Annotated in this window: 77 protein-coding genes and 2 pseudogenes (1 of these 79 cut by a window edge); 39 read left to right on the top strand and 40 right to left on the bottom strand. The window is 40.0% G+C overall.

Annotation, left to right across the window (positions count from 1 at the left end; translation table 11 throughout):
* Positions 1–198 carry the 5' portion of a mechanosensitive ion channel family protein gene (locus OIZ54_RS15675; RefSeq protein WP_121638287.1) on the bottom strand. Its footprint begins 657 nt before the window's first position, so only the first 198 of its 855 coding nucleotides appear in the window; its start codon is at positions 196–198; its stop codon lies beyond the left edge, outside the window.
* 346 nt (positions 199–544) lie between these two features.
* Between OIZ54_RS15675 and OIZ54_RS15680 the strand changes: the two genes are divergently transcribed.
* Positions 545–1,543 carry a DUF4382 domain-containing protein gene (locus OIZ54_RS15680; protein ID WP_264390783.1) on the top strand — a complete coding sequence of 333 codons (999 nt, stop codon included), beginning with the start codon at positions 545–547 and terminating at the stop codon, positions 1,541–1,543.
* Positions 1,544–1,772: 229 nt separating this feature from the next.
* Entirely contained in the window at positions 1,773–2,453 is a 681-nt protein-coding gene (locus OIZ54_RS15685) for an SDR family oxidoreductase (protein WP_004587015.1), read from the top strand.
* A gap of 142 nt (positions 2,454–2,595) precedes the next feature.
* On the opposite strand, the gene OIZ54_RS15690 is transcribed toward OIZ54_RS15685, so the two are convergent.
* Together OIZ54_RS15690 and OIZ54_RS15695 are read right to left on the bottom strand one after the other, a co-directional pair.
* A complete protein-coding gene (locus OIZ54_RS15690) occupies positions 2,596–2,859 on the bottom strand; it encodes a Txe/YoeB family addiction module toxin (RefSeq protein ID WP_024032911.1) in 264 nt (87 codons plus the stop codon).
* Positions 2,852–3,106, bottom strand: coding sequence for a type II toxin-antitoxin system Phd/YefM family antitoxin (locus tag OIZ54_RS15695; RefSeq protein WP_004587013.1), 255 nt, complete (start codon positions 3,104–3,106; stop codon positions 2,852–2,854). The genes OIZ54_RS15690 and OIZ54_RS15695 overlap by 8 nt, the downstream gene beginning before the upstream one ends.
* Positions 3,107–3,238: 132 nt before the next feature.
* Between OIZ54_RS15695 and OIZ54_RS15700 the strand changes: the two are divergent.
* Positions 3,239–3,528, top strand: a pseudogene (locus OIZ54_RS15700) (SDR family oxidoreductase); the annotation flags it as partial.
* A gap of 74 nt (positions 3,529–3,602) precedes the next feature.
* On the opposite strand, the gene OIZ54_RS15705 reads toward OIZ54_RS15700, so the two are convergent.
* From OIZ54_RS15705 to OIZ54_RS15715, 3 genes are all read right to left on the bottom strand, one after another.
* Positions 3,603–3,824, bottom strand: coding sequence for a hypothetical protein (locus OIZ54_RS15705; RefSeq protein WP_029773664.1), 222 nt, complete (start codon positions 3,822–3,824; stop codon positions 3,603–3,605).
* Positions 3,821–4,342 (bottom strand): hypothetical protein, encoded by a 522-nt coding sequence (locus OIZ54_RS15710; protein WP_121638284.1) that lies wholly within the window; start codon positions 4,340–4,342, stop codon positions 3,821–3,823. Before OIZ54_RS15710 ends, OIZ54_RS15705 begins: the two co-directional genes overlap by 4 nt.
* A gap of 251 nt (positions 4,343–4,593) precedes the next feature.
* The gene (locus tag OIZ54_RS15715) at positions 4,594–5,223 is read right to left on the bottom strand and encodes a hypothetical protein (RefSeq protein WP_121638283.1); all 630 of its coding nucleotides are present in this window, start codon (positions 5,221–5,223) and stop codon (positions 4,594–4,596) included.
* A gap of 428 nt (positions 5,224–5,651) precedes the next feature.
* Between OIZ54_RS15715 and OIZ54_RS15720 the strand changes: the two genes are divergently transcribed.
* The gene (locus OIZ54_RS15720) at positions 5,652–6,965 is read left to right on the top strand and encodes a M20/M25/M40 family metallo-hydrolase (protein WP_264390784.1); all 1,314 of its coding nucleotides are present in this window, start codon (positions 5,652–5,654) and stop codon (positions 6,963–6,965) included.
* Positions 6,966–6,980: 15 nt separating this feature from the next.
* Here OIZ54_RS15720 and OIZ54_RS15725 read toward each other — a convergent pair whose 3' ends face one another.
* Complete coding sequence (locus OIZ54_RS15725) at positions 6,981–7,913, bottom strand: LysR family transcriptional regulator ArgP (RefSeq protein ID WP_264390785.1); 933 nt, start codon at positions 7,911–7,913, stop codon at positions 6,981–6,983.
* A gap of 72 nt (positions 7,914–7,985) precedes the next feature.
* Here OIZ54_RS15725 and OIZ54_RS15730 point away from each other — a divergent pair, with 72 nt between their 5' ends.
* Positions 7,986–8,588: a LysE/ArgO family amino acid transporter gene (locus OIZ54_RS15730; RefSeq protein WP_024032917.1), complete on the top strand. Its 603-nt coding sequence runs from the start codon at positions 7,986–7,988 to the stop codon at positions 8,586–8,588.
* 59 nt (positions 8,589–8,647) lie between these two features.
* Here OIZ54_RS15730 and OIZ54_RS15735 read toward each other — a convergent pair whose 3' ends face one another.
* The 3 genes from OIZ54_RS15735 to OIZ54_RS15745 form a co-directional block, all read right to left on the bottom strand.
* The gene (locus OIZ54_RS15735) at positions 8,648–9,445 is read right to left on the bottom strand and encodes a response regulator (RefSeq protein ID WP_004587007.1); all 798 of its coding nucleotides are present in this window, start codon (positions 9,443–9,445) and stop codon (positions 8,648–8,650) included.
* A 121-nt stretch (positions 9,446–9,566) separates the two neighbouring features.
* A complete protein-coding gene (locus OIZ54_RS15740; RefSeq protein ID WP_024032918.1) occupies positions 9,567–10,283 on the bottom strand; it encodes an SIR2 family NAD-dependent protein deacylase in 717 nt (238 codons plus the stop codon).
* Positions 10,280–11,296, bottom strand: coding sequence for a Kelch repeat-containing protein (locus tag OIZ54_RS15745; protein WP_064387160.1), 1,017 nt, complete (start codon positions 11,294–11,296; stop codon positions 10,280–10,282). Before OIZ54_RS15745 ends, OIZ54_RS15740 begins: the two co-directional genes overlap by 4 nt.
* Positions 11,297–11,722: 426 nt before the next feature.
* Between OIZ54_RS15745 and OIZ54_RS15750 the strand changes: the two genes are divergently transcribed.
* From OIZ54_RS15750 to OIZ54_RS15760, 3 genes are read left to right on the top strand one after another with little or no spacing between them, the layout of a single operon-like run.
* The gene (locus OIZ54_RS15750; RefSeq protein WP_264390786.1) at positions 11,723–13,783 is read left to right on the top strand and encodes a TonB-dependent receptor plug domain-containing protein; all 2,061 of its coding nucleotides are present in this window, start codon (positions 11,723–11,725) and stop codon (positions 13,781–13,783) included.
* 8 nt (positions 13,784–13,791) lie between these two features.
* A complete protein-coding gene (locus OIZ54_RS15755; protein ID WP_264390787.1) occupies positions 13,792–14,325 on the top strand; it encodes a YfiR family protein in 534 nt (177 codons plus the stop codon).
* Between the two features lie 3 nt (positions 14,326–14,328).
* Positions 14,329–16,362, top strand: a complete 2,034-nt coding sequence (locus OIZ54_RS15760; protein ID WP_264390788.1) for an EAL domain-containing protein — start codon at positions 14,329–14,331, stop codon at positions 16,360–16,362.
* 1 nt (position 16,363) lies between these two features.
* On the opposite strand, the gene OIZ54_RS15765 is transcribed toward OIZ54_RS15760, so the two are convergent.
* The 4 genes from OIZ54_RS15765 to OIZ54_RS15785 all read right to left on the bottom strand — a co-directional run bounded on the left by OIZ54_RS15765 (position 16,364) and on the right by OIZ54_RS15785 (position 22,207).
* Positions 16,364–16,999: a methyltransferase family protein gene (locus OIZ54_RS15765; protein ID WP_138576638.1), complete on the bottom strand. Its 636-nt coding sequence runs from the start codon at positions 16,997–16,999 to the stop codon at positions 16,364–16,366.
* A gap of 98 nt (positions 17,000–17,097) precedes the next feature.
* A complete protein-coding gene (locus OIZ54_RS15770; protein ID WP_264390789.1) occupies positions 17,098–20,025 on the bottom strand; it encodes a TonB-dependent receptor in 2,928 nt (975 codons plus the stop codon).
* Between the two features lie 469 nt (positions 20,026–20,494).
* Positions 20,495–21,820 (bottom strand): methyl-accepting chemotaxis protein, encoded by a 1,326-nt coding sequence (locus OIZ54_RS20300; RefSeq protein ID WP_004586999.1) that lies wholly within the window; start codon positions 21,818–21,820, stop codon positions 20,495–20,497.
* A gap of 132 nt (positions 21,821–21,952) precedes the next feature.
* Positions 21,953–22,207: a YfhL family 4Fe-4S dicluster ferredoxin gene (locus tag OIZ54_RS15785; protein ID WP_248443382.1), complete on the bottom strand. Its 255-nt coding sequence runs from the start codon at positions 22,205–22,207 to the stop codon at positions 21,953–21,955.
* Positions 22,208–22,466: 259 nt separating this feature from the next.
* Between OIZ54_RS15785 and OIZ54_RS15790 the strand changes: the two genes are divergently transcribed.
* Both OIZ54_RS15790 and OIZ54_RS15795 read left to right on the top strand, forming a co-directional pair.
* Positions 22,467–24,140 carry a hypothetical protein gene (locus OIZ54_RS15790; RefSeq protein WP_248443381.1) on the top strand — a complete coding sequence of 558 codons (1,674 nt, stop codon included), beginning with the start codon at positions 22,467–22,469 and terminating at the stop codon, positions 24,138–24,140.
* A gap of 123 nt (positions 24,141–24,263) precedes the next feature.
* Positions 24,264–25,826: a tyrosine-type recombinase/integrase gene (locus OIZ54_RS15795; RefSeq protein WP_248443380.1), complete on the top strand. Its 1,563-nt coding sequence runs from the start codon at positions 24,264–24,266 to the stop codon at positions 25,824–25,826.
* Between the two features lie 42 nt (positions 25,827–25,868).
* Here OIZ54_RS15795 and OIZ54_RS15800 read toward each other — a convergent pair whose 3' ends face one another.
* The 4 genes from OIZ54_RS15800 to OIZ54_RS15815 form a co-directional block, all read right to left on the bottom strand.
* Positions 25,869–26,957: a cell division protein FtsZ gene (locus tag OIZ54_RS15800; RefSeq protein ID WP_264390790.1), complete on the bottom strand. Its 1,089-nt coding sequence runs from the start codon at positions 26,955–26,957 to the stop codon at positions 25,869–25,871.
* A 74-nt stretch (positions 26,958–27,031) separates the two neighbouring features.
* Positions 27,032–28,006, bottom strand: a complete 975-nt coding sequence (locus tag OIZ54_RS15805) for a helix-turn-helix transcriptional regulator (RefSeq protein ID WP_248443378.1) — start codon at positions 28,004–28,006, stop codon at positions 27,032–27,034.
* A gap of 15 nt (positions 28,007–28,021) precedes the next feature.
* Positions 28,022–28,933, bottom strand: a complete 912-nt coding sequence (locus OIZ54_RS15810; RefSeq protein ID WP_264390791.1) for an HNH endonuclease — start codon at positions 28,931–28,933, stop codon at positions 28,022–28,024.
* Positions 28,934–28,990: 57 nt separating this feature from the next.
* Positions 28,991–31,012, bottom strand: coding sequence for an AAA family ATPase (locus tag OIZ54_RS15815; protein WP_248443376.1), 2,022 nt, complete (start codon positions 31,010–31,012; stop codon positions 28,991–28,993).
* A 213-nt stretch (positions 31,013–31,225) separates the two neighbouring features.
* Between OIZ54_RS15815 and OIZ54_RS15820 the strand changes: the two genes are divergently transcribed.
* On the top strand, positions 31,226–31,900 hold the full coding sequence (locus tag OIZ54_RS15820) for a hypothetical protein (protein WP_264390792.1): 675 nt from the start codon (positions 31,226–31,228) through the stop codon (positions 31,898–31,900).
* A 55-nt stretch (positions 31,901–31,955) separates the two neighbouring features.
* Here OIZ54_RS15820 and OIZ54_RS15825 read toward each other — a convergent pair whose 3' ends face one another.
* The 3 genes from OIZ54_RS15825 to OIZ54_RS15835 form a co-directional block, all read right to left on the bottom strand.
* The gene (locus tag OIZ54_RS15825; RefSeq protein WP_248443374.1) at positions 31,956–32,390 is read right to left on the bottom strand and encodes a hypothetical protein; all 435 of its coding nucleotides are present in this window, start codon (positions 32,388–32,390) and stop codon (positions 31,956–31,958) included.
* Positions 32,391–33,066: 676 nt separating this feature from the next.
* Complete coding sequence (locus OIZ54_RS15830) at positions 33,067–33,849, bottom strand: tetratricopeptide repeat protein (RefSeq protein WP_264390793.1); 783 nt, start codon at positions 33,847–33,849, stop codon at positions 33,067–33,069.
* Between the two features lie 286 nt (positions 33,850–34,135).
* Positions 34,136–34,399, bottom strand: a complete 264-nt coding sequence (locus tag OIZ54_RS15835; protein ID WP_248443371.1) for a DUF4282 domain-containing protein — start codon at positions 34,397–34,399, stop codon at positions 34,136–34,138.
* A 223-nt stretch (positions 34,400–34,622) separates the two neighbouring features.
* Between OIZ54_RS15835 and OIZ54_RS15840 the strand changes: the two genes are divergently transcribed.
* Positions 34,623–36,515, top strand: coding sequence for a winged helix-turn-helix domain-containing protein (locus tag OIZ54_RS15840; protein ID WP_264390794.1), 1,893 nt, complete (start codon positions 34,623–34,625; stop codon positions 36,513–36,515).
* A 531-nt stretch (positions 36,516–37,046) separates the two neighbouring features.
* Here OIZ54_RS15840 and OIZ54_RS15845 read toward each other — a convergent pair.
* A complete protein-coding gene (locus OIZ54_RS15845; protein WP_248443369.1) occupies positions 37,047–37,439 on the bottom strand; it encodes a hypothetical protein in 393 nt (130 codons plus the stop codon).
* 659 nt (positions 37,440–38,098) lie between these two features.
* Positions 38,099–39,490: a tRNA 5-hydroxyuridine modification protein YegQ gene (gene yegQ, locus OIZ54_RS15850; RefSeq protein ID WP_264390795.1), complete on the bottom strand. Its 1,392-nt coding sequence runs from the start codon at positions 39,488–39,490 to the stop codon at positions 38,099–38,101.
* A gap of 217 nt (positions 39,491–39,707) precedes the next feature.
* Here yegQ and ndk point away from each other — a divergent pair, with 217 nt between their 5' ends.
* The 9 genes from ndk to der all read left to right on the top strand — a co-directional run bounded on the left by ndk (position 39,708) and on the right by der (position 50,530).
* Complete coding sequence (ndk, locus tag OIZ54_RS15855) at positions 39,708–40,139, top strand: nucleoside-diphosphate kinase (RefSeq protein WP_004586996.1); 432 nt, start codon at positions 39,708–39,710, stop codon at positions 40,137–40,139.
* A 183-nt stretch (positions 40,140–40,322) separates the two neighbouring features.
* Complete coding sequence (locus OIZ54_RS15860; protein WP_004586995.1) at positions 40,323–41,453, top strand: bifunctional tRNA (adenosine(37)-C2)-methyltransferase TrmG/ribosomal RNA large subunit methyltransferase RlmN; 1,131 nt, start codon at positions 40,323–40,325, stop codon at positions 41,451–41,453.
* A 126-nt stretch (positions 41,454–41,579) separates the two neighbouring features.
* Positions 41,580–43,451, top strand: coding sequence for a type IV pilus biogenesis/stability protein PilW (gene pilW, locus OIZ54_RS15865; protein ID WP_264390796.1), 1,872 nt, complete (start codon positions 41,580–41,582; stop codon positions 43,449–43,451).
* Complete coding sequence (locus tag OIZ54_RS15870; RefSeq protein ID WP_121638270.1) at positions 43,448–44,359, top strand: RodZ domain-containing protein; 912 nt, start codon at positions 43,448–43,450, stop codon at positions 44,357–44,359. The genes pilW and OIZ54_RS15870 overlap by 4 nt, the downstream gene beginning before the upstream one ends.
* A 5-nt stretch (positions 44,360–44,364) precedes the next feature.
* Positions 44,365–45,483 (top strand): flavodoxin-dependent (E)-4-hydroxy-3-methylbut-2-enyl-diphosphate synthase, encoded by a 1,119-nt coding sequence (gene ispG, locus OIZ54_RS15875; RefSeq protein ID WP_264390797.1) that lies wholly within the window; start codon positions 44,365–44,367, stop codon positions 45,481–45,483.
* A gap of 396 nt (positions 45,484–45,879) precedes the next feature.
* On the top strand, positions 45,880–47,160 hold the full coding sequence (gene hisS, locus OIZ54_RS15880; protein ID WP_004586991.1) for a histidine--tRNA ligase: 1,281 nt from the start codon (positions 45,880–45,882) through the stop codon (positions 47,158–47,160).
* A 19-nt stretch (positions 47,161–47,179) separates the two neighbouring features.
* Positions 47,180–47,800, top strand: a complete 621-nt coding sequence (locus OIZ54_RS15885) for a YfgM family protein (protein ID WP_004586990.1) — start codon at positions 47,180–47,182, stop codon at positions 47,798–47,800.
* Between the two features lie 10 nt (positions 47,801–47,810).
* Positions 47,811–48,989: an outer membrane protein assembly factor BamB gene (bamB, locus tag OIZ54_RS15890; protein WP_004586989.1), complete on the top strand. Its 1,179-nt coding sequence runs from the start codon at positions 47,811–47,813 to the stop codon at positions 48,987–48,989.
* Positions 48,990–49,063: 74 nt separating this feature from the next.
* Positions 49,064–50,530 (top strand): ribosome biogenesis GTPase Der, encoded by a 1,467-nt coding sequence (gene der, locus OIZ54_RS15895; protein WP_004586988.1) that lies wholly within the window; start codon positions 49,064–49,066, stop codon positions 50,528–50,530.
* A gap of 323 nt (positions 50,531–50,853) precedes the next feature.
* On the opposite strand, the gene OIZ54_RS15900 is transcribed toward der, so the two are convergent.
* The 5 genes and pseudogenes from OIZ54_RS15900 to OIZ54_RS15925 form a co-directional block, all read right to left on the bottom strand.
* Positions 50,854–51,519: a hypothetical protein gene (locus tag OIZ54_RS15900; RefSeq protein WP_264390798.1), complete on the bottom strand. Its 666-nt coding sequence runs from the start codon at positions 51,517–51,519 to the stop codon at positions 50,854–50,856.
* Positions 51,506–52,264 (bottom strand): hypothetical protein, encoded by a 759-nt coding sequence (locus tag OIZ54_RS15905; protein ID WP_264390799.1) that lies wholly within the window; start codon positions 52,262–52,264, stop codon positions 51,506–51,508. The genes OIZ54_RS15900 and OIZ54_RS15905 overlap by 14 nt, the downstream gene beginning before the upstream one ends.
* Positions 52,251–53,009 (bottom strand): hypothetical protein, encoded by a 759-nt coding sequence (locus OIZ54_RS15910; RefSeq protein ID WP_264390800.1) that lies wholly within the window; start codon positions 53,007–53,009, stop codon positions 52,251–52,253. The genes OIZ54_RS15905 and OIZ54_RS15910 overlap by 14 nt, the downstream gene beginning before the upstream one ends.
* Before the next feature lie 99 nt (positions 53,010–53,108).
* A pseudogene (locus tag OIZ54_RS15915) lies at positions 53,109–53,390 on the bottom strand (zf-TFIIB domain-containing protein); the annotation flags it as partial.
* A gap of 527 nt (positions 53,391–53,917) precedes the next feature.
* Positions 53,918–54,505: a DUF4202 domain-containing protein gene (locus tag OIZ54_RS15925; RefSeq protein WP_264390801.1), complete on the bottom strand. Its 588-nt coding sequence runs from the start codon at positions 54,503–54,505 to the stop codon at positions 53,918–53,920.
* Positions 54,506–54,723: 218 nt separating this feature from the next.
* On the opposite strand from OIZ54_RS15925, the gene OIZ54_RS15930 reads away from it, so the two are divergent.
* Both OIZ54_RS15930 and OIZ54_RS15935 read left to right on the top strand, forming a co-directional pair.
* Positions 54,724–56,472 carry a DUF885 domain-containing protein gene (locus OIZ54_RS15930; protein WP_264390802.1) on the top strand — a complete coding sequence of 583 codons (1,749 nt, stop codon included), beginning with the start codon at positions 54,724–54,726 and terminating at the stop codon, positions 56,470–56,472.
* 109 nt (positions 56,473–56,581) lie between these two features.
* Positions 56,582–57,889 carry a DASH family cryptochrome gene (locus OIZ54_RS15935; RefSeq protein ID WP_264390803.1) on the top strand — a complete coding sequence of 436 codons (1,308 nt, stop codon included), beginning with the start codon at positions 56,582–56,584 and terminating at the stop codon, positions 57,887–57,889.
* A gap of 27 nt (positions 57,890–57,916) precedes the next feature.
* On the opposite strand, the gene OIZ54_RS15940 is transcribed toward OIZ54_RS15935, so the two are convergent.
* Positions 57,917–58,993 carry a YeiH family protein gene (locus OIZ54_RS15940; RefSeq protein ID WP_264390804.1) on the bottom strand — a complete coding sequence of 359 codons (1,077 nt, stop codon included), beginning with the start codon at positions 58,991–58,993 and terminating at the stop codon, positions 57,917–57,919.
* 137 nt (positions 58,994–59,130) lie between these two features.
* Here OIZ54_RS15940 and OIZ54_RS15945 point away from each other — a divergent pair, with 137 nt between their 5' ends.
* Positions 59,131–60,024: a LysR family transcriptional regulator gene (locus OIZ54_RS15945; protein WP_264390805.1), complete on the top strand. Its 894-nt coding sequence runs from the start codon at positions 59,131–59,133 to the stop codon at positions 60,022–60,024.
* Positions 60,025–60,117: 93 nt separating this feature from the next.
* On the opposite strand, the gene OIZ54_RS15950 is transcribed toward OIZ54_RS15945, so the two are convergent.
* Both OIZ54_RS15950 and OIZ54_RS15955 read right to left on the bottom strand, forming a co-directional pair.
* Entirely contained in the window at positions 60,118–60,462 is a 345-nt protein-coding gene (locus OIZ54_RS15950; RefSeq protein ID WP_055255609.1) for a hypothetical protein, read from the bottom strand.
* A gap of 139 nt (positions 60,463–60,601) precedes the next feature.
* The gene (locus tag OIZ54_RS15955; RefSeq protein WP_054982092.1) at positions 60,602–61,060 is read right to left on the bottom strand and encodes a TlpA family protein disulfide reductase; all 459 of its coding nucleotides are present in this window, start codon (positions 61,058–61,060) and stop codon (positions 60,602–60,604) included.
* 128 nt (positions 61,061–61,188) lie between these two features.
* Here OIZ54_RS15955 and OIZ54_RS15960 point away from each other — a divergent pair, with 128 nt between their 5' ends.
* The 4 genes from OIZ54_RS15960 (at position 61,189) to OIZ54_RS15975 (ending at position 66,421) form a co-directional block, all read left to right on the top strand.
* Positions 61,189–63,744: a CotH kinase family protein gene (locus OIZ54_RS15960; protein ID WP_264390806.1), complete on the top strand. Its 2,556-nt coding sequence runs from the start codon at positions 61,189–61,191 to the stop codon at positions 63,742–63,744.
* 77 nt (positions 63,745–63,821) lie between these two features.
* Positions 63,822–64,739 (top strand): polyphosphate polymerase domain-containing protein, encoded by a 918-nt coding sequence (locus OIZ54_RS15965; RefSeq protein ID WP_264390807.1) that lies wholly within the window; start codon positions 63,822–63,824, stop codon positions 64,737–64,739.
* Position 64,740: 1 nt separating this feature from the next.
* A complete protein-coding gene (locus tag OIZ54_RS15970) occupies positions 64,741–65,328 on the top strand; it encodes a DUF4956 domain-containing protein (RefSeq protein ID WP_264390808.1) in 588 nt (195 codons plus the stop codon).
* Between the two features lies 1 nt (position 65,329).
* Positions 65,330–66,421 carry an OprO/OprP family phosphate-selective porin gene (locus OIZ54_RS15975; protein WP_264390809.1) on the top strand — a complete coding sequence of 364 codons (1,092 nt, stop codon included), beginning with the start codon at positions 65,330–65,332 and terminating at the stop codon, positions 66,419–66,421.
* A gap of 113 nt (positions 66,422–66,534) precedes the next feature.
* Here the strand turns inward: OIZ54_RS15975 and OIZ54_RS15980 are convergent, their stop codons facing one another.
* Entirely contained in the window at positions 66,535–67,020 is a 486-nt protein-coding gene (locus OIZ54_RS15980) for a hypothetical protein (protein ID WP_264390810.1), read from the bottom strand.
* Between the two features lie 320 nt (positions 67,021–67,340).
* On the opposite strand from OIZ54_RS15980, the gene OIZ54_RS15985 reads away from it, so the two are divergent.
* The 3 genes from OIZ54_RS15985 to OIZ54_RS15995 are packed head-to-tail and all read left to right on the top strand — an operon-like array spanning position 67,341 to position 68,175.
* The gene (locus OIZ54_RS15985) at positions 67,341–67,592 is read left to right on the top strand and encodes a hypothetical protein (RefSeq protein WP_264390811.1); all 252 of its coding nucleotides are present in this window, start codon (positions 67,341–67,343) and stop codon (positions 67,590–67,592) included.
* 54 nt (positions 67,593–67,646) lie between these two features.
* A complete protein-coding gene (locus tag OIZ54_RS15990; RefSeq protein ID WP_264390812.1) occupies positions 67,647–67,874 on the top strand; it encodes a hypothetical protein in 228 nt (75 codons plus the stop codon).
* Positions 67,875–67,884: 10 nt separating this feature from the next.
* Entirely contained in the window at positions 67,885–68,175 is a 291-nt protein-coding gene (locus tag OIZ54_RS15995; RefSeq protein ID WP_264390813.1) for a hypothetical protein, read from the top strand.
* A gap of 393 nt (positions 68,176–68,568) precedes the next feature.
* Here OIZ54_RS15995 and OIZ54_RS16000 read toward each other — a convergent pair whose 3' ends face one another.
* Both OIZ54_RS16000 and OIZ54_RS16005 read right to left on the bottom strand, forming a co-directional pair.
* The gene (locus OIZ54_RS16000) at positions 68,569–68,976 is read right to left on the bottom strand and encodes a hypothetical protein (protein ID WP_264390814.1); all 408 of its coding nucleotides are present in this window, start codon (positions 68,974–68,976) and stop codon (positions 68,569–68,571) included.
* 196 nt (positions 68,977–69,172) lie between these two features.
* Positions 69,173–70,000: a metal-binding protein gene (locus OIZ54_RS16005; RefSeq protein ID WP_138576684.1), complete on the bottom strand. Its 828-nt coding sequence runs from the start codon at positions 69,998–70,000 to the stop codon at positions 69,173–69,175.
* A gap of 236 nt (positions 70,001–70,236) precedes the next feature.
* Between OIZ54_RS16005 and OIZ54_RS16010 the strand changes: the two genes are divergently transcribed.
* Positions 70,237–70,722, top strand: a complete 486-nt coding sequence (locus OIZ54_RS16010) for a hypothetical protein (RefSeq protein WP_024032946.1) — start codon at positions 70,237–70,239, stop codon at positions 70,720–70,722.
* A 27-nt stretch (positions 70,723–70,749) separates the two neighbouring features.
* On the opposite strand, the gene OIZ54_RS16015 is transcribed toward OIZ54_RS16010, so the two are convergent.
* Complete coding sequence (locus OIZ54_RS16015) at positions 70,750–71,955, bottom strand: anhydro-N-acetylmuramic acid kinase (RefSeq protein WP_264390815.1); 1,206 nt, start codon at positions 71,953–71,955, stop codon at positions 70,750–70,752.
* A gap of 147 nt (positions 71,956–72,102) precedes the next feature.
* On the opposite strand from OIZ54_RS16015, the gene OIZ54_RS16020 reads away from it, so the two are divergent.
* From OIZ54_RS16020 to OIZ54_RS16030, 3 genes are all read left to right on the top strand, one after another.
* A complete protein-coding gene (locus tag OIZ54_RS16020) occupies positions 72,103–72,591 on the top strand; it encodes a GNAT family N-acetyltransferase (RefSeq protein ID WP_264390816.1) in 489 nt (162 codons plus the stop codon).
* A gap of 177 nt (positions 72,592–72,768) precedes the next feature.
* Positions 72,769–73,797, top strand: a complete 1,029-nt coding sequence (locus OIZ54_RS16025) for an NADP-dependent oxidoreductase (RefSeq protein WP_121638253.1) — start codon at positions 72,769–72,771, stop codon at positions 73,795–73,797.
* Positions 73,798–73,845: 48 nt separating this feature from the next.
* Positions 73,846–74,463: a glutathione S-transferase family protein gene (locus tag OIZ54_RS16030; RefSeq protein ID WP_138576690.1), complete on the top strand. Its 618-nt coding sequence runs from the start codon at positions 73,846–73,848 to the stop codon at positions 74,461–74,463.
* 65 nt (positions 74,464–74,528) lie between these two features.
* On the opposite strand, the gene OIZ54_RS16035 is transcribed toward OIZ54_RS16030, so the two are convergent.
* Both OIZ54_RS16035 and OIZ54_RS16040 read right to left on the bottom strand, forming a co-directional pair.
* A complete protein-coding gene (locus tag OIZ54_RS16035; RefSeq protein ID WP_264390817.1) occupies positions 74,529–74,837 on the bottom strand; it encodes a YkgJ family cysteine cluster protein in 309 nt (102 codons plus the stop codon).
* A 60-nt stretch (positions 74,838–74,897) separates the two neighbouring features.
* Positions 74,898–76,826, bottom strand: a complete 1,929-nt coding sequence (locus OIZ54_RS16040; RefSeq protein ID WP_264390818.1) for an ATP-dependent DNA helicase RecQ — start codon at positions 76,824–76,826, stop codon at positions 74,898–74,900.
* A 503-nt stretch (positions 76,827–77,329) separates the two neighbouring features.
* Here OIZ54_RS16040 and OIZ54_RS16045 point away from each other — a divergent pair.
* From OIZ54_RS16045 to OIZ54_RS16055, 3 genes are all read left to right on the top strand, one after another.
* Positions 77,330–78,634, top strand: a complete 1,305-nt coding sequence (locus OIZ54_RS16045) for an NAD(P)/FAD-dependent oxidoreductase (RefSeq protein WP_004586960.1) — start codon at positions 77,330–77,332, stop codon at positions 78,632–78,634.
* Positions 78,635–78,769: 135 nt separating this feature from the next.
* Positions 78,770–80,860: a cupric reductase gene (locus OIZ54_RS16050; protein ID WP_264390819.1), complete on the top strand. Its 2,091-nt coding sequence runs from the start codon at positions 78,770–78,772 to the stop codon at positions 80,858–80,860.
* A gap of 111 nt (positions 80,861–80,971) precedes the next feature.
* Positions 80,972–82,471, top strand: a complete 1,500-nt coding sequence (locus OIZ54_RS16055) for a T6SS phospholipase effector Tle1-like catalytic domain-containing protein (protein WP_264390820.1) — start codon at positions 80,972–80,974, stop codon at positions 82,469–82,471.
* A gap of 416 nt (positions 82,472–82,887) precedes the next feature.
* On the opposite strand, the gene eat is transcribed toward OIZ54_RS16055, so the two are convergent.
* From eat to OIZ54_RS16070, 3 genes are read right to left on the bottom strand one after another with little or no spacing between them, the layout of a single operon-like run.
* Positions 82,888–84,291, bottom strand: a complete 1,404-nt coding sequence (gene eat, locus OIZ54_RS16060; protein WP_264390821.1) for an ethanolamine permease — start codon at positions 84,289–84,291, stop codon at positions 82,888–82,890.
* A 20-nt stretch (positions 84,292–84,311) separates the two neighbouring features.
* Entirely contained in the window at positions 84,312–85,190 is an 879-nt protein-coding gene (gene eutC, locus OIZ54_RS16065; RefSeq protein ID WP_264390822.1) for an ethanolamine ammonia-lyase subunit EutC, read from the bottom strand.
* Entirely contained in the window at positions 85,190–86,593 is a 1,404-nt protein-coding gene (locus OIZ54_RS16070; protein WP_264390823.1) for an ethanolamine ammonia-lyase subunit EutB, read from the bottom strand. The genes eutC and OIZ54_RS16070 overlap by 1 nt, the downstream gene beginning before the upstream one ends.
* Before the next feature lie 219 nt (positions 86,594–86,812).
* Between OIZ54_RS16070 and OIZ54_RS16075 the strand changes: the two genes are divergently transcribed.
* Complete coding sequence (locus tag OIZ54_RS16075; RefSeq protein WP_264390824.1) at positions 86,813–87,781, top strand: helix-turn-helix domain-containing protein; 969 nt, start codon at positions 86,813–86,815, stop codon at positions 87,779–87,781.
* Positions 87,782–88,245 lie beyond the last annotated feature (464 nt).

The raw sequence follows: 88,245 nt of genomic DNA on the forward strand, positions 1-88,245 counted from the left end.
CGCAATGCTCGATAAAAGCGGCAGTAACGTTTCGTCTACTTTTTTTAATGGTGACTTAGAATTTTTAATCGCTTTTTTAACCGAGCGTGCAATAAGCGCGCTCGCAACTAAAATAGCCAAGGCTAATACCACTTTGTAACCTAAAGTGATGATTGTTTCTGAATGGCTTTGCCAAAACACAATAAGTTTATCTTTCATACATATTCCAACTATGGGCTGATTATCAGCAAGAATTAAATCTATACACTTCAAAAGAAGTGGCGGGAGTATATAGTAAAAATTTTAAAGCGATAGCATTAAAATAAGTGGAAGGTGTGCCTATATCAGCAAATTAATTGGGCAAAGTTTTTCTTTTTTTCGCTTAAATTTTCACACTTAAAACCTTAGTGCTCACAAACTAGTTAACCTATGGCGTACATATTTTTGCTCAAAAATGCGCAAAGTAAAATAAAGATTAATTTCAAGTAACTATTCTAAAAACCAGTTCAATCTAAATTCAGCTTAGCTCTTCTACAATCCGCTTTATAAACTAAAGGAGTAAATCATGAATTTTAAATCAACATTAGTCAGCAGCGCCGTTCTTTTTGCATTAGCCGGGTGTGGCTCTTCAAGTGATGACAATGGCACAACACCGCCACAATCTAGCGACAAATCAACCTTTAGCCTTGGTGTGTCAGATGCGCCGGTTAGTGGTTTAAAAGCGGTTAACGTCGTGTTTGATTCAATCACTATTAAAACACAAGGCGATGAAGAATTTAGTTTTGAAACCCGAAGTGAAGCTGACGCATCTCAACCACAAGTGGTTAATTTGCTCGATTACACCGGGGACGATGTTTTTGAGCTGCTTGACGATCAAGAAGTGCCAGCAGGCGAATACTCGTGGATCCGCGCTCAAGTTATAAATGGCGATACAAATAACCTTAGTTTTACATCTCACGTAGTATACGAAGACGACAGCATTGCTCCGCTCGTGGTAAAAAGAAAAGGGAATGATGGTGTAGGCGAAATACAACTCGATGGCTTTACACTTAACCAAACTGATAACGACTTTGTTTTAGAATTTGACCTAAAAAAATCGCTGGTCGATCCCCAAAATAATGAGGAGATCTTTTTAAAACCTAGAGGCGTACGATTACAAAATCTTTCTGAGTCACAAGAAATTGAAGGCATAGTAAGCCAAGCGCTTATTAATAACTGTGAAACAGATAATATCGCCACTGCTGCTGCAGATTCAACGTTTGGACACGCCGTATATTTATATTCATCAGATGCTCAAACACCTAAAGATATATACGAAATAGATGAGCAAACCCCAGAAGATGCCCCACTTGCGACCGCAAATGTTGTATTTGATCAAGACGATAACCAATATGAGTTTGAGCTTGCCTTCATTACACCGGGAGACTACCAACTTGGCTATACGTGCACCGCACATATAGACGATGCAGAGCTAGAAGATACTGATTTCACTGTTTATCAACTTAAGCAAATTAGTGTACCGCAAACTGAGGACCTTTCAGTTAGCTTTGACATAACACAATAAACGTATAGCGCACTTTAAGGTGCGCTTTTTTTTATAAAAAGTATAACAAAAACGAACACTCCACCTTTGCAAAAACCCATTAAAGCCACTCACCTAACATCATCCAAGTAATTCATTCGTAAAGTGACCTGCATTCAAGCCCCGTTAACCCAGAACTGGTACAGTCAATAGCACGTATTAATTAAACCGTTCTTATCATTTTGAATATGTAAACATAGGAGAAATAATCATGGCGAAAGAAAAAGTAGTTCTAATTACAGGTGCCTCTAGTGGCATAGGTGAAGCGAGTGCAAAAACATTGGTTAATAACGGCCATAAAGTCATTCTTACCGCCAGAAGTGAAGATAAATTAGCTGAACTAGTTGAGTCGTTAGGTGAAGATAACGCACTGAGTGTACCCGCAGATGCCACCGACTTTACCGAACTTGAAAACGTAGTAACAAAAGGGCTTAAAAAATTTGGCCGACTAGATGCCGCATTTGCCAACGCAGGTATGGGCGTTTCAACCGCAGGCACTGAAAAAGGCGACCCCGATGAATGGTCAACCATGATAGACATAAACATTAAAGCCTTGCTGTGGACGGCAAAAGCAACCCTGCCCCATTTACGCCAAAACAAAGGCCACTTTATATTAACCAGCTCAGCCGCTGGCCGTAAGCCAATAAAAGGCTCTATTTACGGTGCAACTAAATGGTTTGCTTACGGGTTTGGGCAAAACTTAGCTGAAGAAATGAGCGAATGGAACGGCCGCTGTACCACCATAGCCCCTGGCATGGTAAACACCCCATTTTTTGATGAAGCAAAGCCCGACAAACTCGACCCACAAGATGTGGCCGACGCCGTACTATTTGCCATTGAAGCAAACCAGCGCAACAACGTGCGCGAGATTTATTTAATGCCGACTAATTAACGTTGTTTGGTTAAATTTGAGCTGTCAGGTTTAATGCCAATGGCGTTAAACCTGACGGTTTTTTAATAAATACTGGCTGGATAGGATGAATAATTTAAGATGGGTGTCTTGTTTATTTATCTTGTTTATTTATCTTGTTTATTTAGTAATGGTAACGGCACGAGATAACTGTAATTGCTGTATCATCCACGGCATATACCAAACGATTTGTATCATCTATTCTACGAGACCAAAAGCCTGAAAGATTTTCTTTGAGGGGTTCCGGTTTTCCAATCCCATCAAATGGAGAACGCTTAACATCAGCAATTAGCTTATTTATACGTTTCAAGGTTTTCTTATCTTGAGTCTGCCAGTAGACGTAACTATTCCAAGCTTCATCAGTCCATGATAATAACCTGTTACTCATCAATAAGTTCTCGTGGAGTCGTTTTGCCCGCTTTATACTGCGCAATTGAACGGTTTAAATGTTCAGCGTTCGCTGGAGAGCGAAGTAAATGAACAGTTTCCATAAGGCTGTTGTAGTAATCTAATGACATTACAACCGCATCTTCAGTGTCACGACGAGTGATTACTGTCGTATCTGCATCATTAATTACATTATCCAAAACGGCTTTTAGACTATTTCGGGCTTCGGTAAAAGACACTATTCTCATTTTGCACCTCACTTGTACATTATATAAGACAAGTTTAGCTGGAAAATTATCACATGTACAGGATACTGTGCATTACTTTGTTGTGGTAGCAAATTTCTAAATAAAGCGCACAGATATATGGGCTAAAACCAAGGCTACTTTATATTAACCAGCCCAGCTGCTGGCCGTATGCCAATTAAAGGCTCTATTTACGGTGCAACTAAATGGTTTGCTTACGGGTTTGGGCAAAACTTAGCTGAAGAAATGAGCGAGTGGAACGGCCGCTGTACTACCATAGTCCCCGGAATGGTAAACACCCCATTTTTGATGAAGCTAAGCCCGACAAACTCGACCCACAAGATGTGGCCGATGCCGTACTGTTTGCCATTGAAGCAAACCAGCGCAACAACGTCCGCGAAATTTATTTAATGCCAACTAATTAACGTTGATTGGTTGTTTTTGATAAATACTGGCTTGATAGAATGCAGGGAAAGTATTCGTCACTAATAAAAGCTTACTATATGTACAGTAACTCTAAATCACCATCACTAGGTTCGAATATTTCAAGCCAAATAGTAACACCATTTTCATCGCAACATTCAATATCAAAGGCTCCATCATAAACTTCAACTATTGTTCCAACATCACCGACTTGAGGAGCTCTTGAGCCAAAGCTTTTTTCTGAATAGATAAACTTTTTATTAAGAGATATAACTTTTACTACAGAGTATTGCTTCATCTGATTTTATGGTACACATGAGTGTTTTGGTTACAGGTTTGATAAACATAAATAGAACTAAAAATATTCTGGGCCTTTAACTCAGCTTTAAATTCATCAGAAAAATTACTTTCAACCTCAAGTATGTTAAAGAATGGCCCATATAATCCAACAAGTAATATCCCTGGTTTATTTGATGTAGCAATGCTTTGCATTGTTTTCTTCTGTAACTTAGCTCTAATTGCAGACTCAACTCTTTCATTAGTAATTGAATCAAAATCTCTAACTAAATCGCCTTTTGACGGTATGTGAACTTTGTCATCTGCGGCATGAGAAGTTATGCTGATTGCAGTCTCTTGACTAAAATGTGCATCTGTTATTTCTATCCAAGTATCTACTCCATCAATCTTTACAATTGCATCAGGCGGATCTGGTCTGTTAATTAATTCAAGTACTTTACCTTGTGATGAAAGGAGATTCTTATATGAATCTAGAACAGCACTTTCATGTGTGGGATTTAAATCTCTGTGTGAAGTCATCTTGAACCCATAACGAGACTGTAGAATAACTTCAACAGCCAAATTCAATTAAAAAAACAAGTTCCTGTAATTAACTCTAAGCGTTTTTAAAGCATTAAGTAATGCATTTGAGCCCATAAAAGAGGCTGTTTTTCTTGAAAAATAGTAATTCTACAGCCTCAACTTTAAGCTAAGGGGCACAGGGCATAATGGCGAAGCCTGCCTGCGTATAGGCGTCCCAGCGATCGGAGGGAGTGAACTTAAGCGCTTTGTTAACTCTCATAGCCCAACTCGCTTCGCATTGTGTCTATTATCTGGTTCCTCAAGTTTTTGAGGTCGTTTCCTTTTCTTACCATCTTTTGCTGAATTTCTGTTTCGAAATTGTAGTTACCAGTCAAGAATGCTTCAGGAGTAAGCTGTTCATTCAATTGACGAAGCATTTCTGGCTGCATTGTAAGAAGTACTTGATATAGCGACTCAAATTGCTCTAGCTTTTCTATTAAGTTTCGAGAACATACGATCCTTAAGCCAGTTAACTCACTAGTGGCTTTTTGAAACCCTTCCTGTATGCCGATCGTAAAATCATTTAAAACTTTTTGGTAATTTAATATGGCTTCTGTAGAAGATTCCTCTTCATAGAGTCTTCGCGTTGCGTCAGGAAGAGTTTTATTCATAAACACAACATAATCTTGCCCCGCTAGTTTTGCAGCATTATCGAGAATTTTAAAATAGTTTTGATATTCAGTTTTTCTCGTTTCGAAGAGCTTTTCATCTCTTTCACGCTTAACCTTATATTTATGATGCAAGAATGGGAGTAAACCAGAACATATAAGCGCAGTGACAGCCGGAATAATTATTTTAGCTTCAAGCCAGTTATTAACTAGATTAGCAGATTCTTCCATTGATCCTATATTTCCTTGATGAGAGTTAACAACTTAGTCTACGACATTTACCGTTTATAAACTGCCACATGTCCTTATTTTATACCAGTTTCATCCTAACCATATAATAAACACCTGTAAACAGATAGTTAGCTTCGACTTTCCTTTCCTAAATGCAGCAAAACCCCAAGATGGTGGAGATCAGTAATATCAGACATATAGCTGTGTAGTTGTATTAGTTGATTATTAATTATTAATTATTAATTATTAATTAACAAATCATATTTTAAACACCTGCGTTTAAACCAGTAACGCATACCCCCTTTAACCCTTAATCTTGTAACTCGTTGTTGTTTATAAAATTAGTTAAAAATCACAATCTACTTCTATTGAACCCTTTGTATTTTTACTTCATATTAGCTGAACTACTTTTCAATTATTAGGCTGTTATGTCACTTTTAAAATTTAGCCAAGCACTTATATTTATCTTTGCGAGTACCCTACCGCTTACAAGCCATGCGGCACTTAATAAAAACGAGCGTGAAATAGTAAAACAAGTTGAGCAGAACATGCCGCAAGCGCTTGAAGAGATAAAACAAGCGGTAAACATTAATAGCGGTTCGCTTAATATTGAAGGCGTAAAAAAGGTGGGCGCGCTTGCAAGCGAGCAACTAAAAGCCATTGGTTTTAAGGTTGAGTGGCTAGATGGCAGCGCTTTTAACCGCGCAGGGCATGTATTAGCTGCGCACAAAAGTAAAAACCCCGATGCAATAAAAATACTGATGATCGGCCATCTTGATACCGTGTTTGCTAAACACGATAACTTTACTACCTATAAACAAATTGATGAACACACCGCCAGTGGCCCAGGTGTAGCCGACATGAAAGGTGGTAACACTATTATAATTACCGCACTTAAAAGCTTACAAGCCCTTAATTTACTTGAAAACGTAAGCGTAAAAGTACTGCTTACCGGCGATGAAGAAAGCAGCGGTCGCCCACTTAGTTTATCTAAACAAGCCATTGTTGATGGCGCAATTTGGGCTGACGTAGCGCTAGGTTTTGAGAACGGCGATAACAATATTAAAACCGCGATGGCGGCGCGCCGTGGTTATACCGGCTGGACGTTAAATGTAACGGCCAATGCTGCACATTCATCGCAAATATTTAGTGACAGTGTGGGCTATGGCGCTATTTACGAGGCGTCGCGTATTTTAAATAACTTTAGAGAGCAACTTGCCACACAACCTAACTTAACCTTTAACCCGGGGCTTATTGTAGGCGGTACAAATGCCGATTACGACAGTGCTAACTCGTCAGCCACTGCGTTTGGTAAAAGTAACGTAATTGCGCAAACCGTCCATGTAGCGGGTGATTTACGGGCGCTTTCGCCAAAGCAGGTAGAAGGCGCTAAAAAAGTGATGCAGCAAATAGTGGCTAAAAACTTAAATGGCAGCCAAGCTGAGCTTATTTTTGAAGACGGCTACCCACCAATGGGGCTCACCGAGGGTAATAAAAAGCTGCTTGCACTGTATAGCCAAGCAAGCCAAGACTTAGGCTATAACAAAGTGGAGGCTGCAAACCCACGTAATGCCGGTGCTGCTGATATTTCGTTTGCTGCAAACCATGTTGATATGGCGCTTGATGGACTAGGCCTAATGGGCAATGGCGCACACACTAAAAACGAAACCGCCGATTTAACCTCACTTAATAAAAACACCGCTAAAACAGCACTGCTTATTTACAGATTAGGGCAGTTATAAACGCAGGCTTAGCCTTTATGGGCTAATAGGCTCTAATCGTTTGCCTGCTACTTGCAATGCAAACTTACGCAACGTTTTAAGCTGCGGGCTTTCGGTTTGCCAATAGTGCCAGTACAAAGGTGTATCAATATAATATTCTGGGAATAAATCGACTAACTCCCCTTTTACCAGCGAGTCTCCTAGCTGCAATGTAGGTAATAGCCCATAACCTAGGCCTGCTATCATGGCTTGTTTAAATCCCTCTGACGAAGGGTAAATATGGGTAAACAGTGGGGCTGAGCCATTAATATCTTCTAAAAATTGGTGTTGTAGCTTGTCATACTCACTAAATACCAAGCACGGTAAATGCGCTAATTGCGAAAGCTCAGTAAGCTTATGTTGTTTTATAAAATCGGGGCTTGCAATGGCTTTGTAGCGTATGGCGCCAAGTGGGCTAACTAGGCCGCCATTAACGGGCTCGGGGGATGAGCTAATACACACCATAACCTCGCCGTCTTTCATTCTTTTATGGGCAATGGATTGATCTTCACTAATGACTTCAAAGCGTAATTTGCACGCAAGCTCTGTATCTAATACGGCGAGTGCTTCGGGAAGCCAGGTGGCAAGCGAATCCGCATTAGCAGCAAGCTTTACGCTAAGCGGGGTATTTAAATCTGTGTGCTCGTTAAGTGCCTCTACATTAAGGGCTACTTCTAGCTGCAATACTTGCTGTAAATGGTTAAGTAAACGTTTACCAAGTGCCGTGGGCGTTGGCGGTTGGGTTCTTATTAATACGGGTTCGCCTAGTTTGGCCTCAAGCTGATGAATACGCCTACTCACCGCCGATTGGGTAATAAATAATTTTTTTGAGGCCTTTTCAAATCCGCCTTCACTTATAACGGCACTAAGCGCATTGAGTAACTGGTAATCAATCATGATTTTTACGCATATAACAATAAATATATTCATTGGATTTGTAACAGAATACCCCCTACCCTGCAAGGCATTGGGTAACTGGTTTTATTTGAGTGGATTAGAAGTATGTCGTTTTTGTCGGGTGTGATGCTGGGGCTAAGTTTAATTATTGCCATTGGGGCGCAAAATATTTGGATTTTAAGCCAATGTATGGCGGGCGCTAACCGTTTTGTTTTAGCTGCGGTTTGTATACTTTGTGACGCCACATTAATTATTGTAGGTGTATTTGCCGCTAATGAGTTAAAGCTATGGCTACCGGGGTTATTACCGTGGTTAACGTGGGGCGGTATAGCTATGTTACTTTACTTAGCATTTGGCTCTGCGCGCAGTGCAATTAAAGGCACATCGGGGTTAAAAGTAACTCAGGTAATAAAAGTGAGCTGGTGGAAAACGGCCCTTGCGGCCTTTGCTATAAGCTTACTAAATCCACATGTTTATTTAGACACCGTATTACTGCTTGGCAGCATTGGCGCATTACAACCCGCGCCTATGCACTTTGCTATTGGTGCTTGTGTGGCCTCTGTTATTTGGTTTAGTAGCTTAGTGTTGTTTGCGCCAAAATTAAAAAAGGTTTTAAGCTCCCCATTTAGATGGCGCGTATTTGATAGCTGTATTGCGGTTATTTTATGTTTTGTGGCGTTTCAGTTATATAACGTGCCAAGCCAATAAGCCAAAACAGCGGTAGTTATGTATTTAACTACCGCTGTTGTTAGCCATTTTTTAAAAGACTAAGACATTATTTTATAAAGTAACTCTCGCACTGTGGCCGGTTCAAACGGTTTATCACAAATGGCATCAACTCCTGCTTGCGCAATATTAGCTAGGTGAGTGTCGTTTGCCTCTGAGCTCACCATTAAAATAGGAATATGCGAGTAAGCATTTGAGCCACGTACAGTTTCGGTTAGTTCGCGTCCATCCATTTCTGGCATGTTGTAATCGGTAACGATTAAATCGAACGACTGTTCACTAAGGTGCGCTATGGCTTCTTTTCCGTTTTCGGCTTCTACGGGTTCGGGGATCCCCATGCCAGCAAGTACGCGTATTATGTGTTTACGAGCAAAGCGGCTGTCGTCTACTACAAGTACACGAAGTAGCGTTACATCAAAATGATCAAGATCTACTTCTTCTTCGCTTATTATATCGAGGGTTGCTTTGAGTGCGCGAGTAATGGCTTTTGCACTAAAAGGCTTAGGTAAAATAGCCAGCACACCGGATTGGCGTAGTTGCTCAAGGTACTTTTTATTACGCTCGCTCGATATAAGCATAAAAGGTTGATGTTCAGTGGCGGGGTTTAGTCTTATTTTTTGCAATAATGAGTCGGCGGTGCCGTCTGATAAGTACATCGAGCTTATTACTAGGTCTGGGTGGTAACTTTCAAGTAACGATAAAACCTGCGCTTGAGTAGCCGCAGTTTCTACTTGTTTAACACCACTTTCTGCAAGCGATTTTATTATTATTTTTTGCTGAACTTCTGAAGGCTCTACAAGTAAAATGGACAAGTTTGCTATTGCAGTTAGGTCGCTCATTCAAGTCTCTTTAGTATTGTTATAATAAGGATAATAATAACATTGTTGACTCGTTAATATTATATAAAGAGATTGTAATATTTAAGAAAACATTAGCAATCTCTTTAAAATATAGCACTTTCTAATTAGATTGGATGTATTCTAATGCATTCATTTTTTTGTACGTTACATTGCTGTGCATTATGTGAACAGGGTTCGGGTCTACCACTTCTACAGGTATGTCGTAATTACGGGCTATTTCTAATGCCATTTGGGTGATATTTACACTAAACGAAGTGCCCATAAATACAATTTTATCGGCGTTGAGCATACGCTGTTGTGCTTCGGTTATTCTGTAAAGCTCGGTGTAAAATTCATCGAACAACAACACAAAAGGCTTAAACGAATGATTAAGCTCCGGTGTTTGGTTTTGAATATTAAATAGCTCAAAAAGAGACTCATGCAGGCGACTTTCATCTACACTATCCCACGGAGTCATAAGCGGTTTAACGGCTTCGCCTTGCTCATGAAATAACGTCATTTGATCGAGCCTGCCGTGTATAGCAATGTAATTTTTATTACCGGCTTTGCCATCAAGGCCATCTATATTTTGGGTTATTAAGTTTTTATCGCTCAGCCAATGGTGTACTTCATTCGGGCCATGGTTACGATAGGCAGCAAAACGGTTGTAATACCAGGCTAAAAACTCGCGTGGATTATTTTGATACATAGCACGCGTGGCCATTTCCATGGGCGTATAATTTTTACTGCCTATAGTCCAAAAGCCATCTTCGCCTCTAAATGTAGGTATGCCACTGGCCGCGCTTACCCCTGCACCGGTAATATAAAGTGTATTCACTGTGTTACCTCGTACCCTAATACATCGCTTATTACTTGCTGTTGATTATTCATGCCGCCAATACGATATAAAGCCCCATTGTGCTCAAGTAGGCCACGGTGATCCATACTGCCAATAGCTACATTAGGTAATACCTGCCACGTGTTTTGCTTTATATCAAAACGCCACACATGGTTGCTTGCCGGAGCGGGCTTTTTATTGTAGCCAATACCATCATAGTTATAGGGGTTGTTAGAGCCGCCCAGCATGTAAATATTGTTATTGTAGCTAGTAGCAGCCATACGGTAATGCGACTCCCCCGTAGGGTGGGGCAAAGTACGCCAGTCTATTTTTAGTGGATTGTTGGCATTTATTGTGCCTTTTAAACACTGCGCAACACCTGCAAATGAGCGGCGAGAATCTGGATTTGCTTGGGTTTTAACGCCATCGCAAATAACAATAGTATTACCACTAATAGCAGCCGCTTGGCCAAATACTGGCTCACCTAAAAAAGGCGACGCCTGCTGCCATGTATTGTTTTTAGTATCGTACACTTGTACTAAATTTACGTTGCCATCGTTATGCCAACCGCTAATAAGGTATATGTAACGCTCTTTGTAGCTTAGCGCTACGCTGTCATCAACTGGTACTGGCATGCTCGCAAGGTGTTTATACGTATTGTTTTTTATATCGAAACGGTACACATCGGGGCTTGAAATTTCAGTATGATCGCTATCTACCGTGTAGCCACCAAAAATATAAGCGTATTCACCTAGGCCAACAGCAGTACTAGCTAAGCGCCCCTTTAATGGCAAACTTGAAGGCACACTCGCTTGTTGCTGCCAAGCGCTGTCGCCTAGTTTTAGTGAAAATACCTTATTGTGTACATCTGTGTGTTGTTTGTTTTTACCAAGCCCCATAAAACTCAAAAAATAGCGTTGGTTTTCAACAGTAACCTTAGCTACGGCATTGTTTGCAACGGGTTCGGGTAAAGCAGGAAGGCTTGCTAGCGCAATAGAAAAAAGAAGGCTCATAAAAACAAATAATATAAAAGTGACTAATACACTTAGGGTAAATTATTTTGCCTGTATGAACCAGCTAACTATAAGTAATTTACCTTATTAATGCGTGTGTTTAGGTGTGCTGCGTTTTACAAACCATCTAATAATTAATGATATAGCCAGCGAGCTAAATGAGATAAGCGAATTTACAAGCAGCGCCTAATTTACACGCCTTATTACTTGATTTTGAGGCTTTATTTATTAATTTTATTTAAAAACTACAAAACTTTAATAATTTAGCGTTAAATTTTAAAACACCCTTACTACTTAGTAATTTATGCTAGTTAGCTTAATAAAGTGTACTTTTAGCAATATAAAGTATGCTAATATTTTGTGGTAACAAATGTTTTACAAAAATATATCCTGTTTTTGATTTTTGATCCCTGTGGAGAAACCTAGGTGAAAATACCTAAAAAGCTATTGTGCTCACTTATTATTGCCTCACCAATACTTGCTGCAGAACCATTAAACGACGATGACTTAGACCTTGACGCGTTAATGGGAATGGATGTTCAAGCAACTTCTGCAATGAAACGAGCACAGTCGGCCTTTAACACCGCCTCTTCTATTTATGTGCTAAGCAAAGAGCAAATTACAAGTTCGGGCGCTACCTCTATTCCTGAGGCATTAAAAATGGTGCCAGGCCTTACCGTAAGACAACTTGATAACAATCAATGGGCTATTTCTGCACGCGGTGTTGCTTCACGGTATTCCAGCAAATTATTAGTAATGATAGATGGGCAAAGCCTATACACCCCCAAATTTGCGGCTGTGTATTGGGAGTCGTTGCATGTGCCTTTATACGATATTGAACGTATTGAGGTTATTCGTGGTCAGGGCGGGTTGTTATGGGGTAATAACGCAAATAACGGCGTGATCAATATCATTACTAAAAATAGCTTAGATACACGCAACACTTACGCTAAAGCAATTACAGGTAATCAAATAAATGCCGACATAAGCCTTCGCCATGGTGGTGATATTTCTGATATTGGTAGTTACAGGGGCTACTATAATACTAAAAATACCGCACCTTCTAAAAAAGGCAGCCGCATTAAACCTAATGACTTTACTAAACAGCACGCTGGCGGCTTTAGAGCTGATTTTACGCCAAGCGATGAGTGGTCAATCCTCCTGCAAGGGGATCATACCCACACAGAGCACGGCCAAAACCTTACTGGGGTAGTAGATGCGTCTAACCGCAGTCAGCAGTTTCCAACTATTGCAGATAGGCGCGATACGCGATTAATGACCCGTGTTGAGCATCGCCTTTCAGATAATGCAAACCAAATGCTGCAAATGTCATGGCTTAAACAACATGGTGAACAACCCTATATAAATGAAGATTTTGAATCGATTGACGTTGATTATCAAATGAACTTTATTACCGGATCACTCCAGGTAGATTGGGGGCTTAATTATCGATTTAATGATATTTCTTTTCAAGACAGCATTTTTATTAATAGCGATAAAGACCTAGAAGACCTTCATCAATACGGTGCTATGCTGCAAGCGCAATACAGTGTTATTCCTGATACGTTAAACCTCATTGTAGGCACAAAAATAGAGCATAACGATTTAACCGGTTGGGAAAATCAACCCCTTGCCCGCTTTACCTATCAGCCAAATAGCGAGCACCTAGCATGGGGTTCAATTTCACGAAGCGTACGTATTCCTACACTAATTGAATTTAACGATAACTTTAGAGTAAATGGCCAAAAAATCTCAGACGTTATTGGCATGCAGTCGGGTATTGCTGAAATAGATCAATACCATATAGCTACATTTTTAAATGGTAACGATAACGTAAAAGCCGAAAATTATATCTCGTACGAGCTAGGCTACCGTATATCAAAGGCGGAGTGGTCTTTAGATGTTTCTGCATTTAATACGCAAGCGGATGATGTGGCCGTAATTAGTTTAAACCCTCATGTAGAACAATTTATACCTGCATTAAACTTTTACTTAGCCGGGGAAGTGTCACAAGCATTTGCGGCGCTTCAAACAACAAGCTTAGATTACGACTTTGTTTCGGTAGGTGAAACCACCACAACCGGCGGTGATTTATTGTTCTCGATGCAACTAATGGACAACTTAAGCAGCGAAGTTGGCTACAGCTATACAAAAATAGATTACGACTTACCTAATGCAACACGCCCTACTATTGGCTACGACTCAGTAAACAGACAATTATTTACTAAACTGAATTACCAATTAAGTGAGCAGCATTCTATTTTTGCCACGCTAAGAGCCGAAAACTCAAGCACTTACAATACAGATAACTACACCGCTGTAGACCTTACATGGAACTGGAAAATAAACAATAACTGGGCCACAGCAGTATCAGGCAAAAATTTATTTGCAGGCTCACACATAGAATACGCCAATACTCGCGAAACATTTACGGTTCCTAATTACATAGACGAGTGCGTTACGTTTTCTGTTAGTGCAACATTTTAAGAGAGCCGATGCTTAAGCCTTTAAATCGATTGCTTTACCTATTTTTTTGCCTTGCGCTTTGTACAAGCTCAAGCGCTTTTGCGGTGCAAAAAGAATATGTGCTTAAAGCAGGCTTTTTATATAACTTTGCCCGTTTAGGGCAATGGCAATCTGCACCCGAAAACGGCTCCGACTTTTTAATTTGTAGCCCCGACAGCCAATTTATAGCAATAGCAAATGCCGCCCTAGAAAACAGAAAAGTACATGAACGCCACTTACGAAATAAACTAACTCCCCTCGAGGCAACTGCACTTGAGGGCTGTGATATAGTATTTATTACCGATAATACCTATAACATGTGGTTAGATGCCAACCCCGCGCTTAATTTAAAAAATACAATGATAGTTGGCGAAACCGATGGCTTTATAGCCGCACAAGGACATATTCGATTTTTTCTTTCAAGTAGTAAGGTGCGCTTTGAAGTTGCCCCAAGCAAGCTTAAAAAGGCAGGCATTACTATGAGCTCAAAAGTGCTGCGCCTAGCACGTGTAGTTGAGGGGTAAATAATGAAAAACTACTTCTCACTCAACTCAATGAGTAAAAAGCTGCTGTTTATTTTAATGAGCGTTGCGCTTATTTCTACCGCTACCGTTACTGCTGTTTTTAGCGCATATGAGCTAAAAACCGCAAAACAAGAACAAACACAAAGCCTAAAATCACTCTCGCAAATATTAGCCCCCAATATTAGTACTGCTTTAATATTTTACGACACCGCCGCAATAAAAGAGCTGATTGAGCCGTTATTAATGCGCTCCGATATTGTATCGGTAGAAGTGATAAACAATTTGAGCCAACAACTTGCAAGCGTAACATCGCCTAAATACAGCAAAGAAAGCTCAGCCCCGCATACAATAGAAGTAAAAACAGCATTAACAATTGACGCTCAACGCTACGGTACGCTGATTGTGCGCGCAGACGACAGTGACCTAAACGACAGAGCCGCTTTTTATGGCCGGTTTATTATTGTATTAATGATTTTTAGCTTTATTTTAAGTTTGCTTGTATCGCTAATGCTCAGAAAGCGTTTTTTAAACCCCATTTTATATTTAGCACAAACAGCAGAGCAAATTACCTCATCTAACGACTATAGCTTACGTGCAAAAGAGCTTTCAAAGGACGAAGTGGGTAAGCTAACAAGCTGTTTTAATACCATGCTGCAAACTATAGAACAGCGCGACAACCTGCTAGAAAACCAAGTAAAACGCAGAACAAAAGAGCTCGAAAATGCCAATGTTCAGCTGCATCAATATGCCTATCAAGATGGCTTAACCGACCTACCTAACCGCCGTTATTTTTATGAGCACCTGCAACAGCTTGTAAGCACACCTGAACAACCATTTTCTTTGGTATTTATTGATTTAGATGGCTTTAAAGAAGTAAACGATAGCTTAGGCCACGACTTTGGTGATTTATTACTTCACGAAGTGGCTAAGCGACTTCGCCGCTGCTTAAAACAGCAAGACATAGTGGCGCGCTTAGGCGGTGATGAGTTTACCCTAATACTAAAAGGAATAAGTGATACAACAGCGGTTTCGCACATTGCACACGATGTAATGAAAAGCCTGACCCGAACGATAACCATAAAAAACGAACATGTGCAGGTAACCGCGAGTATAGGCGTGGCCTTTTTTCCGCATGACGGCATATCGGTCGAAACCTTAGTTAAACGAGCCGACCAAGCGATGTATTTGTCAAAAAGTAAGGGGCGAAACAGGTTTGAGTTTTTCTCATACGAAATGGAAGAACTGGCGATTGAAAAGCGCCGCCTTATAGAAGAAATACGCATTGGCTTAAATAACAACCAATTTGAACTTTACTATCAGCCAATATGGGACCCCCATTCACGTACGCTAAAAAAAGCTGAAGCGCTGATCCGTTGGAACCACCCAGAGCGAGGCATTATTGGCCCTGTCGAATTTATCGATATAGCAGAGCAAAATGGCTTGATAAAAGAGCTAGGCGAATGGGTTAAATCGCAAGCTGTTCGCGATGCGGTGCAGTTTAATAAACTAAGCTATACACCGGTGCAAATTAGTGTAAATACCTCGCCTTTAGAAATTGATCGCGACGGTATTTGGGTTACCCAATGGGTAGAGGCGTGCAAACTTTATAATTTGCCACCTCATACTATATTAATTGAGATAACTGAAAACAGCTTAATGGACCCAGATAACGCGATTCAGCATCATTTAAAACGCCTTAATGCGCTTGATATAGACATTGCCATTGATGATTTTGGTGTTGGGTACTCATCGCTTGCGTACTTGCAGCAGTTAGACATTGATATACTTAAAATAGATCAATCGTTTATACAAAATATTGAAGCCAACAGCAGCAGTATAGCGCTAATTAAAGCCATAATTACTATGGCGCATAACTTAGGGGTAGAAGTGGTCGCAGAAGGGGTAGAAACACCAACCCAACAAGCACAATTAATCGCGTTGGGCTGTGATTACATTCAAGGCTACTTATATTCAAAGCCGCTTTCAAAGCAAGATTTTATAAATAGCCATCTGCAAATAAAAGCAACCGTTGAATAACCTACAACCAGCGCGGTACGGTTTGCTTATATTTTAGGTAGTCATTATTAAAACGCGTTACTAAATGCGCTTCTTCAACAGCTATTTGTCTATAAAGCGCATATAAGCCCACAGCAAGGCAAATTAAGCTAAATAAGCTTGGTAATGCTAAAAAGAACCCCAACTGAGCAGTTGCCACACCAACATACATAGGGTTGCGCGAAAAACTATATAACCCGGTAGTTTTAAGTGTTTGAGGCCCATTTGGGTCTATACCCGAGCGCCAAAGTGACGCCATATGAAAATGAACAACCATACTGAGCACAAAGCCCGCCGTGAGCATAATATTGCCAAACATAACACCCGGCCACCCATTTAAGGTATAAAACATACCTAAGTAGTTATCGGTGGCAGGCACAAACACACGCAGCACACACACAAACCATATAGCAGCTCTAAAAAACTTAAACGCCATATGATTCCACCAGCTAGTACAAAACTTAGCGCCAGGAAAAATAACACCCGCAGGCGTTGAACGGTTTTTATAAATAATTCTAACGGTGTAAAACCCCGCCACAAACGTATAAAAAAGCGCTAAATACACACGCGTAAACTCGATTAGCGAAGCAGAATCATCTATCAACGGTTGGTAACTCATTAATTTATTTTCTTCATCCTTTTATAATAATTTCATCATAATAGTCATGCTATTCATTAACAAGGTTAGTGTGCTAAAAACGTATAGTGGACTTTTATTTAAAAACTATAATTTATACCCGCGTAGTAGCGCCTACCTGAGTAACTTGAACTTAATAAACGCGCATCGCTATCATTACCTAAACGCGTAACAGTTTCCGATTTAGTTAAGTTAATAACAGAGGCTGTTAAACTTAAGCCATCAGATATATTAATGGCGGCATTTACATCAACTTGCTCGTAAGGGTCTTGGTATACATTTAAACCGCTGTTTAAGCCAAGTACTGTTTCACCGCGTTTATTATACGACGCGCGAAGAGTAAAGTACTCGCCTTCGTAATAAGCAGAGGTGTTGTACTGGTATTTAGCGCTTCCAATTAATGGCGATTGGCCAAATTCTTCACCATTTACACTTACATCGGCTTTATTGGTTTTGTTATAGGTGTAATTAGCATAAAAACCAAAACCACCTGCAAATGCATGTTGAATAAATACTTCAGCCCCTTTTGATACCGCATCGGTGCCGTTACCCACTGTGCTGTATGGCGCAACGGTAATTACACCGCTCTCTACTATATTTTCTTTGCCTTCAAAATCTTGCTGCATATCTATTACCAGCGGCACAACAAAGTTATCAACCTTTTTATGAAACAGCGCTAACCCCAATGCAGAGCCCTCGGCGTAATAATATTCAATAGATAAGTCGGCCTGCACTGATTCAAAAGGTTTTAAATTTTTATTACCGCCACTGCCACTAAAGCCTGCAAGCTCGTTGAATGCGGCTCTGTCTTCTGCCCATTCATTTGATACAAACGTGATACGCTGCTGCGAGCCTAAATCGCTGTAATCTGGTCGCGCCATCACTTTAGCGATAGCGCCCCTAATCACTAAATCGTCGGTGGCATCCCACGCTATGTTAAAGCTTGGCAGAATTTGTGTGTCGGTGTTTTTTTGTGTAACCAACTGATAGTCTTCTACAAAACGCGCATCGCCAGTTACCGGCTCGCCTGTTTCATCATTGGTGTGATCAAGTTGATAAGTATATAAATCGGTAGAAGAGGTTAAGGTTTTAGTTTGTACTACGCGCACACCTAAATTACCTCTTACTTCACTAAATTCAAAATCGCCTTGAATGTAAAACGCTGATATTTTTTCTTCAATATCGTATACAAAGTTATCTTCTATGCGGGTATAAGGCGTGTAGTTGTCGGTTACTAAATCTCGGTATTTATCCCAATCTATGCTGGGCATTTGGTTTATATTAAACCCGCCAACTATATTGGTTTGATTAATAAACACACCCTCGGCAAGTGGCATACCGCCATTCCATTGGTAGCTATCAAATTGCGTGATACCTTGCTCACTCGCTTCACCTGCAGCAATATCAAAGTTAGGATCTAAAAAAAACGTATTACCGGTCTCGCGGTGTAAGTTGGCATGGCGATATTTAGCCCCGGTTCTAATCGTTTTTAAAAATCCCCAATCAACATAAAAGTCGATGTCGGCTTGATAATAATCCTCTTCGAGTTCGCTGCGCACAAAGCTTGAATTTGACGAACCCGCATCACGCCCGCCGCCTAAGCCACTTTGCAAGTTAGCTAATGTGTTGGGATCAATACTCAGCGATACATTATTTTCATTTAAAGACCACGCTGCGCTTTGCGATGCGTTTTGAATAAAGGTTTCGTTTTCACCGGCGTTTGAGCTTTTATAAGCGGCTTCCCAGCTTTCTTCAGGACCGCCCTCAGATTGAGTGTTACCAATAACAAAGCGGGCTTTAAAGCTATCGCCTTCGTAGGTTAAATTAAAATCGATAGTATCGGAGGTAGACTCTTCTCGTACATAACTGCCACGCATCCACGGAAATTGCATATCGTTTTCAACACCGCTAGCACTGGCATTGTATTGCATACCCGTTGCAATGGTGCCTGTTTCATCCAAGTTTACTGCGGTTAAAAAATCAGGATTGAGTGACCACTCAGGAATATCAATGACTGATTCGGTTCTGTCTTGTCCGAGTGTAAAGCCAAAGTAGTTAAACCCTAGCTCTAAGCGATTAGTTGGGCGCCATTGTGTACTAAATTGAATACCTTCACGCTCACGTTTTTCATTAAGCACAGAGCCACGTACAACTTGCGGAAACCACACGCCATCATAACGATTACCGCTGGCATCACTTATCGTATCCCAACCGTTATTGTTATCAACGGTATTTCCATTAATATCAGTCGGTTGACCGCCACCCGTGTAACGCCATACATTTGCATCGGTGCTGCCTGTTAGAGTGCGATTAGTACGCTCTTGATAGGTATAACCCACCAATACGCCAAAGGTGTCGTCGTCATTTTTCCATGAATATAAGCCACTAAATTGCGGCTCGTACTCTTTTGTCACATCGGCGTAAGTAGATTCAACGTTAAATACACCTGAGTTTGCCTCCATGCTTAAAGGCTTGCGGCTATGCATTAATACTGTGCCGCCCACGCCGCCTTCATCTAAACGCGCTTCTGGCGATTTATACACTTCTACGCTCTCTATCATGGCAGATGGCAGTAAAGTGTAATCGAACGAGCGTGAAGGCTCCCCAGGTGATGAGGCTATAAAATTGCCATTAAGCTGAGTAAATGTGAGCTCAGATGATAAACCACGAATACTCACCGCTGCCCCTTCTCCGCCATCGCGTTCAATAACAACGCCAGGTACTCGCTGCAACGAATCCGCTACATTTTTATCAGGAAATTTGCCAATATCTTCGGCAGTAATTGCATCCACCACAGAGCCAGACATACGCTTAACATCTAAGTTCTCAGCCATGCTTGAACGTATACCCCGTACTTCAATTACTTCCATATTTTTTTTAAGCAGTGTTTTAGCGTTTTGTGAGGCAGCATCATCAGCTAAGCTAAATGGGCTTGAGGTAATAAGTGATGCGCAAAATAAAGATTTGTATACTTTAGATAAAGGGTAATGACGTAGGCAATTAATCATTTTTTACAGCTATTCCATTTACATTGCTTAGGCTAAGCAAATCAGTGATCCATTAGCGTATTGCAGTACGTAATGGCAAATTGCTGCAAAGTTTACATGGCGAAACTTAATGTATTGTTAACGCTTGGCTTAATTTAGTCTCAACTGTGGTTAAAAAATGATTCGCAACTCACTATTTAAACTTATTAGGGTTTATGCGCCCGTTTTTAAGCTATTTAATGCTACCTAAAGTGAAAATAACCCCTTGTTATAAAATATTACCCGCCGCTTTACTTAAGCTGAACTCCGATTAAGAGACTTACTAACAGATTAAATTCCAGTGATAGTTAAATTTATTTTCTCTAGCCAGAGATAGATTTATTATCCACAGTTCAAATTACTTAATATGTGCCGGTACGCATTCTTGTTAAAGCAAAAAACCGCTTTCGCGGTTTTATTTTATGCTTGTTGTTTTAAGGTATTTACTCAATCAGTTATTAGAGTTTAATTGGCTGGTAAATTGCCCTACCGCGTTTACCACTTTTTGGGCTCCATCTTGAATTTCTGCCATAACCTCACCCGACTCTTTAGAAAGCGCTAAACCTTGCTCTGCTTTTTCTTTGCCTTGCTCAATAACCGCTACCGTACTTTGGGTTTGTGACTGATTACGCTGTACCACTTCCACAATTTCTTCTGTTGCTTTTGATGTTCTTGACGCTAAATGCCTTACTTCATCAGCAACCACAGCAAACCCGCGCCCTTGCTCTCCTGCACGCGCAGCCTCTATTGCAGCATTGAGTGCAAGTAAGTTGGTTTGCTCGGCAATACTACTTATGCTTTGCACTATGCTGGCTATTTGTTGAGATTGTTGATCCAGCGCCGAAATTTCGTTAGCTGCTTGCTCCATATTTACAGCCAGCTCGTTCATAACAGATACGGTTTCTTGTAATACGCAGCTGCCACGCTCTGCGGTTTTATCTGTTTCTGTAGAGGTGCCATAGGCTATTTCGGCTGCTTGCGAAATAGCAATTTCACGGTTTACTTGCTCAGTAATTACGGTGGCAAATTTCATTACTTTATAAAGCTGATCCGCATCATTTGATATAGGGTTGTAGGTGGCTTCTAACCAAATTACATTGCCATATTTATCTATGCGTTTAAACCTGTCGGCAATAAATTGGCCTTGCCTAAGCTTGCTCCAAAACTGTTGGTATTCAGCCGAATTAGCTTCTTCGGTTTCACAAAACACCCGGTGATGCTGGCCAATTATTTCTGATTCATTGTACCCCATGGCTGACAAAAACTGATCGTTTGCCGTTAATACATGCCCCTGTAAATCAAACTCAATCACAGCCATAGAGCGATAAATCGCTTTTATTGTGTCGCTTTGTTCACGAGAGGTTGTAATGGTTTTAGTAAGTACGGTGCCAAACACCGAAAAATACAATAACTGATTTTGCTCACCCACCACTGGGTGCACAATTAATCTTAGCCACTCTGCATTGCCATCTTGGCGAACAAATTCAATAGCCCCACTCCAGTGGCCTTCTTTTTGGAATGCTTTTTCAAGTTCTGCGTATTCAGGTGATAGCCGCGACTGATCAGCAATAAAATCGCCTAGCTGATTATTTGTTAAATTATCTTCGTTATAACCTAATGCGTTTAAAAAGTTATCGTTAGCATGCGAAATTCGCCCATCATAAAGTACATTAAGTACCAGCATTTCTTTGTAAAGCCCTTCCCACACTTGCTCTAAAGGGTACAACTGGGCTTTTAAAGCGGCTATTTCGTTTTGCTTACCTTTTGAAAAAAACATTAATTTCCCTACCAAAAAACACTAAATCAAGTTACTTCCAGTATAGGAGGTATTAATGATAACGCGATAATTAATAAGTAATTTAAGCTAATTTTTTGCTAAATTTGTAAGCATATGTTCCTTATTATGTGCTCAGCCTTCACTTTCAACTAGGTTTACATACTTTTGTGCGAGCTGCTCAAGTGACTCCCTATTTAAAGGATCGCTTTTAATGCAATTAATAGGGCACACTATGACACACGTTGGTTTATCGTAATGCCCCACACATTCAGTGCACTTATCTGGGTCTATTTGGTAGATTTCTTCTCCCATAAAAATCGCGCTGTTGGGGCACTCATCTACACATACATCACAGTTAATGCACTTGTCATTTATAAGTAAAGCCACTTTGTAGCCCTTTCAATTAAAATTAATTTAAAACAATTAGTTAATAAAATAAAAAGTATTTATAGGCTATTTTTTAAGCCGTATTAGTTTAATAAAAAACCACTATTTTTTATTAAATCGTAGCACACATTCGTAACACACTTTTTTGTTTTTAGATGTGAGCCTCAACCGCACATTATGCCTATTTTTCTATGTTGCTTTGTTGATTTAAGTCAATAGAAATCGCCGTAAGGCTTTTATTTCTTTAGGTTTTATCAAAATGAAAAAATCATTATCAACGCTTACAAAAGCCCAATACACAAAAGCTAAACTAGAATGGAAACAGCTAAAGTCGCCTTTTTCTATGTATAATATAAATCGGTGTGCTACGCTGGCCAAAAAAATCATACTTTATGAAGAGGAATGTGATTTAAAACAAGGCGTTAAAACAAAGCGCACTAGGCGGTTGTCAAAATATGACGCGCAACACCACATTCGTCTAATTTTTTCCAAATCTGGTAATGTCATTTACTATTCTAACTTTCCTAAAACCTCTGACATAGCAAATACAAAGTTAGGTGAAACGCCTGAATTAACAATAACAAAAGCATGTAAGCTTACTTCTCAAATGCAGGAGGGAGTTTTAAACAACCACACTGTCAAAACAGTTTTTAATTTTTACGAGAAAAGCCTAATTGAGCGCCATAACACTGCGCCGACAAAGTTTGCAGCGTCATCTCTTAAAACATACCAATGCATGTTAAAAAAGCTCAGGCAACATTTTCCGCTTAATCAATCATTTAAATCACTTACAGCGGGCGAATTAGAAAAGATTATTGATCGCATTATTGTGGCAGAGTCAAATACTCAGGCAATTGTACTTTTTGCACAAATTAGGAGGGTATGGAAATTTGCCAAAAACAAATTTAACTCTGGTAAAAATCCAGCAACTGACATTGATGACTTTTATGTATCTGACCGAGTAGAAAGCCCTAGACCTTGCCAAGCATATACTGATCTCGATTCGATAGCTGAATTATGGATTAACCTGGCATCAGCGCCAAATATACATCAAAAGAACGCTGCTCGATTTATGATTTTAACAGGTATACGCCCAATCAACATTCCGCAGATGAAATGGGAGTGGCTCAATAGTATCGATTTCCCTACGTTAATTACCTTTCCAGCATCCGTTGTTGGTGTGCGTGGCGAAATGAAAAACCAAAAAGAATACAAGTTGCCATTAACCAAAGCTATGCGTGCGATTATTTTGGAACAAAGAGCGTGGATGGAAAATGCGCTTCCGAACTGTAATCCTACTCATATATTTCTTCAGCCACGGGACGTTAGAAAGCCATTTGCAAAAAGATCGTTAGATAAGGTGATAAAAGATTATTCACCCGTTGATGCAGTAAAAGGTGATCAAAGAAATATTGTAATGAAAGGATCTGCTGGAGCCTTTTGCACAATGTGTCGAAGCTTTTTTAAATCCAACACAAAAGCGATTATGGTTGATAACGGCTACCATTTTAGACATGCAGAAGAACTAACCCGACTAGCGCTTCATCACCTTAGAAAAAACGATGATCCGAATGGACTTAACTATGATAGGTCTGAAGAGTTATTTGGAACCTCTACAAAATTAAAATTTAATGTTTTTAAAATTCATGAAGTAAGTATTTTGAAAAGAGCGAAGGAGCTTGAAAGCCAAAAAATGAGACTTACCGGCATGCAAAGTAATCAAGCTAAAAATCTTAAAGAAAATAACGTAAAAAAAGCCCTGAGAGATAGAATTAAAGCTTATTTAGTTTACAAAGGTAGCTATGTAAATTTCATCAACCAGCCACTTGGAGACACTGGAAGGACGACAAAAGATTTAATATTAACAGCAGAGGGAAGAGCTGTCGTTGAGAGATATTTAAATGCCCAAGAGGCCAAAGCAAAAAATAATTAAAAAAAGTTTAATTTCGACTTACCAAAGTTTTTGTAAAAAAAACTAATTTCATATCATTGCCTTATTAGAGCGATACCTCATCAATTATTTGAGGATTTTAACTTTTTTAAGGTTTTTATATTAATGGCAACATCAGTATTAAATTCAGTAAAACCATGTGAGGTCACGATTAAAAGTCGTGACCTTTGCATGGCTGAATTTAATGCATTTAAGCCACCGTACAATGACGAGTCAATGGAAGAGCTAGCCAGTCTTGCGACTATTATATTGGCGCAAGAAAAAGGAAAAAGACTTTCAAAATATCAACTTAAAGATCAAATAAGAATTGTCTTCCAGCATGATGGCATTATTAAATTTTTTACTCATTTTAAAAAAGAACATGGCATAAAAAACACAAAGATTGGTGATTCTAATGATATGAGTTTTTCAGCAGCGAAATTAAAAGCGGCCGAAATATACAAAAAGAACACCTCTAATTACACATTCGAATTTGTAGTGAGTAAACAAATAGAAAACTTACAGGCAATTAATAAACATAGCCCTAGCAAGTTAGCTAGCACCACAGTAAAAACATACACCTCTTACCTTAATGCAATTCAAAATGCCTTTGGTAAAAATACGTTATTTCAGACTATTACGCCTGAGATAATAGAAGCAACGCTTGACCAACTACTAACAGAGAAAAGTGGCCCGCATGTGGCTAAGCAATTCGAGCAGATGAAAAAACTGTGGGTATTCGCAAAAAATAAGTATAATAACGGCACTAATCCATTCCTAGAAGTAGACAATAATTATATATCGTCTAGAACTTCGAAGCCTATTGCTTGTAAGGCCTATACTGATATATCTCTAATTTCTCAGCTATACATAAACCTAAAAACATCTAAAAATAATACATTAATAAATGCCGTACTACTGATGATGTTTACTGGGCTAAGACCCATAAATATTTGTAACTTGCGTCTGTCGTATATAGATGATTTAGATAATCCTAAGTTTTTAACGTTTCCTGAAACAACCCATACCACTCGCGGTGTTATGAAAAACCAAAAAGAGTTTAAAATACAACTCACACCCGAGATGAAAAAAGCAATACAGCAAGAATTAAAATTAAACCCAGACACAAACCGTACCTACTTATTTTGCAAGGTTAAAGACGACTCAAAACCCATCAGTAAAGAGAGTTTAAACCGAGCTCTTAAATATCATGCGCCAAAAAACATGGTGGCGGCCCCGCGAGATAACATAAATATAAAAGGCTCAGCCGGAGCATTTCCAACACTACTTCGCAGCTTCTTAAAATCGCACATGAAAGAAGTGCTAACTAAAAAAATTGGGTCATCAACAATTGCTGAAATTGAGTCTAAAAAAATGCTTCATCACTCTGTTTCAGAGCACGATCCGATGAGTAAACATTATGACCACTCGAATAAAATATATAACACTGATATTAAAGCACTTTATAAAAACTTTTCCCTTTTTGAGAAGGAAATACTTAAAGAAGTAAAAATACAGACTAAGTTAAAAAACAAAACGGTTAAAAAATCATTTTTTAAATTAGATTATTCAAATAAATTTATCGCCAAAGTCAAAAGTACAGTAAGTGCTTATTCAACTATCTGGAGTAATATAAACCAGCAAGCCCGAAAGCTTAAAAAGAGCCGCCCTATGCATATATTAGAGTAGCGTTTACATATAGCTATATAACTTTTTCTTTGCTTACAAACCCTATAAAGAGCTTTTACTAGGCGGTGCAGACTGATTTCTTATAAAAGCGGGGATATCAAAAATATCAGATGCTTTTGGCTTAGTAGCGACTACTTTAGAGCTTGACTCACTTTTATTGTCATCAATAACCATTTTAGAACTCGCGCCCGTAGCAATAACTAGCAGCTCATAATTGGTCGATAAGCTTTCTATTTTTGAAACACCACAAATAACTAAAGCATTTGAGCTTACTTGCTGACGTACTGTATCGGTAATGAGGTTATAACTACCTAGTGAAATTTCATCTTTACAGTTCACTTGTATTATCACACCTGTACTTGATGACATATCAACCTGATTAACAAGTGGGTTATTGAGTGCACTATCAAGTGCAGTAGTAAGCTCGCTTTCATCATTGCACTTACCAACACCCAGTACAGCATCACCCTGGCAATCCATAATTTTAGCAAAATCGTTTAAGTCAACATTAATAAGCCCCTGAAAACACAGCATATCGATGAGAGATTTTATCAATGAATGAAGTATTTGGTTGCTATGCTTAAAGGCGTCAAATAAGCCAATATCATTACCTAGCACTTCAATAAGTTGATCGTTAGGGAGCGTAATAACAGCATTAGCATGCTCTTTAAGCTCATTTAAACCTGCTTGCGCTATATTACTCCTAAACTGCCCTTCACTGCTAAATGGCAATGTAGCAACAAATATAATGGGTTTGCCATGCTCACTAGCAAGTTTTGCAATGTAAGGGCTGGCGCCAGTCCCAGTACCGCCACCCAACCCTGTTGCACACAGTATTATATCGCAGCCATTAATAAGCGTTAAAAGCTGCTCTTTACTCTCTTCTGCCGCTTGCTGTCCAACTTTGGGATCGGCCCCTGCACCATACCCATGAGTGAGCTCTGCACCTATCAGTACCGCTTCATCACTCTGTGTATGTTCAAGTACCACTTTATCGGTATTTACACTGTACAAGTGCGCCTGCTCAGACTCGCGCTGTTCAAAAATACTGTTAAGCGTATTACAGCCACACCCACCAATACCAAATACACCAATCGATAAACCATCATTTTGTTGAATTAATTGAAACATAATCACTCCTTAACTTTTAAAGGAGCATAACAAATAGGTGCGTCAATTTTTGACGCACCTAGACTTTAAATTAATCAAAGGTAGTTTGCAGTAGCCGCTTTAAGCTTATGAACAATTCTTTGCCGCAGCTTTTCAGGTTTAATAACCTCAAGCCAATGAGCACATTGAAATAGCTCATCGGTTAGTTGTTCTGTATCAATAGTTTGGTAGGTAAGTAATACACTTTTTTCATCAATATGTTGCTTGTCAATCAGCTCGCCAAGTTCAATAAAACCTTGATTAACTGCAGAGTGGTTAGGCACTTTTACAATTAACTCGATCGTTTCTTGCTTCATACCTTTATTAATCGCACTGCGTAATGACTTTAACTGCTCAGTGCTTGGATCTCTTCGTGTTTTTTGCAGGATATGAATATTGCGAATGCGATAAATCGGCATTTGATAGCATTTATCGTGAAGCGACCCCACCATAAACTGCGCCATCAACACACCGCCTTGCTCAACTAAGTTGTAAAAACTCAACTCAGCAAACTTCAACCAATGTGCTTCATCGTAAAGTACCCTATAAAGTTCAGCGCTCACTGCACGCTTATGATTAATCGCATGCTCAATTTGTGCCACTAACTGAGCATCAATATTCACTTTTAACGAAGGCTTAGGAAGGGTTGCAAGCCAGTCAGGTACATGCCCATTAAAACGTTTAAGCGCCTGCTCTGCTTTAATATGCACTGACTGCTTAACATCACTGGGGGTCGAGTGTGGTAATAACTGCTCCAACAATAAATAATGTTCAGCCACTTCACTGCCCATTATTTTTATATTACCACCTCGCCACTGCGAATTAATAGACCAACCATACGGTTTACTGCGCGTGTCTTTTTCAAGGCCAAAACAACCTTGCTCGTAAAGTGATTGCAGGTCACGTTGGAGCATACGGATTGAAATATCAAAGTCACGTTCAAGCAACTTTTGCTGCAACTGGTGGGTCGAGATAGAGCTTGGTGCTATTGGCACAAGCTCTAAAATTGAAAAGTGACGGCGTGAATTCATTGATTAACTTTTATATCAATATTCAAAACCATACTTTTCTCGGTGGCACTTCATGTATTCGTGTGTTTCTGGCGGCATTTTAAGTTGCATACTTTTATCAATCGATAACTTATTTAAATCTGTTTCGCTTATCAAGCCTGATATCAAGATAAAACCATTCGAGTCAAAGCTTATCAAGCCTTTATCAAATAACGCATCTAAATGTGCAGCAAGTAACAAGCCATTGAACGGGTCTACCCTTTCATGGGCCTCAGCATCGCGCCAAGCCTTGATATGTGAAGCGCGAAGTAAATCTCTGCATTTTATGCCTGTTAAAGCGCAGCCTTTCCAAATATCATCTAAAGCCGCTCTATATTTACCTTGCCCGATTCTAACTTTAACGAGAGCATCTTTTTCCGTTTCATCTAAATTTTTAGATCCAACTATTTTATCGATCGCTTCATCTATTGTAGCTTCTTGTATCACACCAACATCGATATGCTTCCCAGCCGATAAGGGCGTAATTAAATTTGTCGAAAGTACTTTAAGCAAGTGTTCATAGCTAGCTTTATTTTTAGATTCTACCTCAAATTTCAATTTTAATTCACTTTCAGCAGGTTTTTTCGACTTAATAGAAAAATTAAGCTCACTTGGAATTCTTTTTATTACTGGCAGTGTTATTTTTACAACACAGTGACTTTGGTTACATTTGATACTTAATCTCGGCCCAACTGAATCTCTACCGTATTTGAAAACCAGATTGTTATACCAACCATATGGAAAGCTAGGTTCTCTATACTTCTCAAGAAACCCAAGTAGTTCTTTAGTCAACTCATAAACTTTAGGATGCTTGTCGAGCCACTCTTTAGTTTTCTTTCTTTTAGTTAAATCTGGAGTCCTTTCAGTCTTCTTTAATTTTGATAAATTTGTGTTTTTCTTGTCGTTCATAACGCTCTTCCAATTAAAATAAAATACAATGAATTACACAACTTTGTAACTCTACATTTAAATAACAAACCCTATCTTCTGCTTTCCGCCTTCTTTTAGGTCGTTTTGTTCTCGTAAAATCGATAACATTCGCTCTTGAGTCATGCGCTTTTTTGAAAACTTCATTTGCCTTTTTACAATCGCAAAGTCACCTGGTGTAAGCTTTGTAAGCTTGTATAACTCATGCATTAGGTGCTTATTTAACACTCCTGGGCCTAATGTATCTTTAAATAATTGCTTAGCCTGTACCGGAGTCAAATAGGTTAAATTTAAATTAAAATCAAATCGCCTCATTACCGCTTTATCTAAATTTTTAGCAAAGTTAGTTGCGGCAAAAAGTGGGAGTTGAAATTGCTCCATATAACATAGTAATTCATTAAGTGTTTGCACCTCCCAATTTGCATTAGCTTGTTCGCGGCTGCACAACAAACCATCAGCCTCATCAATAAAAATTGCACTTCCTTCTTGTGTAGCTTGTTTAAATAGTTGAGCAATATTTTGTTCACTTTCGCCAACCCACTTACTTAATAAGTCAGAGGCTTTGACTGAAATGAGTTTAAAATCAGCTTTTTCGCATAAGTAATTTACAAAAGCTGTTTTACCTGTACCAGGCGGGCCCGTTAGCAAAGTTCGTGAACTCGCATATTCAATTACAGCCTCTTCTACCTGTTCTAGCGATGCATACTCAGACTCTATATTTACCATATTAGGATTAAATTTTTGCGCTGCTTGATAAGTCAGCTCGTGTGTTGAAAAGCCGCATGCAGTTAAAGTATCTTGAATATTCTCTTCTATGCAGTCACGCGCGGTTTGTGCTTTAAATCCGCATAACCTAGCTACATGAACAGCTTTAGCAATATGAGCTGGCAATAAGTTTTGTTGGACAGCTAATTTACTTATAAAACTGTTACCAACACTCAAACCTTTAACATATTTGCCAATCATTTTTTCTTTAGTTGTTTTGTTTAGCTCAGGAATTTCGTAAACAATATTAAATCGCCTAATAACGCTCTGTGGTAAATCTTCTAGATGGTTAGTGATCCAAATACTCACTACAGGGTGGTTTTCAATATAAGTATGAAGTAACTCCTTTGAGAAGCTTTTAGAGAATAAATCACGCTCAAAAATGTTTTCACACTCATCCAGTAACAGCATTGTTTTTTTACGTTTACCTACCAACTTACTCACCACATTAAAGTGCTCTAAACGCAACTCAGAGCTTGCGCTTCGGCTATCGAGCTCGTTTGTTGGGCTTATTAAATTACTACCTTTAGCTTGCACCTTAAGCAACTGCGAACCACACGCTTGCGCTATATATTTCGCCAATGAAGTTTTACCCGAACCTGGCACACCATAAAATAGAATACTTAATGCTTGATCACCCGTCTCAGTCGCATTTTGCGTAGCTTTTAGTAAAGTATTTAAATCTAAGTGAGATAAATCAGCAGCGCTAAGCTCAGAAGCTTCACAAGGAGAGACCAAGTTAGATAAAATATCACTTTCACTATTTAACATACCCTCGAGAAGACTTTTAGCAATTGCGTTTGGTAATATTAAAAACTCATCTTCCCCAGCAAATATCTCCATATCCATTGAATACATGCCAGATTCAATAATTAATCCAATTTGCTTGTTGAGTAGTGCTTCATCAATACCAATCACATAAGCTATTTTTTCTAAAATAACGCTCGCGTAATCGTCACGTAAGTATTCGACAAGTTCGCGCAATGGCTTACTGAGCGTCATGCAACACGAAAAAATAACTAATGGAGTTACCGCTTTTGGTAGATCAAACGCTTTACAAAATATATGCACATTTTTTTGTAACGTTTTAGGCATTGTGTTTATTGCTAAATGATCTAATCGGGTGATCAAATCATCAGCATCTAAGCCCTGTAAATTTGTATAGTTAAAGCCAGAAATGTTACATAAAGCCTTTTTAAATAGCTTATCGTGCCAAAGCTCTTCTACGTCGAACTCTTCTAATAATTCAGTGGCAAAGTGTGCAACAATTCGTTTTAATTGAGTGGTTGTGTTCATGCTATGTACCTCGTTCTTATTAACTGATGTAGCTATATTACTAAGCAGAAAAAGGTAACGTACCCACAAACCTGTCTTAAAATAAACGCATAGTACATTGATAATATTAGTTTTTTATTTTTTTGTTTTCTTTCGGTTTGTTTTTTTATTAACCCCTTGTTTTTTAGGCCCTGCAAAGGCATAAATTAAGCTATAAAGTTTTTTTGGACTCTTATGAAAAATGTAAATTTAGGATCGGCAGAAAACCCTATAATCCTCAAAAATAAGCATCAAGATACCGAGTCCGAAAAATACTATGCCAGACATAAAAACGGAGACATGTATACCCATAGGCCTCTTCTACAGATGCATACTAAAAACAATCATGAACTAGACAAAGATGACCCTGAAAGTGGCCTTTTTGCTTTTCATAAACTAAGAGATGACCAAGACTGCTTTACAAAAAATGTTATCTCCAATCCTCACTTACAACCATTAGAGGTGAAAATTTTATTAGCACTCAATGAATTTTTTCAAGATCATTGGTCTCATGAAATGGTTTATATCTGTAGTTCCAAAAAATTAAACCTTGATAACTTTGGGGACGATGAGAGCTTTTGGATAGCTGAGGGAAATACAGAGTCTTTGGTAGAAGTAAATAACGTCCCACTATATAAACTATTAAGAAAGGCACTAAATATAAGTATTAGCAATGAAAAGCTTAATAAAATACTCATAAGATTAGATAGTTTTCACTATATCAGTGTCACACCGGTTACATTCGAAAACTCTAGGCTCGGTATTAGTCAAAAACATAATAAAAACCAACGAGCTTATTTAAAAATAATACAAATAAATGAACTTATGGACTCTAAGAATCTAACAAATATATGGCTAGCCAAAGATTAAAGTGCGAGTTTTGAGCCCGATTTAAAAACCGAGCTCTACTCGTTCTACATTATGTTTATTCAAAACCACATTCAGAAAGCTTAATTTTTACTGTTACCGACTGGCTGCCATCACATACAGTGGGTAAATCAGTTTTTATTTGATACTGCTTTGACGCGCTGTGTAAACTCCACTTATCTTCGTGCGGGACCTTTTTAGTTTTAATGGCTCCACTCATAAAGCGATCTAAAGAACGGTTAAAGCCACGTTTAACGCCTTGCTCAAAAGCTTCAGCAATCAATGTATTTAATGAATCATCTACAACTTTATTTTCTGAACTTTCACTATCAACATCTTGGCCCATAGCACATTTAATTTTTTCTATTAAATCTTCCATCCTTGCAGTAGGTGTATCGCCTATTGAGTCTAGTTCTGTTTCGTCTTCAATGCGCCCAATCCACTTATTCATGCTCTCAGAACGAATACTTGCATCTCTATTTTTATAGGTCATTACTGTTATCCTTTAACTCTATTTATTTTAAAACTCTGCGCTTGCTCAAATATTTCTTTGTACACTTCATCGCGGCTAATTGGCGGCATCCCAAAGGGACTCTTCAAACCCGACTTGTGTTTTTTTTGCGGCTTTTTTAGTAGCAGGCTTTTTTGATGCAGCGTCCATGTGGTCTCTCTTTGCAAGAATATCAATATAAATTATTGGCTTATCATACCGCAAAGGTCGTGGGTTTTTGAGTGTTAATTAGTAATAAATTGGTATTAAAAGTAGGGATGCTTTGTAAATGTAAGGATGAGGGTAAACTTATGCTTTTAGCAATAAAAACCCGTATGTGATTTATTTAAAATGCTCAGTTATTTCAGTTTAATGAATAACCTGAATCTGTACCTTTTACTAACTTTACATGTTGCAAATGGGTTTGATAATACCCGCTTACGAAACGTATTAAAACAGCGATGATGCAAGCGTATTTGTACATAAAGCGAGAGACATTGTCTCTCGCTTTTACTTTAAGGCGTACTGCAATCATTCATTATTTAAATATAGCCACTTAACACTATGAGTAACTGAATTTATTTTTGCAGCAATTTTAGGCTTAGTCGAAAGTATTTAAATTAACTTGCTAGAATTTGTATAGCCTTTTTAAAGTTTTACGCATCTGGAATAAGGGTATTTAATATTTACTAATCAATTCATTAAAATTTAAGTACCTCTGTGCTTTTTCATGCCCTTGAGCAGCAGCTTTTTTGAACCACTTTTTAGAAGCACTCAAATCCGTATCGATGCTTTCTTCTGTTGCATATAACAACCCTAGAGAAAATTGTGCATTAGCGTTATCTTGGTTCGCAGCTTTTAAAAACCAACTAATAGCAATATGAACATCTTTAACTACTCCTTCTCCATTATGATAAGCCAAGCCTAAAAGATATTGTGCTTCGGCGTATCCCTGTTCAGATGCTTTTGTTAACCAGTAAATTGCTTGATTTAAATTTTTATCAACCCCTTTACCTAGAAGGTAGCTAAGACCAACTTGAAATTGTGCCACTTCTGTACCTTCCATCGCTGATTTATAATTAAGGCTAAATAGGTATTTTTCATTAATAGGTTTTTTTTTAATTTTATTTAATAAATTTATAGCTAATTCATCTCCAGTTTCAGCAGCTTTACTGAGCCACTCTATACTTTTTTCAATATTTTTCGGTATTCCTGTTCCCATGTAATAAAAAGAACCTAAGTTTAACTGAGCACCCACCAGACCTTGTTCAGCAGCTTTTTTTGTCCAATAGAATGCTTTTTTATGATCTTTAGGAAAAGTTTCAGATCCCATAAAATATAAATCACCCGCATTATTTTGAGCAACAGCACTACCCTTTTTTGCAGCCTTTAAATACCAATCTAAAGCTAATTTTTTGTTTACTTTAAAACCGAGTCCGTTAGCGTACATTTCACCCAGCATTACTTCTGATGTAGCGTCGCCCTCTTTAGAACCTAATATAAAATATTTAAATGCAGCGTCGTAATTTTTCTTCTTGAGTTAAATATCTCCTTTTATTGTATTCTCGTTTTTTGTAATTTCGTTTGCTAAGACAAAGCCTGAACATAAAAATGTCAATAAAAAAATAAACCGTAAAGCTCTCATAAAGGTTTTCCATGAATGTATTTCTAATCTATGAGCATATTAAAACTAGATTTTAGTGTGAAATAGAATTTAAACATGCTCTTTTAGTAGTAATGTTAGGCAACTACTCTGCTGAGTTATCAGATATCTGTTTAAGGTTCTCATTTATTTTAAAAAGAACAATTGTTAACTCACATGATATTCTGGCCGCTAATGCGCCAAAGCCAGCGACAAATAGACCTGAAATAAATTTGAAAAATGTAACACCTCCATATCCCCCGAAAATTGTGGTTAATCCAGAAAAAGCCGCAGCTATCAATAATAACCAATACACAAAAGTAATTATTTTAGGGGTTAACATTGAGTCAAAAAAAAGTACATCTTTCATTTTTATTCCTTTTATTATTTAGTTAATCCAAAATTGCTTAGATTTAAGTTTAGAGCGAAAAAGCTTATAGGCTGACTTCATAAAGTAGTTAGTGAATAAATATAAAACAGTGTGATTTAGTGTGAAATACTATAATTATTAGGTGGTTATAAATATTGTGGGGATTGTTGAAATATTCAAAACAAATGGTTAAACTCTCCCAAAAAATAATAAAGCTCTCTCTGTGAACTATAAAATCAATGACTTTTTAATCTCACCAGATATTAATTCAGCATCAAAAAACAACGAAAAATTTGAACTGACCTCTCAAGAAGTAATTGCACTTAAACTGTTTTTTTCGTCCGATGATGGTTTTGTTGATACACAAACTCTTGAATCAGAAATTTGGGGGGAGCGCATTGTAACTAAAAACTCACTTCGCAAGCTAATAAGTGATCTACGGTTAAAATTTGGCGATAGGGAATCATTTAAAAACATAAGAGGCAGAGGCTACAAACTTAATTTTGAATCGTTTGAACCCTCGAAGGTTACTCAAAAAAAAGTAAATGATTATAAGTATTTGTTCACTTTACTATTTATTATTTTGATATGTATTGTTGCAATTTTATCTTATAGCTATAAGGATAAGATTGAAACATTACCGAAGGTTTCTACCCAGACCGTTTTTGAATCTAAAGATTATATTTTGGACTATGCAACTTATAACAATTCGCTATTTGTTACTGCGAGAGACAAAAACACATCAAAATTATACAAAGTTTTAAATCGTCAAAAGACAGTGTTAATGTCGGAGAATTATTCTGGTGCTTATCGCGGCTTAGAAATTCATACAAGTGGCCGCACCATAATGCATGTAGTTGAAGATTCAAAATGTAAAATTAAAATTTTTCAGAGGCCTGTCGAAGACCAAATAGATGAGATCCCCTGTAACAGGCAAAACGCATTCCCCTCTTTTGATTGGATTGATGATAATAGATTTTACATTACTTTTAACGTTGATCCGAGTTCATCAATTAAACCTTTTATATATGACCTGTCAACTAAGCGATTGGAAGAAGTTTCTAGCATCAACTTTAAGTCAGAGAATAATAAAAACTTTATTGATGCATACATTAAAGGACACAATGACGGCGTATTTTCATTAAGAGAAAATCATTTAGATGAGATGTCATTGACTTATTTTGAGGGTAGTAATAGAAAAACATTCTATAAGTTTAGAGCTAAACCCTATTCCGTGGCAGTTGCAGAACACAACCTATTCTTTGTAGGTAATAACAATGAGCTATTTATGTTGCCCTTATCTGATGACATATTGTCTCAAGATATAAATTTATCGCTATTAATGGCATCACAAGCAGCTAAAATTGATGACCCATTAATTCTAGAGAAACAACTCTATTTAACTTTAGGCAACATTGCAAAGGAAGTTATATATAGTTCATCTGGAAACTTTACTTATAGTTTAGAAAATGGTGTAAGAGACTTCACCTATACTGATAAGGTGCTTACAATTTTAGCATTAACAAACAGTGGTTATGCAATTGAGCAACTTAAAGACGGGCTAGTTTTTAATTCTATTTACTTCGATTCAAACCTGAGTTTTAGGCATGTAGCCTTTTACCAAGGTGACATATTTTTGGCTGGTTCCGATGGTATTTATAAATTAGTTGAAAATAAATTGACTCGAGTTAGCAATATAAAAACCACCGAGCTCGTGTCTAATGGTAAATGTATGATTGCAGAAGGTGAAGGCATTCATTTACTTGACCAAAAAACACATACTTTCATAAAGATAGTGGAACAAGGTGAAAGAGCATTTCAAAGTGAGCAAGGTTGTTTTTTTGTTGATACTCTTACAGGGAATATTGTTAATGAAAATCGTGAAATAATAAGTAAGCAAACAAAGAGAAGACTTCTAATTGAGCACAAAGGAAAAATTGCACACCGCTACAATGTTAAAGAACAAACACATATTGTGGATATTAATACCGGTAAAGTAATAGAAAAAACAAAATCACGCGCCAGATTTACAAAGCTTATTTCCTATGAGGACGATATTCTATATTTAGGTGAAGCTGATGTTAATACTTCTATTTTGAGATTGAAATTAGATTAAAAGCGTATCAGCTATAATCACTCTAAACTTTTTATAGCTAAGGTATTTAATTCCCATTGCGTGAGTGAAAATATTGAAATTTTTTTTGCTTGTAGCATGTTTTAAAAGTGCAATTTTTTGGGGTAATGGATATGCAGGTATGTTGTGGCTTTACATTAATAATTACATTCGCTTAAGGGGAATTTCAAAGCCTACCGAGTAGTTCACTTAGGGTTTGTATATTTTCAATATGTTTCAAGTCACTCTATTCTATTGTGCTAAAGCAACTTTTTAAAAGATAAATTTAATCTTCGCTAATATTTTATTTATTGAAATCAGAAAAAATATCCGTACTTGCAAAGTACACGTCAAACATTATTATTAATAATAACTTATAGCCGGAGAGTAATGATGACTGAATTTTTAATGATGATTTTTCCAGCGATAGTCCTCACTATTGGCTTTGCATATATCGTGATGAAGCACGACAAAGAAAAGTAAAGTTAAGCTCATTTATAAGCATAAAAAAGCGAGCCCAGGGCTCGCCAGAGTTTATGAGCTTTCTATTAACCGTAACCAACTGTCTTCTGCAGCTACAAAATATACATTAGGTTTAATCATAAATAGCTGCTCAAATTCTGCAGTAAACAACCCACAAAATTTTGTTATTTCTTCAATATGCATAAGTAATAAAGCATACATTTCAATACCCTCTAAATACCGCTCTGAGAACTCAGGGTTAACAGCTAATAACTGTTGAGAAATACTAATACCCAAAACACTCCCCACGCTATCTCGTTGTAAATAAACGTAATTGGTGAAGCCCAGCTCTAGTGCTTGCTTATCAATAACATCAGCTAATAGCAAAATAGTTGAACTGTCATCCCACGGTGATTTACTAGCGCGTACATATTGGCGGATGAATTTCGATTGTTTGTCTTTCATGGTTTTTCCTAGTTATTTGTCCTAAAACTAACTAGGCCTGAGTGATGGTAATTGACTAGAAGAAGCTGTAAAAATTGAGCAGATTTGCAAAACACATCAAAAGCATTAAGGTTAGAGTATAACTTCAAATATTAAGGGGTAGAAATGAGTGATTTTATATGGTTATTACCGGCTGCTGTGTTGACGATAGTTTTAATTAAACTTTTTCAACAAGCTAAAAAAATAGATTAAGTAAAAACAATACAAAACTTTTGGTTGTAACCGTCGGCAGTTAAAGTGACCTATAAGTCACTTTAAGGCCTAAAATACAGCTTAATGTTACCTAAAAGGCACTTTATTTTGAGGATTAAATAAGAAAAATCTAAGTTTTACTTTTGTTAACTACCAATTATCTTTTCCAAATTAATTCTATAACCTACAAAACACAAATATAAGATTCAAAGACTCTACAAGTCTAAAATTTTCAACTATTCAGTTAATACAATTTGCTTTTTAAGGCTGCTTTTTAGATACTAACCAAGTGCTGACGAATTACATAAAATCGTAGCACAAACCATAGCACGACAAAGCAAAACATTGTTTTATAAAGATTTAATTAGAAGCCTTATAACCATCACAGTTAATGCACTTGTTATTTATAAGTAGTGCCATGCTAGCGCTTACTCACTTGCTACTTTTTTATAGGGGTTGCGGGTATCTTGGTGCTCATCTAAATTTCGCATTAATATTGCATGCTCTAAATTAATGCGTGTATCTAATCGAATTTTAACGTGATGCCCAGAGCCTTTGGCATCGGTAATACTTTCGCCCTTTTTGTTTTGCATATATTCAAGCTCAAAAGTAATGTTACCTTGTGGTGTCATAAGCTCTAAAGAATGCCCAACGCAGAATTTATTTTTTACCTCTATTTCAACTAAACCATCAGCATAGCGCCCGATTACTTCCCCAACAAATTGCTGCTTAGTTGATACAGAGTGACCGTATTCGTAGTTTTGATAATCTTGATGGGCATGGCGCTTTAAAAAGCCCTCGGTGTAGCCTCTATGCGCTAAGTTCTCAAGTGTTTTAAATAAGTTAGTATCGAATGGTTTACCCGAGGCCGCATCATCTATGGCTTTTCGATACACTTGTGCGGTGCGCGCTACATAATAAAACGATTTTGTCCGCCCTTCTATTTTTAAACTATGTACACCCATTTTTGTTAGCTGTTCAACATATTGCACAGCGCGTAAATCTTTTGAGTTCATAATATACGTACCATGCTCATCCTCAAATGCTGGCATATACTCCCCTGGGCGCCCTTGCTCTTCAAGCATGTAAATATTATTTGTTGACGCACCTTCACCAAGAGTAGGAATAACTTGGTTCGGATCAATTTTATGCACCATCTCACCCGCTTCGTTTTCAACGCCTGGTTTTACATCGTAATTCCAGCGGCAGGCATTCGTGCAGGTACCTTGGTTTGGGTCGCGCTTATTTATATAACCCGAAAGTAAACAACGCCCAGAATACGCCATACATAACGCCCCATGTACAAACACCTCAAGCTCAGTATTTGGGCAAAGCGTACGTATTTCTTTTATTTCTTCAAGCGAGAGCTCGCGCGATAGAATAACTCGCTCAATACCTTGTTTTGCCCAAAACTGAACACTTGCATAATTAACTGCATTTGCTTGCACCGATAGGTGAATAGGCATGGCTGGCCAATTTTCACGTACCAGCATAATTAACCCAGGATCTGACATAATCAGCGCATCGGGCCCCATAGCAATCACTGGTTCTATATCACGTAAATACGATTTAACCTTTGCGTTATGCGGAGCAATATTTGAAACCACATAAAACTTTTTATTTTGCGCATGGGCTTCATTAATCCCTATTTGTAATGTCTCTAAATCAAACTCATTATTACGTACCCGCAAACTGTAGCGAGGCTGGCCGGCGTAAACGGCATCGGCTCCATATGCAAAGGCGTAGCGCATGTTTTTTAAACTCCCCGCAGGGCATAACAGTTCGGGAATAAAAGAAGTTACAGAAGAAACAGCTGGCATATGCGCTCCGTACAGCTAACCGAGTAGAAGTCGGTTACATGATTAATTAATTTACAAGCGCGGCATTATAAATGCGCCAAACATTGTGCTTTTGATCAAGATCATAAAACTGCAACCAAACTGGTTTTTAATAAAATTAGGTTTTTTCAATTAAAACGCGTATAATTCGCGCCCGTAAATATTCACACTTTTATTTAAAAATTATTGGAGCATAAAGATGGCTTTAGAGCGTACTTTCTCAATCGTAAAACCTGATGCAGTAGCAAAAAACCACATCGGCGCAATCTACAACCGTTTCGAAACTGCGGGTCTTAAAATCGTTGCAGCTAAAATGGTTCACCTTTCAAAAGAGAAAGCTGAAGGTTTCTACGCAGAGCACAGCGAGCGTCCTTTCTTCGGTGCTTTAGTATCTTTCATGACATCTGGTCCAGTAATGGTTACCGTTCTTGAAGGCGAAAACGCTGTTCTTAAAAACCGTGAAATCATGGGTGCTACTAACCCTGCTGAAGCACTAGCTGGTACTTTACGTGCAGACTACGCTGATAGCATCGACGAAAACGCTGTTCACGGTTCTGACGCTGTTGAATCTGCTGCTCGCGAAATCGCGTACTTCTTCGCTGACGAAGAGCTTTGCCCACGTACTCGTTAATTCGAGTTTTACAGTTAACGCTGTAATGCAAAGTAAGAAAAGGGCTTTCGAGCCCTTTTTTAGTCATTACGTAAAGTATCCTTAAGTGCATTTTGATATTTTACTTAATGATTAAAGTGGGTGAATTGTGTACAATTCGCCCTTGTAAATTTTATCTCCACCGTCACCGATTGAGGTTGTTTCATGACCGAGCAAAAAAAGATTAACTTATTAGATTTAAACCGAGATGCAATGCGCGAGCTATTTGTATCATTCGGTGAAAAGCCATTTCGTGGCGACCAGGTGATGAAATGGATTTATCATTTTGGCGTTGATAACTTTGACGACATGAGCAACGTTAATAAAAAGCTTAAAGAAAAGCTTAAAAACGAATGCGAAATTGTTGCGCCAGAAATCTCTGTTCGCCAGCAAGCAAGCGACGGCACAATTAAGTACGCATTAGTGCTTGATGGCGGCCAAGAAGTTGAAGCTGTATGGATCCCAGAAAAAGACCGCGCCACCTTGTGTGTATCTTCGCAAGTGGGTTGTGCCCTTGAGTGTACATTTTGTTCAACTGCGCAACAAGGCTTTAACCGTAACCTTAAAGTGTCTGAAATTATTGGCCAAGTTTGGCGTGTAGCTAAAGACATAGGCCTTGATGGCAACAGCGAAAAACGCCCAGTTACCAACGTAGTAATGATGGGGATGGGCGAGCCCCTGCTTAATATTAAAAACGTAGTGCCGGCAATGGAACTTATGATGGACGACTGGGGCTTTGGCTTATCTAAGCGCCGCGTAACATTAAGTACCTCAGGGGTTGTACCTGCCCTTGATTTATTAAAAGAAAAAATAGACGTAGCACTTGCTATTTCTCTTCACGCACCCGATAACGCTCTACGTGACGTACTTGTACCAATTAATAAAAAGTACCCAATTGAAGAATTTTTAGCCGCGTGTCGTCGTTATATCGATGGCTCTAAAGCAAATAAAGACGTGACCATTGAATACGTTATGCTAAATGGCGTTAACGACAGCACCGACCAAGCACATGAGCTGGTTAAAACGCTTAAAGGTACACCTTCTAAAGTTAACCTTATTCCGTTTAACCCGTTCCCGGGTAACGAATACACACGCTCTAGCAACAGCCGTATTGACCGTTTTTCTAAGGTTTTACAAGCTGCGGGTATTACGTGTATTGTGCGCCGTACTCGTGGTGACGATATTGACGCCGCCTGTGGGCAATTAGCCGGCGATGTTGTTGACCGTACTAAACGTATGGCGAAAAAGAAAATGCGTGACGATAACGCAATTAGCGTAAATATCCAGCAAGCATAAGCCTGTAACCACCCTGCGTATATTCCCTGTGCAGGGTGGTTAAGTTGTTTATTTTTAAATAAATGATGCAACACTAAGGGTTTTAGGTAAGATAGGCGCTATGGATAGAAAAACAGAGACAAGGTAATGCGATCTTTACTTGCTTTAACACTTTCAACACTTGCCCTTACAGGGTGCGTAAGTGAAAGTAGTTATAACGGCAGTGACAAACCCGTCGTCGAAAACAAAATCAATAATGCAGGCGCAGCACGCACACGTATCGCCCTCGCTTTACAATACTTAGAAACTGGCAACAACTCGCAAGCAAAGTATAACCTTGAGCGAGCTATAGAATTTGCCCCAAATCTACCTGAAGTACATTACTCTCTTGCTTATTATTACCAACAAGTAGGCGAAAAAGAGCGTGCCGATAAAGCCTATCAAAAAGCATTAGCAATTAAGCCTGACGATCCGAACACGCTTAATAACTACGGTGTGTTTTTATGTAGTATTGAAGAGTATGACCGCGCGACCGATCAGTTTTTAAAAGCAATTGATATTCCAAGCTATATTCGCGTTGCCGAAAGCTACGAAAACCTTGCATTATGTGCCATAGAATTTAACGACTTTGAAAATGCAGAGAGTTACTTTAAACAAGCACTTAATCACAGCTCGCAACGTACATCGACCCTAATAAGCTTAGCCGCCCTTTTTTATGCTAAAAGCGATTTACATAAAGCCAGCGAAGTATTAAAGCGTCATGACGACACCGGCCGAGTGTCTGCACGTGCTTTATTGCTTGGTTATTTAATTAAGCAGCGCATGGGCAGAATAGAAGAAGCAGAAAAAATTGCCGCCACCATAATGCAAACTTACCCAACAAGTAAGCAAGCCTATGCTATTCGCGATAATCGTACTAAACAAACTGAGTTTGAAATACTGCGCGAAAAATACCGTAAAGCGCAGCTCGAAGAGCTTCAAGAGCAGTATGGCGAAGAGCAAATCAGTGTTGAGCAACCAAAAATTAAAATTATCCGAAAAAAGCGCCCAACTACCGATAATTCGACCAGCTTAATTTCTCCAGGGGTTGAGCCTTCAAGCCCAGTATTAAATGAGACGGCAAAAGCACAGGCAACCATTGCCGCAGCAAACAAACAAAAAACCGTAGCTGAGCAAAATGATGACGCTGCCACTCTCACGCCTGCGGCTCAACCAACGCAGGCTGAAGTAGTTACAACAACAAAAGCTGTAGTGCCAGCTGCGGCAGCGGCTCCAACCTTAACAAATACTGCCCAAGTAGCAACTACAACTACAACATCTGCGCCTGCAGAATCTAATACAGATACCGCAGCGGTGCTTTTGGCTTTAACAACAGATCACCAAGCGCAACAAACGTCTACACCCACAGCTGAGCCGCCAAAAGCCGTCGCTAAACAAACACCCAAAGATGATGACGAAGTAAAAATAATTTCATTTGGTGCGCCAAAACAAGCTAACTTTAACACCCCACAAAATACACGCCCTGCTGCAAATGGCCCACAGAATACGGGCTTAAATAATTCGGTAGTATTTTATGAGGCTAAAAAAGACAGTGCGGTATTTAGTAATAACCCATACAGCGACAGTAACGACATTACACTAAAAAACTACCAACCAAGTGTAAAACAAGAGCCTCCCATGCTTAATCCAAAAGTCCCCCCTTTAAAGGTGCCTTTTCATATTATTGAGTTTGGTGAAAACCTATTTAGCATTTCAGTGCGATACAATGTTAAACTACAAAAACTCCTGCAGTGGAATGGTCTAAAGGAGTCGGATCGTGTTATCAACGGAAGTAAAATTTATTTAAACGATCCTAATATTTATTACGAGATTAAAGCTGGCGATACCCTTTACGACATAGCTACCCAGCGGCATGTATTAATTGATGAATTAATGCGATGGAATAAATTAAGCCCAGATATAGAACTTACACCTGGGCACAGACTATTACTAGTGGATCCAAATTCGTACCTATTATGACAGAAGAAACTACGCAACAAAGCGATGAGCCAAGTGTTGGGCAACTATTAAAAGCGCATAGAGAGCAGGCTAATGTAAGCTTAGAGTCACTTACTGGCCCACTTAAGCTTTCTATTTCTCAGCTGCAACGCTTAGAAAGCGATCAGTACCAAACGTTAGGCCCTATAACCTTTGTAAAAGGCTACATTAAAAACTATTGCCGTGAACTACACGTCGATAGCGCCCCTATATTAGCTAAATTGCCAGCACCGCCCGAGCCTACAAAGCCGGCTAACATGCAAAGCTTTTCGCGCCGCACAGAAAAAGAAGCCCACGACAGCCGCCTAATGCTGGTGAGCTACATTATTTTAGCCATTGTTATTGGCTCATCTGCCTTATGGTTTTGGCAAAATGCTACGCCTATCGATGAGCAAACAAGCACAATCAATATTGAAAACTCAATTTTAGATAACCAGCAAAATAACAACGCGCTAAATAACAACGCGCTAAATAACGAAAGCGAGAACACCTCGCAAATGCCAGCAACACAGGCAGTTGAGCGCACACCGGCTGTAATGCCTTTAAGTGCTGAACAAGTCCCCTTAAGTGAAGCCGTTAATGCCACGGCGCCTATTGCCGCTAGCACCCAAACAGCCACTAACGAGCCCGACACGCAAAGTAACACCAGTACAATTAACATGGTGTTTAACGATGAGAGCTGGGTAGAAATACACGATGGCGAAGGTGAGCGCATAGCATTTGGCGTAAAAAAAGCAGGCTATAAAATGGCTGTAAGCGGCACCCCGCCTTTTTCAGTTGTGCTGGGTAAGCACGACGTAGTTAGTGTTTCTCTAAACGGCGAACCAGTTGATATTTCTGGTTATCCTAAAAATCGTTTAGCCAAATTTAAATTACCATTAGCAGAGTAGTCGCTATGTTTTCAGAATCTCCAATTAAACGCAGAAAATCAACCCGCATCAATGTAGGCAACGTGCCTATTGGTGACGGTGCCCCTATGGCCGTACAGTCGATGACCAATACCGACACCATGGATATAGATGCCACGGTAGCGCAAATCCAAGCAATACAAGATGCCGGCGCCGATATAGTGCGTGTATCTGTACCAACTATGGATGCAGCAGAAGCGTTTAAAAGTATAAAAGAGCAAGTTAGTATACCGCTTGTAGCCGATATTCACTTTGATTACCGCATAGCGTTAAAAGTGGCAAAATACGGCGTAGATTGCCTACGTATAAACCCAGGGAATATAGGCAGTGAAGAGCGTATTAGAGCCGTTGTAGACTCAGCGCGCGAGCATAATATTCCTATTCGTATTGGTGTAAATGGCGGCTCATTAGAGCGCGACCTACAAGAAAAATACGGCGAGCCAACTCCCGAAGCATTACTTGAATCAGCAATGCGCCATGTAGATATATTACGCCGCCTTGATTTTGACCAATTTAAAATATCGGTAAAAGCATCAGACGTATTTTTAGCTGTAGGCGCTTATCGCTTACTTGCTAAAGAAATAGATCAACCCCTGCATTTAGGGATCACCGAAGCCGGCGGCATGCGCTCAGGTTCGGTTAAATCGGCTGTAGGCTTAGGCATGTTACTTGCCGAAGGTATTGGCGATACGCTACGTGTATCACTTGCTGCCGACCCAGTTCAAGAAATCAAAGTAGGTTTTGATATTTTAAAATCGCTGCGTATACGCTCTCGCGGTATTAACTTTATTGCCTGCCCTAGCTGCTCACGTCAAGAGTTTGATGTAGTGAGCACCATGAACCAGCTTGAAGAGCGCCTAGAAGATGTTGTTGAGCCAATGTCTGTTTCGGTAATTGGCTGTGTAGTTAACGGCCCAGGCGAAGCCCTAGTTAGTGATATTGGCCTTGCCGGTGCAAACCGCCGCTCAGGTTTATACATTAATGGCGAGCGTCAAAAAGCGCGTATTGATAACAACAATATTGTTGACCAGCTTGAAGGCTACGTGCGCGACTTTATTGCTCAAAAAGAGCAGCAAACACCTATCGACATTAAAATAGTCGAATAAATACCGTATAAAGCGCCAAACCACGGTGTTTGGCGTTTACCTTTATAGCTAGAGGATACCCAAACGACCCCAAGATACAGAATTCAGCGTTTCACAGGCTCTTAATATCAAGGCGTTACTTTGCAAGAATGGCAATCCCTTTTAAAAAGTAACAACGATGAGAGTAAGTGTCTGTGAACCGCCCAACGGGTTGGTTTAAAAGCGATTTATACTGCGTTATTGATTTTAACAATAGAACCACTATTACTTTCAATCAATGCCTTGCCTAAATCGCTTTTAATTCAAACGACGCTCGCATCATGGGGTCATTTGGGTATATAATGACGGGTCAATTTTTAGCATTCTTGTTGTGTAAGCATTTTTTTATTACACATAAACAGAAATTAGGATTTATCAGTGGCAAAACAAATTCAGGCAGTTCGCGGTATGAACGATTGTCTGCCGGGCGACACGCAAGTTTGGCAGAAAGTAGAAAACATTTTACGCGAGACAGTAGCATCGTTCGGTTATCAAGAAATTCGTTTTCCTATTGTAGAATCAACCGACTTATTTAAACGCTCTATTGGTGAAGTAACCGATATAGTAGAAAAAGAAATGTACACCTTTGCCGATCGTAACGGCGACATGCTAACCCTTCGTCCAGAAGGCACCGCAGTATGTGTACGTGCAGGTAACCAAAATGGCTTGCTTTATAACCAAGAACAGCGCCTGTGGTACATGGGCCCGATGTTTCGTCATGAGCGCCCTCAAAAAGGCCGCTACCGTCAGTTTCACCAATTTGGTTTAGAAACATTTGGTATTGCCACAGCCGACATAGACGCAGAAGTTATTTTACTTACCGCGCAATTATGGAAAGCATTTGGCATTAACGAACACGTGCGTTTAGAGCTTAACTCGTTAGGCTCTAACGAAGCACGTGCTGATTACCGCGATGCACTCGTTGCCTACCTTGAACAGCATACCGACGTGCTTGATGAAGATTCAAAGCGCCGTATGTACTCAAACCCATTACGTGTACTTGATAGCAAAAACCCAGACGTGCAAGCAATCTTAGTGGATGCGCCTAAATTGTCTGAGCATTTAGATGCTGAATCAAAAGAACATTTTGCAAATTTATGTGAACGTTTAGACGCAGCTGGCGTCATATACACGGTTAATGAAAAGTTAGTACGTGGTTTAGACTACTACAACCGCACAGTATTTGAATGGGTAACAGATAGCCTAGGCGCACAAGGCACAGTGTGTGCTGGCGGACGCTACGATGGCTTAGTTGAGCAACTTGGCGGCAAAGCAACGCCCGCAGTTGGTTTTGCTATGGGTCTAGAGCGCTTAGTACTGTTACTCCAAGCACTTGAGTGTGTAGGTGACATTCGCCGCAATGCTGATGTATATTTAGCGGCAATGGGCGACAAAGCCAGCGTACAAGCCCCTGCCATTGCAGCGCAACTGCGTAGCGACGTACCCGGTTTACGCGTTATGGTGCATGCCGGCGGCGGTAACTTTAAAAAACAACTAAAACGAGCTGATAAAAGCGATGCACTAGTGGCCGTTATTATTGGCGAAGATGAATTAGAAAAAGGCGTTGTGACCATCAAATATTTACGTGAGCGTAAAGAGCAAGTCACACTAGAATTAGAACAAGCTAAAGCGCTATTAGCTGAGCTTATCAATAGCTAAGCTAACTTAAGAGGTAATAATGGACATTTATTCAACAGAAGAACAACAAGCAGAAGCCATTAAGCGCTTTTTTCGCGAAAACGGTATTTCACTTGCGCTAGGTGTAATTGTAGGTTTAGGCGGCTTATACGGTTGGAAAGCATACAACCAAAACCAAATTACAACTGCTGAGCAAGCGTCTGACGAATATACAACACTTGTACAAAGTGACGATGTACTTGGCGCAGCCGATACATTCATTAAAAACAACCAAGACACAAGCTATGCAACTTTAGCCGCTTTTGTTGCGGCAAAAGACGCTGTTGATGCAAAAAAATTAGACCTTGCTAGCGAAAAACTTAGCTGGATTGTTACAAACGCCCAAAGCGAAGAGCTTAAAGCCATTGCCATTACGCGTTTAGCACGTATTCAACTTGCGCAAAGTAAATTTGACGAAGCCCTAAGTACATTAAACTCACCCCTACCAGAGGCATATAACGCCAATGTAGCTGAGCTAAAAGGCGATATTTACATTGCACAAGGTAATAAAGATCAAGCTCGCACTGCGTATCAAGCAGCTGCCGATGCAGGCGGTTTAACAACAAACCCTTTATTACAAATTAAATTAGACGACCTAGCAGTAACTAGCCCAGCGGCATAAGGTTTTAGGTATGAAAAAAATAACAACAGCAACTCTCGCACTGTGCATGGCAACGCTAATGGGTTGTTCATCAAGTGATGACGAAGACGAGTTAGTACTTCCTGAAATTGTTAATCAATTTGAAACAGACGTAGTGTGGCAAGAGTCGGTTGGCAGTGGTGTAGAACATTATTTTTCTCGCTTATCGCCTGCTGTATACAAAGACACTATTTATGTAGCTAGCCGCGAAGGCCAAATTGAAGCGCTTTCGCTTACCAATGGCGACACGTTATGGGAAACCGACGTACGTGAAGATTTATCGTTTTGGCCATGGTCAGATAACGGCACAGCAAAATTATCAGGCGGTATATTACAAGCTTATGGTAAAATTTACGTAGGCTCTGAGCACGGGTTTATTATTGCCCTTGACCGCGAAACGGGTGAAGAAGTATGGCGTAAAAATGTGCCAGGCGAAGCGTTATCAAAACCAGCTGCGGGCGATGGCCTAATTTTTGTTAATTTAGGCTCGGGTAAACTATTAGCGCTGCACCCAGATACAGGCGAAGAACGCTGGAACTTCGAACAAGAAGTACCACCGCTTACATTGCGTGGCCAAAGCTCGCCAACAGTTGCAAACGGTGGTGTGTTAGTAGGCTTAGAAACAGGTAAATTAAGTGTACTTATTTCTGAGAGCGGTTATTCAGCATGGAGTGCAGAAATTGCCGTTGCTAAAGGCGCATCAGAATTTGAGCGTTTGGTTGATGTAGACACACAACCAATTATTAGCGGCCCTTACGCCTATGCCATTGCATACAACGGTAACCTAGCAGCAGTAGATATTCGCTCAGGCAATGTTGTATGGAAACGTGAATATAGCAGCTACCGCGAAATAGCGATGGATGCACAAACTATTTACCTAGTAGATAGCGAAGGCGTAATTTACGCATTAGATAAAAATTCAGGTATTGAACGTTGGAGCCAACCCGCTCTACGTGGTTGGTACCTAACAGGCCCTGCAGTTGCAGGTAGCCACTTAGCTTTAGGTGACCAAGAAGGTAACCTACATTGGCTAAACAAAGACACTGGCGAGTTAGTATCTCGTGAAGAATTTGACAGCTCAGGCTTTTTTGTTGAGCCGGTTGTAGCCGACGACAAGCTAATTTTATACACCCGTGATGGTGAAGTTAGTGTGGTAAACACCCCTAACTAACTAGCTAACACTTAAAGGTTTTTTGTAAGGCTTCGCACTGCGAAGCCTTTTGTTGTTTTTTAAAGAGGTAGTTTATGCTTCCCGTGATCGCTCTAGTTGGGCGACCCAATGTGGGCAAATCCACATTATTTAACCGTTTAACACGTACTCGTGATGCACTCGTAGCCGATTTTCCAGGTTTAACACGAGATAGAAAATATGGCCAAGCTAATTACGATGGCTATGAATTTATCGTGGTAGACACGGGTGGTATTGATGGCTCTGAAGAAGGCATCGAAACCGAAATGGCCGACCAGTCGTTACTTGCCATTGAAGAAGCCGATATTGTGTTGTTTTTGGTTGATGCCCGCGTAGGCATGACCGTTGCTGACCAAGCCATTGCTAATCACTTGCGCAAGCAAGAGAAAAAAAGCTTTGTAGTTGCCAACAAAACAGATGGCATTGACGCCGACTCAAACTGTGCTGAATTTTATCAATTATCATTAGGTAATATTCACCATATTGCAGCAGCACATGGGCGTGGTATTACTCAGCTTTTAGAGCACACTTTACAGCCTGTAATTGCAGAGCTTGCGGCACTAGATGAAGACGTTGCTGATGACGATGAAGAGTTAATCGACCTTTATCAAGAAGCCGAAGGCGACGATACAGACCATCAAGCGTTTGCCGATAAACCAGTAAAACTGGCTATTATTGGCCGCCCTAACGTAGGTAAGTCTACACTTACAAACCGTATACTCGGTGAAGAACGTGTAATTGTATACGATATGCCAGGCACCACCCGCGACTCTATTTATATTCCGATGACTCGTAACGACAAAGAATATATTTTAATAGATACCGCAGGTGTTCGTAAGCGTAAAAAAGTAAGCGACGTAGTTGAAAAGTTCTCAGTAATTAAAACGCTTCAAGCCATTGAGGATGCAAACGTTGTATTACTGGTTGTTGATGCTCGCGATGGTATTTCTGATCAAGACTTAAGCTTATTAGGTTTTGCGCTTAACTCAGGTCGTTCATTGGTTATTGCTGTGAACAAATGGGATGGGCTTGATGATTACGTTAAAGATCGCATTAAAACAGAGCTTGATCGCCGTTTAGGCTTTATTGACTTTGCACGCTTACACTTTATATCTGCACTTCACGGTACAGGTGTTGGTCATTTATTTGAATCGGTTGACGAAGCGTACGAGTCAGCAACTAAACGTATTAGCACCGCAATGCTACGCCGTATTATGGACATGGCACAGGCCGATCATCAACCGCCACTTGTTCGTGGTCGTCGTGTTAAGCTTAAATATGCGCATGCCGGTGGTTATAACCCGCCACGTATTGTAATTCACGGTAACCAAGTTCACGATTTACCAGATAGCTACAAACGCTACCTTATGAACTACTACCGTAAAGCACTTAAAATTATGGGCACCCCAATCAAAATTGAATTTAGAGAAGGTGATAACCCATTTGCAGGGCGTACTAACAAAGTAACGCTTTCGCAAAAACGTAAAATACGTGCCTTTGCCAAAGAAAACCGTAATAAATAAATTCGTTAGAGTTAATTTATTACAAAAAAAACGGCGTACTTTTTAGTACGCCGTTTTTTTATGCTTTATACCAATTAGCTTAATTAAGTGATCTATTTTGAGATTTGAAAAACGTGTTGATAGCTAGGCAAAAAATTCGCTATTTAGTGGTTCAAAATGAGAATTTTTAACGCAGGGAGCGACATATTTAGCTCCGCAAAATGATTAAGTATTATTGCAGATCAGTACGCTTATAATCCTTCATATTCAGCTTCCCTTGGCTTTAAAATATGTTCTTGGCAAGTCATTTTGTTCCAACAATCCGTTTCAGGTACGCCGTAATACTAGGCTCTAAAAATCGGTTGATACTTTTCAATCACCCGTTGCTGCATACTTTGTGAGAAATGAGGTAAGTAAAAAGTTTTGATCGTCGTAATGTGTCTTGTGATCATATCTCCTAAATTAAAGCGCTCTTGCCAAAGCTGCATTTTTCCATTGAAATGCTCATTACTATCTGGTGCCGCGTTCTGCATCATCACTTTGCCTTGCTCGGCCCACCCAGCTACTTTATTCATTTGTTCAGCAAACGGCTTAACGGTAAACGTGATATGAATAGGGTCATCAGCATCGGTGGGCGCAAAGCCTCGCGGAAATCCGCCTTGGTGATAATTAGGATGGGTAACCGTAAACTCAATCGATGCATAGGCATTGGGCTGTAATAAATCCAAACGCTCCCGTGGGAAGGTGACTGGCTCATTAGCATAGGCAGCTTTAAAATATTTATAACCAAATTCAATACCACAACTACTGTGGCCACACGACTCTGAATAGGCCGACTTTATCAAAAAAGGGAATTCTGGCACTGAGCCATCTTCTGTTTCAATCGTCACAACAATAGGCCCGCGATAACCATGCGCTTTATCAAATAAAAAATCACAGCCCGATGTCAAAAAACACGCCAGTAGCACACAGTAAAATTGCAGTGCGGTTTTACGCTTATAGTCCTTCATACTCAGCCTTCCTTGGTTTTAAAATTTGCTTTCTACATTTAACCATACTCCAACAATCCGTTTCAGGTACGCCGTAATACCAGGCTCTAAAAATCGGTTGATACTTTTCAATCACCCGTTGTTGCATACTTGGTGAAAAATGAGGTAAGTAAAAAGTTTTTATCACCGTAATGTGCCTTTTAATCGTCTTACCTAAATTAAAGCGCGCTTGGCGATACCGAATGTCTGCTTTTTTATATTCCCTGCTATCAGGTGTAAAGCTTTGCATGTCTTGTTTAGGGCCAGTCGCCCACCCAGCTACTTTATTCATTTGTTCAGCAAACGGCTTAACGGTAAACGTGACATGAATAGGGTCATCAGCATCGGTGGGCGCAAAACCTCGCGGAAATCCTCTGTGGTGATAATTAGGATGGGTAACCGTAAACTCAATCGATGCATAGGCGTTGGGCTGTAATAAATCCAAACGCTCCCGTGGGAAGGTAATTGGCTCATTAGCATAGGCAGTTTTAAAATATTTATAACCAAAATCAATACCACAACTACTGTGACCACACGACTCTGAATAGGCCGACTTTATCAAAAAAGGGAATTCTGGCACTGAGCCATCCTCTGTTTCAATCGTCACAACAATAGGCCCACGATAACCATGCGCCTTATCGAATACCGTAGTGCAACTTGTTGTCAAAACACACGCCAGTAATACACAGTAAAATTGCAGTGCTACTTTACGCTTATAATCCTTCATACTCAGCCTTCCTTGGTTTTAAAATTTGCTTTCTACAGTCAACCATATCCCAACAATCCGTTTCAGGTACGCCGTAATACCAGGCTCTAAAAATCGGTTGATACTTTTCAATCACCCGTTGTTGCATACGTTTTGAAAAATGAGGTAAGTAAAAAGTTTTGATCACCGTAATGTGCCTTTTAATCGTCTTACCTAAATTAAAGCGCGCTTGGCGATACCGAATGTCTGCTTTTTTATATTCCCTGCTATCAGGTGTAAAGCTTTGCATGTCTTGTTTAGGGCCAGTCGCCCACCCAGCTACTTTATTCATTTGTTCAGCAAACGGCTTAACGGTAAACGTGACATGAATAGGGTCATCAGCATCGGTGGGCGCAAAACCTCGCGGAAATCCTCTGTGGTGATAATTAGGATGGGTAACCGTAAACTCAATCGATGCATAGGCGTTGGGCTGTAATAAATCCAAACGCTCCCGTGGGAAGGTAATTGGCTCATTAGCATAGGCAGTTTTAAAATATTTATAACCAAAATCAATACCACAACTACTGTGACCACACGACTCTGAATAGGCCGACTTTATCAAAAAAGGGAATTCTGGCACTGAGCCATCCTCTGTTTCAATCGTCACAACAATAGGCCCACGATAACCATGTGCCTTATCAAATACCGTAGTGCAACTTGTTGTCAAAAAACACGCCAGTAGCACACAGTAAAATTGCAGTGCTACTTCACGCTTATAATACTTCATACTCAGCCTTCCTTGGTTTTAAAATTTATTCTTGCAAGTCATGCTTTTATTAGCAGCACCTGCGTGCTTAAAATTAATGTAGCATTCAAGACTACTTTATTACTCAAAGTTAAGTAATGCCAATTGCACCAACCGCTCAACGGTGGTGTCTTGGGTATTTTTAGGCGCTTTGGGGTAATACTTAGATTTTGGCGGCTTAATAGATATAAACCCATGATTGGTGGCCATTTCGTGCGCTAACAGTTTTCGCTCTTTGGGTGTTAGGTGATTTTCGTGTATTTTTGCAAGCTCCCCACTATCAAGCCATATGCCAGCGCAACCTGGGCACTCGTCTATCTCAACCACTTTGAGCGGCGAAAAAAACCGGCGCATCATCACTATATCTAGGGTCTGTTGATCTTTCAAGGTTAAATTTGCAGCAGCCTGTTTGGTATTTAGGCAAGGCAGAGCCTATGTAGTGTGGTTATTCCCCATAAATAGGCGATAACGTAGCATTAATGCCAAACAGGCGCTACCCAAAGGGTTCTTCCTAGGGACTATTTACTCTTTGTTGCTTGGCTTTTACTTAGTCCACTAGGTTACAAACCTCGCGCCGTGATTAAATAGCCCCTAGTTTGAACAAATTTTAATCCGCAAAGTTCAACAGACCCTAAGCACTTTGGGCAATTTACTCGCGATGAGACTTCGCCCTCGCCTTCGGTATAATTACTCAAATACTTAAGTAGAACCTGACCATGCTTTAACTCAGGCGAGCTAAACTTAAAAATTTGGCTGTTATCAAAAAATACGCCGCCTTGCACTGACGTAAAAACAGTGATCCCGCAAATTAATAACGGCTCAAGAGAGGTATTTGTGCGTGGGCATAACATTCTAAAATCCTTTTATTTTAATACTTAACTTACACTACTTTACTCAAGTGCTTTATGAATAAGCCCAACAAGCGGCGCTGGTAATGTAATATTACCTGCAAGTACAAACTCATGCGCGTCGTCTGACATTTTTTGCCATGTACGGCGAATAATCCCTATCCATTTTTGCTCATCGTAATCAGGCTTACTATTAGCAAACCCGAGCATGTAATGCTCAATAAATACTAGGCTTGCTACATCTTCTACTAATTGGCTATCTGGGTTACGTTTAATATTTTTTTTAGCAACTGCATCGTACACTCTGTTTTGCTCAGCATCGCTGTATCCAGCTTGCTGCATAAGCGCAACAACGCTACTTGCATGAAATATATAAAGAGCACTGCGCCACTGATGATAGCCTTGCTTGTTCATTGCAAAGTCGCTACGCGGCGACTTCCAACGTTGTATATGCTGCCCACGCACTGCAATTTGCATAAGCTCGTCAGCACCTGGGTTAAAACGGCTAAGCATTTCGCTCATACGTTGTGAGTATAAATACTCTTTTGGAAAACTTTCTCCATTGTGCTGCTCAGTATTCGGGTCTTGGTTATTAGCTTCATCAATCAGCGTTATTACTTTATTAAACATGACGGTCATTTTTTTATAATAAGTTTTAATCATTCTAAACGCTGATAAAACAATAAACTAGTGCGCCACTCAGTTACGCAGTGAAATTTGTTCAATCAAAAAGTAAAGCCTAGAGGTACAAGTTATAAAAGTAAGCGCATTGATTAAGTTAACTTGGTACTATATTGAGCACAAATTAAAATAAAAAAGCGCGACTAACTCGCCAATACCGGATCACTATGTTTAAAAAACGTATTTTAGCTATTTGCTTAGCATCCACCTCGTTACCAAGCCTTGCCGACAGTAACAGCGATTTAAAAACCATTATTGATAACCACTGGCAAAATGCCAAAGCTGAAAAAATATTTTTTCGAACCGATCCAGACGGTTGGAAACCAAACGGCACATTACCAAATTGGAGCGAGCAAGCCATTGCAAAGCGCCAAGCTTATAACAACAGCGTACTAAAAAGCTTAGCCAACATTGATCCAAAAACGCTCAACAAGGATCAGCTAATGAACTACCGCTTATTTAAATATGAGCGAGAAACCGAGCAGCAAAGCTACCTTTATCAAGATAAGTATTTTCCGGTAAACTTTTTAAGTGGCTGGCATACCTACTTTGCAGAAGCGCCAGCTAATATGGCTTTTTTAACAGCTGATGATTACAACGCTTTTTTAATCAGCCTTGCCGACTACCCGCGCTTTAATCAGCAAAATATTGATTTAATGAAAGAAGGTATAAAAACAGGCTTTACTCATTATTGTAAAACCTTTGAAAATTACAGCCAAAGCATTAGCGCGCACATAGTTAACAACCCCGAAAATAGCGCCCTTTACGAACCCTTTACCCGTATACCTAATACCTTTAGTGCATCGCAAAAATCAAACTTAAAACAAAAAGCACAAGCCGTAATTAAAGATAAAGTAATTCCTGCGTATCAGCATTTTTACGACTTTTTTGAAAATGACTATATGCCACACTGTAGAGCGCAGCCGGGCATAGCAAGCGTTAAAGGCGGGCTTGACTACTACAAGTACACAGTTAATTACTACACCACAACAAACACCACACCTAAACAAATACACCAACTAGGTCTTAGAGAAGTCGCGCGTATTAAGGCGCAAATGCAAAATATTATTGATGAAGTAGGCTTTGATGGCACCTATAGTGAGTTTTTAGAATTTTTAGCAACCGATGAGCAATTTTACGCAAAAGACGCGCAAGACTTGCTAGAAAAAACCGCGTTCATCACGCAAAAAATGTATGGTAAATTGCCCACTTACTTTGGCCACTTACCGCGTAACACCTTTACTATTAAGGGCTCAGCAAGTCGTGGTGCGTTTTATATGCCACCACCAGATAACCGCTCACCAGGTACTTACTTTTTAGCCTCAACACCTAAACTGCAGCCTTTATATAATTTAGAAGCACTTAGTCTGCACGAAGCCATACCTGGGCACCATTTACAAAACGCCATTGCTATGGAGCTAAATGTCCCCGAATTTAGACGCACACTTAGCCACTCTGCATTTGGCGAAGGTTGGGCACTATACACAGAACGCTTAGGCAAAGAAGCTGGTTTTTATCAAAGCCCATACAGCGATTTTGGCCGTTTAGGCTACGAAATGTGGCGTGCGGTGAGGCTTGTTGTTGATACCGGCATTCATGCCTTTGGTTGGAGCCGCCAAAAAGCAATTGATTACTTAGCCAGTCACACCGCTTTACCACAAAGTGCGGTGGAGGATCAGATAGATCGTTACATTTCATGGCCAGGCCAAGCGCTCTCTTACAAAATGGGCGAAATAAAAATACGCGAACTGCGCGTAAAAGCCGAAAAAGAACTCGGCGCTCAATTTGATATACGCAGCTTTCACGACACTGTTATTGGCCAAGGCTCATTGCCTATGGCAGTGCTTGAAGACGTTATAAACGATTGGATAGCAGAGCAAAAACCAGTAAGTTTAAACAATACTTTTAAACACTAAAGGGCGGTAAGTTTATCGCCCTTTTCAAAACCGCATTAAATACCTCAAAACTAATCCCTACCCGCTTTTGCTTCGTAAACTTAATGATTACAAAAACCAGAGCATGAGTATGAGCAAACGCATTTTATATTGGCTACAAAACGATTTACGCCTAACCGACAACCCAATTTTTAGTGACCTTATGTTGCAGCAATGCGCGCTTGATATTGTATTTGTTATTAACCCGCACTGGTTTAAAAATAATAACTATCAACAAAAACCTTACGGCATACATAAGCAGCAGTTTTTATTGCAAAGCTTGTACGAACTACAACAAGCACTTATTGAGCGCGGGCAAACTCTGCATGTGCTTGAGGGTGAACCCGTATCGCTTTTAAAAGCGCGTATTAATGAGCAAAATATTGATGAAGTTATATACAGCGAACAATTTGGCGTGTACGAGCAACGCCAAATAAACTTACTCAAAGCACATTGCCCCAATACACAATTTACAGGAACGCAGCAAGACACGCTATTTAAGCAAAGTGACCTCCCCTTTGATTTAAGCGAATTACCTAAACACTTTACCCCGTTTCGTAAAAAGGTAGAGGCCGCTATTAGCCCTATTACACCAACAACTTTGCCAAACGGCTTGCTGCCTAAGCCAATAACTTTATGCGCAAAAACACCTCTAGAACGTATAACAAATAAAGGCGTAATGCATGGCGGGCTTAAAAGTGCGCAAGCTCATTTAAAGCAATACTTTGCAGGCGCAATGCCAAGTACTTATAAAACGACTCGCAACGAGCTTGATGGCTTTAACAACACCACCAAATTTAGTACTTGGCTTGCCTTTGGCTGTATAAGTGCAAAACAAGTTTACAAAGCCGTAGAAAATTACGAGCAATGCAATACGGCAAACGAGTCTACTTATTGGATTAAGTTTGAATTGCTATGGCGAGAGTATTTTAAATGGCACGCACTTAAAGCAGGTAACAACCTGTTTAGCTTTAAAGGGCAAAAACAAACTAAACCGCTTACTACTTTTACACCTACACGCTTTGCTGCTTGGTGTAACGGCACAACGCCTTACCCGCTTGTAAATGCCATTATGAAAGAGCTAAACACTACGGGTTACATTTCAAACCGAGCAAGGCAAATTGCAGCAAGCTGTTTAGTAAACGAGCTTGCCCTTGATTGGCGATACGGCGCAGCCTATTTTGAGCAACAATTGATTGATTACGATGTAGCAGCAAACTGGGGCAACTGGCAATACATAGCCGGTGTGGGGGTTGACCCGCGTGGCGGCCGCCACTTTAATATACAAAAGCAAACGGCGCAGTTTGACCCAAATGGTATTTATACCAATAAATGGCACGGGCACAGTAATAAAACGCAGCAGCTCGATCACTTAAACGAAGTAGACTGGCCTATTTAAGCCAATCTCCCTCCACCAGGTTATATTTTAAAACAGCTGCGCAATGCCTATATTAATGGCAAAGCCACCTAAGGTTAAAAACAAAAATAAACAACCTGCTAATAACAGTGGCTTTATACCCGCTTGGCGAATAGCGCCAACGTGGGTACGCAGCCCAAGTGCGACCATGGCAATGGTAAGCAATATATTATCAAACCATATAATAGCGCTTGTAGTACCTTGCGGAATAACCGATAACGAATGCACGCCACTTGCCACTATAAATAACACTGCAAACCAAGGGATTGTAATACCCGCTTTTTGCTCGCCGCCATGTGCGTTTATGTTTGCATGCTTTTTACTTTGCCAAAACGATAAGCCTACTAAAAATGGCGCAAGCATCATTACGCGTAGCATTTTTTCTATCACGGCGGTGTCGGCCGCATTGGCACTTACCGCAGTCCCTGCTGCTACCACTTGTGCAACTTCATGAATGGTTGAACCAACAAAAATACCGTACGCATGCTCACTCACACCCATATATTCAAACATAATTGGGTAGGCAAACATACTTAACGTGCCAAACACCACAACCGTTGCCACCGCTACAGATACTTTATGCGCTTGTGCTTTTATAACCGGCTCTGTTGCCATTACCGCTGCGGCTCCACAAATAGAGCTACCCGCACCTATTAGTATGGTTGTTTGTTCATCAAGCCTAAAAGCTCGCTTACCTAGCTGTACTGCTAATATAAACGTACCTAGCAGCATCACCACATCGGTTAATAGGCCATGCCAGCCTACACCCGCTACTTGCGCAAAAGTAATCCTAAACCCAAATAAAATAACGCCCGCTTTGAGTAATATACTTTTAGCGTAATCAACGCCTACATCTGTACGCGTAGCAATACGCGAAAACACACTGTTGCCCACAATAATGCCAAGCACAATACCAATTGTTAAGGAGCTAAATTGCGCACTTTGCATTATAGGTAACTTACTTAATGCAACAGATGCCCCCGCTAACACAACCACCAGCAGCATACCTAACCACCAGCGCGTATCGCCGTATTGCTTAGTATTAATACCTATAGGCTGAAAACTATTTTTAATAGCGCTAAGCATAATATTCCCTCACTTAAACCAAGTTGATGTGTTGACTTAATTGTAAGAAAGCTCAAAATATAACTCCAATATATTAAAATCATGATTTGATAACTTAAAGTTATACAATTTAGAGTTATGCAATTTAAGGTTATACAATGAACTTACATGCACTTAGGGTGTTTTATACAGTGGCTAAATTGGGTAGCTTTTCAGGCGCAGCCGAAGCGCTTTTTATAAGCCAGCCCGCTGTTTCTAAGGCGCTAAAAGAGCTAGAGCATCAGTTAAATATTCAACTTATTGAACGTGCATCTAAGGGTAAAAAGCTCACCCTAAGCGAGGGCGGCCAAGCTTTGTATGATCACGCCCGCAGTATTTTTGCTATCGAAAAAGCCGCCATTGAAGATATTAAATCGCGCACAGGGCTTAAGCGCGGTACATTAGTTATAGGCACCAGCACCACCATTGCCAGTTATTGGCTACCGCCTTATTTAGCCAAATTTTGTGCGCAGTACCCGCATATAAAAGTAGAAGTACAAGTGGCTAATACCGCGCAAATTGAGCACGCATTGCTAGAATGCACTATCGATTTAGCACTGGTTGAAGGTACACCTACCGAGCCGCACATTATTAGTAAGCACTGGCAAAATGATTTAATGAGTGTGGTTATACCGAGCAACTTTAAGCCCACTAAAGACTTAACAGCATGGTTAAATAAGCAGTTTTGGTTATTACGTGAGCCAGGCTCTGGCACGTTAGAAATGTCGGTAAAGTTATTAGTACAACATGACGTACAAGCAGAGCAAAGTATGCAATTAGGCAGCAACGAAGCAATAGCAAGAGCTGTTGCTCAAGGTATGGGGGTCGCTTTATTGCCAAACGTAGTCACAGAGGATTTAGTGCAGCTAGGTAAATTAACGCGCCTGAGCCAAAAAAATAACGAGCAACTCTCTCGGCCGCTATACCAACTGCATTATAAAGACAGGCCGTCTTCGCATGCTGCGCAAGCATTCGAAAAAAGTTTATTTAGTGCTCAATTTTTAAATGAGTGAATTTAACGCGCGTCGTAAATTTACATAAACGTTAAAGCGAGCGTTGATAACTCGTGATGTGTGAGACAGTTTGTCCTCTATCGCTTATGTTTGTTAGGGTTTTGTGAGCTCATAAGCACGAGCTATAACTAAAGGAAAAAAATCTCCGCCTAAAATTACTGCCCATTGCCCACAACCAAAACGTTCAATACGATTTGCATCTGTCAATATATTACGTAAATTATCAGGGGAAGCATTATCTATATTTGAAATGATATTTTTTACTTCTTTTGGGTCATAATCAATTTTTAACCACGGAGGGGAACATAGACTATTCATAAATTCAGAAATAACTTCAGGATAATTAGGGTAGCCACTAGAACTATCAATATCAGGTAATGCCTGCTTAGCTAACCTAAAGTTTTCTTCAAGCTTTTCTACATCACTTTTTAAAAACATACTTCCTCCTTAAAAAAACAAAGGGGTAAAATCCTGACCTCTCATATTGAAATACTAAGAGATCATTCATAACAGCCCACAAGCTAACTTATAAGTCTATTAGGCTGAATCAGTAAGCTCTCACAGCCCCAAGCTCTACTCACAAACCCTGCGTTAAATCTTGTGCCAATGTACCCGTTGGTTTTTCAATTACGCGTACTAACTCTTTACCATCGTCTTTTACTATAAACGTTGGCGTGTATTGCAAGTCGTGCGCTAGTGCTATTCCGGCGTCGTCTTGCTTGTTGTAACCCACGGCCACATATTTAACGCTTGCAAGTTTTACCTTAGACGCATCAAGTAACTTAATAAGCTTTGGTACTTCGCGTTGGCTGTCGTGACACCAAGTGCCAAATAATACAACTAATGCCTTGCCTTCTAGCTTTTGCATTAAGGCTATATCTTGCTCGGTTGGCGTAAATGCGTTGTACTGCTTATTAAACTTATCGTAATCGCTTAATAGTACATCAGTTGTAATATCGCCCGAAAATGGCGCAGTAGCGGCATTACTTACAAGCGGCATGCTTAACGCGCACAATAAAATTAATTGTTTAAACATAAGGTTAAAGTAACTTTTAAAGTGAGTAATTAAGCTCACTATACTGAATATTACTGAATGTTTACACATTGTTTGCACCTTCTATTTTTATAGTTTGCCCACTTTAATAAAATAATAAGCGTGCATACATGAATATAAAACCTTTTATATTTTATTCAGTTATCGCCTCTACTACATTTTTATATGGCTGTGGCGGTACTGAGCAAACAACCGATAGCAGCACAGAGCAAACTGACTCATCATCAACAACCACCTCAACGGGCTTAGTTATTAACGAAATTGTCGCAAGCCCAAGCGATACCACCTACGACTGGATTGAGCTATACGCCACTGAAGATATAGCCGACTTATCGGTATTTTCACTTGTTGATGATAACGCCGACAGAGAGCCTCAAGCTTTACCCGCAGTAGCGCTTTCGCAAGGTGAGTTTATTGTTATTCAAGCCATTGATGAAACCGACACGCCGCCCGATAGCGGTTATTACGTTACCTTTAAACTAGGGAGCGACGATGCGGTTACGTTATATGAGGACGGCACTGCGGTGTCTGTACTTGATTGGGAAGAAGGCGAAGCCGCTGAAGGCTTTAGTTACGGCTTATATACCGATGGCACCGGCACCGCGCAAACACTAACGCCAACAGAGGGCGCAGCTAACCAAACAGCCGATACCTCTACACTTGTTACAACGCTAATTGCTGAAGATGCTCCACTGCGTATAAACGAAGTAGTAGCAAAAGACAGCAGCGGCGGCGAGGACTGGATAGAGCTTTATGTAACAAGCAGTAGCGATGTTTATTTAGCTGACTACACACTAAGTGATGACAATAACGAGCAATTTGCACTACCTGATATTACGTTATCGCCTGGTGAGTTTTACCGTATTTACGCAAGCACCGATGATTTAGGCGACCTGCCAAGCGTAGCGTTTAAATTAGGCGCAAGCGATACCGTAAGCCTTTACAGTAACAATGTAATTATAGAGCAGTTATCGTGGAATAAAGGCCAAGCGCTGAGTGGTTACAGCTATGGCCGCTACCCAGATGGCAGCGATGCAACTACAGTACTCACTCCAACAGAGCTTAGCTCAAACAGCCAAGCAACCCACGGGCCACTCGTTATTAACGAAATAGTGGCAAGCGCCGCAGACGATGGCAACGACTGGTTTGAGCTATACAACAACAGCGAAAATACAATTAACTTAGCCAACTACCACGTTATTGATGAAAGCGACGACATAGACCCCGTAACCCTTCCCGACATAGATTTATACGCAGGTGAATACATTACTATTTATGCCACCGATGAAGACCCAGGCACTTACTACGTCCCTTTTAAACTAGGCAAAGAAGACGAGCTAAACTTAATACTCAACGATGAAGTAATTGACTACATTGACTGGGACGAAAGTGATGTAGCCACAGGCTTTAGTTACGGCCTAAGTAGCAGTACAGGCTTTACTCATGCGTTTTTAACACCTACCACAAGTAGTGAAAATACAGTTGCAACCGCCTTTACACCTACGGCCGTTAATACGCTTTCTATTACAATTAGCGACGAAAACTGGCAAGACATTCTAGATAACCCACTTGATGAGGAATACCACGAAACCGCTATTACCTTTAATGGGGTAACACTCGATAGCGTGGCTATTCGCACTAAAGGCGGCTCAAGTTTAAGCAGCGTTGCCAACTCTAGCAGCGACCGTTACAGCTTTAAGGTTGATATTAACGAATATGTGTCGGGGCAAAAGTTTTTTGGGCTAAAAAAATTCACACTACAAAACTCGTTTAACGACCCGTCGTACATGCGTGAAGTAATCGCCTACGAGCTTATGGATGAAATGGGCGTGCCAACGCCTGAGCATGCTTACGTTAACTTTTATGTAAACGGCGAGCTATTTGGTTTGTATTTAATGGTAGAAGCCGTAGATGGCGAATTTGTTGAAAAACACTTTGCCAACAGTAACGGCGATTTATACAAGCCAGATGGCACAGGAAGCGATTTACTATGGCTAGGTGACGACATACAAAGCTACGCCGATATAAACCTGCAAACCAACGAAGACACCACCGATAACGGCGCCTTTATTAACTTTGTTGAATCGCTCGATAAAGGCGAAACCACCGCCATAGATATAGACACGCTGCTGCGTTATATGTCGGTTAGTACTTCACTGTCTAATTTAGATAGCTACCACGGCCCGCTTGCACATAACTATTATATTTACGATGACGATGGCGTATTTAGCATTTTACCGTGGGATTTTAACGAGTCATTCGGCACATTTAACATGGATTGTAATAGCGTAGATGTAAGAGAGCTCTACATTGATGAGCCTGTAAGCGGCGCATTAAGCGAGCGCCCATTAATTGCTAATGTATTTGCCGAGCAAAGCCACCTCGATACGTACCACAGTTACTTAACACAGCTTATTAATGGCTCACTTTCAAGCGACACATTTAACGCACGCGTAAATGAAATAGCCGATTTAATTCGTGAGCACGTACAAAACGACCCAACTAGCTTTTATGGCTCAACCTACTTTGAGCAAAACCTAACCTCTACAACGGGGCAGTTTTACGGCTTAACCTCGTTTATGGAGTACCGCGTAGCAAATATGGCCGCGCAGCTTGATGGCACATTGCCCTCAGCGGGTGATGGCAGCGGATTTTGCTCTAGATAAACAACCCATCCTTGATGCGGTGTCAGCACGCTGGCACTGCACTCTATTACTTTGCAATTTAATAATCTGAGAAAATTATGACAATTCAAGCACGTTTTAAGGATGAACTTTTTGAAAAGGATACTTCAATCTCACCAGTAGCAGTTACTGCAATAAACACTAAAAATAAGCAGGCTCAGTCTCAAGAATCAAACGCGCATGGCTCATTAACAAGCTTAATTAACGAGTTACTTATTCCGTTTGAAGGTTACGGGTTAAACGATCTTAATAACGCTAATTTAATGAACCGTGTAGACAGCAAGTTTATGCTGCCACTATCGTTTTTACCTGAGCTACTTACTCATATACAAGGCCAGTATCGGGTACTTGATATACAAGGCAAGCGTTTATTCTCTTACTATAATCAGTACTTTGATACGCCCGAACTTGATTTATATAAAGCCCATCATAACGGTAAGCTTAACCGCTACAAAGTACGCCAAAGGCGCTACGTTGATACAGCCACCGAATACCTAGAAGTAAAACTAAAAAACAACCAAAGCCGCACAGTAAAAACACGTATAAAGCTCGCGCAAACTAACAACCAGCAAGCTAACAGCACGGCGTTTATTAAAGAGCAAATGAAAAACAGCTTTGCACATTTAAACGTAACCCAGCAAAGCGGCTATAACCGCATAGCCCTAGCCAACGAAGAAAAAGCCGAGCGCTTAACGCTTGATTTTAACCTGTGGTACAACACCCCAAAAGGCGATAACAAAATAACACTACCGGGCTTTTTTATTGCCGAGCTTAAGCAAAGTAAAAAAACAAAACATTCGCCATTTTATAAGCTTATGAGCAAACACCACATATTCCCTGCCTCGTTTAGTAAATACTGCATTGGCTGTGCTTTGCTCTACCCCGAGCGCTTAAAAGTAAACCGCTTTAAACCTGTTTTAGCCCGTTTAAAACACCTTAACCGCACTAACCCGCTTTTACCTTTAGAGAATAATTAAAATGACCAAATTAGATCTTATTTTTTTTTCCCGCTTTTTAGTAAACATCCTATCGCTGGCTGTACTTTGCTATGGCTGTTACTTTCGCATAAGTAAAAATGCAGTGGTGGCAGGCTCGTTTATTTTATTTGGCGTAGGCGTTTTTATTATTACCTTTTTGCTGCACGGCGTTGATATGTCGATGGAATTTGCATTTGGACTATTTGCTGTATTTACCATGCTAAGGTACCGCACTGAGTCTATTTCTATTAAAGAAATGACCTACTTATTCCTTGTTACTGCCATTGCTTTACTGACCTCTGTAGGGCAAATGAGCCTAATTGAGCTAAGTATTCTTAATGGCATTATTTGCTTAATTGCCTTTTTGATTGACTCAAGCGTATTTGTAAAACGCTACGAAGTACAAAGCGTTTGCTACGAGCGCATAGAAAACATAACCCCACAAAACCAAGCCATTCTCATCAATGATTTAAAACAGCGCACTGGCCTAAACGTCGTTGCCGTAGATATAGAACACATCGACTTTTTAAGAGACGTAGCGCAACTAAAAGTAAGTTACTTAGCCGAAAAACAAACAAAGGCAGCCTAACATGACCTCTAAACAAACGATTACTTATGCGGCACTTTCAGCTCTTTGCCTTGTTAGTAACGCAAGCTTTGCCAAAATTAACGACGATATAGATTTAAGCGGCTATATCATGCTCGACTACAACAAGTTTGATACCTCATTATTAGAGGGGCAATACGACAGCAGCAGCTCAGAAAGTACCTCTGAAATACGCCGCGCTCGCCTAAGTTTTAAATCAGACATAAACAAAAACTGGAAAAGTAAATTTCAGCTTGGCTTTGCCGATGGCGAAACCGAAATAAAAGACGCCTACCTAGAATACTCTGGCTGGAAATATGCCGATTTAACCATAGGCCAGCAAAAAGAAAGTTTTGGCCTAGAAAAACTAACCAGCTCGCGTAAATTGCTAATGCTTGAGCGCAGCATGATAAGCGAAGCGTTTTCACCAGGGCGCAGCTTAGGTATTAGCCTATCGGGAGACATAGCCTCAGTAAATTGGCAGCTAGGTTATTACGAGCCCGACGAAGACGAAGCAACGTCTGCTATTACAGGGCGCGTAGCCTGGGTGCCATGGCAGCAAAACACCAACCTTTTACACCTAGGCGTTGCATTTAGTGAGAGGCAGTACGACGGTAACGAATTTAGAGTGAATGAACCTCTTGAAGTTTATACCGCCGACTCATTAATAGAAGGCGATAAAATTAATGCAGATAGCCTCTCGCAACAAGGCGTAGAGCTACTATGGCTTAAAGATAGATTTACCATGATGGCCGAGTGGCAACAAGCACAAGTAACCAGTATTGAAAATACAACTAACGATTACGAAGGCGGCTATTTGCAATTTGGTTATCAGCTATCGGGCGGATACCGTAAGTATAAAAACGCAAAACTAGGCGCAAGCTCAGAGCCAGGCTGGGAAATTACAGGCCGCTACAGCCTACTTAAGCTCAAGCAAGAAAACCAAGACGCAAAAACCTACGCCCTCGGTGTTAACTACACCGTAAACAAAAACATAAAGTTTATGACCGACTACATTAAAGCCGACTACTTTGATGCAGGCGGTACTATCACATCGGGCAATGCAATCTCATTAAGGCTACAGTATTCGTTTTAATACGTTTGGTGTTTAGTAGGTTAGCAAAACTATAAGCCCCTGTGTTAAACGTTACGTTTAACACAGGGGCTTATAGTTACTTAGTAAATAATATTTAAGTTAGTTTATAAATACTAATTACCAGCGCCTGCAAATTGTATTGGGTAATCCATATCGCCGCTGCGGTTAATACTGTTACACAGGTTTTTATTAAAACTGGCCAGTGATGGGTCGATGGTGTGCTCATTAACTACAATACCGTCACTTCGCCTTTTAACCTTAATAGATCCGATTGTTTTAATCGCTGATAAATTATCGCCTACGTTTTTAAATATAAAATACTCTATGTGTTCAGCAATAGATTCCGCGTTTTCGATATCTCCCTTAACGGCAGGCACTTGGTAGTTAACACCATTACACGTTAAATCATGAACCCTTACTAATTCTAGCTCGTCAGCTCCTTGCATATCAGCAATAACTTTAATAGTTGGCTGCGTTGTTGTTTCAAGCAAGTATTGTGTTTCATTCATTTCACTTAAAGAAAATGTATCAACGCTTTTAGCTATAGAACAGCCTGTCAATAAAGTAAAAACTACAAACACTGCCCTATTAAAAAACATCTATAAATACCTTATTTCTAACTAATTCAGCTAATATTTTATGACGACTGTCGTAACTATTTTTTAATAAATCAAATAAAAGATCTGTTTTACAAATAATTGAACCAAAATAGGAACTTTGCTATTTTGTATTAAACCAAACCTGAACTAAAGATCTACTTTTTACTCAGCCTCTTTTAATATATACACGGAAGTAAGTAATGAACAAAGCAGAAATTACATAAAATAATACGACACAAAAATTTGGGCCTCTTAAAGGAATATGTTGTACCCAGCCTGGTGATAAAATTAAAGGCACATACTTTTTCCCTGGAGCAGGAATGGATGGTCGTTACATACAGCCATTAGTTCAATCTCTCTATGAAGCTGGTATAAAAAGCGCGATGTATGTAGATCGTGATAAATGGTCCGGAGGAACAGCATTCGATGCTGGAATTGGCTCAGTATTAGGCCGAGACTATGATCCAAGGTTTCCAATGCTCTTAAGGCACTCAACTTCAAATGCTTCGCAATTTAACTTAATAGGCTACTCTTATGGCTCTATTATTGCGTCTCAATTGGCAGCAAAATAAGCTATAAAAGGTACTGTTATTGATAATTTGGTTTTAATTGGGAGTCCTATCAGTATGGAGTTTTTACAGCGATTAAGAAACATAGTCCAAATAAAAAAATTAATTATAATTGATCTAAACGAATATGGAGATCCAATTTTTGCAGGTATGAGCGTTTTTGAACTTTTTTCTAATCTACCTACACTGGCAGGGCAAATGCCAAATTATGAAGGTCACTTTTATTACGCAGAACCCACAAATATAGGTGATAAACGTCGAAATACATTAGCTAACGAGCTTTAGGTTTACGCTAATGAGTAGAAACCTAATAGCAAATACCCTTCTTTTAGCCGCTATTTTATTAATAGCGACTACAGAAATGTATTTAGTCATTACATTCAAAAGCTTTATTTTAGCCGGTAAAGGAATGGGGATTTACGGAGTGTTCTTATATTTCATTATGCTTATCATCAGCTCTGTTTTTTGGTTTTTCTCGTACCGTGTCAGCAAAAATAAACTTCAAGCATTAATATTTTGGCTTTCAGCATTAATGCTTAGTCCTGTCATTATATTTCAGTCTGTATGGTGGTCTGCCCCATTTTAATAAATAAGAAATAAGCTAGACACTCTCTATGAGAACATTTGCAATATTAGGTTTTAAGTAATAAATGCTTTATCTACCACAGCGGACAAATTACAAACCTCACTATATTATTTCTCATTTGAGATTGAAGCAGGACTTTATATAAGGCGAGGCTTTGATAAGTGAATTTCTAATAGGAAGTTGCAATATTTCCCATTCAACGCTGGAATTAAGCTTATTTCTCAATTAACGCTGGAAGGGATCACCCGTACGTTGCTAGCCACTCAAGTACAGTAAAGGTTTAAGGATATAGTTAATTTGATAGGCGTACTCTGGCAAACTTAGCTAGTGCGACATCAGCAGGCACTGGCAAACCTTGATGTATGAAGTCAAAATTTGACCCCTTCAACCCTATTACTTTATATACTCAAGCATTGTTAGCTTAACAATCACATTAGCATTGTTATCTGTTGTCTCTATTGTAATTTCTCTATTTTCACCATCCGAAAAACTTGAGCCCACCAGTTTATAACCATTACTATTTAAATATTCTTTAAGGTCACTTTTGATTTGAGCTGAGTCTTTTATACTATGGAATATAAAAGAAATTACCATTGGCTTATTACCGTCACTAGAACTATAAATGAAGCGTTCCTCAATAGAATCTGCAGATGACAAGTTTTTAAATAAATTAGGCGCGAGTAAATAATAATCAAGCGAAGATTTAGAAAAATCTCTTCTTTCCGATAATGATATTATCGCATAGTAAGCACCTAGTAATACAATTAACAATACACAGAAATATATTGATTTCTTTATCACTTATTTTACCTCCCTAAACAATACACCCCAAGTACAGTAAAGGTTTAAGGATATAGTTAATTTGATCGTTGTCTCTTACAAACATTCGCTAATGCTTCATTGAACGGGCGAATAGAAGTTTAATGTATGAAGTCAAGATTTGAACGCTTTAACCCACATCCGCTGTCAATATTAGCTGATAAAAATTTACTGAGGATTACTGCCCAATAGGGTAACTGACTATTGTTTGATAGTCAGCTAAAGCCATCATCTGGTTTCCCTTTAATCCATGAAATGGGAACTCAGCAAACTCGTATCCCCTTGAGTTTAAATCTAAGCATATTTTGCTATCAGTTAACATTAATTTCCGTGCATGAGCTGGATATATACCTTCATTTTTCTTTGTGACCATAAATGCTATTGGAAAAAAGCTTAATAAACTGACAGTGGAAATATTTCCATTGTTATAAAATCCAACACATTTGGCGCTTAAATGTTTATTGTAAGGGTAATACCAATAATATATGTCGTGAGTCTCATCAATAGCGTTATCTTCACCAAGAACAAAGTTTTTTAGTGGCTGAAAATAAGGCGAATCCTGTGGTCTATCTTTACATTCTTTAACCGAAGTTGCTGCTAGAACATGACCGATCATTGCCCTTGAAAATTTTTTAGCATCAATGTTTGTATTGATAAGTGTGTATGGACTGCCACTATGAAAGAAATAATCTTTTATTTGCAAAGTTAGAGATTTACAGACTCTAGCAACTTCATCATCGTTACCACCGAGATGTATATTATTACAGTTATGACAAATAGTCTTGAACTTACTACCGTTTGGTGAAGGTACGCCTTTAACTCTTGACGCTTCAACCTCCATTAATTCTGTGATGTGACGCTGCTCCACCTTTGTTATTGTTATCGCACCTTTTGGAGGTACGTGGTCCTGAGAAAGTCGGCCGTAAACACCGCAAATTAAGCAAAATCCAGCCTGGATTTTAGTATTCTCAAATCGTTTTGATATGCCCTTGCTATATTTTCCCATATATAACGTCCTTGCGTATTGAGTTGATAGTTTCTTGAGTTGGTTTTAACAAACTATGTAGAAGATCGCTAATACTAAGTTTTTAATTACCTCCTTAAAAGTTAAAGATACTAAGAACATTTTTAATCTAAAAACTGCGTTTATCCGATTAAGTGCAATTTGTCATAAAACTGCAATCAAAATAGGTGATAATTTAAACTCGAACTGTATTTTTTATAATCTAGAAGTTGAAGTAAATGAGCACACCAATGACGCAACTCACATTTGCGTTACAATCGTTTGAAGATCCTCTCTCTGCGGCTATGGGCCACACAATGGAATACGAGCAGTTAACCTTGCAAGCCAGTGCTATGCATGAAATAACGCTGCAATGCGTATTGCCTGACGACGCCCACGAAAACGATATTATTTCGCTGAGCGCAACGTATCCCAGTGCCCGTGATGCGCAATACTTTACTGAAAAAGTACTCACTAACGCCGACTTAGAGCGTGGTTATGTGTATTTAACATTAAGTAAAATTACCCAAAGCCACTGCTTAGTAATGCAATTGATGCTGCATGGCTTAAATGCCACTTTAAAAAATAGTTTACAGTTTGATATGCAAGTAAATGCGTTTGAGGCTGGTTATAAAAATCAGCAAGCCCTTAAAAGCCAAACTAAGCCACACGGCGTTAAAAAATACTTTCGGAATATGAGCTCAAGTTTATTTTCGTTTTTTTAATGTGTTGGTATACAAATTTATAAAAACTTAATCAGCAAAACTCACTTTACCCATAGTGACCCCAGCAATACCCTGCGCAGTATTATTTAGGTGCTGCTGCTCACCTGCTAGGCATTCGTTGGCTAAAATGGCAAATAGTACGGCTTCTTTGGCATCGGGGTTTATGCCTAAATTGTCGGTATTTTTAAACGCTTTAATAGTCGGGCACAGCGCATTAAGGTGCGCCATTAATAATGGGTTATGAATACCGCCACCACTTGCGTACACCACACACTCTTTAGCACTTTGCCCGCATTCATTTAACGCGTTTGCAATTACCCTTGCGCTAAACATATTTAAAGTTGCCATAACATCTTCATGGCTTAAGTGCTGTGTATTTGTTTGCTGTTGAGCAGCATATAAATAGCCTAAATTAAATACCTCAGGCCCTGTTGTTTTAGGCAGCGCAAGCTCAAAAAAAGTGTTGCTACACATTGCATTTAATAAGGCTGTATTTACCTTGCCCGCTTTTGCTATTTTTGCGCCATCATCAAAGTGCATGCCTTTAAAATGCTGCTGTACGTACGCATCCATAATGGTGTTACCTGGGCCTATGTCGCTACTAAATACGCTATTTGTATCACCGCTTTTAGGTAAAAACGTTAAATTAGCAATACCACCCATGTTTAATAAAATGCGGTTCTCATTGGGGTTTGCAAAAAATAAGTAATCGCCATATACCGCAAGCGGTGCACCTTCGCCCCCTGCGGCTATGTGTTTTTGCCTAAAGTCGCCAATCGTTGTAATACCGGTAGTAACGGCTATTTGGTCGCTGTCGCCAATTTGTAATGTGCCATTAGTAAAGCTTTTATGATTATGCTGCGACTGTGGGCAGTGGTAAATGGTTTGCCCGTGGCTGGCTATTACATCAATACTTGCTGGGTTTACGTGCCAAGTATGTAAGCACTGATTAACCATATCGCCATGGAGTTTACCAACCCATGGATGCAGTAAGGTAACAAGTTCTAAATCACACTCTCGTTTGGCAAATACCTGCTTTATTTTACTTTTATACTCGTTGTTATAGTCAACGGTGGTAAAGTTAAGCACTTCAATTTGCGTATTTATACCTGCGCCCGTTACCTTACACAGTGCTACATCGAGCCCATCTAAGGAGGTCCCGCTCATTAAACCTATAATTAAACGGCTTGGCTTTTGGGCACTATTATAAAGGGCGGCTATATGTGGGTGCATAAAGGTATCTTAAACAGGTATCATATTTTGCTTATATTAGAGTACTTTAAAACAAAGTTATAGCCGTAAACGGTTAATCTTTGTGATTGTGCAATCTCTAATTGCTTGCTAAGTTGACCCGTATGCAACAGACACTTAATTAAAACAATGATCACCCTAAGAGACTTTAAACCAAAAGACGCGCCACACATTATTAATACCTTAAATGATGAACAGGTTACGCGCTTTTTATCCTCTAAAATTCCATTTCCGTATACTCAAGCCGACGCCGACTGGTGGATAAACCAAGGCTCTAAAAGTGGAATAGTTAAGGCCATTGTTGTAGATGAGCAATTTGCGGGGTGTATTGGTATCACCCCCGGAGAATTTGAATATAGCCGCAGTGGCGAAATAGGCTATTGGCTTAATAGCCACTTTTGGGGGCAAGGAGTAATGACTCATGCTATTTCGCAAATTTGCGATGACGCATTTAAAAGCTCAAACCTAAATAGAATTTTTGGCGCTGTATTTGCTGGCAATACAGGCTCTGTAAAGGCACTCACTAAATGCGGTTTTAAGGACGAGGCTGTGCTCAAACAGGCAATTTATAAAAATGGTGTATTTTACGATAGCCATATTTTTAGCAAGCTAAAATAAACCGTTTAGAATAAATACTCTGCAAAGCTTGAATTACCAGCCTCGCGCCCAAAGCTCGTGTATTAAGGTACAAATTTTTATTTTCGTATAACTTAGCGCGCATTATTGTTTAGGCTCAACCTGGTTTTAAACGCGTAAACATTCGCTAAGTAAATTCACTCTTAAGAGGAGATTTTTATGTCAGCAACTAGTCGTCAACTTACTTTAGCATCACGCCCGCACGGTGCCCCTACCGATGAAAACTTTGAACTTAAAACAGTAGATTTACCAGCGCTTAAAGATGGCGAGGTGCTGCTGCGCACTATTTACCTATCACTTGACCCATACATGCGTGGCCGCATGAGCGATGCAAAGTCGTATGCCGATCCGGTTAATGTGGGCGATGTAATGGTAGGCGCTACCGTGTGCCAAGTAGAAGAGTCTAAAAACGATAAATACAGCGAAGGCGAATGGGTACTTGCTTACACCGGTTGGCAAGATTACGCCATTACTAACGGCGAAGGTCTTATGCAATTAGGTAAAGAGCCAGAAAACCCATCGTACGCACTCGGTATTATGGGTATGCCTGGCTTTACAGCCTACATGGGCTTACTTGATATTGGCGCACCTAAAGAAGGCGAAACCGTTGTAGTAGCTGCAGCAACAGGGCCGGTTGGCGCAACCGTTGGCCAAATAGCCAAAATTAAAGGCTGTAAAGTGGTAGGCGTTGCTGGTGGCAGCGAAAAATGTACACATGCCGTTGAAAAGCTGGGCTTTGATGCCTGTATTGATCACAAAGCCGATGACTTTGCAGAGCAGCTAGAAAAAGCCTGTGATAACGGCATAGATGTTTATTACGAAAATGTGGGCGGTAAAGTGTTTGATGCCGTATTACCATTACTTAATACCGCAGCCCGTGTGCCACTGTGTGGTTTAGTGTCGCAATATAATTCTACCAGCCTTCCAGATGGGCCTGATCGTATGGGAATGCTAATGGGGCAGTTGCTTACTAAACGTATTAAAATGCAGGGCTTTATAATTTTTGACGACTACGGCCACCGCTACGACGAATTTGCACAAGACATGCAAAAATGGCTACAAGATGGCAAAGTACAATACCGCGAACACATGGTAGAAGGTATTGAAAACACCATTAGCGCATTTAACGATATGCTAAATGGTAAAAACTTTGGTAAAACCGTTGTTAAAATTAACGAGCCACTTTAAATTTTACAAAGCGTTACTGCACATGCAGTAACGCCAACAAGGACTGACATGATTAAACTACACCATTTAAATAAATCGCGCTCAAAACGTATTATTTGGCTTTTAGAAGAGCTTGATGTTGATTACGAAATTGTTGCCTACCAGCGCAACACAGAGACCTTTTTAGCGCCTGACGAACTTAAAAAAGTACACCAATTAGGTAAGTCACCAGTAATTGAAGACGATGGCCTAATTGTTACCGAATCTGGCGCGATCACCGATTATTTAATTACTAAATACGGTAATGGTAAATTTGCACCAAAAGCTGGCACTGCCGAATATGTTGAGTATCAACAATGGCTTCACTTTGCCGAAAGCTCTGCTATTTTACCGCTGTTGCTTAAAATGTTTGTTTTAAAAGATGGCGCTAAAACAGAGTTTTTAGAAAATTACGCCGATGCAGAAACCGTAAAAGTAATTAGCTACTTTAACGACCGACTCCAAGGTAAACGTTATTTAGTCGGCGACACTTTAACCGGTGCCGATATTATGATGTCGTTTATTGTAGAAATAGTTAAAAACTCAGGCCAGCTTGTCCACTTTAAACACCTTGTAAAGTACGATGAGCTATTACAAAGCCATGAGAAGTTTCATACAGCTAATGAGCTAGAAGCTAAATACGATTAATTAGTACAAAACACAGATAAACCAAAGGGGCTTTTTGAGCCCCTTTTTTAGTGGATATGCTTTTATTAAATACCCGCTATTTCGCGCTCTGTAATACACTCGTTTGAGGCCATTTCAAACTCGCGGCACGTAAGTGGGCGGTTTTCGTAAATAGTACACATTAGCGTGTTACGGTCGAGTGCTTGGCACCAGCCGTCGTCTGCGCGTTTCATTACTTCGCTGCCCCATTTGTCGTAATCAATGAACTGAAAAGGCACGCCCGTGTCGGTCACTATGCGCACTTCTAATTGGCAGCAACATGCCTGGCAATTAGCGCAGGTTATGGGCTCAGATGTAGAGGAAATAGTTTTACTTGGAATAACAGTATTAGGCATAGTGACTTACTTTTTTAAATAAGCCACTAGGATACAGGAACTCATACCAATTGCTATAAATTAGCGCGCTAGTAGTTTTGCTTTTATATCGCTGTAACGCATCTGCTCACAAAGCGCAAAACCACTCAGTTGGCGTACTTTATTACGTGCAAATAATGGCACGCTCATGCCCGCTAAAAAGCGGCACTGGGTTTCAATACCTACACTGTGAATACCTTTTGTTGTCATGTGCGCTAAAAACTCATCCACTTTTTGATAAACAACGTCATCGGCAATGTGAGCAGGCTCTATTGAATAACCAAGCTTTACAGCATTACCACGGCATACACTACAATGCCCGCATTGCGCTGGCGCATTTTGATCGTCAAAATAGCGCGCCAAGTTATAGCTTAAGCAACTTTGTAGCTCAAAAAAGCGTACCAATGCAGCTATACGTTTAATCTCGGCTTGTTCTTTTTCGATAAAATAACTGTGTAATTGTTTTGCAAGTTCAGGGTTATTTATAACCTCACTATGCACTTTGTAAACTTGGGTAATACGTTTGGTTTCAAGGGTTATTAGGTTTTTTTCGGCTAGGTAGTCAAGCGCGGCCACAACCCGTTTCCGATCAACTTGGGCGGCTTGGGTAAGGGTGTCAAAATTAAGCGTGCCCCACATTTTTTTAAAATCGGTGTGGCTAAATATTTGCGTTAAAAAGGCTTGGCGTTGCTCGTCAAACTGGCTAAGTAGCTCGTTTTTATCAACCAAAAACTTGTATTTAAAATCGGCGTAATAGGCGTACTGCGGCGTTATTGCGCCTTGCATTTCTAGTTGTACCAGCAAGGTTTTAAGCGCTAATTGGCGAATGTTACTTTCGCTGGATAAACTATATTCTTGCATTTCCCATTGCTGCGGCTGGGCTTTAATATCGTTAATTACGTATTCAATGCCGCTCAATTCAGGGGTGTCGCCATACACAAAGTTTTCTACTGTGTTTAGGCCATCTAAATTAGCCAAGGTGTAGCAGTTTGATGGGTTGCCATCGCGCCCTGCACGGCCTATTTCTTGGCTGTAGTTTTCAATTGATTTTGGTAAATCGTAATGAATAACAAAGCGAATATCTGATTTATCAACGCCCATACCAAAGGCTATAGTTGCCACAACAACGTTAATTTTACCCGACATAAAATCATCTTGAATTTGCCACCTTAGCGTATCTTCAAGCCCAGCATGATACGCAACCGCCTGAATACCTTGCGCACTTAGCGTATTAGCCACTTGTTCGGCGCTTTGCTGAAGCATTACATACACAATACCTGGGCCATTTTGCGCACGCACTATGTTTGTAAGCTCAGTGTTTTTATCAGCCGTTTTTACACTTAGCACACTTAAATCGAGGTTAGCGCGGTAAAAGCCTGTTTGTACAATGCACTCTGGGGCAATATTAAAACGCTCGCTCATGTCGCGTTTTACTTTTTTAGTGGCTGTGGCGGTGAGTAATAGTACCAGTGGAATATTTAGCTCTTCGCGGTATCGCGGTAGTTTAAGGTAGTCGGGTCTAAAGTTATGGCCCCATTCAGATATACAGTGCGCTTCGTCTACCACCAGCATAGACAGCGCAACTTGGCTTATAAACTCTCTAAATCGCTCGTTTTTAAAACGCTCAACCGACACCATTAACACTTTAATTTTACCATTTCGCACATCGTTCATTACGGTGCTGCTTTGCATTTGGTCTTGGCTCGAATCAAGGCTTGCCGCGTAAATACCTTTGCTATTTAAAAAGCTAATTTGATCTTTCATCAATGCAAGTAAAGGCGATACCACCAAGGTTAAGTTTGGTAAATGCATAGCCGTTAGCTGATAACACAACGACTTACCCGACCCCGTAGGAAATATAGCCAGTGACGATTGCCCATTTAAAAGCTGCTCAATGGTTTGCTGTTGCCCTGTTCTAAATTGGCTAAAACCAAAATGTTGCTCAAGTGATTTAATTAATGGCGTGGTCATAAATATCCTTTTTGGCTAGGGAATAGGCTTTAATAGCAAAAGTGCAACGTAAATGAAATATTTGCATATACCCCAAAGCATCTCAATATAAGAGTGTCTGTTGGCATTAAAAGCAATTTAGATAATGCATAGATTGCAAGTATTAGCGGCTTTATTGCAATAATCCACAAAGCACTAAAACCTACTTTAAATCAATAGATTAAAATACTTAAAAGCATTTAGTGTCAGCGTTATACCCTATTAAAAGCAAGCTGTCTTTTATGTAAAGTAGCGCCTTTATATTAGGGCCCTGTAAAGCGCTAAATTTTTCATACTGAGGCAACTTAGACCTTAGTATACAACAAATAAGCTTATCAATTGCTGACATATGTTTTATTTAGGCGCAAAATACGCAGCAGATGCTCAATGGTGCTAACAGCCAAGCTAATTTTGTATACCCAAGTGATTTTTTATAAGCGTTATAAGCAGATTATTTGGGTATATTATTTTTTAAGGGCATTGCTATGAATATAACTAAACCTAAAATCGTCGTTATTGGCGGTGGCGCAGGCGGACTAGAGCTGGCAACACAATTAGGGCATAAATTAGGGAAGAAAAAACAAGCCGAAATTCTTTTAATCGATAAAAACCGCACCCACATATGGAAGCCGTTACTACACGAAGTAGCGACAGGCTCTATTGACCCCGATTTAGATGGCGTTGTGTATTCAGCCCACGCTGCAAAACATCATTATAATTTTCAGCTTGGTACATTTTGCGATATAGACCAAAGCAATAAAACCATTACCCTTGCACCGCATCTAGATGAGCTAGGCCATACTATTTTGCCACAGCGCAGCGTACGCTACGACCACCTTGTTATTGCCATTGGCAGCGTAAGCAACGACTTTAATACCCCAGGCATAAAAGATCATTGCTACTTTTTAGACTCAAATCAGCAAGCTGAGCGTTTTCAGCATTCACTACTCGACAGCTTTACTCGCCTTCACCAAGACGACAACCAACAGCAATCATTAAATATTGCCATTGTGGGCGGCGGCGCAACCGGCGTTGAGCTCTCGGCAGAGCTTTACCATGTATCTGAATTATTAAAGCTTTACGGCCTTACAAATATGTCGTCTAAGCGTTTACATATTCATTTAATAGAAGCGGGGCCCCGTATTTTGCCCGCCCTACCCGAGCGCATAGCCGATAGCGCAAAGCGCGAGTTATTAAAACTCGGCGTAAACGTACGAGAGCAAACACTGGTAAAAGAAGCCACCGAACAAGGGTTTATAACAAAAGACGAAGAACACATAGACGCCGATATAATGGTATGGGCTGCAGGTGTAAAAGCGCCAGATTTTATTAAAGATTTAGGTATTTTTGAGCTTACTCGTAGTAACCAAATTCAAGTAAACGAGTTTTTACAAAGCACCGTAGATGAAAGCATTTTTGTTATTGGTGATTGCTGCGCCTTTACCCAAGAAGACGGAAAGCTCGTTCCACCACGTGCGCAATCGGCGCATCAAATGGCGCTATGTGTAGAAAAAAACCTCATTGCCACGTTAAAACAACAGCCATTGTGCGGCTTTAAATATAGCGACCATGGCTCTCTCGTTAACTTATCGCGCTACAGTACGGTAGGTAATTTAATGGGTAACTTAACCAGCAATACCTTTTTTATAGAAGGTAAAATTGCTCGCTTTATGTATATATCACTGTATCGCATGCACCAGCGCGCCATACACGGCAGCGCAAAAACCTTTGCATTATGGATAAGCGAAAAAGTACTGCGCGTAGTGCGCCCTAAAATGAAACTGCATTAATACATAAACAGCAGCTAAATAGTCAAAAAGCTTTAATAGGTAATGTAAATTATCTTTTAAAGCTTTTTTGCATTATGCGTATCTAAAATAGTACCATGCAGTTAGATGTAATTGTAATTCAAGGGGTTGACGCTAATGAAAAAAGTACTTTTTGGGATTGTAATAATCACTGCTTTAGCTGTTTATTTTTTTCAAACTCAACCGCACTCTGTAGCTGTAGAGCAAGCAGAACAAGTGAAACCAACCACCTCTCAGACCAGCGTAGTTAATAAAAAGCAGCCAAATGAGGACTCACCGCTACAGGTAGTTAATAAACTAAAAAAACAGATTAGCCTGTGTAGAGATCAGTCACAACAACAAAGCAATAAAGTACAAACATTGAATCAGTCGCTTGTTTCATTTTTTGTAAGTGAACTTAAAAAAGGGACATCGGTATCCACGCTTTTAAAGTATACAGATTTATCAAAAATCAATCAGCGTACATACATTGCCCTTTTAAAAGATGCCATTATTGCAGAGCAAAAACAGCAGCTTAATATTACTAGCTCTTTAAACGAGCTAGCTAATTGGCAAGGCATTGAGGCTATTAAGGGCTTCACCAATGATAAAGTAAAAGAAATGATTCAACAGCTTGGAGATAATAAGCATAACCCTCCAGGACTTACTCTGAGTGTACCCCTTGATGAAAATGTACAAAAAGAAACGCTTTATGCTTTATTAAACAACACCGATACATTTACCACTTACTCTAAAACCTTTATTAAACTTGAAGGCAGTGAGGTAATTTCTCCGGCGACATTGTTTGTGCTTAATGCAAATAAATTTACGCCAAAAGAGTTTGAGCAGGCAATTTCATCTAACCAATTTACAGTGAATGAAGTGGCTACCGCTATAAAAAACGATATTCCAAATGAGTATATTATTGCGCTTTTACAGCAAGTTCCCGTGCTAGATGCCCTGCCGTTATACGAAAAAAACACTGTTTTATATAACTTAGCCGATATTGCGGTCAGTAAATTTAATTTACCTCTTGTAAAAGCACTGCAAACAAAAGGCGTTACGCCAACCAACGAGCCAGGCCTATTTACAGGTTTAGACGTGGCTATTGTAAACCTGCCTAAAAGCGGTAACTTAACCCTAGCCCCATTAGATACTAAGCACACCCAGCTTTTAGATTATCTTAAAAAGCGTGGTTACAAAGCACATAGCGGCAATGCGAATGAAGACCTAAATAGCAAAGGGGTATTTTTTGTAAATGACTTTATTTACCAGCAAGGGGCCTATATTAATAAGCAGGACAACCCAGCGCAATACGCTTACTTTAGCCCTATTGGTAAAATTAACAATAACGCGTTACCCCAAATAACTGAGCCTGATAATTCTGATGTTGCCCTTTTTTTAGTAGATTTAAAGCAGCAAAAAGCGCAGCTAAACAATAAAAGGCAAAGCTGTGAGCTGTTACAACAACAGTTAAAAGATACAGAGCAGCTGCACACAGTAATGCAAGCTTATGACAAAGTTCAACAGGTTAAAAATAAGCACGGATCTAACTTTGTACGTGTTTTGCACGATATAGACCCTGTTTTAGTCAATTATTGGTGGAGTAGTCTGAGTAACCAGCTTTCAAACGATAGAAGCCAAAGCACATTTAACGAATATTTATCTAAGAAAGAATATCAAAAAGCTTATGAATACAGCCTCAGCACGGTATTAACTCAAGCCGAAACCGATACGCTTTTTTCTTTATTACTCTTAAACCCTGATGATTTAATCACTACTTGGCAAAACCGCATAAACCCTAAGCCACCGCTTGAGTTAACACGATTAAGCCGTTTTTCGATAAATCATTGGCAAGCACTCGCACAGGCGGGTTTTGATTTTTCGATTACCGATATACATGGGCGCGACGTTTATACACAAGCTGCATCGTCTTCTTCTGAGGCAGTACAATTTTTAATTGATAATAAAATACCGGCTGATCCAAGTAAGCTTGGCGTAGATATACTCGACTTAGCACTAGAGCAAAGTTACACCAAAGGGGAGTTAAGCCCAATGATTCCTTTAGCTTTGCAGCTTGTGGAAAAATTTGAGCCAAACCACTTAGCCCGCGTAGCACGATTAAAAATGTTTTACCCTGAGGTTTATCAGCAGTTAATTCAGCTAAACCCAGCGCTTAAGCCTGCCCAGGGCACAGAGCTAAATTATTATATGTTTGATAATCACTAAATAACCCGCTAAGCACGCTAACGCCACTTAGCGTGCTATTTGAAAAATTAATGTCTTTAATATTTAACATTGCCTGTGTAGAGTATTTAAAACAATTAAAGGGTTATGGCTATGACGGGTAAAACGCTAATTTTTAATTTTGATGGTACTGGTGGCGAGCCTCGCGATGCAGAGCAATTTAGCTCAGACCATTTTAAAGAAGACAGTAGTATTTCTAATATTCTTAAGCTGCATTTATTATTAGGCGGCAAACTCGATGACTCCCCCACCACTCCATTTACAAACCAGCTTAGTTTTTATTATCAAGGTATTGGCACTAAAGGTAGCCGCTTAAAACGTATTTTAAACCAAACTTTAGCGCCACGTGGTGACGATGTTGCCAGTATTTTAAATCAAGCCATGAGTGATTTTAAAGCGCATTACCAACTAGGCGATACCCTTTTACTTACCGGTTTTAGCCGAGGCGGCGCACTCGCTAGGCGTTTTGCAAAAATCCTAGAACCTTTAATTAGCGATAATGTTTACGTATGTGTATTTGATACCGTGGCCTCAATTGGTTTATCGAAAGTCAGTAAAGCAACGCGCGGTGCCGAGCATGTAATATTTGAAAACCACACCATTGCTAATAATATTTCGCAGGCACTGCACTGCGTAGCACTTGATGAAAAACGCCGTGCGTTTGAACCCACCCTAATGAACCATCAAAATAATATTACCGAGCTTTGGTTTGCAGGGGCGCATTCAGATATTGGCGGCGGTTATTACCGCGATGGCCTAGCTGATATTTGCCTGCGCTATGCGCTTGAATGGTTAATTGAGCAACCACTTAATATTAGCTTATTAACCAGCCACGATATTGACTACGAAACCTTATTGCCTGGCAGTAAATTAGTTGACCAAGACGATGTAACCGTAACGCCCGATCCTCTGGCTTTAAGTCATCAGCAAAATTACTTTTGGTTTAATCCCTTTTTTAAATTGGTGGATAGGGAGTGCTATGTACTTATTGATAACGAAGCCAGCAACCTAGAACCACATATACATCAAAGCGTAGCTACACGAATTAATAAACTAACTAGCTATCGCCCAGAATCGCTTAAAAACCTGCATTACAAAATTAGGTATAACGATAACAGCACATTAAGCTTTACTGGTTTAAGCCAACACATTGCCCTTGAAAACCAAAACATGAGTGTATTACAAGTTTCGCAAAGCCAAGATGTTATGGTGTTTGCCAGCGAGGCACATAACAATACAGGGCTTATGTTAGTTGAAGGCGCAACTTATCAGTTTGAACCCTACCCCAATCAATTTTGGTATGACGACGGCATAAAATGCACCGCGAGCGGCTGGCACCGCGATAATGTGCAATTAGGGGTTAAAGAAATCCCTATGGCATTGCTTGAACCATTTAGACGACTTCCAAGAGCGCAGTGGTTCTCTTTGGTTGGCGCAATTAACAATAACGACGAATATTTATTTGAAATAGCCAATGGCGCTACAGTAACCATTACTAAATCAGGTGAATTTAGCCCCTTTGCCAATGACTTAAGCCGATTTTACGGCGCCAATGCAGGAAAAATAAAAGTAAAAGTAACCCGCATAAGTTAAATGGGCTGTAATCGCGCAGCTTGCTGGCGTTTAAAAACAATGCTTTAACCGAGGTATAAAGTGATTGTTTCACCACCGAGAAGCGAAGGAGAATACCTAGAGAAGTGACTAAACGTTACGGGTGTTTTCTCTGTGTAGCGCGAAGCGCCTCGGTGTACTCGGTGGTGATATACAGATAACTTATACTAATTTACTTTGGCTGCTCGTTTACTTCTCTCTCTTCTCTTTGTGCATTTTTGTATTAAAGATCAATAAATCGCTAAGAGGTTTAGAGACGCTTCGCTTTTAGAGAAGTAACTTGCATCTCGCGCGAGCAAGCTTCGCGCCGACAAAATTAACACCGAGGTAAATTACCTTGTAGACGCGCAGCTTGCTGGCGTTTTAAAAGCAACGCTTTTACCCTAGTGTTAACCCCCTTAATTTGAGGCGGCTAAGTCCGCTTCAGCGTCGGCAAGCATAGCAAACTCTTCATCTGCACTTTTAGCGACTAAATGCTTAGCGCTATAGCCAAAGTAATAAGCTGCACCAATCACAAATAGCACTACGGTGTATAAAAATGCACGAGGGTCAAACGCATACACACCCGTTAATGCAATAAGCGATAACACTAGCGCAATACCCGATGTAACCACGCCACCTGGCGTTTTATACGGGCGAGCTAAATTAGGTTGCTTAATACGTAACATAATATGGCTCAGCGCCATTAACGCATACGATACCGTTGCACCTACCACCGCCATGGCTAGCATTAAATCGCCCTCGCCACTCAGTGAGGCAATAAATCCAAAAATAGCGGGTACAATTAACGCACGCGCGGGCACTTTGCGCTCTGTAGTAATTGATAACGAACGCGGTAAATAGCCCGCACGCGAAAGCGCAAACACTAAACGGCTATAACCATAAATAATCGAAAAGAACGACGCGACCAATCCCGCTAAGCCTAAAATATTTACCACAGTGGCTAAGCTTGTATTGCCCGTGGCGTTAAGCGCATCAACTAAAGGAACTGCACTGGCGCCCATTGCGTTTGCACCACCGGCAGCAGGAACTAATACCACAACAAGTAAAGCGGTAAACAGTAAAAATAAGATAGCGCCAATAATGCCTTTAGGTACATCTTTAGCTGGGTTTTTAGCTTCTTCGGCTGCAAGCGGCACGCCTTCTACTGCTAAAAATAACCACATAGCAAAAGGTAATGCAGCCCACACACCATACCAACCAAGTGGTAAAAATTCATTTGCACCTGCGGCATTAGTTACCGCAACATCAAATAAATTAGCCGCGTCAAAATTAGCAATTAACGCCACAGCAGTGGCAATAATAGCCAATACTGCTAAGCCACTTATCACCATCATTACTTTTAGCGCTTCACCCACACCCGCTAAGTGAATACCTACAAACGTTAAGTAAAACAGTGCATATACCCACGGGCCATTAAAACCCGTTAACGCCTCAACCGCAGAGCCAATAAATATAACAATGGCGGCGGGGGCTAATGCATATTCAATTAATACCGCAAGGCCAGTTAAATAACCCCCGGCAGGGCCCATTGCTTGACGCGCAAAACTGTAACCGCCACCTGCCGCAGGAATTGCTGCCGACATTTCAGCAAGCGATAACACCAGCGTTAAATACATTATTGCCATTAACACGGCAGCAATGGCAAATCCGCCCCAGCCGGCTTCGGCTATGCCAAAGTTCCAGCCTGCAAAGTCGCCCGAAATTACATACGACACCCCTAGCCCTGCAAGCAATAACCAGCCCGCAGTGCCACTTTTTAACTGCCTTTGTGCAAGATACTCTTTATTGTTATTAGACATGTTGACCTCTTTTTATAGTTTTATTCCGCGATTAAAAAATTTGTGGTTTGAACCTGATGCTCTATTACATCGTCTTGTGTTCTGTCTTTTAAGTTAACCCCAGTAAGCCCGCACTTTTTGGCCTCTTGCAGTAAATATACGGCTCTTCGGGCAGCCTCAAAGTAGCTAAGCCCTGCAGGGCGAATGTTAGAAATACAATTACGGCAGGCATCGTTAAGCCCTGTTTTAGGCTCCCACGTTAAATAAAGGCCAAGGCTGTCAGGGGAGCTAAGCCCTGGGCGCTCACCAATTAATACCATTACAACTTGTGCGTTTAGCAGCTCGCCAATATCATCACCAATCGCTACGCGGCCTTGCTCTACTAGGGTAATTGGCGCAATTTTATAAGGTGAGGGCTCAGTAGGAAGCTGCTTTAAAAGCTCGCTTATATATGGCGCTGCGTTTTTTTGTACCGCCAGCGACGAAAGCCCATCAACTACTACAATGGCTAAATCGTATTGTGCCTGAGTACTGCTTTGCCTATTTTGCATAGTGTTTAAAAGCGTTGTACGCCCTGCTTGGTTTAGCTTTCGGCCTAAATCGGGGCGCTGTAAATAGGTAACGCGATCAACAGCCTCACTTTGTACACTTAGCGGTTTTTCAACCTCGCTAAGCGCATCAATAGCACTGAGTGTTTTTGTCATTTCGCTAATATCTAACGGAAAGTTAACCGCATCGCGCGCCTGAGCATGCGATAGCTGAAACGCTAGCATTTCAGATGTAGGTAAACTAATGCCTGCCCGGCCGAGGCCTATACGGGCATCGGTAAAACGACGTAAATCGCTCCATGGGTTTTCAACCACTTTGCCATTATCGTGATCGTTGCTGCTTTGCGTGTTTATGCTTTTAACCGCTTTCATTACATCCCTCCTTGTACTGCTTTTAATGGCTTAGCAAAGGCAGTTGGTAAGGTGTTCGATAAAATAGTCTCGGCGGTATTTTCCATAATTTGCATTTTGCTAAGCCACGCTTCAAATTCTGGCGCTGGGCGCGAGCCTAAAACTCGGCGCACATATAAGGCATCATGAAATGAGGTAGTTTGGTAATTAAGCATAATGTCGTCCGAGCCTGGAATCCCCATTACAAACGAGCAACCCGCCACGCCTAATAAGGTGAGTAAGTTATCCATATCGTTTTGGTCGGCCTCGGCGTGGTTGGTGTAACACACATCGCACCCCATAGGTATGCCTAAAAGCTTGGCACAAAAGTGATCTTCAAGCCCTGCGCGGGTAATTTCTTTACCATCAAATAAATACTCGGGGCCAATAAAGCCTACAACAGTATTAACTAATAAAGGGTTAAACTTACGTGCTACAGCATAAGCACGCGCCTCACAGGTTTGCTGGTCAAGCCCATGGTGTGCATTAGCCGAAAGCGAGCTGCCTTGCCCGGTTTCAAAATACATTACATTATTGCCAACCGTGCCACGCTTTAAGCTCAGCGCAGCATCTTGCGCCTCAGCTAGTGTATTTAAATTAAAACCAAAGCTTGAGTTAGTAGCTTCTGTACCGCCTATTGACTGAAACACCAAATCAACCGGCGCGCCTGCTTCTATGCACTCTATGGTGTTAGTTACATGGGTAAGCACACAGCTTTGTGTTGGAATTTCGTATTTTTGAATTACATCATCCATCAGTGTCATTAACTTAATGGCTTGCGCTACGTTGTCGGTGGCGGGATTAATACCAATTACCGCATCGCCATTGCCGTATAAAAGCCCATCGAGCATACAAGCAGCTATACCATTTATGTCATCGGTTGGGTGGTTAGGTTGCAAGCGGGTTGATAAATGCCCAGGCAAACCTATGGTGTTTCTAAACGCGCTTTTTACGTGGCACTTTTTAGCAACAAGTATGAGATCTTGATTACGCATTATTTTACTTACCGCAGCCGCCATTTCAGGGGTAATGGCTTGCCTAACACTTGCAAGTACCGCAGGCGTTGCAAAATCACTTAATAACCAGTTTCTAAAATCTCCCACGGTTAAGTGCGATATAAGCTTAAAAGCGTTTGCGTCGTGCTCGTCAATAATAAGGCGTGTAATTTCGTCTTGCTCGTAGGGAATAAGTACATCGTTTAAAAATGTTTTTAGCGGTACTTCGGCCAATGTCATCTGCGCTACAGCGCGCTCTTGTGCCGATTGTGCAATAACTCCCGCTAACCTATCACCCGAGCGCTGCGGCGTAGCTTTAGCCATTAACTGCGCTAAGCTCTTGAATTGATAAGTATGTGTTCCTAAAGTATAACTGTACGTATGCCCCATGATTTACTCCGCATAACTAATATTACAAACCTTGGTATAGGTCTTGCCTTATATAAGCTATAAATCAATTTTGAATAGTCACAAGAAGGCTTAATTTGTACCAAGTGGCTATCGAATTTTGGCAAATCGTTTTTTATTATTTTATTTCAGTAAGTTAATGCCTTTATTTGGCATTCACTTAAACTAAAAATATGTTTACTTTAAAAGAGCATCACCTATATGGCGCAGCAAGGCAGCAACAACGCACCACAAAAGAGCAAGGTATACACGCACGATATTGACGAGCAAGCCCATAACCTTACTCAATGGCAGCAAAAGTACGACCAAGTAAGCGATGGCCGCTTTTATGGCTGTATAGAAGGCGTAAATTACAACGATATTCATGCTTTTAAAGAGTACACCGAGCGTGCGCTGCGCCAGCAATGCAACATAGCCCCTAACTCTATTTGGCTTGGCATACCGAGTCAGTCGCAGCAAAGTAAAATTAATGGCCTTGATGTAGCGAGCAATCAGTTTATGTGCCGTACAAGCAATAGCGACTTTGAACTAATTACGCCTGAGCAATTTGATATTTACGGTTTGGTTATTGATTGGCATTCAATTGAGTACATGGCGCAGTTACAAGGCGTAACTATTAAAAACCTATTATCTGCACAATCTGCTCGTTTAACGGTAAGTGATTCATCACTGCAAACAGCAAGGCAAATTATTAATAGTATGGTTGCCTGTAAGGGCTTTGGGCTTAAACCAGAGTCACAGCAAGATATGCTTAGTATGCTAGCACTGCATTTACTGCAAGCCGATAACCCGCAGCAAAACATAGCCCCAAGCTATAAACACCGTAAAGCGGTGGTCGATAAAGTAAAAGAGTACGTGGCAGCCAACCCACAAAAAACTATTACTATTACAGAGCTTTGCGAGCTTACTTTTGTTAGTAGGCGCACGTTGCAGTACAGTTTCGAAAGCATTTTAGGTATTAACCCGCTTAGATTTTTGCGTTTAACTCGACTTAACAATGTAAGGCGCGAGCTTAAAGTGGTTGGACAAACTAAGCCTATATCAATCATAGCGGCCAATTGGGGGTTTTGGCACGCAGGGCAATTTACTAAAGATTACACGCAGTTATTTGGTGAAAACCCCTCTCAAACCATCGCCAATAATTTAAAAGAAGGCGCCTTTGAGTATTAAATGCTGCGCATTGCGCGCGAGCAAGCTTCGCGCCTACAACTTTCACTTCTCATTTTCTCCTCATTCCCTTCTCTTTGTGCATTTTTGTATTAAAGATCAATAAATCACAAAGAAGTTCAGAGGCGCGTCGCTTTTAGAGAAGTAACTAACATCTTGCGAGAGCAAGTTTCGCGCCTACCGACAAAATTAACTCCGAGGTAAATTACCTTGTAGAGGCGCACCTTGCTGGCGTTTAAAAGCAACGCCTTAACCGAGATATAAAGTGATTGTTTCACCACCGAGAAGCGAAGGAGAATACCAAGAGAAGTGACTAAGCGTTACGGGTGTTTTCTCTGTGTAGCGCGAAGCGCCTCGGTGTACTCGGTGGTGATATACAGATAACTTATATGTATTAGTTCAGACAAGATCTGACACATCAACTTGAAAAAGTGAGAGTTACCCGTTTTGATAAAAGGTGTCGAATC

Origin of the sequence: Pseudoalteromonas sp. A3 (assembly GCF_025942345.1) — a bacterium.
Lineage (GTDB): Bacteria > Pseudomonadota > Gammaproteobacteria > Enterobacterales > Alteromonadaceae > Pseudoalteromonas > Pseudoalteromonas atlantica.

Excerpts from the sequence above, each read along its gene's own strand:
- OIZ54_RS16075 (WP_264390824.1), top strand. The coding sequence starts at position 86,813 with ATGGCGCAGCAAGGCAGCAACAACGCACCACAAAAGAGCAAGGTATAC.
- pilW (WP_264390796.1), top strand. The coding sequence starts at position 41,580 with ATGCGATCTTTACTTGCTTTAACACTTTCAACACTTGCCCTTACAGGG.
- OIZ54_RS15685 (WP_004587015.1), top strand. The coding sequence starts at position 1,773 with ATGGCGAAAGAAAAAGTAGTTCTAATTACAGGTGCCTCTAGTGGCATA.
- OIZ54_RS15720 (WP_264390784.1), top strand. The coding sequence starts at position 5,652 with ATGTCACTTTTAAAATTTAGCCAAGCACTTATATTTATCTTTGCGAGT.
- OIZ54_RS15845 (WP_248443369.1), bottom strand. The coding sequence starts at position 37,439 with ATGAAAGACAAACAATCGAAATTCATCCGCCAATATGTACGCGCTAGT.
- OIZ54_RS15795 (WP_248443380.1), top strand. The coding sequence starts at position 24,264 with ATGGCAACATCAGTATTAAATTCAGTAAAACCATGTGAGGTCACGATT.
- OIZ54_RS15760 (WP_264390788.1), top strand. The coding sequence starts at position 14,329 with ATGAAAAACTACTTCTCACTCAACTCAATGAGTAAAAAGCTGCTGTTT.
- OIZ54_RS16070 (WP_264390823.1), bottom strand. The coding sequence starts at position 86,593 with ATGGGGCATACGTACAGTTATACTTTAGGAACACATACTTATCAATTC.
- OIZ54_RS16010 (WP_024032946.1), top strand. The coding sequence starts at position 70,237 with ATGAGCACACCAATGACGCAACTCACATTTGCGTTACAATCGTTTGAA.
- OIZ54_RS16050 (WP_264390819.1), top strand. The coding sequence starts at position 78,770 with ATGAAAAAAGTACTTTTTGGGATTGTAATAATCACTGCTTTAGCTGTT.
- eutC (WP_264390822.1), bottom strand. The coding sequence starts at position 85,190 with ATGAAAGCGGTTAAAAGCATAAACACGCAAAGCAGCAACGATCACGAT.
- OIZ54_RS16045 (WP_004586960.1), top strand. The coding sequence starts at position 77,330 with ATGAATATAACTAAACCTAAAATCGTCGTTATTGGCGGTGGCGCAGGC.
- OIZ54_RS16025 (WP_121638253.1), top strand. The coding sequence starts at position 72,769 with ATGTCAGCAACTAGTCGTCAACTTACTTTAGCATCACGCCCGCACGGT.
- OIZ54_RS16055 (WP_264390820.1), top strand. The coding sequence starts at position 80,972 with ATGACGGGTAAAACGCTAATTTTTAATTTTGATGGTACTGGTGGCGAG.
- OIZ54_RS16030 (WP_138576690.1), top strand. The coding sequence starts at position 73,846 with ATGATTAAACTACACCATTTAAATAAATCGCGCTCAAAACGTATTATT.
- OIZ54_RS15770 (WP_264390789.1), bottom strand. The coding sequence starts at position 20,025 with ATGATTAATTGCCTACGTCATTACCCTTTATCTAAAGTATACAAATCT.
- OIZ54_RS15990 (WP_264390812.1), top strand. The coding sequence starts at position 67,647 with ATGGAGTTTTTACAGCGATTAAGAAACATAGTCCAAATAAAAAAATTA.
- OIZ54_RS15680 (WP_264390783.1), top strand. The coding sequence starts at position 545 with ATGAATTTTAAATCAACATTAGTCAGCAGCGCCGTTCTTTTTGCATTA.
- OIZ54_RS15885 (WP_004586990.1), top strand. The coding sequence starts at position 47,180 with ATGGACATTTATTCAACAGAAGAACAACAAGCAGAAGCCATTAAGCGC.
- OIZ54_RS20300 (WP_004586999.1), bottom strand. The coding sequence starts at position 21,820 with ATGTTTTTTTCAAAAGGTAAGCAAAACGAAATAGCCGCTTTAAAAGCC.
- OIZ54_RS15935 (WP_264390803.1), top strand. The coding sequence starts at position 56,582 with ATGAGCAAACGCATTTTATATTGGCTACAAAACGATTTACGCCTAACC.
- OIZ54_RS15820 (WP_264390792.1), top strand. The coding sequence starts at position 31,226 with ATGAAAAATGTAAATTTAGGATCGGCAGAAAACCCTATAATCCTCAAA.
- OIZ54_RS15835 (WP_248443371.1), bottom strand. The coding sequence starts at position 34,399 with ATGAAAGATGTACTTTTTTTTGACTCAATGTTAACCCCTAAAATAATT.
- OIZ54_RS15985 (WP_264390811.1), top strand. The coding sequence starts at position 67,341 with ATGGATGGTCGTTACATACAGCCATTAGTTCAATCTCTCTATGAAGCT.
- OIZ54_RS15970 (WP_264390808.1), top strand. The coding sequence starts at position 64,741 with ATGACCAAATTAGATCTTATTTTTTTTTCCCGCTTTTTAGTAAACATC.
- eat (WP_264390821.1), bottom strand. The coding sequence starts at position 84,291 with ATGTCTAATAACAATAAAGAGTATCTTGCACAAAGGCAGTTAAAAAGT.
- OIZ54_RS15805 (WP_248443378.1), bottom strand. The coding sequence starts at position 28,006 with ATGAATTCACGCCGTCACTTTTCAATTTTAGAGCTTGTGCCAATAGCA.
- OIZ54_RS16040 (WP_264390818.1), bottom strand. The coding sequence starts at position 76,826 with ATGACCACGCCATTAATTAAATCACTTGAGCAACATTTTGGTTTTAGC.
- OIZ54_RS15730 (WP_024032917.1), top strand. The coding sequence starts at position 7,986 with ATGTCGTTTTTGTCGGGTGTGATGCTGGGGCTAAGTTTAATTATTGCC.
- OIZ54_RS15755 (WP_264390787.1), top strand. The coding sequence starts at position 13,792 with ATGCTTAAGCCTTTAAATCGATTGCTTTACCTATTTTTTTGCCTTGCG.
- der (WP_004586988.1), top strand. The coding sequence starts at position 49,064 with ATGCTTCCCGTGATCGCTCTAGTTGGGCGACCCAATGTGGGCAAATCC.
- OIZ54_RS15900 (WP_264390798.1), bottom strand. The coding sequence starts at position 51,519 with ATGAAGGACTATAAGCGTAAAACCGCACTGCAATTTTACTGTGTGCTA.
- OIZ54_RS15940 (WP_264390804.1), bottom strand. The coding sequence starts at position 58,993 with ATGCTTAGCGCTATTAAAAATAGTTTTCAGCCTATAGGTATTAATACT.
- OIZ54_RS15925 (WP_264390801.1), bottom strand. The coding sequence starts at position 54,505 with ATGTTTAATAAAGTAATAACGCTGATTGATGAAGCTAATAACCAAGAC.
- OIZ54_RS15790 (WP_248443381.1), top strand. The coding sequence starts at position 22,467 with ATGAAAAAATCATTATCAACGCTTACAAAAGCCCAATACACAAAAGCT.
- OIZ54_RS15810 (WP_264390791.1), bottom strand. The coding sequence starts at position 28,933 with ATGAACGACAAGAAAAACACAAATTTATCAAAATTAAAGAAGACTGAA.
- OIZ54_RS15735 (WP_004587007.1), bottom strand. The coding sequence starts at position 9,445 with ATGAGCGACCTAACTGCAATAGCAAACTTGTCCATTTTACTTGTAGAG.
- OIZ54_RS15800 (WP_264390790.1), bottom strand. The coding sequence starts at position 26,957 with ATGTTTCAATTAATTCAACAAAATGATGGTTTATCGATTGGTGTATTT.
- bamB (WP_004586989.1), top strand. The coding sequence starts at position 47,811 with ATGAAAAAAATAACAACAGCAACTCTCGCACTGTGCATGGCAACGCTA.
- OIZ54_RS15860 (WP_004586995.1), top strand. The coding sequence starts at position 40,323 with ATGACCGAGCAAAAAAAGATTAACTTATTAGATTTAAACCGAGATGCA.
- OIZ54_RS15905 (WP_264390799.1), bottom strand. The coding sequence starts at position 52,264 with ATGAAGGATTATAAGCGTAAAGTAGCACTGCAATTTTACTGTGTATTA.
- OIZ54_RS15980 (WP_264390810.1), bottom strand. The coding sequence starts at position 67,020 with ATGTTTTTTAATAGGGCAGTGTTTGTAGTTTTTACTTTATTGACAGGC.
- OIZ54_RS16035 (WP_264390817.1), bottom strand. The coding sequence starts at position 74,837 with ATGCCTAATACTGTTATTCCAAGTAAAACTATTTCCTCTACATCTGAG.
- OIZ54_RS16020 (WP_264390816.1), top strand. The coding sequence starts at position 72,103 with ATGATCACCCTAAGAGACTTTAAACCAAAAGACGCGCCACACATTATT.
- OIZ54_RS15930 (WP_264390802.1), top strand. The coding sequence starts at position 54,724 with ATGTTTAAAAAACGTATTTTAGCTATTTGCTTAGCATCCACCTCGTTA.
- OIZ54_RS15975 (WP_264390809.1), top strand. The coding sequence starts at position 65,330 with ATGACCTCTAAACAAACGATTACTTATGCGGCACTTTCAGCTCTTTGC.
- OIZ54_RS15965 (WP_264390807.1), top strand. The coding sequence starts at position 63,822 with ATGACAATTCAAGCACGTTTTAAGGATGAACTTTTTGAAAAGGATACT.
- OIZ54_RS15815 (WP_248443376.1), bottom strand. The coding sequence starts at position 31,012 with ATGAACACAACCACTCAATTAAAACGAATTGTTGCACACTTTGCCACT.
- OIZ54_RS15715 (WP_121638283.1), bottom strand. The coding sequence starts at position 5,223 with ATGGAAGAATCTGCTAATCTAGTTAATAACTGGCTTGAAGCTAAAATA.
- OIZ54_RS15725 (WP_264390785.1), bottom strand. The coding sequence starts at position 7,913 with ATGAATATATTTATTGTTATATGCGTAAAAATCATGATTGATTACCAG.
- OIZ54_RS15745 (WP_064387160.1), bottom strand. The coding sequence starts at position 11,296 with ATGAGCCTTCTTTTTTCTATTGCGCTAGCAAGCCTTCCTGCTTTACCC.
- OIZ54_RS15825 (WP_248443374.1), bottom strand. The coding sequence starts at position 32,390 with ATGACCTATAAAAATAGAGATGCAAGTATTCGTTCTGAGAGCATGAAT.
- OIZ54_RS16005 (WP_138576684.1), bottom strand. The coding sequence starts at position 70,000 with ATGGGAAAATATAGCAAGGGCATATCAAAACGATTTGAGAATACTAAA.
- ispG (WP_264390797.1), top strand. The coding sequence starts at position 44,365 with ATGTTTTCAGAATCTCCAATTAAACGCAGAAAATCAACCCGCATCAAT.
- OIZ54_RS15955 (WP_054982092.1), bottom strand. The coding sequence starts at position 61,060 with ATGTTTAAACAATTAATTTTATTGTGCGCGTTAAGCATGCCGCTTGTA.
- OIZ54_RS15995 (WP_264390813.1), top strand. The coding sequence starts at position 67,885 with ATGAGTAGAAACCTAATAGCAAATACCCTTCTTTTAGCCGCTATTTTA.
- OIZ54_RS15710 (WP_121638284.1), bottom strand. The coding sequence starts at position 4,342 with ATGACTTCACACAGAGATTTAAATCCCACACATGAAAGTGCTGTTCTA.
- OIZ54_RS15950 (WP_055255609.1), bottom strand. The coding sequence starts at position 60,462 with ATGTTTTTAAAAAGTGATGTAGAAAAGCTTGAAGAAAACTTTAGGTTA.
- OIZ54_RS15695 (WP_004587013.1), bottom strand. The coding sequence starts at position 3,106 with ATGAGAATAGTGTCTTTTACCGAAGCCCGAAATAGTCTAAAAGCCGTT.
- OIZ54_RS15830 (WP_264390793.1), bottom strand. The coding sequence starts at position 33,849 with ATGCTGGGTGAAATGTACGCTAACGGACTCGGTTTTAAAGTAAACAAA.
- yegQ (WP_264390795.1), bottom strand. The coding sequence starts at position 39,490 with ATGCCAGCTGTTTCTTCTGTAACTTCTTTTATTCCCGAACTGTTATGC.
- OIZ54_RS15765 (WP_138576638.1), bottom strand. The coding sequence starts at position 16,999 with ATGAGTTACCAACCGTTGATAGATGATTCTGCTTCGCTAATCGAGTTT.
- OIZ54_RS15960 (WP_264390806.1), top strand. The coding sequence starts at position 61,189 with ATGAATATAAAACCTTTTATATTTTATTCAGTTATCGCCTCTACTACA.
- OIZ54_RS15910 (WP_264390800.1), bottom strand. The coding sequence starts at position 53,009 with ATGAAGTATTATAAGCGTGAAGTAGCACTGCAATTTTACTGTGTGCTA.
- ndk (WP_004586996.1), top strand. The coding sequence starts at position 39,708 with ATGGCTTTAGAGCGTACTTTCTCAATCGTAAAACCTGATGCAGTAGCA.
- OIZ54_RS16015 (WP_264390815.1), bottom strand. The coding sequence starts at position 71,955 with ATGCACCCACATATAGCCGCCCTTTATAATAGTGCCCAAAAGCCAAGC.
- OIZ54_RS15705 (WP_029773664.1), bottom strand. The coding sequence starts at position 3,824 with ATGAAGCAATACTCTGTAGTAAAAGTTATATCTCTTAATAAAAAGTTT.
- OIZ54_RS15690 (WP_024032911.1), bottom strand. The coding sequence starts at position 2,859 with ATGAGTAACAGGTTATTATCATGGACTGATGAAGCTTGGAATAGTTAC.
- OIZ54_RS15945 (WP_264390805.1), top strand. The coding sequence starts at position 59,131 with ATGAACTTACATGCACTTAGGGTGTTTTATACAGTGGCTAAATTGGGT.
- OIZ54_RS15870 (WP_121638270.1), top strand. The coding sequence starts at position 43,448 with ATGACAGAAGAAACTACGCAACAAAGCGATGAGCCAAGTGTTGGGCAA.